The 111,255-nt window shown below is 71.3% G+C and carries 106 protein-coding genes, 4 tRNA genes and 1 riboswitch (2 of these 111 running past the window's edge); of the genes, 62 read left to right on the top strand and 48 right to left on the bottom strand.

Annotation, left to right across the window (positions count from 1 at the left end):
• From AC3EUV_RS14740 to AC3EUV_RS14750, 3 genes are all read left to right on the top strand, one after another.
• Positions 1-893: the end of a DEAD/DEAH box helicase gene (locus tag AC3EUV_RS14740; protein WP_432140891.1), read on the top strand. It extends 904 nt beyond the left edge of the window; only the last 893 of its 1,797 coding nucleotides appear in the window; its start codon lies off the left edge, out of view; its stop codon occupies positions 891-893.
• A 418-nt stretch (positions 894-1,311) separates the two neighbouring features.
• Positions 1,312-1,953, top strand: a complete 642-nt coding sequence (locus tag AC3EUV_RS14745) for an IclR family transcriptional regulator (protein WP_432140890.1) — start codon at positions 1,312-1,314, stop codon at positions 1,951-1,953.
• 140 nt (positions 1,954-2,093) lie between these two features.
• Positions 2,094-2,873, top strand: a complete 780-nt coding sequence (locus AC3EUV_RS14750; protein ID WP_435603094.1) for a YlbL family protein — start codon at positions 2,094-2,096, stop codon at positions 2,871-2,873.
• 73 nt (positions 2,874-2,946) lie between these two features.
• On the opposite strand, the gene AC3EUV_RS14755 is transcribed toward AC3EUV_RS14750, so the two are convergent.
• Genes AC3EUV_RS14755 through AC3EUV_RS14775 form a run of 5 tightly spaced genes read right to left on the bottom strand, consistent with a single transcriptional unit; the run spans position 2,947 to position 7,237 of the window.
• On the bottom strand, positions 2,947-3,957 hold the full coding sequence (locus AC3EUV_RS14755; protein WP_432140888.1) for a glycine betaine ABC transporter substrate-binding protein: 1,011 nt from the start codon (positions 3,955-3,957) through the stop codon (positions 2,947-2,949).
• Positions 3,954-4,844, bottom strand: a complete 891-nt coding sequence (locus tag AC3EUV_RS14760) for an ABC transporter permease (RefSeq protein WP_432140887.1) — start codon at positions 4,842-4,844, stop codon at positions 3,954-3,956. Before AC3EUV_RS14760 ends, AC3EUV_RS14755 begins: the two co-directional genes overlap by 4 nt.
• A complete protein-coding gene (locus AC3EUV_RS14765; RefSeq protein WP_432140886.1) occupies positions 4,841-6,115 on the bottom strand; it encodes a betaine/proline/choline family ABC transporter ATP-binding protein in 1,275 nt (424 codons plus the stop codon). Before AC3EUV_RS14765 ends, AC3EUV_RS14760 begins: the two co-directional genes overlap by 4 nt.
• Positions 6,108-6,755 (bottom strand): ABC transporter permease, encoded by a 648-nt coding sequence (locus AC3EUV_RS14770; RefSeq protein ID WP_432140885.1) that lies wholly within the window; start codon positions 6,753-6,755, stop codon positions 6,108-6,110. The genes AC3EUV_RS14765 and AC3EUV_RS14770 overlap by 8 nt, the downstream gene beginning before the upstream one ends.
• 14 nt (positions 6,756-6,769) lie before the next feature.
• Positions 6,770-7,237 carry an Lrp/AsnC family transcriptional regulator gene (locus AC3EUV_RS14775; protein WP_018091280.1) on the bottom strand — a complete coding sequence of 156 codons (468 nt, stop codon included), beginning with the start codon at positions 7,235-7,237 and terminating at the stop codon, positions 6,770-6,772.
• A gap of 129 nt (positions 7,238-7,366) precedes the next feature.
• On the opposite strand from AC3EUV_RS14775, the gene hppD reads away from it, so the two are divergent.
• The 8 genes from hppD to AC3EUV_RS14815 all read left to right on the top strand — a co-directional run bounded on the left by hppD (position 7,367) and on the right by AC3EUV_RS14815 (position 16,962).
• On the top strand, positions 7,367-8,521 hold the full coding sequence (gene hppD / locus AC3EUV_RS14780; protein WP_432140884.1) for a 4-hydroxyphenylpyruvate dioxygenase: 1,155 nt from the start codon (positions 7,367-7,369) through the stop codon (positions 8,519-8,521).
• A gap of 80 nt (positions 8,522-8,601) precedes the next feature.
• Positions 8,602-9,966, top strand: coding sequence for an FAD-binding oxidoreductase (locus AC3EUV_RS14785; protein WP_432140883.1), 1,365 nt, complete (start codon positions 8,602-8,604; stop codon positions 9,964-9,966).
• A gap of 257 nt (positions 9,967-10,223) precedes the next feature.
• A complete protein-coding gene (locus AC3EUV_RS14790; RefSeq protein WP_435603095.1) occupies positions 10,224-11,051 on the top strand; it encodes an FAD binding domain-containing protein in 828 nt (275 codons plus the stop codon).
• Positions 11,048-13,774 (top strand): molybdopterin-dependent oxidoreductase, encoded by a 2,727-nt coding sequence (locus tag AC3EUV_RS14795; protein WP_435603096.1) that lies wholly within the window; start codon positions 11,048-11,050, stop codon positions 13,772-13,774. Before AC3EUV_RS14790 ends, AC3EUV_RS14795 begins: the two co-directional genes overlap by 4 nt.
• A complete protein-coding gene (locus tag AC3EUV_RS14800) occupies positions 13,771-14,742 on the top strand; it encodes an antibiotic biosynthesis monooxygenase (protein ID WP_435603097.1) in 972 nt (323 codons plus the stop codon). Before AC3EUV_RS14795 ends, AC3EUV_RS14800 begins: the two co-directional genes overlap by 4 nt.
• 66 nt (positions 14,743-14,808) lie before the next feature.
• Positions 14,809-15,132: a hypothetical protein gene (locus AC3EUV_RS14805; RefSeq protein ID WP_432140879.1), complete on the top strand. Its 324-nt coding sequence runs from the start codon at positions 14,809-14,811 to the stop codon at positions 15,130-15,132.
• Between the two features lie 9 nt (positions 15,133-15,141).
• Positions 15,142-15,435 (top strand): ribosomal protein L7/L12, encoded by a 294-nt coding sequence (locus AC3EUV_RS14810; protein ID WP_435603098.1) that lies wholly within the window; start codon positions 15,142-15,144, stop codon positions 15,433-15,435.
• A gap of 81 nt (positions 15,436-15,516) precedes the next feature.
• Entirely contained in the window at positions 15,517-16,962 is a 1,446-nt protein-coding gene (locus AC3EUV_RS14815) for a dihydrolipoyl dehydrogenase family protein (protein WP_432140877.1), read from the top strand.
• A 116-nt stretch (positions 16,963-17,078) separates the two neighbouring features.
• On the opposite strand, the gene AC3EUV_RS14820 is transcribed toward AC3EUV_RS14815, so the two are convergent.
• Positions 17,079-17,555 (bottom strand): SsgA family sporulation/cell division regulator, encoded by a 477-nt coding sequence (locus AC3EUV_RS14820; protein ID WP_435603099.1) that lies wholly within the window; start codon positions 17,553-17,555, stop codon positions 17,079-17,081.
• Between the two features lie 236 nt (positions 17,556-17,791).
• Between AC3EUV_RS14820 and AC3EUV_RS14825 the strand changes: the two genes are divergently transcribed.
• Together AC3EUV_RS14825 and AC3EUV_RS14830 are read left to right on the top strand one after the other, a co-directional pair.
• On the top strand, positions 17,792-19,330 hold the full coding sequence (locus AC3EUV_RS14825; protein WP_435603100.1) for an RDD family protein: 1,539 nt from the start codon (positions 17,792-17,794) through the stop codon (positions 19,328-19,330).
• A gap of 90 nt (positions 19,331-19,420) precedes the next feature.
• Positions 19,421-20,266 (top strand): RDD family protein, encoded by an 846-nt coding sequence (locus AC3EUV_RS14830; protein WP_432140874.1) that lies wholly within the window; start codon positions 19,421-19,423, stop codon positions 20,264-20,266.
• Here AC3EUV_RS14830 and AC3EUV_RS14835 read toward each other — a convergent pair.
• Positions 20,258-20,590 (bottom strand): hypothetical protein, encoded by a 333-nt coding sequence (locus AC3EUV_RS14835; protein ID WP_432140873.1) that lies wholly within the window; start codon positions 20,588-20,590, stop codon positions 20,258-20,260. The two genes, AC3EUV_RS14830 and AC3EUV_RS14835, sit on opposite strands and share 9 nt — an antisense overlap.
• A gap of 397 nt (positions 20,591-20,987) precedes the next feature.
• Between AC3EUV_RS14835 and AC3EUV_RS14840 the strand changes: the two genes are divergently transcribed.
• On the top strand, positions 20,988-23,378 hold the full coding sequence (locus AC3EUV_RS14840; protein WP_432140872.1) for an immune inhibitor A domain-containing protein: 2,391 nt from the start codon (positions 20,988-20,990) through the stop codon (positions 23,376-23,378).
• 122 nt (positions 23,379-23,500) lie between these two features.
• Positions 23,501-23,887 carry a hypothetical protein gene (locus AC3EUV_RS14845; RefSeq protein WP_432140871.1) on the top strand — a complete coding sequence of 129 codons (387 nt, stop codon included), beginning with the start codon at positions 23,501-23,503 and terminating at the stop codon, positions 23,885-23,887.
• Positions 23,888-23,895: 8 nt separating this feature from the next.
• Here the strand turns inward: AC3EUV_RS14845 and AC3EUV_RS14850 are convergent, their stop codons facing one another.
• Together AC3EUV_RS14850 and AC3EUV_RS14855 are read right to left on the bottom strand one after the other, a co-directional pair.
• On the bottom strand, positions 23,896-24,492 hold the full coding sequence (locus tag AC3EUV_RS14850; RefSeq protein WP_435603101.1) for an isochorismatase family protein: 597 nt from the start codon (positions 24,490-24,492) through the stop codon (positions 23,896-23,898).
• A gap of 172 nt (positions 24,493-24,664) precedes the next feature.
• The gene (locus tag AC3EUV_RS14855; RefSeq protein ID WP_435603102.1) at positions 24,665-25,993 is read right to left on the bottom strand and encodes a nicotinate phosphoribosyltransferase; all 1,329 of its coding nucleotides are present in this window, start codon (positions 25,991-25,993) and stop codon (positions 24,665-24,667) included.
• A 152-nt stretch (positions 25,994-26,145) separates the two neighbouring features.
• Here AC3EUV_RS14855 and clpS point away from each other — a divergent pair, with 152 nt between their 5' ends.
• From clpS to AC3EUV_RS14895, 8 genes are all read left to right on the top strand, one after another.
• Positions 26,146-26,499: an ATP-dependent Clp protease adapter ClpS gene (gene clpS / locus AC3EUV_RS14860; protein WP_018091297.1), complete on the top strand. Its 354-nt coding sequence runs from the start codon at positions 26,146-26,148 to the stop codon at positions 26,497-26,499.
• Positions 26,496-27,089, top strand: coding sequence for a DUF2017 domain-containing protein (locus AC3EUV_RS14865; RefSeq protein WP_387241866.1), 594 nt, complete (start codon positions 26,496-26,498; stop codon positions 27,087-27,089). Before clpS ends, AC3EUV_RS14865 begins: the two co-directional genes overlap by 4 nt.
• 321 nt (positions 27,090-27,410) lie before the next feature.
• On the top strand, positions 27,411-28,850 hold the full coding sequence (locus AC3EUV_RS14870) for an amino acid permease (RefSeq protein WP_432140868.1): 1,440 nt from the start codon (positions 27,411-27,413) through the stop codon (positions 28,848-28,850).
• Positions 28,851-28,952: 102 nt separating this feature from the next.
• Entirely contained in the window at positions 28,953-29,378 is a 426-nt protein-coding gene (locus tag AC3EUV_RS14875; RefSeq protein ID WP_432140867.1) for a M67 family metallopeptidase, read from the top strand.
• 84 nt (positions 29,379-29,462) lie between these two features.
• Complete coding sequence (locus tag AC3EUV_RS14880) at positions 29,463-29,636, top strand: putative leader peptide (RefSeq protein ID WP_387241857.1); 174 nt, start codon at positions 29,463-29,465, stop codon at positions 29,634-29,636.
• A 130-nt stretch (positions 29,637-29,766) separates the two neighbouring features.
• A complete protein-coding gene (locus AC3EUV_RS14885) occupies positions 29,767-30,045 on the top strand; it encodes a MoaD/ThiS family protein (RefSeq protein WP_432140866.1) in 279 nt (92 codons plus the stop codon).
• 1 nt (position 30,046) lies between these two features.
• Positions 30,047-30,997, top strand: a complete 951-nt coding sequence (locus tag AC3EUV_RS14890) for a PLP-dependent cysteine synthase family protein (RefSeq protein ID WP_387241851.1) — start codon at positions 30,047-30,049, stop codon at positions 30,995-30,997.
• 345 nt (positions 30,998-31,342) lie between these two features.
• Positions 31,343-32,095, top strand: coding sequence for an MBL fold metallo-hydrolase (locus AC3EUV_RS14895; protein WP_435603103.1), 753 nt, complete (start codon positions 31,343-31,345; stop codon positions 32,093-32,095).
• Between the two features lie 99 nt (positions 32,096-32,194).
• On the opposite strand, the gene AC3EUV_RS14900 is transcribed toward AC3EUV_RS14895, so the two are convergent.
• Both AC3EUV_RS14900 and AC3EUV_RS14905 read right to left on the bottom strand, forming a co-directional pair.
• A complete protein-coding gene (locus AC3EUV_RS14900; protein ID WP_432140864.1) occupies positions 32,195-33,466 on the bottom strand; it encodes a PTS transporter subunit EIIC in 1,272 nt (423 codons plus the stop codon).
• A 248-nt stretch (positions 33,467-33,714) separates the two neighbouring features.
• Entirely contained in the window at positions 33,715-35,025 is a 1,311-nt protein-coding gene (locus AC3EUV_RS14905; protein ID WP_435603104.1) for a PTS transporter subunit EIIC, read from the bottom strand.
• 240 nt (positions 35,026-35,265) lie between these two features.
• On the opposite strand from AC3EUV_RS14905, the gene AC3EUV_RS14910 reads away from it, so the two are divergent.
• The 4 genes from AC3EUV_RS14910 to rdgB all read left to right on the top strand — a co-directional run bounded on the left by AC3EUV_RS14910 (position 35,266) and on the right by rdgB (position 37,668).
• A complete protein-coding gene (locus tag AC3EUV_RS14910; protein WP_018091307.1) occupies positions 35,266-35,499 on the top strand; it encodes a PTS sugar transporter subunit IIB in 234 nt (77 codons plus the stop codon).
• Positions 35,500-35,586: 87 nt separating this feature from the next.
• Positions 35,587-36,318, top strand: coding sequence for a ribonuclease PH (rph, locus tag AC3EUV_RS14915; protein WP_190144782.1), 732 nt, complete (start codon positions 35,587-35,589; stop codon positions 36,316-36,318).
• Positions 36,319-36,597: 279 nt separating this feature from the next.
• Positions 36,598-37,005: a hypothetical protein gene (locus AC3EUV_RS14920; RefSeq protein WP_432140862.1), complete on the top strand. Its 408-nt coding sequence runs from the start codon at positions 36,598-36,600 to the stop codon at positions 37,003-37,005.
• Positions 37,006-37,032: 27 nt separating this feature from the next.
• Positions 37,033-37,668, top strand: coding sequence for an RdgB/HAM1 family non-canonical purine NTP pyrophosphatase (gene rdgB, locus AC3EUV_RS14925; RefSeq protein ID WP_432140861.1), 636 nt, complete (start codon positions 37,033-37,035; stop codon positions 37,666-37,668).
• 61 nt (positions 37,669-37,729) lie between these two features.
• Here rdgB and AC3EUV_RS14930 read toward each other — a convergent pair.
• The 4 genes from AC3EUV_RS14930 to proP all read right to left on the bottom strand — a co-directional run bounded on the left by AC3EUV_RS14930 (position 37,730) and on the right by proP (position 41,005).
• Positions 37,730-37,805: transfer RNA gene (locus AC3EUV_RS14930), tRNA-Leu, on the bottom strand.
• 11 nt (positions 37,806-37,816) lie between these two features.
• Positions 37,817-38,683, bottom strand: coding sequence for an HNH endonuclease signature motif containing protein (locus AC3EUV_RS14935; protein ID WP_435603105.1), 867 nt, complete (start codon positions 38,681-38,683; stop codon positions 37,817-37,819).
• Between the two features lie 10 nt (positions 38,684-38,693).
• A complete protein-coding gene (locus AC3EUV_RS14940) occupies positions 38,694-39,317 on the bottom strand; it encodes an HNH endonuclease (protein WP_432140859.1) in 624 nt (207 codons plus the stop codon).
• 149 nt (positions 39,318-39,466) lie between these two features.
• On the bottom strand, positions 39,467-41,005 hold the full coding sequence (gene proP / locus AC3EUV_RS14945; protein ID WP_432140858.1) for a glycine betaine/L-proline transporter ProP: 1,539 nt from the start codon (positions 41,003-41,005) through the stop codon (positions 39,467-39,469).
• A 320-nt stretch (positions 41,006-41,325) separates the two neighbouring features.
• Between proP and AC3EUV_RS14950 the strand changes: the two genes are divergently transcribed.
• Complete coding sequence (locus AC3EUV_RS14950) at positions 41,326-41,832, top strand: hypothetical protein (protein ID WP_432140857.1); 507 nt, start codon at positions 41,326-41,328, stop codon at positions 41,830-41,832.
• Positions 41,832-43,148, top strand: coding sequence for a sensor histidine kinase (locus tag AC3EUV_RS14955; protein ID WP_432140856.1), 1,317 nt, complete (start codon positions 41,832-41,834; stop codon positions 43,146-43,148). Before AC3EUV_RS14950 ends, AC3EUV_RS14955 begins: the two co-directional genes overlap by 1 nt.
• Positions 43,149-43,203: 55 nt before the next feature.
• On the opposite strand, the gene bcp is transcribed toward AC3EUV_RS14955, so the two are convergent.
• Positions 43,204-43,671, bottom strand: coding sequence for a thioredoxin-dependent thiol peroxidase (gene bcp / locus AC3EUV_RS14960; RefSeq protein ID WP_432140855.1), 468 nt, complete (start codon positions 43,669-43,671; stop codon positions 43,204-43,206).
• A 225-nt stretch (positions 43,672-43,896) separates the two neighbouring features.
• Here bcp and AC3EUV_RS14965 point away from each other — a divergent pair, with 225 nt between their 5' ends.
• The 3 genes from AC3EUV_RS14965 (at position 43,897) to AC3EUV_RS14975 (ending at position 45,136) form a co-directional block, all read left to right on the top strand.
• Positions 43,897-44,214 (top strand): DUF3618 domain-containing protein, encoded by a 318-nt coding sequence (locus AC3EUV_RS14965; RefSeq protein WP_432140854.1) that lies wholly within the window; start codon positions 43,897-43,899, stop codon positions 44,212-44,214.
• Between the two features lie 136 nt (positions 44,215-44,350).
• Complete coding sequence (locus tag AC3EUV_RS14970; protein ID WP_042155576.1) at positions 44,351-44,653, top strand: GroES family chaperonin; 303 nt, start codon at positions 44,351-44,353, stop codon at positions 44,651-44,653.
• 65 nt (positions 44,654-44,718) lie between these two features.
• A riboswitch (guanidine-III (ykkC-III) riboswitch) is annotated at positions 44,719-44,784 on the top strand.
• A 31-nt stretch (positions 44,785-44,815) separates the two neighbouring features.
• Positions 44,816-45,136 carry a DMT family transporter gene (locus AC3EUV_RS14975; protein ID WP_235468612.1) on the top strand — a complete coding sequence of 107 codons (321 nt, stop codon included), beginning with the start codon at positions 44,816-44,818 and terminating at the stop codon, positions 45,134-45,136.
• Positions 45,137-45,171: 35 nt separating this feature from the next.
• Here AC3EUV_RS14975 and AC3EUV_RS14980 read toward each other — a convergent pair whose 3' ends face one another.
• Positions 45,172-47,370 (bottom strand): transglycosylase domain-containing protein, encoded by a 2,199-nt coding sequence (locus AC3EUV_RS14980; RefSeq protein WP_435603106.1) that lies wholly within the window; start codon positions 47,368-47,370, stop codon positions 45,172-45,174.
• Positions 47,371-47,658: 288 nt separating this feature from the next.
• On the opposite strand from AC3EUV_RS14980, the gene AC3EUV_RS14985 reads away from it, so the two are divergent.
• From AC3EUV_RS14985 to AC3EUV_RS15000, 4 genes are all read left to right on the top strand, one after another.
• Positions 47,659-48,456: an ABC transporter permease gene (locus AC3EUV_RS14985; RefSeq protein ID WP_432140852.1), complete on the top strand. Its 798-nt coding sequence runs from the start codon at positions 47,659-47,661 to the stop codon at positions 48,454-48,456.
• Positions 48,457-48,577: 121 nt separating this feature from the next.
• The gene (locus AC3EUV_RS14990; RefSeq protein WP_432140955.1) at positions 48,578-49,342 is read left to right on the top strand and encodes an ABC transporter permease; all 765 of its coding nucleotides are present in this window, start codon (positions 48,578-48,580) and stop codon (positions 49,340-49,342) included.
• A 50-nt stretch (positions 49,343-49,392) separates the two neighbouring features.
• A complete protein-coding gene (locus tag AC3EUV_RS14995) occupies positions 49,393-50,418 on the top strand; it encodes an ABC transporter ATP-binding protein (RefSeq protein ID WP_432140851.1) in 1,026 nt (341 codons plus the stop codon).
• A 9-nt stretch (positions 50,419-50,427) separates the two neighbouring features.
• A complete protein-coding gene (locus AC3EUV_RS15000) occupies positions 50,428-51,108 on the top strand; it encodes a DUF1707 SHOCT-like domain-containing protein (protein WP_432140850.1) in 681 nt (226 codons plus the stop codon).
• Between the two features lie 40 nt (positions 51,109-51,148).
• On the opposite strand, the gene AC3EUV_RS15005 is transcribed toward AC3EUV_RS15000, so the two are convergent.
• The gene (locus tag AC3EUV_RS15005) at positions 51,149-52,132 is read right to left on the bottom strand and encodes a BtrH N-terminal domain-containing protein (protein WP_435603107.1); all 984 of its coding nucleotides are present in this window, start codon (positions 52,130-52,132) and stop codon (positions 51,149-51,151) included.
• A 142-nt stretch (positions 52,133-52,274) separates the two neighbouring features.
• Positions 52,275-53,585 (bottom strand): SGNH/GDSL hydrolase family protein, encoded by a 1,311-nt coding sequence (locus AC3EUV_RS15010; RefSeq protein ID WP_435603108.1) that lies wholly within the window; start codon positions 53,583-53,585, stop codon positions 52,275-52,277.
• 281 nt (positions 53,586-53,866) lie between these two features.
• On the opposite strand from AC3EUV_RS15010, the gene AC3EUV_RS15015 reads away from it, so the two are divergent.
• From AC3EUV_RS15015 to AC3EUV_RS15030, 4 genes are all read left to right on the top strand, one after another.
• Positions 53,867-55,210, top strand: coding sequence for a DUF445 domain-containing protein (locus AC3EUV_RS15015; RefSeq protein WP_435603163.1), 1,344 nt, complete (start codon positions 53,867-53,869; stop codon positions 55,208-55,210).
• Positions 55,211-55,276: 66 nt separating this feature from the next.
• Positions 55,277-56,074, top strand: a complete 798-nt coding sequence (locus AC3EUV_RS15020; protein ID WP_435603109.1) for a class E sortase — start codon at positions 55,277-55,279, stop codon at positions 56,072-56,074.
• An 11-nt stretch (positions 56,075-56,085) separates the two neighbouring features.
• Entirely contained in the window at positions 56,086-56,319 is a 234-nt protein-coding gene (locus AC3EUV_RS15025) for a DUF3311 domain-containing protein (protein WP_435603110.1), read from the top strand.
• Positions 56,316-57,905 carry a sodium:solute symporter family protein gene (locus AC3EUV_RS15030; protein WP_432140845.1) on the top strand — a complete coding sequence of 530 codons (1,590 nt, stop codon included), beginning with the start codon at positions 56,316-56,318 and terminating at the stop codon, positions 57,903-57,905. The genes AC3EUV_RS15025 and AC3EUV_RS15030 overlap by 4 nt, the downstream gene beginning before the upstream one ends.
• Here the strand turns inward: AC3EUV_RS15030 and AC3EUV_RS15035 are convergent.
• The 3 genes from AC3EUV_RS15035 to AC3EUV_RS15045 form a co-directional block, all read right to left on the bottom strand.
• A complete protein-coding gene (locus tag AC3EUV_RS15035; protein ID WP_432140844.1) occupies positions 57,883-58,851 on the bottom strand; it encodes an SCO0930 family lipoprotein in 969 nt (322 codons plus the stop codon). The genes AC3EUV_RS15030 and AC3EUV_RS15035 overlap by 23 nt on opposite strands.
• Positions 58,852-59,050: 199 nt before the next feature.
• A complete protein-coding gene (locus tag AC3EUV_RS15040; RefSeq protein ID WP_435603111.1) occupies positions 59,051-60,595 on the bottom strand; it encodes an NADH-ubiquinone oxidoreductase-F iron-sulfur binding region domain-containing protein in 1,545 nt (514 codons plus the stop codon).
• Positions 60,592-61,344, bottom strand: a complete 753-nt coding sequence (locus AC3EUV_RS15045) for a hypothetical protein (protein ID WP_387241770.1) — start codon at positions 61,342-61,344, stop codon at positions 60,592-60,594. The genes AC3EUV_RS15040 and AC3EUV_RS15045 overlap by 4 nt, the downstream gene beginning before the upstream one ends.
• Before the next feature lie 578 nt (positions 61,345-61,922).
• On the opposite strand from AC3EUV_RS15045, the gene AC3EUV_RS15050 reads away from it, so the two are divergent.
• Positions 61,923-62,723, top strand: a complete 801-nt coding sequence (locus AC3EUV_RS15050) for a PucR family transcriptional regulator (protein WP_018091333.1) — start codon at positions 61,923-61,925, stop codon at positions 62,721-62,723.
• 254 nt (positions 62,724-62,977) lie between these two features.
• On the opposite strand, the gene AC3EUV_RS15055 is transcribed toward AC3EUV_RS15050, so the two are convergent.
• The 3 genes from AC3EUV_RS15055 to AC3EUV_RS15065 form a co-directional block, all read right to left on the bottom strand.
• A complete protein-coding gene (locus AC3EUV_RS15055) occupies positions 62,978-64,438 on the bottom strand; it encodes a DUF1996 domain-containing protein (protein WP_435603164.1) in 1,461 nt (486 codons plus the stop codon).
• A gap of 215 nt (positions 64,439-64,653) precedes the next feature.
• On the bottom strand, positions 64,654-65,301 hold the full coding sequence (locus tag AC3EUV_RS15060; protein WP_435603112.1) for a DUF4142 domain-containing protein: 648 nt from the start codon (positions 65,299-65,301) through the stop codon (positions 64,654-64,656).
• Positions 65,302-65,515: 214 nt separating this feature from the next.
• Entirely contained in the window at positions 65,516-67,414 is a 1,899-nt protein-coding gene (locus AC3EUV_RS15065; RefSeq protein WP_432140841.1) for an AMP-dependent synthetase/ligase, read from the bottom strand.
• Between the two features lie 165 nt (positions 67,415-67,579).
• Between AC3EUV_RS15065 and AC3EUV_RS15070 the strand changes: the two genes are divergently transcribed.
• The 3 genes from AC3EUV_RS15070 to AC3EUV_RS15080 all read left to right on the top strand — a co-directional run bounded on the left by AC3EUV_RS15070 (position 67,580) and on the right by AC3EUV_RS15080 (position 70,074).
• Positions 67,580-67,885, top strand: coding sequence for a DUF6412 domain-containing protein (locus AC3EUV_RS15070; protein WP_432140840.1), 306 nt, complete (start codon positions 67,580-67,582; stop codon positions 67,883-67,885).
• A gap of 99 nt (positions 67,886-67,984) precedes the next feature.
• Positions 67,985-69,001 carry a YidC/Oxa1 family membrane protein insertase gene (locus AC3EUV_RS15075; RefSeq protein WP_435603113.1) on the top strand — a complete coding sequence of 339 codons (1,017 nt, stop codon included), beginning with the start codon at positions 67,985-67,987 and terminating at the stop codon, positions 68,999-69,001.
• Between the two features lie 215 nt (positions 69,002-69,216).
• On the top strand, positions 69,217-70,074 hold the full coding sequence (locus AC3EUV_RS15080) for a fumarylacetoacetate hydrolase family protein (protein WP_435603114.1): 858 nt from the start codon (positions 69,217-69,219) through the stop codon (positions 70,072-70,074).
• Here the strand turns inward: AC3EUV_RS15080 and AC3EUV_RS15085 are convergent.
• Entirely contained in the window at positions 70,061-70,423 is a 363-nt protein-coding gene (locus AC3EUV_RS15085; RefSeq protein WP_432140837.1) for a hypothetical protein, read from the bottom strand. The two genes, AC3EUV_RS15080 and AC3EUV_RS15085, sit on opposite strands and share 14 nt — an antisense overlap.
• A 235-nt stretch (positions 70,424-70,658) precedes the next feature.
• A complete protein-coding gene (locus AC3EUV_RS15090) occupies positions 70,659-71,855 on the bottom strand; it encodes a helix-turn-helix domain-containing protein (protein ID WP_432140836.1) in 1,197 nt (398 codons plus the stop codon).
• 89 nt (positions 71,856-71,944) lie between these two features.
• On the opposite strand from AC3EUV_RS15090, the gene AC3EUV_RS15095 reads away from it, so the two are divergent.
• Entirely contained in the window at positions 71,945-72,205 is a 261-nt protein-coding gene (locus AC3EUV_RS15095) for a hypothetical protein (RefSeq protein WP_488187968.1), read from the top strand.
• A 25-nt stretch (positions 72,206-72,230) separates the two neighbouring features.
• Positions 72,231-72,776: a class IV adenylate cyclase gene (locus tag AC3EUV_RS15100; RefSeq protein ID WP_435603116.1), complete on the top strand. Its 546-nt coding sequence runs from the start codon at positions 72,231-72,233 to the stop codon at positions 72,774-72,776.
• Between the two features lie 109 nt (positions 72,777-72,885).
• On the opposite strand, the gene AC3EUV_RS15105 is transcribed toward AC3EUV_RS15100, so the two are convergent.
• The gene (locus AC3EUV_RS15105; RefSeq protein ID WP_435603117.1) at positions 72,886-74,010 is read right to left on the bottom strand and encodes a Gfo/Idh/MocA family oxidoreductase; all 1,125 of its coding nucleotides are present in this window, start codon (positions 74,008-74,010) and stop codon (positions 72,886-72,888) included.
• 56 nt (positions 74,011-74,066) lie between these two features.
• On the opposite strand from AC3EUV_RS15105, the gene AC3EUV_RS15110 reads away from it, so the two are divergent.
• From AC3EUV_RS15110 to AC3EUV_RS15135, 6 genes are all read left to right on the top strand, one after another.
• Entirely contained in the window at positions 74,067-75,317 is a 1,251-nt protein-coding gene (locus AC3EUV_RS15110) for an ROK family transcriptional regulator (RefSeq protein WP_435603118.1), read from the top strand.
• Positions 75,314-75,580, top strand: a complete 267-nt coding sequence (locus tag AC3EUV_RS15115) for a hypothetical protein (protein ID WP_432140831.1) — start codon at positions 75,314-75,316, stop codon at positions 75,578-75,580. The genes AC3EUV_RS15110 and AC3EUV_RS15115 overlap by 4 nt, the downstream gene beginning before the upstream one ends.
• Before the next feature lie 170 nt (positions 75,581-75,750).
• Positions 75,751-76,530, top strand: a complete 780-nt coding sequence (locus AC3EUV_RS15120) for an HAD-IIA family hydrolase (RefSeq protein WP_432140830.1) — start codon at positions 75,751-75,753, stop codon at positions 76,528-76,530.
• Positions 76,531-76,668: 138 nt separating this feature from the next.
• Entirely contained in the window at positions 76,669-77,097 is a 429-nt protein-coding gene (locus tag AC3EUV_RS15125) for a hypothetical protein (RefSeq protein ID WP_432140829.1), read from the top strand.
• Positions 77,087-78,019: a sortase domain-containing protein gene (locus AC3EUV_RS15130; protein WP_435603119.1), complete on the top strand. Its 933-nt coding sequence runs from the start codon at positions 77,087-77,089 to the stop codon at positions 78,017-78,019. Before AC3EUV_RS15125 ends, AC3EUV_RS15130 begins: the two co-directional genes overlap by 11 nt.
• 230 nt (positions 78,020-78,249) lie before the next feature.
• Positions 78,250-79,326 (top strand): glycoside hydrolase family 6 protein, encoded by a 1,077-nt coding sequence (locus AC3EUV_RS15135; RefSeq protein WP_432140827.1) that lies wholly within the window; start codon positions 78,250-78,252, stop codon positions 79,324-79,326.
• 112 nt (positions 79,327-79,438) lie between these two features.
• Here AC3EUV_RS15135 and glxA read toward each other — a convergent pair whose 3' ends face one another.
• The 3 genes from glxA to AC3EUV_RS15150 form a co-directional block, all read right to left on the bottom strand.
• On the bottom strand, positions 79,439-81,391 hold the full coding sequence (glxA, locus tag AC3EUV_RS15140; RefSeq protein WP_432140826.1) for a radical copper oxidase GlxA: 1,953 nt from the start codon (positions 81,389-81,391) through the stop codon (positions 79,439-79,441).
• Positions 81,388-83,418, bottom strand: coding sequence for a glycosyltransferase family 2 protein (locus AC3EUV_RS15145; protein ID WP_435603120.1), 2,031 nt, complete (start codon positions 83,416-83,418; stop codon positions 81,388-81,390). The genes glxA and AC3EUV_RS15145 overlap by 4 nt, the downstream gene beginning before the upstream one ends.
• 1,063 nt (positions 83,419-84,481) lie before the next feature.
• Positions 84,482-84,555 (bottom strand) — tRNA-Lys (locus AC3EUV_RS15150).
• A 459-nt stretch (positions 84,556-85,014) separates the two neighbouring features.
• Here AC3EUV_RS15150 and AC3EUV_RS15155 point away from each other — a divergent pair.
• The 3 genes from AC3EUV_RS15155 to AC3EUV_RS15165 all read left to right on the top strand — a co-directional run bounded on the left by AC3EUV_RS15155 (position 85,015) and on the right by AC3EUV_RS15165 (position 87,837).
• The gene (locus tag AC3EUV_RS15155; protein WP_432140824.1) at positions 85,015-85,434 is read left to right on the top strand and encodes an SsgA family sporulation/cell division regulator; all 420 of its coding nucleotides are present in this window, start codon (positions 85,015-85,017) and stop codon (positions 85,432-85,434) included.
• Positions 85,434-86,990, top strand: a complete 1,557-nt coding sequence (locus AC3EUV_RS15160; RefSeq protein ID WP_435603121.1) for a hypothetical protein — start codon at positions 85,434-85,436, stop codon at positions 86,988-86,990. Before AC3EUV_RS15155 ends, AC3EUV_RS15160 begins: the two co-directional genes overlap by 1 nt.
• Positions 86,991-87,243: 253 nt before the next feature.
• Positions 87,244-87,837, top strand: coding sequence for a lytic polysaccharide monooxygenase auxiliary activity family 9 protein (locus AC3EUV_RS15165; protein ID WP_435603122.1), 594 nt, complete (start codon positions 87,244-87,246; stop codon positions 87,835-87,837).
• 140 nt (positions 87,838-87,977) lie between these two features.
• On the opposite strand, the gene AC3EUV_RS15170 is transcribed toward AC3EUV_RS15165, so the two are convergent.
• The 6 genes from AC3EUV_RS15170 to ehuB form a co-directional block, all read right to left on the bottom strand.
• A tRNA-Lys gene (locus AC3EUV_RS15170) sits at positions 87,978-88,051 on the bottom strand.
• A gap of 105 nt (positions 88,052-88,156) precedes the next feature.
• Positions 88,157-88,915 carry an IclR family transcriptional regulator gene (locus AC3EUV_RS15175; protein ID WP_432140821.1) on the bottom strand — a complete coding sequence of 253 codons (759 nt, stop codon included), beginning with the start codon at positions 88,913-88,915 and terminating at the stop codon, positions 88,157-88,159.
• Between the two features lie 317 nt (positions 88,916-89,232).
• Entirely contained in the window at positions 89,233-90,072 is an 840-nt protein-coding gene (gene ehuA / locus AC3EUV_RS15180) for an ectoine/hydroxyectoine ABC transporter ATP-binding protein EhuA (RefSeq protein WP_432140820.1), read from the bottom strand.
• Complete coding sequence (gene ehuD / locus AC3EUV_RS15185; RefSeq protein WP_388197116.1) at positions 90,062-90,679, bottom strand: ectoine/hydroxyectoine ABC transporter permease subunit EhuD; 618 nt, start codon at positions 90,677-90,679, stop codon at positions 90,062-90,064. The genes ehuA and ehuD overlap by 11 nt, the downstream gene beginning before the upstream one ends.
• A gap of 32 nt (positions 90,680-90,711) precedes the next feature.
• Complete coding sequence (gene ehuC, locus AC3EUV_RS15190) at positions 90,712-91,443, bottom strand: ectoine/hydroxyectoine ABC transporter permease subunit EhuC (RefSeq protein ID WP_432140819.1); 732 nt, start codon at positions 91,441-91,443, stop codon at positions 90,712-90,714.
• On the bottom strand, positions 91,440-92,378 hold the full coding sequence (gene ehuB / locus AC3EUV_RS15195) for an ectoine/hydroxyectoine ABC transporter substrate-binding protein EhuB (protein WP_432140818.1): 939 nt from the start codon (positions 92,376-92,378) through the stop codon (positions 91,440-91,442). The genes ehuC and ehuB overlap by 4 nt, the downstream gene beginning before the upstream one ends.
• Positions 92,379-92,488: 110 nt before the next feature.
• Here ehuB and AC3EUV_RS15200 point away from each other — a divergent pair, with 110 nt between their 5' ends.
• On the top strand, positions 92,489-92,989 hold the full coding sequence (locus AC3EUV_RS15200; RefSeq protein ID WP_432140817.1) for a DUF3830 family protein: 501 nt from the start codon (positions 92,489-92,491) through the stop codon (positions 92,987-92,989).
• Here the strand turns inward: AC3EUV_RS15200 and AC3EUV_RS15205 are convergent.
• Together AC3EUV_RS15205 and AC3EUV_RS15210 are read right to left on the bottom strand one after the other, a co-directional pair.
• Positions 92,970-94,394, bottom strand: coding sequence for an amidase (locus AC3EUV_RS15205; RefSeq protein WP_432140816.1), 1,425 nt, complete (start codon positions 94,392-94,394; stop codon positions 92,970-92,972). The genes AC3EUV_RS15200 and AC3EUV_RS15205 overlap by 20 nt on opposite strands.
• A gap of 82 nt (positions 94,395-94,476) precedes the next feature.
• Entirely contained in the window at positions 94,477-95,442 is a 966-nt protein-coding gene (locus tag AC3EUV_RS15210) for a D-2-hydroxyacid dehydrogenase (RefSeq protein ID WP_432140815.1), read from the bottom strand.
• A 209-nt stretch (positions 95,443-95,651) separates the two neighbouring features.
• On the opposite strand from AC3EUV_RS15210, the gene AC3EUV_RS15215 reads away from it, so the two are divergent.
• The 3 genes from AC3EUV_RS15215 to AC3EUV_RS15225 all read left to right on the top strand — a co-directional run bounded on the left by AC3EUV_RS15215 (position 95,652) and on the right by AC3EUV_RS15225 (position 98,735).
• Positions 95,652-96,563 carry a maleate cis-trans isomerase family protein gene (locus AC3EUV_RS15215; protein WP_435603123.1) on the top strand — a complete coding sequence of 304 codons (912 nt, stop codon included), beginning with the start codon at positions 95,652-95,654 and terminating at the stop codon, positions 96,561-96,563.
• 140 nt (positions 96,564-96,703) lie between these two features.
• Complete coding sequence (locus tag AC3EUV_RS15220; protein ID WP_432140813.1) at positions 96,704-97,429, top strand: maleate cis-trans isomerase family protein; 726 nt, start codon at positions 96,704-96,706, stop codon at positions 97,427-97,429.
• A gap of 142 nt (positions 97,430-97,571) precedes the next feature.
• Complete coding sequence (locus tag AC3EUV_RS15225; protein ID WP_435603124.1) at positions 97,572-98,735, top strand: LLM class flavin-dependent oxidoreductase; 1,164 nt, start codon at positions 97,572-97,574, stop codon at positions 98,733-98,735.
• Between the two features lie 63 nt (positions 98,736-98,798).
• Here AC3EUV_RS15225 and AC3EUV_RS15230 read toward each other — a convergent pair whose 3' ends face one another.
• Positions 98,799-100,613 carry a putative bifunctional diguanylate cyclase/phosphodiesterase gene (locus tag AC3EUV_RS15230; RefSeq protein ID WP_432140811.1) on the bottom strand — a complete coding sequence of 605 codons (1,815 nt, stop codon included), beginning with the start codon at positions 100,611-100,613 and terminating at the stop codon, positions 98,799-98,801.
• Positions 100,614-100,972: 359 nt separating this feature from the next.
• Here AC3EUV_RS15230 and AC3EUV_RS15235 point away from each other — a divergent pair, with 359 nt between their 5' ends.
• The gene (locus AC3EUV_RS15235; RefSeq protein ID WP_432140810.1) at positions 100,973-102,214 is read left to right on the top strand and encodes a M6 family metalloprotease domain-containing protein; all 1,242 of its coding nucleotides are present in this window, start codon (positions 100,973-100,975) and stop codon (positions 102,212-102,214) included.
• A 59-nt stretch (positions 102,215-102,273) separates the two neighbouring features.
• On the opposite strand, the gene AC3EUV_RS15240 is transcribed toward AC3EUV_RS15235, so the two are convergent.
• The 6 genes from AC3EUV_RS15240 to AC3EUV_RS15265 all read right to left on the bottom strand — a co-directional run bounded on the left by AC3EUV_RS15240 (position 102,274) and on the right by AC3EUV_RS15265 (position 108,052).
• Positions 102,274-102,347: transfer RNA gene (locus AC3EUV_RS15240), tRNA-Lys, on the bottom strand.
• Positions 102,348-102,403: 56 nt separating this feature from the next.
• Complete coding sequence (locus AC3EUV_RS15245; RefSeq protein WP_432140809.1) at positions 102,404-103,039, bottom strand: bifunctional DNA primase/polymerase; 636 nt, start codon at positions 103,037-103,039, stop codon at positions 102,404-102,406.
• Positions 103,040-103,221: 182 nt separating this feature from the next.
• Positions 103,222-103,605 carry a hypothetical protein gene (locus AC3EUV_RS15250; RefSeq protein WP_432140808.1) on the bottom strand — a complete coding sequence of 128 codons (384 nt, stop codon included), beginning with the start codon at positions 103,603-103,605 and terminating at the stop codon, positions 103,222-103,224.
• Between the two features lie 139 nt (positions 103,606-103,744).
• On the bottom strand, positions 103,745-105,157 hold the full coding sequence (locus tag AC3EUV_RS15255; protein WP_432140807.1) for an AAA domain-containing protein: 1,413 nt from the start codon (positions 105,155-105,157) through the stop codon (positions 103,745-103,747).
• A gap of 40 nt (positions 105,158-105,197) precedes the next feature.
• Positions 105,198-106,748 (bottom strand): hypothetical protein, encoded by a 1,551-nt coding sequence (locus tag AC3EUV_RS15260; protein ID WP_435603125.1) that lies wholly within the window; start codon positions 106,746-106,748, stop codon positions 105,198-105,200.
• Complete coding sequence (locus tag AC3EUV_RS15265; protein ID WP_435603126.1) at positions 106,739-108,052, bottom strand: hypothetical protein; 1,314 nt, start codon at positions 108,050-108,052, stop codon at positions 106,739-106,741. Before AC3EUV_RS15265 ends, AC3EUV_RS15260 begins: the two co-directional genes overlap by 10 nt.
• Before the next feature lie 207 nt (positions 108,053-108,259).
• Here AC3EUV_RS15265 and AC3EUV_RS15270 point away from each other — a divergent pair, with 207 nt between their 5' ends.
• Positions 108,260-108,853 (top strand): histidine phosphatase family protein, encoded by a 594-nt coding sequence (locus AC3EUV_RS15270; RefSeq protein ID WP_435603127.1) that lies wholly within the window; start codon positions 108,260-108,262, stop codon positions 108,851-108,853.
• 97 nt (positions 108,854-108,950) lie between these two features.
• Here the strand turns inward: AC3EUV_RS15270 and AC3EUV_RS15275 are convergent, their stop codons facing one another.
• On the bottom strand, positions 108,951-110,399 hold the full coding sequence (locus AC3EUV_RS15275) for an NsdA family TPR-like regulatory protein (RefSeq protein WP_435603128.1): 1,449 nt from the start codon (positions 110,397-110,399) through the stop codon (positions 108,951-108,953).
• Positions 110,400-110,644: 245 nt separating this feature from the next.
• On the opposite strand from AC3EUV_RS15275, the gene AC3EUV_RS15280 reads away from it, so the two are divergent.
• A complete protein-coding gene (locus AC3EUV_RS15280) occupies positions 110,645-111,112 on the top strand; it encodes a hypothetical protein (protein WP_432140952.1) in 468 nt (155 codons plus the stop codon).
• Positions 111,113-111,242: 130 nt separating this feature from the next.
• On the opposite strand, the gene AC3EUV_RS15285 is transcribed toward AC3EUV_RS15280, so the two are convergent.
• Positions 111,243-111,255, bottom strand: the 3' portion of a protein-coding gene (locus AC3EUV_RS15285; RefSeq protein ID WP_432140802.1) for an NAD(P)-binding domain-containing protein. It continues 1,241 nt past the right edge of the window; only the last 13 of its 1,254 coding nucleotides appear in the window; its start codon lies off the right edge, out of view; the stop codon is at positions 111,243-111,245.

Here is a 111,255-nt window from a genome sequence, read left to right on the forward strand (position 1 = left end):
GGGCCTACGCCAAGCTGATCCGGGAGATCACCGGGGAGGGCGCCACCCTGGTGCTGTCCGACGACTCCGGTGCCTCGCAGCGCATCGACGACTTCGCGCACTCGCACGACCGCTGGATGGTCGCGGTCCGGATGGTGTCCGAGGGGGTGGACGTGCCGCGGCTGGCGGTCGGGGTGTACGCCACCACGATCTCGACGCCGCTGTTCTTCGCGCAGGCCGTGGGCCGGTTCGTGCGCTCCCGTAAGCGCGGCGAGACCGCTTCGGTCTTCCTGCCCACCGTTCCGATGCTGCTCGGCTTCGCCAATGAGATGGAGGTCGAGCGCGACCACGTCCTCGACAAGCCGAAGAAGGACGGGGAGGAAGACCCGTACGCCGAGTCCGAGAAGGAGATGGACGAGGCGAACAAGGAGCAGGACGAGGACACCGGCGAGCAGGAGCAGTTCTCGTTCGAGGCGCTGGAGTCGGAGGCGGTCTTCGACCGGGTCCTCTACGACGGCGCCGAGTTCGGTATGCAGGCGCATGCGGGCAGCGAGGAGGAGCAGGACTACCTCGGCATCCCCGGGCTGCTGGAGCCCGACCAGGTGCAGATGCTGTTGCAGAAGCGGCAGGCGCGGCAGATCGCGCACAGCAAGAAGCGGCCGGATGCGGAGGCGGATCTGCTGGAGCTGCCGGCCGAGCGGCGGCCGGTGGTCACGCACAAGGAGCTGCTGGAGCTCCGGAAGCAGCTGAACACACTGGTCGGCGCGTATGTGCACCAGAGCGGGAAGCCGCACGGGGTGATCCACACCGAGCTGCGGCGGGTGTGCGGCGGGCCGCCGAGCGCGGAGGCCACCGCCGGGCAGCTCGGTGAGCGGATCAAGAAGGTCCGGGAGTGGGCGACGCGGATGCGGTGAGTCCGCCGGGGCCCGTGGGGCGGTGTGCCGTGGGACGGCGCGCCGCCCTCTTGTGTACCTACCCGCCCCGGCGGGACCGCTGTGCCGTGTCGGGCACGTCCGGCCCGTCGCACCCGGACAGCCCCGTCGCACCCGGATAGCGCTGTAGTTCTCGTAGCCCTCCCTGAAACACCACACGGAGCACAACAGGGCGTTCTGGGTGGACGTACTGGGATATTCCGGGCGTGGGCGACCGGATTCTGGACGGACTCTTCCGCTCACCGAACCGGCTCGCTACTGTCCCGGTCACGCACACGCCCCGTGGCAGCGCCGCCGCGGAGCGCAGCCGGTGCCATGCGGCCGGCGGCCTCTAGCGCGCGCTGCTTCCGGGACCGCAGCGCGTCGCGCCCAAGGGCCGCCACTCACCCAGGAGGGCGTCGTGACCGCAGAGACCTCCCAGACACTCGACCGAGGGCTGCGTGTCCTCAAACTCCTCGCCGACACCGATCACGGGCTGACCGTCACTGAGCTGTCCAACAAGCTCGGCGTCAACCGCACGGTGGTCTACCGCCTCCTTGCCACGCTGGAGCAGCACGCCCTGGTGCGCCGCGACATCGGCGGCCGGGCCCGGGTGGGCCTGGGCGTGCTGCGCCTGGGCCGTCAGGTGCATCCGCTGGTCAGGGAGGCCGCGCTGCCCGCGCTGCGGTCGCTCGCCGAGGACGTGGGGGCCACCGCGCATCTCACCCTCGTCGACGGTACGGAGGCGCTGGCGGTGGCCGTGGTGGAGCCGAGCTGGACCGACTACCACGTGGCCTACCGGACCGGTTTCCGTCATCCGCTGGACCGGGGAGCCGCCGGGCGGGCGATCCTCAAGGCCCGGCAGGGCCGCACCCACGACGCCGGACTCGCCCTGACGCACGGGGAGTTGGAGGCCGGCGCGAGCGGCGCGGCGGCCCCGCTGCTCGGGGTGAGCGGGATCGAGGGGAGCGTGGGCGTGGTGATGCTCACCGACACCGTCTCCGAGCGGGTCGGACCGCGGGTGGTCGACGCGGCCCGGGAGGTGTCCGAGGCGCTCCGCTGAGCCCTGGTGCGGCCGGGGCCCTGGGGTGCGAGGGGCCGTCGGGCGCGAAGGGGCCCTGGGGTGTGAAGGGGCGGTGGCCGTGTCGTGAGGCGGCAGCGCCTTTAGGCCCTGGTGGGGCGGGGGTCATTTAGGGTGGCGGGGTGTCTGCACGCACCCGAGCCCTGGCGGTCTGCACCGCGCTCGTCCTCGCCCTTCTCGTCACCGCTGTCCTCGCCCCGCTGCCGTATTCGCTCGCGTATCCCGGCATGACGGCGAATGTCCTCGGCAGCGACGAGGGCAAGCCGGTGATCACCATCAGCGGCGCGCGGACCCGGAAGACGGACGGGCAGCTGCGGATGACCTCGATCGTGGCGACCGGCCCGGAGGCCGCCGTCTATCTGCCGGACATCGTCAAGGGCTGGTTCCGTACGGACGAGGCCGTGATGCCGCGGGAGGCGGTCTACCCGGTGGGGGAGAACACCGAGGAGATCGCCGAGCACAATGCGCAGCAGATGCGGGAGTCCCAGCACACCGCCACCAGCGCCGCGCTCGGGCAGCTCGGCAAGTCCGGCCAGGACATCAAGGTCAAGCTGATGCTCGCGGACGTCGGCGGGCCGAGCGCCGGGCTGATGTTCGCCCTGGGCATCGTCGACAAGCTGGACGGCGACGGCGCGGGCCATGATCTGACCGGCGGGCGCACCATCGCCGGCACCGGGACGATCACGGCCGACGGCAAGGTCGGCGCGGTGGGCGGCGTCCCGCTGAAGACGCAGGCCGCGCGGCGGGACGACGCCACGGTCTTCCTCGTCCCGCGCAAGGAGTGCGCGGACGCCGAGGCGGAGCTGCCGAAGGGGCTGCGGCTGATCCCGGTCAGCACGCTCGACGGCGCGGTGGACGCCCTGAAGGCGCTGCGGACCGGGGGCAAGGTCCCCAGCTGCTGAGGCGGAGGGCCAGGCGGGGAGCGGCGGACGGCGGACGCGGGCCGGTGCCCGGACGCCCCCGGGACGCTCCTCCTCATCCCTCCTTGATGAACCCCTCCCGCACCAGCCAGTCCTTGGCGACCTCGTGCGGGTCCTCGCCGTCCACGTCGACCTTGCGGTTCAGCTCCTGGGCGACGGTGTTGTTGAGGGCCTTGGTGACCGGGGCCAGCACCTTCGCGATCGCCGGGTACTTCTTCAGGGCCTTGGCGTTGATCTCCGGGGCGACGTTGTAGTTGGGGAAGAAGTGCTTGTCATCGGCGAGGACGTGCAGATGCATCGCCTTGATCCGGCCGTCGGTGGTGAAGACCTCGCCGAACGCGCAGGTGCCCTTCTCCGTCTCGGTGTAGACGACACCGCCGGTCATCTTGCGGACATTGGCGGAGGGCACGTTCATGCCGTACGCCCGCGCCATGCCCGGCAGACCGTCGTTGCGGGTGGCGAACTCGTTCTCCACGCACATCGTCACGGCGCCGGGGTTCTTGTGGGACAGCGCCGCGACCTCGGAGAGGTTGTGCACCCCCAGCTTCTTGTAGTTCGCGGTGTTCAGCGCCAGCGCGTAGGTGTTGTTCAGCGTCGAGGGCGGCAGCCAGACGATGCCGTTCTTCGCGTCCTCGGCGCGGACCGCCTTCCACTGCTCGTGGGGGTCGACGATCGGCTTGGTGTGGCCGAGGTAGGTGATCCAGCCGGTGCCGGTGTACTCGTACGCGGCGTCCGCCGTGCCGGACCGGACGGCCTCCCGGGCACCGATCGACCCCTGGATACTGGTCTTGTCGATGACCAGGGCGCCGGCCGCCTGGAAGACCAGCCCCATGATCTGGCCGAGGATGATCTGCTCGGTGAACTCCTTCGAGGTCACGGTCAGATGCGCCCCGGTGAGCGGGCGGTCCGGATAGCCCGCCTTCGGGCCCGGCAGCACGTTGTCGCTCATCGCACTGCCGCTGACCAGGCCGCATCCGCCGAGGACGACCGCGGCGAGCAGGGCGACGGCGAGCCGGGCGGCCGGGCGGCGCCGGGTGCGGCGGGCCGGGCGGGGGTGCCTGCTCATGCCGTCACCTCCAGACCGCGCGGGCGGAGCAGCAGCTCGGCCAGCGAGGCCAGCCATTCGACCAGCAGGGCGAGCGCCACGGTCAGCACCGAACCGAGGATGAGTACGGGCATCCGCTGGGTGACGATCCCCGCCGAGATCAGGTCCCCGAGGCCGCCGCCACCGCCGAAGGTCGCCAGCGTCGCGGTGCCGACGTTCAGCACCAGCGCGGTCCGGACCCCGGCCAGGATCAGCGGTACGGCCAGCGGGAGCTCGACCTGGGTCAGCACGCCGGTGGGGGACATGCCGATGCCCCGGGCGGCCTCGGTCAGCGTCGGATCGATACCGCGCAGCCCGGCGATGGTGTTGGCGAGCACCGGCAGTACGGCGTAGATGACCATGCCGACGATCGCCGAGCGGGCACCGATGCCCAGCCAGATCACCAGCAGCACCAGCAGACCCAGGGCGGGCACCGCCTGCCCGAGGTTGGCGAAGGCCATCGCGACCGGGGTGGCCCGGCGGAGCTTGGACCGGGTCAGTGCGATGCCCAGCGGGATCGCGATGATCAGTACGAAGAAGGTGGAGATCGCGGTCAGCTGGATGTGCTGGCGCAGTGCCAGCCACACCTTGCCGTTGTCCACCGCCTGATGGGCGATGGAGTCCAGCCGGGCGCCGCGGAACCACAGCCAGGTGGCGAGCAGCGCGAGCACCAGGAAGGCCGGCATGAAGGTCCACTTCTGCCAGCTGATCCGGCGCACCCCGGCCCGTGCGGACGGGGCCGGCGCCTCACCGGCGGCCAACTCCCGCTGCTCCATTTCGACTTCGTCCTTGAAGGCCAGCGCCTCGTGGTCACTCGGCTGCCGCCCGGACCGGCGCGGGGGCTCCTCGCTCCCGCCGCGGGGGCTCATGCGGGGCCTCCCGGGCCGCCCTCGGGACCGCCCGTCCCGGCCAGGCCCTCCTGCTCCATCTGGGTCTGGCGGGCGCGCCGCTCCTGGAGCTGGTGCTGATGCTCGATTGCTTCGAGGCGGTCGGCCTCCAGCAGCTCATGGACGTTGTTCATCAGCGTCGCCATGTCGACCACGCCGATGTACTCGCCGCGCCGCCCGGTGACCGTGACCCGGCCCGCGCTGTCGGTGAGCACCGCCTCCAGGGCGTCGCGCAGTGTCGCGTCCCGGGACACCGTGTGCTGGACCAGGGTTCCGGCCCGGGCCAGCGATTCCCTGGCGCGGGCCAGGTCGCCGCGGCGCAGCCATTTGTACGGGCGGCGGTTGCGGTCCAGCAGCAGCAGTTCGTTGTGGGAGCCGGAGCGCAGCCGGTCGAAGATGGTCTCCAGGGGGTCGTCGAGGCCGGCGGTGGGGAAGTCGACCACGCCCACGTCCCGTACGCGGGTCAGGTTCAGCCGCTTGAGTGCCGCCCCGGCGCCCACGAAACCGGAGACGAAGTCGTCCGTCGGGTTGGTGAGGATGGCTTCGGGGGTGTCGAACTGGGCGATGTGCGAGTGCTCGCGGAGCACCGCGATGCGGTCGCCGAGCTTGATGGCCTCGTCGAAGTCGTGGGTGACGAAGCAGATGGTCTTGTGCAGCTCGTGCTGGAGCCGGATCAGCTCGTCCTGGAGGTGGTCGCGGGTGATCGGGTCGACGGCGCCGAACGGCTCGTCCATCAGCAGGACGGGCGGGTCGGCGGCCAGCGCGCGGGCCACGCCGACCCGCTGCTGCTGGCCGCCGGAGAGCTGGCGCGGATAGCGGCCGTGGAATTCGCGCGGGTCCAGGCCGACCAGGTCGAGCATCTCCTCGACCCGGTTGCGCACCCGGCTCTTGGACCAGCCGATCATCTTCGGGACCTGGCCGATGTTCTGGGCGACCGTCATGTGCGGGAAGAGGCCGGACGCCTGGATGGCGTAGCCCACCCTGCGGCGCAGCTTGACCGGGTCCATGTCGGTGACGTCCTCGTCGCCGATCCGGATCCGCCCGTGGGTCGGCTCGATCAGCCGGTTGATCATCTTGAGGCAGGTGGACTTGCCGCAGCCCGAGGGCCCCACGAAGATCACGATCTCGCCGGCCTTGACCTCCAGATTGACGTTGTCCACCGCGGGGCTGGGGTTCCCCGGGTAGATCTTCGTCAGGTTCTCCAGATGGATCCTGGCCCCGGAGGCCGGGGTGGTCTCGGTCGTCTCAGGCACGGATCCCCCTGGAGATGGTCAGTCGTCCGATCAGGACGTAGGCGGCGTCGAAGAGAAGAGCGAGGATGGCGATCCCGAGGGTGCCGGAGAGCACCTGGTTGAGGGAGTTGGCGCTGCCCAGCGAGGCGATCCCGCGGAAGATCTCGTTGCCCAGGCCGGGGCCGGAGGCGAAGGCGGCGATGGCGGCGATGCCCATCAGCATCTGGGTGGCGACCCGGATGCCGGTGAGGATGGGCGGCCAGGCCAGCGGCAGTTCGACGCGGAAGAGCTGGGTGGTGCGTGACATCCCGATGCCCCGGGCCGCGTCGACCAGGTCCGGGTCCACCCCGCGCAGCCCGACGATGGCGTTCCGGACCACCGGCAGCAGCCCGTACAGGGTCAGGGCGATCACCGTCGGGGGGACGCCGAGGCCGACGATCGGGATCAGCAGACCGATCAGGGCCAGGGAGGGGATGGTCAGGATGGTGGCGGTCGAGATGGTGGCGAGGTTGCCCGCCCACTCGCTGCGATAGGTCGCCACCGCGATGCAGACCCCCAGCACGGTGGCCAGCACCATGCACTGGAAGACGGCGCTGGCGTGCTGATATGTGTCCGTCAGCAGCTGGGCGTGCCGGGTGCCGACGTACTCCCAGAAGCTCACTCGGTCTCCTCGGTTCAGTCTCCCGATGCTTGTTTCACCAGCGGGATGATCCGCAACGGAACCGGATTTTCCATCACGATTGCCGTCGAGGCCCGCACGATGCCATCAAAGCCCACAACCCGGTCGATCACCCGCTGCAGATCGGCGTTGGAACGGGCCACGAGCCTGCACAGCATGTCCCCATGTCCCGTCGTTGTATGCAGCTCCAGCACCTCGGGAACGGTCGTCAAGTGGGCGCGTACGTCATTACCTTGCCCTTGTTTGATCTCCAGCGTGGCAAAAGCGGTCACGGGATAGCCGAGTGCCGCCGGGTCCACCTCCGGTCCGAAGCCCCGGATCACTCCATTCGACTGAAGCCGGTCGAGCCGGGCCTGGACCGTGCCGCGCGCCACCCCCAGCCGCCGGGACGCCTCCAGCACCCCGATCCGCGGCTCCTCGGCGAGCAGCTCCAGCAGCGCCCCGTCCAAATGATCGATCGCCATCGGCCGTCCCTTTGCTTTTGATGGTCATCATGTACAGATAGCCCGGCGATGCCGTCGCTTCGCTAGGCATAATGCCCAGAGGATCCGCGAACTATTGCGCACCTTGTGGATCGGAGAGACTCTGCGGCCATGGCAGACACCACGATGCACCCTCAGCCCACCACCCCCGGCGCGACCCGGCAGGCGGACCCCTTCCCGGTCAAGGGGATGGACGCGGTCGTCTTCGCCGTCGGGAACGCCAAGCAGGCCGCGCACTACTACTCGACCGCCTTCGGCATGAAGCGCGTCGCCTACTCCGGTCCGGAGAACGGCAGCCGGGAGACCGCGAGTTATGTGCTCGAATCCGGTGGCGCCCGGTTCGTTTTCACCTCCGTCATCAAGCCCACCACCGAGTGGGGCCACTTCCTCGCCGACCATGTCGCGGCCCACGGCGACGGCGTCATCGACCTCGCCATCGAGGTCCCGGACGCCCGCGCCGCCTACGAGCACGCCGTCGCCCAGGGCGCCACCGGCCTCGTCGAGCCGCACGACCTCAAGGACGAGCACGGCACCGTCGTCCTCGCGGCCATCGCCACTTACGGCAAGACCCGGCACACCCTCGTCGAGCGCACCGGCTACGACGGCCCCTACCTGCCCGGCTTCACCGCCACCGAGCCGCTGGTGGAGACCGGCCCGCGCCGCTTCCAGGCCATCGACCACTGTGTCGGCAACGTCGAACTCGGCAAGATGAACGAGTGGGTGGCCTTCTACAACAAGGTCATGGGCTTCACGAACATGAAGGAGTTCGTGGGCGATGACATCGCCACCGAATACAGCGCGCTGATGTCGAAGGTCGTCGCCGACGGCACGCTCAAGGTCAAGTTCCCGATCAACGAGCCCGCGATCGCGAAGAAGAAGTCGCAGATCGACGAGTACCTGGAGTTCTTCGGCGGCCCCGGCGTCCAGCACATCGCGCTGGCCACCAACGACATCGTCGCCAGCGTCCGGGCGATGCGGGCCTCCGGGGTGGAATTCCTGGACACCCCCGACTCCTACTACGACACCCTCGGTGAGTGGGCCGGTGAGACCCGGGTGCCGGTGGAGACGCTCCGCGAGCTGAAGATCCTGGTCGACCGGGACGAGGACGGCTATCTGCTCCAGATCTTCACCAAGCCGGTCCAGGACCGGCCGACCGTGTTCTTCGAGATGATCGAGCGGCACGGCTCCATGGGCTTCGGCAAGGGCAACTTCAAGGCCCTCTTCGAGGCGATCGAGCGGGAGCAGGAGCGGCGCGGCAATCTCTGAAGCCCTGCGGCCCGACCGTCCCAGCCCCGTGGGCCGTACACGATCTTCCGTGTGCGGCCCGCGGATGCGAGGCTGAGGGTATGGACCTCATCGCACGTCTGCGCGCCGGGCTCCCGGGTGAAGCGATCCTCACCGACCCCGACATCACCGGCTCCTACGCCAACGACATGGCGAGCTTCTGCGAGGCCGGGACGCCCGCCGTGGTCGTGCTGCCGCGCACCGTCGAGCAGGTCCAGCACATCATGCGGACGGCCACCGAGCTGCGGGTCCCGGTCGTCCCGCAGGGCGCGCGTACGGGGCTGTCCGGCGCCGCCAACGCCTCCGACGGCTGCCTGGTGCTCTCGCTGGTCAAGATGGACCGGATCATTGAGATCAATCCCGTCGACCGGATCGCGGTGGTCGAACCCGGTGTCATCAACGCCGTGTTGTCCCGCGCGGTGAACGAACACGGTCTCTACTACCCGCCGGATCCCTCCAGTTGGGAGGAGTGCTCCATCGGCGGGAACATCGGCACCGCGTCCGGCGGCCTGTGCTGCGTCAAATACGGCGTCACCGCCGAGTACGTCCTCGGCCTGGACGTGGTCCTCGCCGACGGGCGGCTGCTGACCACCGGCCGGCGCACCGCCAAGGGCGTCGCGGGCTACGACCTCACCCGGCTGTTCGTCGGCTCCGAGGGCAGCCTGGGCATCGTCGTCCGCGCAGTGCTGGCGCTCAAGCCGGAGCCGCCGCAACAGCTCGCGCTGGCCGCCGAGTTCCCCTCCACCGCGGCGGCCTGCGAAGCCGTCTGCGAGATCATGGCCCGCGGTCACGCCCCCGCGCTGCTGGAGCTGATGGACCGGACGAGCATCCGCGCGGTCAACGCCATGGCGCAGATGGGCCTCCCCGACAGCACCGAGGCGCTGCTGCTGGCCGCCTTCGACACCCCCGAGCCGGCCGCCGACCTCGCCGCCGTCGGCGCGCTGTGCACCGCGGCCGGCGCCACCGAGGTCGTGCCCGCCGAGACCGCCGCCGAGTCCGATCTGCTGCTCCAGGCCCGCCGGCTGACGCTGACCGCGCTGGAGAAGGTCAAGTCCGCGACGATGATCGACGATGTCTGCGTCCCGCGCTCCCGGCTCGCCGAGATGCTCGACGGCACCGCCGCCATCGCCGAGAAGTACGGCCTGACCATCGGCGTCTGTGCCCACGCGGGGGACGGCAACACCCACCCCACGGTCTGCTTCGACGCCGCCGACCCGGACGAGTCCCGCCGGGCCCGCGCCTCCTTCGACGACATCATGGCGCTCGGCCTCCAGCTGGGCGGCACCATCACCGGTGAGCACGGGGTCGGCGTCCTGAAGAAGGAGTGGCTGGCGCGCGAACTGGGGCCGGTGGGGCTGGAGTTGCAGCGCGGCATCAAGGACGTCTTCGACCCGCTGGGCATTCTCAACCCGGGCAAGCTTTTCTGAAGTGCACGGAGTTTGCTGAAGTCCACCGGAATTTTGCCGCCGCGTATTTTACCTGTGGTCGTCAGCACGCGCAGAAAGAGCGCGCTCCCGCCGATGTCCTGACGTGGCGGGGCCGGGCCCTTCTGCCTATCCTGAACGAGAATTACCGCGCCCGACGGTCCCTTCATGAGAAGCCCGACCGCAGCGGCCAATACCGGGATTCCGCCGCTCGATGATGCCCGCGCGCACGATTTTCGTCGTGAGGGAGAGCAATTCCCATGGACCTCCACACCATCACCGAAGTCGTCCGCCGCCCGGCCGCCCGGCCGGGCGCGGACTGGCACCCGGGTGATGCCTGGCTCGCCGGCGGCACCTGGCTGTACTCGGTGGAGCAACCGGAGCTGCGCCGCCTGATCGATCTGACGGCGTTGCGCTGGGATCCGCTCGTCCCGAGCGAGGCGGGCCTCGGCATCGGCGCGACCTGCACCATCAGCGACCTGTATGCCTGTGCGCTGCCGGCGGAGTGGAGCGCGGCCCCCCTTTTCACCAAGAGCTGTGAGGCGTTCCTGTCCTCGTTCAAGGTCTGGAGCGCGGCCACCGTCGGCGGCAATATCTGTATGTCCCTGCCGGCCGGCCCCATGATCACGCTGACGGTCGCACTGGAGGCGCGGTACGAACTCTGGGCCGCCGACGGGTCCGCCCGCACCGTCGATGCCCTCTCCTTCGTGACCGGCAACAGCGAGAACATTCTGGCCCCCGGGGAAATTCTGCGGCGCATCGACATTCCCGCGCACGCCCTGCGGAAACGCACCGCGCACCGCCGCTTCTCGCTGACCCGACTCGGCCGTTCGACGGTCTTCCTCATCGGTACGCAAACGCCGGGAACGAGCGATCTGCTGCTCACCGTCACCGCCGGCACCACCCGGCCGGTACGCATCGGCTTCGCGACCCTGCCCGATGACCGGACGCTGCGGCAGCGCATCGATGACCTCCCCGCCGATATCTGGTTCGACGATCCGAACGGGACGCCCGGTCACCGCCGGCACCTGACCCGGCATTTCGCCGAGGAAATCCGTCGCGAATTCATGGCGGGGAGCCCGGGATGACCTACCGCGTGAACGGCAAGAGCTTCGACCGGGAACCGGACCCCGGTCAGTGCCTGCGCACCTTCCTCCGCGCACTGGGCCACTTCGGCGTCAAAAAGGGGTGCGACGCGGGCGATTGCGGTGCCTGCACGGTATGGCTGGACGGCGCTCCCGTACACAGCTGTATCACCCCCGCCTTCCGCGCGGACGGCCATGAGGTGACGACGATCGAAGGGCTCGGCGCACCCGGCAATCTGCATCCGGTGCAGCGGCAGTTCCGCGACGCCCCGGGATTCCAGTGCGGTTTCTGCACCGCGGGAATGATCATGACATCGGCCACCTTCACCGAGGCCCAGAAAGCGGACCTGCCACGGGCGTTGAAAGGCAACCTCTGCCGTTGCACCGGCTACCGGGGCATCGAGGACGCCGTGAACGGTGTGGTCGGTGTGGCGAAGGCCGCGCCGGGAAAGGCCGTCGGCACGAGCGTCAGCGCGCCCGCGGCCGAGGACGTGGTGACCGGCCGGGCCGCCTTCACGATGGACACCCACCTCGACGGCATGCTGCACCTGAAGGTGCTGCACTCGCCCCACGCACACGCCCGGATCGTCTCGATCGACAAGACCGCCGCACTCGCGGTCCCCGGCGTGCACCGGGTCTACACCTGGGAGGACGTGCCGCGCAGACGCTTCACGACGGCGATCCACACCGACCATCTGGTGGATCCGGACGACACCTGCCTCCTCGACCGCACGGTCCGCTTCGTCGGCCAGCGCGTCGTCGCGGTCCTGGCCGACACCGTCGGGGCGGCGGAGGAGGGCTGCCGCCGGGTCGCCGTGGAGTACGAGGTGCTGCCGGCGGTGTTCGACGCCGAAGAGGCCATGGCCGACGGGGCGCCACAACTGCACGAGGCGGTCGATCCGTTCGTCCTGGACCCCGTCCACAACACCCTGGTCGAGATCCACTCACAGATCGGCGATATCGACGCGGGATTCGCCGAGGCGGACGTGATTCACGAGGGCACCTACTTCTCGCCGCGGGTGCAGCACGCGCACCTGGAAACCCATGGCTCGATCGCCTGGATGGAGAACGGCCGGATGAACGTCCGCACCAGTTCGCAGTCACCGTCGATCGCCAAGGTCAAACTGGCCCATCTGTTCGCGCTCCGTCCCGACCGGCTCCGGGTGTTCTGCGCACGCGTCGGCGGCGGCTTCGGCGGGAAACAGGAAGTGATCTCGGAGGATCTGGCTGCGCTCGCCACTCTCGACACCGGGCGGCCGGTCTGCTTCGAATACACCCGGGAAGAGGAATTCACCACCGCCTCGCCACGGCATCCCATGACGCTGACGGTCAAGCTCGGCGCGACGGCGAGCGGAAAGCTCACGGCGCTCCAGGTCCGCAATGTCTCGAACACCGGCGCTTACGGCAACCATGCCGGCGAAACGCTGTACGCGGGCGGCGCCGCCGTCATGATCTACCGCTGCCCCAACAAGAAGTACGACGCGTTCTCCGTCTATACCAACACCGTGCCGAGCGGGGCCCTGCGCGGTTACGGGATGACCCAGCCGGCCTTCGCCGTGGAATGCGCGATGGACGAACTCGCCCGCGCCCTGCACATGGATCCGCTCGAACTGCGCCGCCGCAATATCGTGCGGCCGGGCGATCCGCTGCTTTCCATGGACGAGGGCCCCGACGACGTGGTGTTCACCGAGGACGGGCTCGCCGAGTGCATCGACCTGGTGGATGCGGCAATGGCGCAGCACGCCGGGGAGCCGCCCCCCGGTCCCGGGTGGCTGGTCGGGGCCGGCGTCGCGAGTTCCCTGCACGAGACCGCGCCGCCGACCGAACACCTCTCGGAAGCCTGGGTGACGCTGGGCGACGACCTCGTGTACGAACTCGCCGTCGGCACCGTGGAATTCGGTGAGGGCACCTCGACCGCGCATGTCCAGATCGCGGCCCACCAGCTGGGCACGACGCCGTCGCGGATTCGTCTGGTGCAGTCCGACACCGACCGCACGGGATTCGACACCGGTGCCTTCGCGAGTGCCGGCCTGTTCGTCGCGGGCAATGCGGTACTCCGCGCGGCGAATGCCGTCCGCGACCGCATCCTGGAATTCGCCGCCGCCCACACCGGCGTCCATGTCGTGATGTGCTCGATGGATGACGACGGTGTCGTCTGCGGTGACCGGCGGGTGCCGCTGGCGGAACTCGTCGCCACCGCCCGGGCGCGCGGCATCCGCTTCTCCGCCGCCCGTAAGGCCTATGGCTCACCCCGCAGCGTCACCTCCAACGCGCACGGATTCCGTATCGCCGTCCATCCGGTCACGGGTGAGATCCGCATTCTTTACAGCGTGCAGGCGACCGATGCCGCCGTCATCATCAACCCCGCGCAGGTCCGGGGCCAGGTGGAAGGCGGGGTCGCCCAGGGAATCGGCTTCGCCCTGACCGAGAACCACCATGTCGACGCGCACGGCGTCATGGCCAACCCGAACTTCCGCAATTACCGCATCCCCACCTACGCCGACATTCCCCGCACGGAGGTGCTGCTGGTGGATTCCTCGGATTCCGTCGGGCCCCTGCGGTCGAAGGGCATCGCGGAGTGCTGTATCAATCCGGTGGCCCCCGCGCTGGCGAACGCGCTCCACGACGCCACGGGCGTCCGCTGCCGCGCCCTGCCCCTGACACCGGAACGGATCTACCGGCAGCTGAGCGAAATCCGGCCGGTGACGACGGAGCTGAGCACATGACCACCGAAAAGCCGGGCGGCGCCGAGGCGACGGTCATCATCGGACAGCAGGTCCGCGCCGGACTGGAGCGGGAATTCGAGGCGTGGCAGGAGGACGTCAATGCCGCGGCCGCCGGTTACGCGGGTTTCCTCGGCGCCGAGATCTCCCGGCCGACCGCCCTGCAACCCGACTGGGTGGTGGTCTACCGCTTCGACTCGATCGCCCACCTGCAAGCGTGGATCAACAGCGCCACCCGGCAGCGCTTTCTCGACCGCGGCCGGAAATACCTCGACGGCCCGGCGACCCAGCAGGTCGTCAGCGGCGGCACCCAGCCGCCGGACCCGCTGGTGACCGTCGTCGTCACCCACCGCGTCCACCCGGACCAGGTCGATGCCTTTCTCGCCTGGCAGCGCCGGATGGACGAGGAGGAGAGCGCCTTCGAGGGCTTCCGCGGAACCGAACTGTTCCGTCCGGTCGAGGGCCTTCAGGACGAATGGACCACGCTGTACCGCTTCGACAGCGCCGAGCACCTCGACGCCTGGCTGACCTCAGGCCGGCGCAAGGAAGTCCTCGCGGAAGGCGAGAAGTTCCACGACTTCCGTATGCGCACGATCGACAACTCGTTCGGCAGCTGGTTCGCCTTCGAGGAGAACGGCAGGGAAGCGCCGCCGCCCTCGGAGACCAAGACCTCCGTCGCGGTCTGGGTCGGCCTCTACCCGACCGTGGTGCTGCTGACGCTCGCCCTGTCACCGGCGCACCTGCCGCTCTGGCTGAACCTGCTCATCGGCAACCTGCTGTCGAGCTTCATCATGAGCTTCCTGACCATGCCCTTCTATGTGAACCCGCTGCTGCGGCGGTGGCTGCGGCCCCGCCCGGACGCACCGCCGGCGAGGACAAACCTCGTCGGACTCGGTCTCGTCGCCGGGGTGATGGTGTTCTGGGCCGCCGTCTTCTTCCTCATCACCACCCAGATCTGGCATCTGCCCTGACCCGGCGGGCCGCCCGGACCGCGACCCGGATGTACACGGCAGGGGCAGGGACGGTTGACTGCCCCCATGACGATCAACGATCCGCACAGACCCGGCGAGGGCATGGTCACCTTCCGGGTGACCGGCCAGGGCGTCGACGACATCACCTACGCCGTCCAGGCACCCGGGGACTCCGGCAGCGAAAAGCAGGTGACCCGGCCGGAGTTGCCGTGGTTCGTGGTGACCGACGCGCGCGGGGTGGGCGCCATGCCGATGCTCACCCTCACCCTCGACGGGCCGGACGCCCATGCCGAGTGCGAGATCCTTACGGACGGCGCACCGGCCGTCCGCGGCACCGTGCACGGCCCGGCCGCGACTGCCGTGTTCATGGCACGTGCCGCCGCCTCGTAAAGTGCCGTCATGGATTCCGTTCTCCCCGTAGTCATCACCCTTCTCGCGCTCGCCGCCGTCATGTTGATCTCGGCCACCGACCGCCGCGCCAAGACGCTGGAGCGCCGCCTCCACCGGCTGGAGAGCAAGGTGGACCTGCTGCTGGCGCACGCCGGCCTGGAGGAGCCGCAGCCCGCCCGGATGGCCGAGATCGACCAGCTGCTGTCGCAGGGCAAGAAGATCCAGGCGATCAAGGTGCACCGCGAAGTCACCGGCTCCGGACTCGCCGAGGCCAAGGAAGCGGTCGAACGCCGGATGCGCTGACGGCCCGTTGGGCTGAGGATGGCCAGAAGGACCGCCGGGCCCCAGCGGGCCACCTCATGCCCACGCAGGAAGCGAGAGCCGATGGCAGCGACCGAAGCGACCAAAGCCGCTGATGAGGCGTATGACGTCATTGTGCTGGGAGCGGGGCCGACCGGGGAGAACCTCGCCGACCGGGCGCATGCCGCCGGGCTGAGCGCGGTGATCGTGGAGAGCGAACTGGTCGGCGGCGAATGCTCCTACTGGGCGTGTATGCCCAGCAAGGCCCTGCTGCGCCCGGTCACCGCCCGCTCCGAGGGCCGCCGGGTGCCCGGCCTCAAGGACGCCGTGGACGTCCCCCTGGACGCGCCCGCCGTCCTCGCCCACCGCGACGCCTTCACCTCCTACTGGAAGGACGACGGGCAGGTCCGCTGGCTGGACTCGGCCGGTATCGACCTGGTGCGCGGCCAGGGGCGGCTGGCCGGGCCCCGCCGCGTGGTCGTCGACGGCGGCCGGGTGCTCACCGCCCGGCACGCGGTCGCGGTGTGCACCGGCAGCCGCGCGGTGCTGCCCCCCATCCCCGGGCTCGCCGAGGCCAGGCCCTGGACCAGCCGCGACGCCACCAGCGCCAAGAGCGTGCCGGGCCGTCTTGTGGTGGTCGGCGGCGGTGTGGTCGGCGTCGAGATGGCCACCGCCTGGCGGGCCCTGGGCGCCTCCGTGACGCTGCTGGTCCGCGGTGACGGGCTGCTGCCCCGGATGGAGCCGTTCGCCGGCCACCTCGTCGCGGAGTCGCTCGCCGAGGCCGGGGTCTTCCTGCGGACCGGTGTCGAGGTGCGCGAGGTACGCCGGGAAGCCCCGGGCGGCCCGGTCACCGTCCTGCTGGACTCCGGCGACGAGATCGTCGCCGATGAGCTCCTGATCGCCACCGGCCGGGCCCCGCGCACCGAGGACATCGGCCTGGACACCGTCGGACTGCCGCACGGCTCCTGGCTGGACGTCGACGACAGCCTGCGGGTGAAGGGGGTGACCGGCGGCTGGCTCTACGGCGTCGGCGACGTCAACCACCGCGCCCTCCTCACCCACCAGGGCAAGTACCAGGCCCGGATCGCCGGGGCCGCGATCGCCGCGCGCGCCCGGGGCGTCCCGATCCTGGAGTCCGACCCCTGGGGCGCGCACGCCGCCACCGCGGACACCCGCGCCGTCCCGCAGGTCGTCTTCAGCGACCCGGAGGCCGCCTCGGTGGGCCTGACCGCCGCCGCGGCCGAGAAGGCCGGATACCGCACCCGGGTGGTCGACCAGGACCTGACGTCCGTGGCCGGGGCGTCCCTGTACGCCGACGGCTACCGCGGCCGGGCCCGGATGGTCGTCGACCTGGACCGCGAGGTGCTGCTCGGCGCCACCTTCGTCGGCTTCGGCGTCGGAGAGCTGCTGCACTCCGCGACGGTCGCGGTGGCCGCTGAGGTCCCCATCGAGCGGCTGTGGCACGCGGTGCCCTCCTACCCCACGATCAGCGAGGCGTGGCTGCGGCTGCTGGAGGCCTACCGGGGCTGAGGCACCGCCGGGCCGTACGGCACCGGGCGCCGCCCGCGCCCGGCGCCGCGGCGCGCCCCGGCCCGGCTGCCGCCTCGTCAACCCCCGTACCCCGGTGGCCCGTTCGCCCGCCACCCTTACGCCGCGGGGTCCGGGGACTCGTCCGTGGGCCAGGGGCCGCCCGGCCGCAACTCGTCCCCGGACGCCATCGCGAACAGCGCGCTCAGCCCTTTGTCGAGGCCCAGATGCCGGTGCTCGGACCCCGGCGGGACCACCCGCAAAGTGCGCTCCAGCCATGCCGAGACCGCCGCGGCCGGCGCCTCCAGCAGGGCCTGCCCGTCCGGCGAGTCCAGCGCTATGCAGACCAGGCTGCGGCCGGCCGGCTTCGCCGGCCACACCCGCACATCGCCGTCACCGCACGGCCGGAAGACGCCCTCGATCAGCAGGTCGCGGGCGAACGACCAGCTGACGGGGGAGTCCGAACCGATGTGAAAGGTGACATGGGCGGCGTACGGGTCGTCCGTCCGGTACCTCAGCCGGGCCGCCACCGGAATGCTGTGCTCCGGCGAAAGGACCAGGCCCAGCTCCAGCTCTCTTTCCACCACGGTGTACATGAGGTCCGCCTCTCTTCGCTCCCTGCGGGCCCCGAGAGCGGTCCCGCACGGAGAGAGAGCCGCCGATCGCCGGACTCTTACGCGACTTCGTACAACTTTTTTCCCGCGCCTCTTCCAGGTGGTCGTCGGCGGGCACCGGCCCCGTCGGAACCCGGGGTCTGATAGATGTGGACGCCGCGTTGCGGCAGACTGCACCCCACACCCACCAGGCCGAGTACAGATACGGGACTTCGGATATGAGCGCCCCTACCTCAGGATCCGCCGGCGGTAGCCCCACGCCAGGCTTCTACCCGGACCCGTCCATCCCCGGCTACATCCGGTACTGGAACGGTGCCGCGTGGGTGCCGGGCACCAGCCGGCCCGCCCCCGCCGAGGGCGAGGCGATGCCCGTCCCACCGCCGGGTGTGGCCCCGTCGCCCGCCCCCGCCGTCGAGGAGACCGGCCCGGTCTTCTTCGACGAGGAGGAGGCGGCCGGCGGCTCCGCGGTGCCCGCCGTACGCCAGAGCGGCGAGTCCGCCCCCGCGAGCTGGGACGACCCGGCCCGGCTGCACGGCACCAGCCCCGAGTCGGCCGCCGCCTGGCAGGCCGACGCCTCCCGGCAGGCCGGTTTCGGCGGGGAGCCCGACCGCCGGATCTCCTGGGGCTCGCCGGACCAGGCCCCCGCCGGTACGCCGTCGGGCGCGGCCTCTTGGGGCGCGGTGCCGCCGCAGCGTGAGGGGCAGGGGGCGGACGCCACGGCCGGCGAGGTGCCCGGCGCCTCCTCGCCTGGCCCGGGGGTCCCGTCCGACGGGACGGTCGCCATCCGTGCCGTGAACCCGGCCGCCCGCCGCGGCAACTCCGGCGACCAGGGCACCACCGCGATCCGCGCGGTACGGCCCGAGGGCGGCAAGCCCGCCAAGGGCAACGAGACGATGGCGATCCGCGTCGCGGGCGGCGGCCGGACCCCGTCCGCCGCGCCCGATGACGCCGCCCCGCAGTCGCTGCCGGCCGGCGGCGACCGCCCGCAGAACCGTGCCGCCGCGCAGAGCCCCGCCCCGCAGACGCCGGCCCAGCAGAGCCCCGCGCCGCAGCATCCCGCCCCGCAGAACCCCGCTCCGCAGAACCCGGCCCCGCAGGCCCCGGTGCAGCAGCAGCCCGGACGGCAGGCGGCCGCACCCGCCGCCGGTGTGCCGCCGCAGGGCGGTGCCGCGGCGGCCCCGCCCGGTCCGCAGGGCGCGGACGCCGACGGGGTCATCCCCTGGAAGCCGCCGGCCGCCGCCGACCCCTTCGCCGCCATGGCGCAGGCCGCGCAGGGCCACCCGGCCGGTCTCGGCCGCCGGTTCGCGGCCCGGCTGATCGACACGCTGGTGCTGGGCGCGCTCACCGCCGCGGTCGCCGTCCCCATGTGGAGCACGGTCACCGACCACCTCGACGCCAAGGTCGAGGCGGCCAAGCAGTCCGGCCGCCAGGTGACGGTCTATCTGGTCGACGGCACCACGATGCCGGTCTTCGCCACCATCCTGGCCGTCCTGCTGATCGGCGGTGCGCTCTACGAGGCGCTGCCGACCCTCAAATGGGGCTGCACCCTGGGCAAGAAGCTGTGCGGCGTACGGGTCCTCGACATCGAGAGCCACGACACCCCGACCCTCGGCGCCGCCCTCAAGCGCTGGTTCCTCTACAGCGTGCTCGGCGTCCTCGCCGTCGGCGTACTGAACGTCGTCTGGTGCCTGTTCGACCGGCCGTGGCGCCAGTGCTGGCACGACAAGCTGGCCCGGACCTTCGTCGCGTCCGGCTGACCGCCGCGCGGGGCGGTCAGCCACGGCGGCCGTTCCCCCGAACGGACCTCGCCGGATGCGGCGGGCCGCGAGATGGCGTCGACTCGGGCCATGAGCACCGACCAGCCCCGGCCCGGCCCCGGTGAGCCGCCGGAGAACGATCCGTTCCAGAAGCCGCAGGAGCCCCCCGCGGGCGAGGCCCCCCGCAACAGCGCGCCCCGGGAGGACGGCTCGCCCCGCAACAACGCGCCGCACGGCGGCGGTTCGGGCGGCGGCGGTACGGGCGGTGAAGGCGGTGCGCCGCCGCCCCCGGAGGGCACGCCGCCGCCCGGTGGCACCCCGCCGTCCTGGGGCACCCCACCGCCCGGTGGCACCCCGCCGCCCGGTGCCGGCGGCCCGTACGCGGGCGGCCCGTACGGCGGTGGCCCGTATGCCGGGGATCCCTACGGCGGGCAGTACGGAGTGGCCGATCCGCTGGCCGGGATGCCGCCGCTGGCGAACCGCGGCCGCCGGCTCGTGGCGCGCATCATCGACGCGATCATCGTCGGGGTGCCGGTCTGGCTGGTCATGACCGCGATCGTCGGCGGGGTGGACTTCTTCACCACCGACGGTGACATGGCCGGCCGGCAGTCCACGGTCTCCGGCGTGACCTTGCTGGTGTATCTGATCTACGAGGGCCTGATGCTCAGCAGCCGCGGCCAGACCGTCGGCAAGATGGCCATGAAGATCCGGGTGGCGATGCTCGCGGACGGGTCGATCCCGCACGGCCAGCCCGGCTGGGTGCGGGCCGCGGTCTATTCGCTGCCGGAGATCATCCCGTGCTGTGGCTTCATCTTCTGGCTGATCAACGTGCTGTGGTGTACCTGGGACAAGCCGTATCAGCAGTGTCTGCACGACAAGGCGGCGAAGACCGTGGTGGTGTCCACGGAGACGGGGCCGGCGACCGGCTCAGCGTGAGTGTTCGCCGATCCGGGCCTCACCGGCGCCGGCCGACCGGGCCAGGCCGCTCCAGGCGGCGGACCGGGGGCGCTCGGACGGCGGGCGAACGGCCTCCAACGGGGCGGGCGCCGGCCCGTTCCGTACGACATGCCGGCGGACCACCCGCGACACCCCGGGCATCGGCACCGTCATGGCGACCAGCAGCCCGAGCCCGAGCCCGGCGATGGCGATGACCGCGACCCCGATGCCGGTCTCCGTCTGGGAGAGCAGCAGCATCGCGAGGGTGGAGAAAAAGACGGTGGCCGAACCGTAGGCGAGCTGTGCGGCGGTCGGACGAGGCATGGCGGATCCGTCCTCGGAGGGTCGGCAGGGGGGTGTCGGTCAAGGCGCGCCGGAAAAGGAGCCTACGGTCGTAATTGCCCGAGCGGAACGCCGGGTAAGCGTGACCTAACCCACGGTTCGGGGCACAGGGGGCGCACAACGCCGTCGTGACTTTCCGGGCAGCCGGACGTCATGGCTGCTGGGAGCGGGGGCGCATGCCCGGCGGGCATATACACCGGGCCCCTGCCCGGCAATTCCGCGCGCGACAGTACGCCGCTGCGCGATGTCCGATAGCCGCAACTCGCGGACCGAGTAACGTACTTCGCTGACGTGCCCAAGTCAAGATCTGTCTTTTTCATCGTACTTCCGGTCGAATGCCCTCGAACAGTGACCGGTTCGATGGGGAGGACAGCGCCAAGTGAGAGACAGCAGAAGGGTGTTCAGATCGGCCGCCCTGGCCACGGCAATCGCCGCGATCGGGGCGGCCGCTTTTTCTTCGGGGGTGGCGGCGGCCGACGCACAGGGACCGTCGCCGGTCGCCAAGCGTCATGACCCGGCTCCCGAGCGGGCCGTGGACCACGACCTGAAGGGCCCGTTCACGGCCCGGCAGGCGGCCCAGCGCAAGGAAGCGCTCCAGCAGGTCATCTCCGGCGACGCCAAGGTGACCGAGCGGAACGGCTCCCGGGTCGTCAAGCTCGGCAAGAGCAAGTATGTCGAGCTGGCCCGGCAGAAGACCGACAAGATCTTCACCGTCCTCGTGGACTTCGGCGACAAGGTCGACGACACCACAATGTTCGACCCGGACGGCGACGGCCCCAAGCCCCCGGTGAAGAAGTACGGCGGCGACCCCGGCCCGGCGCACAACCAGATAGCCCAGCCGGACCGTGCGAAGGACAACAGCACGGCCTGGCAGAAGGACTTCAACCAGAAGCACTTCCAGGACCTCTACTTCTCGCACGACAAGAAGAAGCAGTCCCTGGCCAAGTACTACGAGAAGCAGTCCTCGGGCCGCTACTCCGTCCAGGGCGAGGTCTCCGACTGGGTCAAGGTCGACTGGAACGAGGCCCGTTACGGGTCCAACTACTGTGGCCAGACCAACTGCTCCAGTGCCTGGGACCTGATCCGCGACGGCGTCAACCAGTGGGCCAAGAACCAGAAGGCGGCCGGCCGCACCGACGCGCAGATCAAGACCGACCTCGCCAAGTACGACCAGTGGGACCGCAACGACCACGACGGCGACGGCAACTTCAACGAGCCCGACGGCTACATCGACCACTTCCAGATCGTGCACGCCGGTGAGGACGAGTCCGCCGGCGGCGGGGTCCAGAAGACCAACGCCATCTGGGCGCACCGCTGGTACGCGTACGGCACCGACGCCGGCAAGACCGGCCCCGCGGCCAACAAGGCGGGCGGCACCCAGATCGGCGACACCGGCATCTGGGTCGGCGACTACACGATGCAGCCGGAGAACGGCGGACTCGGCGTCTTCGCCCACGAGTACGGTCACGACCTGGGCCTGCCGGACGAGTACGACACCTCCGGCACCGGCGAGTCCTCCGTGGACTTCTGGTCGCTGATGTCGGGCGGCTCCTGGCTCGGCACCGGCAAGGACTCCATCGGTGACCTGCCCGGCGACATGAGCGCCTGGGACAAGCTCCAGCTGGGCTGGCTCAACTACGGCAAGGCGAAGGCCGCGAAGAAGTCCACCCACACGCTGGGCGTCGCCGAGTACAACACCAAGAACAAGCAGGCGGTGGTCGTCGAGCTGCCGGCCAAGGCGGTCAAGACCGACATCGTGCAGCCCGCGGAAGGCTCCAAGCAGTGGTGGAGCAACATGGGCGACAACCTCAAGAACACCCTGTCCCGGCCGGTGGACCTGACCGGTAAGGCCAAGGCGTCGCTGACGCTCAAGGGCTGGTGGGACATCGAGAAGGACTACGACTACCTCTACGCCGAGGTGTCCACCGACGGCGGCAGCAACTGGACGGCCCTGGACGGCACCGCGGCCGGCAAGGCCATCCCGCGCGACGGCAGCGACAAGCCCGCGCTGACCGGCACCGTGGCCGCCTACCAGGACCTCGTCTACCCGCTGGACGCCTACGCGGGCAAGAAGATCGACCTGCGCTTCCGCTACCAGACCGACGGCGGCGCGGCCCAGAAGGGCTTCGCGGCCGACACCGTCAGCGTGGTCGCCGACGGCAAGCCGCTGTTCAGCGACAACGCCGAGGGTGACGACAACGGCTGGACCGCCAAGGGCTTCTCGCGCCTCGGCGCGTCCTTCACCAAGGACTACCCGCAGTACTACATCGCCGAGAACCGGCAGTACGTGTCGTACGACAAGACCCTCAAGGTCGGCCCGTACAACTTCGGCTGGACCACCGCCAAGCCGGGCTGGGTGGAGCACTTCCCGTACCAGAACGGTGTGCTGATCTGGCTGTGGGACACCTCGCAGGCGGACAACAATGTCGGCCAGCACCCGGGCCACGGGCAGATCCTGCCGGTCGACGCGCACCCGAAGGCCGAGCACTGGGCGGACGGCAAGCTGATGCGCAACCGCTTCCAGTCCTACGACTCGACCTTCACGCGGTTCCCGACCGACGCGCTGACCCTCCACCGGGACGGCAAGCAGGTCAAGATCACTTCGAAGAAGGGCGTGACGCTCTTCGACGACCGGCACGGCGTCTACTACGACAAGGCGAACCCGACCGGTGCGGTGATCGTCCCTGACACCAACACCCGGATCAAGATCACCAAGGAGGCCCGGGACGGCTCCACGGTGACGCTGCGGGTCGGCTCTGCCGGTAAGTAAAAGGTAAATCCGCAGGTCAGATGCTGTTCGGCCGTCGCCCACTAGCGGGCGGCGGCCGATTAGCGTTTAGATGCGTTCTACAGTTCCTTGTTGACGCGAAGTCTCACGGGGGAGATATGAAGATGTCCGGTGGTGGTTTCATCAGGCTTCCCGGCGGAAGCGTGGTGGTCGCCCTCTCGCTGCCCAGGCCGCCGCACGGCGCCCGGGCCGGCCTCTACGACTGCGGTTGCCGGGTCCGGGTCCTGGTCCACGCCGTGAACCGCCAGCGCGCCCTGACCAGGCTGCGCAACCTCGGTCTGCGGTCCGTCTACCTGCGCGGCAACACCGAGCCGCCCACGCCCGACGAGATCACGGCCGTGCTGCACCATCCCGACGGCCTGGTCTGGCGCGAGGCCCCGGAGGACGACACCGAGTCCTGGCATCCCATACGGGCGCTGCTGCGGCCCCAGCCGGCCCGTCCCTCGGCGGAGACCGGGCCGGCCGGGGGGAACGAACGTCCGGCCGCCTGACGGGCCCCTCAGGCGTCGATGAGGACCGGTTTGCCGGTCAGCTCGGCGCCCGCCGCGCGCAGCTCCGCCAGCGCCCGCTCGGTGCTGTCCGCGGCCACCCCGGCGGTCAGATCCAGCAGGACATGGGTGCGCAGCCCGGCGCGGAGCGCGTCCAGGGCGGTGGCGCGGACACAGTGGTCGGTGGCGATGCCGACCACATCGACCTCGCTGACGGAGTGCGCGCGGAGCCAGTCCGCCAGCGGGGTCCCGTTCTCGTCCACGCCCTCGAAGCCGCTGTACGCGGAGGTGTGGGCGCCCTTGTCGAAGACCGCGTCGATGGCACCGGAGGCGAGCGCCGGGGCGAAGTTGGGGTGGAACCCGCTGCCCTCGGTACCGGCCACACAGTGCACCGGCCAGGAGTTCTTGTAGTCCGGGGTGGTGGAGAAGTGATCGCCGGGGTCGATGTGGTAGTCCCGGGAGGCCACGACATAGCGGTAGCAGCTGCCGGCCGCCTGGCCCACCAGATCGGTGATGGCCGCCGCGACATCCGCACCTCCCGCCACCGCGAGGCTGCCGCCCTCGCAGAAGTCGTTCTGTACATCAACGACGATCAATGCCCGGTGCATGGTGCGTGCCTTCCGGCTGGGAATCGGGGAGGGGCGCGAGTGGTGGTGTGACCGAGGGTAGCCACTGGGAGGGGATTGCGGGAGTGGGTCGGCGCCCGGTGGGACGGCGGGCGCCGGGCGCGGCATACGGCGGCCGCCGCCCGGCTCCCCGCGCCCCGTCGGCGGCGCCCGCTCAGACGTACTCGGTGGGCAGCACCGGCTCGCCGCGGGAGAGCTGGGTCGCCGACAGCGGCAGCGCGGCCCGGGCGGCGATGTGCCGGTCGCGGGCGGCGTCCAGCGGCTCGCGGGCCACCACCGTGCCGGCGTGCACCAGCGGCACCAGCAGCTGCCGGTCGGCCAGCTCGGCGGGGACCGGCCCGGTGCCGATGACCTCGGCCTCGGCGACGCCGTCCGCGTCCAGCCGGCGCGCGGCCCACTTGCGTCCGCCGAGCGAGGTCTTGGCGCCCATCGACTTCTTCGCGACCGGCCGCAGCGGCGCGCCGGGCTCCTCGCTGTCGGCGCGGGCGACCAGCTTGTAGACCATCGAGCAGGTCGGGTGCCCGCTGCCGGTCACCAGCTGGGTGCCGACGCCGTACGCGTCCACCGGGGCGGCGGCCAGCGAGGCGATGGCGTACTCGTCCAGATCGCTGGTGACCACGATCTTCGTCTTGGTGGCGCCCAGCTCGTCCAGCTGCTGGCGCACCCGGTGGGCGATCAGCAGCAGATCGCCGGAGTCGATCCGTACGGCACCGAGCTCCGGGCCGGCCACCTCCACGGCGGTGCGCACCGCCTCGGTGACGTCGAAGGTGTCCACGAGCAGGGTGGTCCCGCTGCCGAGGGTGTCGACCTGCGCGGTGAAGGCGTCCCGCTCGGTGTCGTGCAGCAGGGTGAAGGCGTGCGCGCTGGTGCCGACGGTGGGGATGTGGTAGCGGAAGCCGGCCGCCAGGTCGGAGGTGGTGTGGAAGCCGCCGACGTAGGCGGCGCGGGACGCGGCCACCGCCGCCAGCTCATGGGTGCGGCGGGCGCCCATCTCCATCAGCGGGCGGTCGCCGGCCGCCACCGCCATCCGGGAGGCCGCCGCGGCCACCGCGGAGTCGTGGTTGAGGATCGAGAGGATCACCGTCTCCAGGAGCACCGCCTCGGCGAAGGTGCCCTCGACCCGCATGACCGGGGAGCCGGGGAAGTAGACCTCGCCCTCCGGGTAGCCCCAGATGTCGCCGCGGAAGCGGAAGCCGGCCAGCCACTCCAGGGTCGGCTCGTCGAGGATGCCGCGCTCGCGCAGGAAGCCGAGGATGGTCTCGTCGAAGTGGAAGTTCTCCACCGTGTCCAGTACCCGGCCGGTGCCGCCCACCACGCCGTAGCGGCGGCCCTCGGGCAGCCGGCGGGTGAAGACCTCGAAGACCGAGCGCCGCTCCGCGGTGCCGGACCGCAACGCGGCCTGAAGCATGGTGAGTTCGTACTGGTCGGTGAAGAGCGCAGTCGACGGCACGGCCACCGGCAGCCCCAGGTCTGCTGTGTTCATGGGGACGATGCTACCCCTGATACTCGTCACTCTGACGATAGTGCTCCGTGAGGCACAAAAGACCGCCCGATGGCGCCCCGCGCGGCTCGCCGACGCGGCCCGCGCGAGGGGCATTTGTGCGTCGTCCGCCCCCGGGTGGCAGCATGGGGCCTGTGAGCGCCCACCCGTCACCCACGACCACGCTCCGGCCGCATCGCTGCACGCTCAGTGTCCCGGTCGAGATCGAACGTCCCGAGTCGAGCGAGGCTCCCTTCGAGGTCCCCGAACCCGACGTCCCGTGGGTCACGATCGTCCACAACGACCCCGTCAATCTCATGAGCTATGTCTCGTACGTCTTCCAGTCGTACTTCGGCTACTCCAAGGACAAGGCGCACCAGTTGATGCTCGACGTCCATCACAAGGGCCGCGCGGTGGTCTCCAGCGGCAGCCGCGAGGAAATGGAGCGCGACGTGCAGGCGATGCACGGCTACGGCCTGTGGGCGACCCTCCAGCAGGACCGCCGATGAGCGGGCACTTCGAGCCGCTGCCCGACGGCGGCGCCGCCGTTCCGCTCGACGAGGTCGAGATCTCCATCCTGCGCAGCCTCGCGGTCCAGCTGATGGAGCTGATCGGTCCGGGCGAGGAGGCCGGGGAGAGCGAGAGCGACGATCTGCTGGCGTCGGTCTTCAACGACGGTCCCAGCGAGCCGCCCGCCGACCCGGTCCTGGCCCGCTTCTTCCCCGATGCCTACGGCGGGCCCGACCTCGTCCCCGACGACGACGTCCGCGCCGCCTCCGCCGAATTCCGCCGCTACACCGAGAACGATCTGCGCTCCCGCAAGCGCGAGGACGCTCTCGCGCTGATCCGTGCGCTGGACACCCTGGCGCCCGAGGGCGGCAGTGCGGAGCTGCGGCTGAAGCCCGCCGAGTGCCGGCAGTGGCTGGGGGCCCTCAATGACCTCAGGCTGGCCATCGGGACGCGGCTTGAAGTCACCGATGAGGAGGACGGTGGCGAGCTGCTGCGGCTGCCGGACAGCGACCCCCGCAAGCCGATGGTGATGGCATATCTCTGGCTCGGCGGCCTTCAGGAGACGCTCGTCGAGTCACTGATGGGCTGAAATTCGGGCGTACCACCCCGGGAATTCGCCGAGTGTTCGCTCAGCGGATGCTCAAATCCGGATAACGATCACGTCACTGGCCCCGTGCGCCTTGCTGTTGTTTGCGCAACTTGTCCTGTTTTCCCGCTGGTTCGGTTCGCGCCACCCGTAGTCGATCTTCGATGGCCCGTGTTAAATGTTCACGACCTGCCGTGAGCGACGCCACCCCTGTCGCCGCGGGAGCGCTGAGCCGGCCGACCGTCGGCGTGCAGGAACTCCATCCGGGGGGATCGGGACCCGATCCGGACAGACCGGGTCGGAATGGAGAAAGGCGCACCACTGATGACCTCTGTGCAGGTCGACAAGCAGCACGACGGTAATGAGGCACCTGGGCAGGAGCCCGAGGAGGGCTACCAGCGGGGGCTGGGAAACCGTCAGATCCAGATGATCGCCATTGGCGGCGCCATCGGTACCGGCCTGTTCCTCGGGGCCGGCAAGGCGATCTCGATGGCCGGGCCGAGCATCGTCCTCGCCTATGCCATCGTCGGCCTCGTCATCTTCTTCATCATGCGGGCCCTGGGCGAACTGCTCATGTACCGGCCCGTCTCCGGCTCCTTCTCGGAGTACGGACGCGAATTCCTCGGCCCGTTCATCGGCTTTGTGACCGGCTGGACGTACTGGCTCTTCTGGGTCGTCACCGGCATCACCGAAGTGACCGCCGCCGCCACGTATGTGCAGTACTGGAACAAGGACATACCGCAATGGGCCTCGGCACTCGTCTTCACGTGTGCGCTCTTCGGTATCAACCTGATCTCCGTGAAGATCTTCGGTGAGCTGGAATTCTGGTTCTCGATGGTCAAGGTCACCGCGATCATCGGCATGATCCTGATCGGCCTCGGCGTGATCACCCTCGGCTTCTCCGACGCCGGTGACACCGCCTCCTTCACGCTCCTGTGGTCCGACGGCGGCTTCTTCCCCAAGGGCATCGGCGGCACGCTGATGACGCTGCAGATCGTGATGTTCGCCTTCCTCGCCGTCGAGCTCGTCGGCGTCACCGCGGGCGAGGCGACCGACCCGAAGAAGGTCCTGCCCAAGGCGATCAACACCGTGCCGTGGCGGATCGGTCTCTTCTACATCGGCGCGCTGATCATCATCCTCTCCGTCGTCAGCTGGACGGCCTTCAAGCCGGGCGTCAGCCCGTTCGTCGCCGCCTTCCAGCAGATCGGGCTGCCGGCCGGTGCGGGCATCGTCAACTTCGTGGTGCTGACCGCCGCGCTCTCCTCGGCGAACTCGGGCATGTACTCCACCGGCCGGATGCTGCGCGACCTCGCGCTCAACGGCCAGGGCCCGAAGTTCTTCACCAGGCTCAGCAAGAACGGCCTGCCCACCTGGGGCACCGGCGTCTCGGTCGCGATGATGCTGTTCGGCGTCTACATCAACTACCAGTGGCCCGGTGAGGCGTTCAACTACGTCGTCTCCTTCGCCACCATCTCCGGTATGTGGGCGTGGATCGTCATCCTGGCCTCGCAGCTGCGCTACCGCGCCAAGGCGAACCGCGGCGAGCTGCCGCAGTCCGAGTTCAAGGCCCCCGGCAGCCCCTTCACCTCGGTCTTCGCGCTGGCCTTCATCGGCATGGTGATCGTGATGATGGGCGTCGACAAGGACGCCCGGATCTCGCTCTACGCGGCTCCCGTGTGGGCGCTCATCCTGGGCGTCGGCTACCTCTGCATCAAGCGGCGGGACGCGGCGCTCGTGGCGGCCGGCGCGGACACCAAGAGCTGAGGCAGCACCCCGGACGCCGGTGAAACCGCCCGGCTGTCCAGCATGCGGGCCCGTATGTACCACTCTTCGGTACGTGCGGGCCCGCTGGCTATTCTTGGCGCCATGCTGACCCTCACCAAGGCCCTCTACGACCAGATCGTCGAGCACTCCCGCCAGGACCACCCCGACGAGGCCTGTGGCATGGTCGCGGGCCCGGCGGGCAGCGGCCGGCCCGAGCGGTTCATCCCGATGCTGAACGCCGCCCGCTCGCCCACCTTCTATGAGTTCGACTCCTCCGACCTGCTCAAGCTCTACCGCGAGCTGGACGACCGGGACGAGGAGCCGGTGATCATCTACCACTCGCACACCGCCACCGAGGCCTACCCCTCGCGTACCGATATCTCGTACGCGAACGAGCCCGGTGCCCATTATGTCCTGGTTTCCACCGCCGACACCGACGATGCCGGGCCCTTCCAGTTCCGCTCGTTCAGGATCGTGAACGGCGAGGTCACGGAGGAAGAGGTCGAGGTCGTGGCGGAGTACTCCTGAGCGCGTCCCACCTGGCGTACACCAATCGTCCGCATCATGGGACGAGGTTCCAATACCCGGACCGGGAATCGATACGATGACCGCATGGTTGACCACGACGTGAGCGAGAAGAGGACGGGCATGCTGCTGCACGCTCCGCTCGCCACGCGTCGCTCCGCATCCGCGCTGCTCGGCGCGTTCGGCTGCGGAACCGCACGGCTGCACGTGGATCTGTGCCGCCTTTCCAGCGCCATCTGTCCGCGCTGCGCCGGCGCCTGACCCGGCCCGTACGGGCGCGCCGCGCGCGCCTCCCGCACTCCCGCGTCACCCGACGCCCTCCCGGCCTGCCGACCGCCGCGCACCCGGGACGCACCGCACCCGCCACCGCACTCCCACAGGAGCACTCCCCATGGCCATCGAGGTCCGAATCCCGACCATCCTGCGCACCTACACCGACGGCCAGAAGGCCGTCGAGGGCAGCGGAGACACCCTCGCCGACCTCTTCACCGACCTGGAGAGCCGGCACTCCGGTATCCGCGAGCGCCTGGTCGACGGCGAGCAGCTGCGCCGCTTCGTGAACGTCTACCTCAACGACGAGGACGTCCGCTTCCTGGAGGGCATCTCCACCAAGCTGGCCGACGGCGACAGCGTCACGATCCTCCCGGCCGTGGCCGGCGGCATGGTCTGAGATGCGGTACGACTCCCCGCTGGCGGCGGTCGGGAACACCCCTCTCGTCCGCCTCCCGCGCCTCTCACCCTCCGACGACGTCCGTATCTGGGCGAAGCTGGAGGACCGCAACCCCACGGGCTCGGTCAAGGACCGGCCCGCGCTGCACATGATCGAACAGGCCGAGAAGGACGGCCGGCTCACCCCCGGCTGCACCATCCTCGAACCGACCAGCGGCAACACCGGCATCTCGCTCGCCATGGCGGCCAAGCTCAAGGGCTACCGCATCGTGTGCGTCATGCCGGAGAACACCTCCTCCGAGCGGCGCGAGCTGCTCGCCATGTGGGGCGCCGAGATCATCTCCTCGCCCGCGGCCGGCGGCTCCAACACCGCCGTCAGGGTCGCCAAGGAGCTGTCCGCCGAGCACCCCGACTGGGTGATGCTCTACCAGTACGGCAACCCCGACAACGCCGGTGCGCACTACGCCACCACCGGCCCGGAGATCCTCGCCGACCTCCCCTCCGTCACCCACTTCGTGGCCGGTCTGGGCACCACCGGCACGCTCATGGGCGTCGGCCGCTATCTGCGCGAGCAGGTCCCCGGCGTCCAGATCGTCGCCGCCGAACCGCGCTACGACGATGTCGTCTACGGTCTGCGCAACCTCGACGAGGGCTTCATCCCCGAGCTCTACGACGAGTCCGTGCTCACCACCCGCTTCTCGGTCGGCTCCGAGGACGCGGTCCGCCGTACCCGCGAACTCCTCGCCGAGGAAGGCATCTTCGCGGGCATCTCCACCGGCGCGGCGCTGCACGCCGCGATCGGCGTCGCCAAGAAGGCGGTCAAGGCGGGGGAGCCCGCCGACATCGTCTTCGTGGTCGCCGACGGCGGCTGGAAGTACCTCTCCACCGGCGTCTACACCGCCGAATCGACCGAGGCAGCCATTGCCACCCTCCAGGGCCAGCTCTGGGCGTAGAACGGGGCGGAATTCCGGGATGCCCCCGGGCCAAAACCGGGGGCACTCCACGGACGGCGGCGGGCCGGCATTCAGCCGCCGCGGCACCGGTCCCTGCGTACGGGCGTACGGGCGTGCGGGGCGACAGCCCAGACTGGTGATTCCGCCCACAGCTCGCCCCGCTGGAGGCACCACAGGACCTTTTGCGGCTTACGCTCGTGGGCACCGCACAGACCGCCAAGGATCCGGCACCACCCCGGCAGGGCCCGCCGGGACACCCGCACGGACCTTCCCCGAGCGCTCAACTGGGTTCGAGCAGGGGGAGGCCGCTGACCGCCGCCCCCGCCCACGGAGGTTCACGCCCGTATGAAGCTCACTGTCGTCGGATGCTCGGGGTCGTTCCCTTCCATGGAATCGGCCTGTTCGAGCTACCTCCTGGAGGCCGACGGCTTCAGGCTGCTCCTCGACATGGGCAATGGCGCCCTGGGCGAGTTGCAGCGCCACACCGGCCTCTATGACCTGGATGCCGTGCTGCTGTCGCATCTGCATGCGGACCACTGCATCGATTTGTGCGGCTATTTCGTCGTTCGCTATTACCGTCCGGACGGCGGGCGTTGTGCGCCGATGCCGATCTACGGGCCGGCCGGCACCGAGGTGCGGCTGACCGTCGCACACGCCGATGTGCCGCACGAGGGCGCGATGAGCGAGGTCTTCGACTTCCGCACGCTGACCCCCGGCACCTTCACCATCGGCCCGTTCACGATCCGTACGGAACACGTCAGCCACCCGGTCGAGGCCTTCGGCTTCCGCATCGAGCACGGCGGCCGCACCCTGACGTACTCCGGCGACACCGGCCCCTGCGCGGCACTGGAGTCGCTCGCCGAGGGCGCCGACTTCTTCCTGTGCGAGGCGTCCTTCACGTACGGCAAGGAAGACATCCCGGATCTGCACCTCAACGGCCGGGAGGCCGGCGAGAGCGCCCGGCGGGCCGGTGTCGGCCGGCTGGTGCTGACCCACATCCCGCCGTGGACCGACCCGGACATCAGCATCCGCGACGCCCAGAAGGTCTACGACGGCCCGGTCGAGGCCGCCAAGGCGGGCGCGGTCTACGAGATCTGAGCGCACGGCGGGCGCGTCCCGCCATGGCGAAGGCCCCCGGAACCGCAGGGATTCCGGGGGCCTTCGCCATGGCCTATGCCGCCGCCGGGCGGTGGCGGTTCAGCCCTTGTACTGGGCCTTGTCCTCCGCGGCGATCTCCTCCTCGGGCTCGCGGCCCGGGGTCGGGAGGTTGAACTTGACGATCGCGAACCGGAACACGGTGTAGTACAGCGCCGCGAAGGCCAGGCCCGTGAGCACCAGCAGCCACGGCTTGGTGGCGATACCGAGGTTCAGCACGAAGTCGATCGCGCCGGCCGAGAAGCCGAAGCCGTCCTTCATGCCCAGCGCCCAGGTCAGCGCCATCGAGACACCGGTCAGCACCGCGTGGATCGCGTACAGCACCGGGGCGATGAACATGAAGGTGAACTCGATCGGCTCGGTGACGCCGGTGATGAAGGCGGTCAGCGCGATGGAGAACATCATGCCGCCGACGACCTTGCGGCGCTCGGGCCGGGCACAGTGCACGATCGCCAGGCAGGCGGCCGGCAGCGCGAACATCATGATCGGGAAGAAGCCGGTCATGAACTGTCCGGCCGAGGGGTCATGGGCCAGGAAGCGGGCGATGTCGCCGTGCTTGCCCTCGTAGTCACCGGCCTGGAACCACGGGAAGGAGTTGAGCAGGTGGTGCATGCCGACCGGGATCAGCGCACGGTTGGCGACACCGAAGATGCCGGCGCCCACCGCGCCCGAGCCGACGAGCCAGGCACCGAAGCTGTGCAGCCCGGACCCGAGCACGGGCCAGATGTAGCCGAAGACGATGCCGATGACGAGACCCGCGAAGGCGGAGAGGATCGGCACCAGACGGCGCCCGCCGAAGAAGCCGAGCCAGTCGGGCAGCTTCTTGCGGCTGTAGCGCTGGTAGAGCAGCGCGACCACGAGACCCATCACGACGCCGCCCAGCACACCGGCGTCCACCGGCGGGGCGACGTTGGCTATCTTGCCGTCCACGACCTCCTGGACCACGGGCAGGTTGGCGTCCTTGAAGGTGCCCAGCACCTGCTTGAAGACCAGGTAGCCGACGACCGCGGCCAGACCGGTGGAGCCGTCGGACTTCTTGGCGAAGCCGATCGCGATGCCCACGGCGAAGAGCATCGGCAGGTTGTCGAGCAGCGCGCCGCCGCCGGCCGCCATGAACTCGGCGATCTTGTTCAGGAAGGCGGGCAGCGACTCCCGGCCCAGCATGTCCGGCTGGCCGAGCCGCACCATCAGCGCCGCCGCGGGAAGCGTGGCGATCGGCAGCATCAGACTGCGGCCGATCCGTTGGGCCACTGCCATGGCGCGGGAGCCGCGACCCTGCTTGTCGGGAGCCGCCGTAGCGGTGGCCGAACTCATCGGATTCCTCCTGGTGAGGCGGGCACTCGAAGGGGGGACGGCCCGCACTTGGTCTACACCTTGGTCTACACCACTAGTGGTTTAGACCATTCTTAGCACGTAGTCCCGACGTAAAGGAATCCAAAGGAATTCATTCTTCCAAGTGGTGTGGACCACATGACAACCGGCCCCCGGGTCACAGGACCCAGAGGCCGGCGGGCGGTCTTCCGGTGGCGTTCCGGCGGTGATCCGGTGGCGTTCCGGTGGTGCTACTTCACGTTCTCCCGCTCCATCGCGTCCCCCACCTCATCCGGCTCGCGGCCGGGCGTCGACAGGTTGAATCTGGTGATCAGGAAGCGGAAGAGGGCGTAGTAGACCACCGCGAAACACAGGCCGATGGGAATGATCAGCCAGGGTTTGGTCGCCAGGCCCCAGTTGATGACGTAGTCGATCAGCCCCGCCGAGAAGCTGAAGCTGTCGTGGACCCCCAGCGCCCAGCTCACCCCCATCGACACACCCGTCAGCAGCGCGTGCAGCACGTACAGCAGCGGCGCGACGAACAGGAAGGAGTACTCGATCGGCTCGGTCACACCCGTCACGAACGACGTCAGGCCGACCGACAGCATCATGCCCGCGATCTCCTTGCGGCGATGCGGCTTGGCGCAGTGCGCGATCGCCAGCGCCGCCGCCGGCAGCGCGAACATCATGATCGGGAAGAACCCGGTGGTGAACTGCCCCGCATCCGGATCGCCCGCCATGAACCGGTTGATGTCGCCGTGGACGACCGTGCCGTCCGGCTTGGTGAAACTGCCGAACTGGAACCAGACGAAGGTGTTCAGGAACTGGTGCAGACCGATCACCAGCAGGGCGCGGTTGGCGACGCCGAAGATGCCGGCGCCCCACGAGCCCAGGCCCGACAGCCACTCACTGAAGCTCGTCAGCGCATCGCCGACCGGCTGCCAGACGAACAGACACAGCACCGCGAAGACCAGGCCGACGAAGGCTATGATGATCGGGACCAGCCGGCGGCCGTTGAAGAAGCCCAGCCAGTCGACCAGCTTCACCCGGTGGAAGCGCTGCCAGAGCCAGGCGGACAGAAAGCCCATGACGATGCCGCCGAAGACCCCCGGGTTCTGGAAGGCGGCCTGGGTCACCGTGTCGTCCTTGTCCACGCAGACGCCGTTCCACAGGCCCGCCTGGGTGTACGTCTGGCCCGCGGCGCAGCCCTGCGGGAACGCGTGCAGCACCGAGAAGTAGACGAGGAAACCGGTCACCGCCGCCAGCGCCGTCGACCCGTCGGACTTCTTGGCCATCCCGATCGCCACACCGATACAGAACAGCAGCGGCAGGCCGAGCCCCGAATCCAGCAGCGCACCGCCGGCGGCCGCGAAGACCTTGCCGACCGCGTCCCAGCCCAGCCCCTGCGCGCCGAACACATCCGGCTGGCCGAGACGGTTGAGAATCCCCGCGGCGGGCAGGACGGCAATCGGCAGCTGGAGACTGCGCCCCATCTTCTGTAGGCCCTGGAAGAGGTTCGACGCCCAGTTCCTCCTCGGCGCCGCCGCTGCGTTCGCACTCATCCCTGTCCTCCCGGCGGCCGGCCCGTCGACAGCCGGCCCGGTGCTTGCCGCATACTGGTGGTGTAGACCACTTTCGGGGGGCGCGCCGCCGCCGGATTTCCGGCTGCCCGGCGCGCACTCCGGTGATCGCCATCCTTCGCCAGACAACGGACAAACGCCCACATAGTTGGGCTGAACGTGCGTTACGGTGTGAAAACCGCACGGCGCCACCGCCGGCGGCCGAGACAAGCAGGAGTGGACATGGCCAGCAAGGCTGAGAAGATCGTCGCCGGGCTCGGCGGACTCGACAACATCGAAGAGGTCGAGGGCTGCATCACCCGCCTCCGCACCGAGGTCGTGGACTCCTCCCTCGTCGACGAGGCCGCCCTCAAGGCCGCCGGCGCCCACGGCGTCGTCAAGATGGGCACCGCGATCCAGGTCGTCATCGGCACCGACGCCGACCCCATCGCCGCCGAGATCGAAGACATGATGTGAGCTGACCCCCGCTCACTCCCGAAGGCCCCGCCCCGGACACCACCGCCCCGGAGTGGGGCCCTCGCCGTTCCCGATAGGGTCTACGCCATGTCTCGCATCGACGGCCGCACCCCCGAACAGCTCCGCCCGGTCACCATCGAACGCGGCTGGAGCAAGCACGCCGAAGGCTCCGTCCTCATCTCCTTCGGCGACACCAAAGTCTTCTGCACCGCCTCCGTCACCGAAGGCGTCCCGCGCTGGCGCAAGGGCACCGGCGAGGGCTGGGTCACCGCCGAATACTCGATGCTGCCCCGCTCCACCAACACCCGCGGCGACCGGGAATCCGTACGCGGCAAGATCGGCGGCCGCACCCACGAAATCAGCCGCCTCATCGGCCGCTCCCTGCGCGCCGTCATCGACTACAAGGCCCTCGGCGAGAACACCATCGTCCTGGACTGCGACGTCCTCCAGGCCGACGGCGGCACCCGCACCGCCGCCATCACCGGCGCCTACGTCGCCCTCGCCGACGCCATCACCTGGGCCCAGGACAAGAAGCTCATCCGCCACGGCCGCAAGCCCCTCACCGGCACCGTCTCCGCCGTCAGCGTCGGCATCGTCGACGGCACCCCCCTCCTCGACCTCTGCTACGAGGAGGACGTCCGCGCCGAGACCGACATGAACGTCGTCTGCACCGGCGACGGCCGCTTCGTCGAGGTCCAGGGCACCGCCGAGGCCGAGCCCTTCGCCCGCGACGAACTCAACGCCCTCCTCGACCTCGCCGTCGCCGGCTGCGCCGAACTCGACGGCGCCCAGCGCGCGGCACTCGCCCGCACCCTCTGAGCACCCGCAGCGGTACACACGGCCCGCGCTCCGGCGACTCGGAGCGCGGGCCGCTCGTCCTCGCCATCCTGCTCACCCGGGCCGGCCTCCTCTGACGGCGGCCACCGGGGGAGGGGCGCGCCGCACGGCCGCCGGCGGTGGGGGCTGCGCCGCCGCTCGCTGACGGACCGGCCCCGCCCCACCGCCGCTGACGGACATCGCGCCGCCGCGCAACCAAAACAACCCCGCCGCGCGTTTCTTCCTTTGCCCGCACATTGCCAACGGAAGGAAACCCGCGCCATGGCCCCCCGCACGCTCCCGCAGCGCCGCCGCGCCACCACCGCAGTCGCCGCGCTCGCGGCCGCCACCCTCGCGATACCGCTGCTCTCCGCCTGCGGAGCGGTCCAGAAGGCCATGGACTGCGCCAACACCGCCTCCTCCGTCGTCAGCGCCGTCGACAAGCTCCAGCAGGCCGCGGACACCGCCGTCAGCGACCCGAAGAAGACCCAGCAGGCCCTCGACGACATCGACGCCAACCTGCGCAAGCTCAGCAAGGAGTCGAGCGACCCCGACCTCTCCAAGGCCATCGACAAGACGAACGACGGCATCAAGGCCGCCCGCAAGGACCTCGACAACAACAAGGCCCCCGACATCCAGCCGATCGTCGACGGCACCGGCCAGATGACCAAGATCTGCACCCCGGGATAGCCGGCCCAGCCGGGATAATCGGGTCCCATGCAGACTCACACCGGCGGACCCTCCGCACGCCCCCGCCGCCTCATCCTCGCCACCCGTAACGCCGGCAAGGTCAGCGAGCTCCGCGCGATCCTGGAAGCGGCCGACCTCGACATCGAACTCGTCGGCGCCGACGCCTACCCGGACGTCCCCGACGTCAAGGAAACCGGCGTCACCTTCGCCGAGAACGCCCTCCTGAAGGCCCACGCCCTCGCCCGGGCCACCGGCCACCCCGCCGTCGCCGACGACTCCGGCCTCTGTGTCGACGTCCTCGGCGGCGCGCCCGGCATCTTCTCCGCCCGCTGGGCCGGAACCCACGGCGACGACCGGGCCAACCTCACCCTGCTCCTGGCCCAGCTCGGCGACATCGCCGACGAGCACCGCGGCGCCCACTTCGCCTGCGCCGCCGCCCTCGCCCTCCCCGACGGCACCGAACGCGTCGTCGAGGGCACCCTCGACGGCACCCTCCGCCACACCCCCACCGGCACCGGCGGCTTCGGCTACGACCCCATCCTCCAGCCCCTCGGCGACACCCGCACCTGCGCCGAACTGACCCCCACCGAAAAAAACGCCATCAGCCACCGCGGCCAGGCGTTCCGCGCGCTGGCGCCGGTGGTGCGGGAGTTGTTGGGCTGAGGGGGCCCGTATGCACGAAAACGGCCTCCCTGTCCGATGACGGGGAGGCCGTATGCGTAGGTGGGCCCGGTGGGACTCGAACCCACGACACACCGGACCTAAACCGGCGCCCTCTTGGCCAGCTGGGGTACGGGCCCGCGTGCCCACTCTACTGTGCCCGGCGGCGCGGCTGTGCGGAGATGGCCGAGTGCGCCGACCTGCGGGAGAAACCCTTCGTCTGGCTGTGGCACGAGGGACACAGATAGCGCAGGTTCGCCAGCCGGTTGTCCAGCCGGTCACCGTTGATGTGGTCGATCTCCAGGACGAGCCGCTTGCCCTGCCAGGTGTCGCCGAGGCCGCACTCCGTGCACCGCCGGGGCACCTGCTTCTCATCGAGGGCACGGCGTAAGAACGTCGTTCTCTCGCGTCGGGAACCTGGTGCGCGTTGCCGCAGGATGTGGTCGGCCGACCTGCGGTTCGGGGAAGGAAGCCCCCGCCGGTGGCCCTGCCCTGTGAAGTGCTCGGTCGACAGGCCGTATGCCTCGATACTGCGCTGCACCGCTCTTCGTGAGGTGCCGTGGTCGGTCAGGGCGAGGCACGCAAGGACTCCGGCGAGGCTCCGTGAGGCGGCCACGGCCCGTTCCAGTTCGCCGCGTGGGAGCAGGGAGGAGCCATGCCGGTGGCGGGTGAAGTGGGAGGTGTCGATGCCTAATTGGTCCAGCTTCCTGCGGAGGTGCGTGTACGCGCTGTCGTAGGGCGGAACCTCCATGTACTCCAGCATTTCCCGGATGCTGTGTGACCGCGAGGCGGCCTCGGTGAGCAGCGCCTCGGTGTACGAGCGGGGCTGACGGTGTGGCAGCGGCTCGTCGACGAAGTGCCCGGTGTCGATGCCGTGGTGCTGCAACCGCTCGCGCAGGTATCTGCGGGGACCGCTGCCCAACGGCGCGTCGAGGCGGCGCATCATGTCGACCAGACTGGTGGAGGCCGCGGCCGTACGGGTCAGCAGATCGCGGGTGTAGGCGGCGCGCCGGGCCATGACCGGAACGTCACTTCCGCCGAAGCTTGCGGCCGCGGTACGTGTCGGTCACCGCATGGCAGTTGGGGCACAGCAAGCGCAGATTGGCCGGGCGGTTGTCCCACCAGTCACCGTTGAGATGGTCGACTTCCAGGCGCAGCGGCTTGCCGTTCCATTCCGTACCTGTGGCGCACATCGCGCACCGCTTCGGAGTTCCCCGACGCAGCAGGTTCTGGCGCAGGCGCTCGCCTCCGGTGCGGCCGTCGGCCGGCGAGCCGAGAACCAATGGGTCGCGCTTGGCGCTCTTGGTGCGTGCGCGGGACGTTGCGGTGAAGTGCGAGGTGTCGATGCCCAGTTCGGCGATGCGCCTGCCGATGTGTGCTTGATTTCCGCCGACGGGGCTGATGCCGAGGCGGCGTACGACCTCGGCGATGCTGTGCGAGCAGGCCACCAGCTCACGAAGCCGGGACTCGGTGTGCCGTACGCCAGGGGGAGCGAAGTGCGCGGTGTCGACGCCGGCTTCCCGCATTCTTGCGCGCAGGTAGCGTCTGCTGCCGGGCGACGGTGTCCCGCCGAACCATCGCACGGCGTCGTCGAACGACGAGCAGGCGCGTGCGGCCTCGGCCAGCCGCTCGGGCGTGTACTTGACCGGCATGATCCCCCCGTCCCGCGCACCAGGTCCCTCCCCCGTGCACCCCTCGAACAGAACAACGATCGAATGCAGGGCCGGTTACGGCAGGTGGCGGAGAACCGGAAAGGGCCCCGGGGAAATCCCCCGAGGCCCCAAGTGCCCTGTGGTACAGCTCAGAAGCGTGGTTCCGGGGACTGGGCCTCGATGAGTTCGACGGCTTCTTCCTTGGTGGCTACGGAGGGTGGGGAGCCTTCGAGGGGCTGTTGGGCGGTTTCCTTCATGCAGGCGACGGCGATGACGCCGACGAGGGCGGCGCCCATCGTGTAGTAGGCGGGGACCATCACGTTCTTGTCGAAGACGTCCATGAGGGCGGTGATCACCAGGGGGGTGGTGCCGCCGAAGAGGGAGACCGCCAGGTTGTAGCCGATGGAGAGGGAGCCGTAGCGGACGTTGGTGGGGAAGAGGGCGGGGAGGGCGGCGGACATGGTGCCCAGGAGGCAGACCAGGGAGAGGCCGAGGAGGGCCATACCGGCGCAGACCGCGGGGACGCTGCCCTGCTTGACGAGGAGGAAGGACGGGATGGCCAGGACGAAGAAGCCGACCATGCCGGTCATCAGCAGCGGCTTGCGGCCGTAGTGGTCGCTGAGCTTGCCGACGGTGCTGAGGACGCACATCAGGACGGCCATGGTGCCGAGGAGGATCAGCAGACCGTGGGACTCCTCGTAGTGGAGGGTGTCCGTCAGGTAGGTCGGCATGTACGACAGCAGCATGTAGTCGGTGATGTTGTACGCGCCGACCAGGGCGATGCAGAGGATGAGGGTGGGCCACTGCTGGGTGAAGATCTCGCTGATCTTCTTCTTGGGGGCGTTCTCGGAGAGGTGGGAGAACTCGGCCTCGGTCTCGACGGCCGAGTTGCCGCCGCCGTGGGTCTGGGCGGCCTCGAACTTCTGGAAGGCCGGGGTCTCGTCGAGCCTGACCCGGAGGTAGAGACCCACCAGGCCGAGCGGGCCGGCGATCAGGAACGGCAGGCGCCAGCCCCAGTTGAGCATGGCCTCGTCGCCGAGGGTGGTGTTGAGCAGCAGCACGATGCCGGCGGCGCCGGTGTAGCCGATGAGGGTGCCCATCTCCAGGAAGCTGCCGAAGTAGCCGCGCTTCTTGTCGGGGGCGTACTCGGCGATGAAGGTGGAGGCGCCGCCGTATTCACCGCCGGTGGAGAAGCCCTGCACCAGGCGGAAGAGGATGAGCAGGACGGGCGACCAGAAGCCGATGGTGGCGTAGGACGGGATCAGGCCGATGCAGAGGGTGCCCAGCGCCATCATGATCATGGTGAGGGCGAGGACCTTCTTGCGGCCGATGCGGTCGCCGAGCGGGCCGAAGTAGGCGCCGCCGAGGGGGCGTACGAGGAAGGCCACGGCGAAGGTCGCGAAGGAGGACAGCAGGCTGGTGGTGTCGCTGCCGCCGGGGAAGAAGACCTTGCCGATGGTGACCGCGAGATAGCTGTAGATCCCGAAGTCGAACCACTCCATGGCGTTGCCGAGCGCGGCGGCCTTCACAGCGCGCTTGACGACGCGCTCGTCGGTGACGGTGATGTCGGTGCGCCGCAGTTTGGGGTTCTTGCGCCGCGCGACGGCACGGAAGAGCACCCGGTGGCGCTTGAGCGCTTCCCGGTCCTGGTCGGGAGCGGGGTCGGCGTCGGTGCTGCCGGTCGGCACGAGGCGGTCCTCTCGGGTCGGTCAGCGCGGGGTGCGCGGTGGGGATACGACAGGTGCGCCTGCGCAGTGGAGCGCGAATCAAACCACTCTGGCCGGAGGAATTGCGGTACGTCCTGCGCGGCTGGGCCGTACGGAGCACCGCGGCGGGGAGGCGCCAGAGGGGCGACGGGCCTTGTTACAGGACTGGTACACAGCCGAGTGCCCACCGCAGCGTTGAGGCAATCGTCCTGTGTCGCGGGGGCGGGAGAGTGTCAGCGCAGGGCGCGGCATTCGTGTTTGCTGTGGGGGGTACGGGGTGTCGTCCCCGGGAGGAGAGCGTGATGACGGACCGCGAAGGGGCCCGCTGGGTTCGGGGGCGTACCGCGCTGGCGGCCTTTGTCGTGGTGACGGCGCTGGCGGCCGGCGGGGTGTGGCTCGGGCAGGCGCCGGGCCGTGCGTCGGCGGTGGATGCCGCGCCGAAGACGTCGGCGGTGCAGGACGTGAAGGACCGCGGCACGTCGTCCGGGGGGCTGCCGGGGGTCCGGGACTGCGGGCGCGGCAAGCCGGTGACCAAGCCGCATGTGATCACGCTGACCTGCGAGGATGCGGAGATGGTGGCGACCGCGATCACGTGGAAGTACTACGGTGCGCGGGAGGCCCTGGGGGTGGGTGTGGTGCAGGTGGAGAGGTCGGATGCCGGGGCGGGCACGGAGGCCGGGTTCCCGGCGACGTTCCGTCTGCGGGATCCGGAGCGGGTCGGCGGGGAGCTGGCCTTCACCGGCCTGGAGGTGACGTACGAGGGGTCCACGCCGCTCGGTGACACGACGGAGATGTACACCCTCGCGTGATGGGCATTCGAGGCCGGATCGCGCTGGCCATTTCCTGTATGACCGCGCTGGCCGTGGTGGTGCTCGGGTTCGCCGTGCACCACATAGCGGATGCGGAGCGGGAGCGGTCGGCGCGGGCCTATCAGGACGACCGGCTGAGTTCGGCACTTCAGATCTTCGAGCGGGACGGCACGCTGGCGCTGGGTGCGCAGCTGGATGCCGTGGCCCTGCCGTCGCCGTTGCGGGAGGCGGTGTTCCGGAACCAGTCGGGGACGTATGTCAGCGGCGGCGAGGATCCGCGGGTGTGGGCGGCGACCGGGGTCGGCGGCGGCGACGGGGGCCGGCCGGCGCGGTCGCTGTCGGTGTCGGCGGCCTATCCGGACGACGATCCGGCGCAGTTGGCGCTGGATCGGGCGCTGCTGATCGCGGGGTGCGGCACGGTCACGCTGATGGCGGGGGTGTCGTGGTTCGTGGCGCAGCGGCTGTCGCGGCGGCTGCGGCTGAGTGCGGCGGCGGCGCGGCGGATCGCGGCGGGTGCGGCGCCGGACGCGGACGCGCTGGCGAGCAACGGCCGGGACGAGGTGGCCGAGTTGGGCCGCAGTGTGCATCACATGGCGACGTCGCTGGCGGCGCGGGTGCAGGCGGAGCGGGAGTTCACCGCGGACGTGGCGCATGAGCTGCGGACGCCGGTGGCCGGGCTGGTGGCGGCCGCGGAACTGCTGCCGCAGCCGCGGGCGGTGGAGCTGGTGCGGGACCGGGCGCAGGCGATGCGGCGGCTGGTGGAGGATCTGCTGGAGGTGTCCCGGCTGGACGCGGGGGTGGAGCGGGCGGATGTGGACGCCTGTGAGCTTCCGTCACTGGTGCGCGGGATCGTGCAGCGGGCGGCGCGGCAGCGCGGGGTCGACGAGGCCGACGAGGTGTCGGTGACCGTGGAGGGGGAGCCGCGGATCGTGGAGACGGACCGGCGCCGGGTGGAGCGGGTGCTGGTGAATCTGCTGGCGAACGCGGCCAAGCACGGCAAGCCGCCGATCGAGGTGGTGGTGGCGGGTGCGCGGATCGTGGTGCGCGATCACGGGCCGGGGTATCCGGCGGAGTTGTGTGCCGAGGGGCCGCGGCGGTTCCGTACGGCCGCGCCGGAGCGGGGGACCGGGCACGGTCTGGGGCTGACGATCGCGGCCGGCCAGGCGGAGGTGCTGGGCGCGCGGCTGGACTTCGGCGCCGCCGCGGACGGCGGCGCCGAGGCCGTGCTGGAACTGCCGGACCAGCCGGCGACAGTGCCGGGGGTCGGTATTCCACTCGCCGAAACCGACAACGGCTCCTGCCCCGGGCCACCCTGACGCGGGGCGCCGGCCGTGCTGGAAGTCCCGGACCAGGCGGTGCCCGATCCCGCGGTTACAGCCCCAGGTCCTTGATGATCTTGGCGACGTGGCCGGTGGCCTTGACGTTGTAGAGGGCGCGCTCGACCTTGCCGTTCTCGTCGAGGATGACGGTGGAGCGGATGACGCCGGTGACGGTCTTGCCGTAGAGCTTCTTCTCGCCGAAGGCGCCGTAGGACTCCAGGACCGACTTGTCGGGGTCGCCGAGGAGGGTGACCTTGAGCTCTTCCTTCTCGCGGAACTTGGCGAGCTTCTCCGGCTTGTCGGGGGAGATGCCGATGACGTCGTAGCCGTGGCCGGCGAGGAAGTCGAGGTTGTCGGTGAAGTCGCAGGCCTGCTTGGTGCAGCCGGGGGTCAGGGCGGCCGGGTAGAAGTAGACGATGACCTTGCGGCCCTTGTGGTCGGCGAGCGAGACCTGCTTGCCGTCCGCGTCGGGCAGGGTGAAGGCCGGTGCGGTGTCGCCGGGCTGAAGTCGCTCGCTCATGGTTCTCCTTCGCGTGGGTCCGTACGCCCCCGACATTAGCCAGCCGGGGCGCGGAGCGGTGCCGGGGGCGTCCCGGCGCTGCGAAACGGGGGTGCTGTGGGGCGTGTGGGGGGCCGAGCTGACAGACTGTCCATGACGAATCGGCAGTCAGTGGTGTGGCCGGTTCCGTACGGGACCTAGAGTCCGGACCCGTACGGATCGGCGCGAGACGACGGAGGCAGCGCGGTGGCGGAGGCCAGGACCCCGGCGCAGATCGAGGCGGACATCGTCCGCAGGCGGCAGGAGCTCGCCGTCACGCTCGACGAGATCGGTGTGCGGCTGCACCCGAAGACGATCATGGATGATGCGAAGGCCAGGGCCGCGGCCGCCATGGACCGTACGGCGGGGCGAGCCTATGTGGCCGCCAACCGCGCGGTGACGGATGTGCGGGCGCAGCTGGTGTCGGAGGACGGGGCGCCGCGGCTGGAGCGGATCATTCCGGTGGCGCTGATCGGCGTGGCCGTGGTGGGCCTGCTGACGCTGCGCGCCAGGCGGCGCTGCTAGGGGGTGTCTCTCTGGCGGACCGCCGCCGGCCGGGCGCGGGGTGGCCCGCGGTGCGTGCCGGGCGGCGCCGGGCAGGTACGGTCATGCCGTGAGCCCGAATAACACCAAGGACACCCACGACAAGTTGCCGATCCGGATGCTGCACGACCGTGTGCTGGTCCGGACGGACATCCCCGAGGGCGAGCGCCGCTCGACCGGGGGCATCGTCATTCCCGCGACCGCGGCGGTCGGCCGCCGCCTGGCCTGGGCCGAGGTGGTCGCGGTCGGGCAGAACGTGCGGACCGTGGAGGTCGGGGACCGGGTGCTGTACGACCCGGAGGACCGGGCCGAGGTCGAGGTGCGCGGGGTCGCGTATGTGCTCATGCGGGAGCGCGATCTGCACGCGGTGGCCGCGGAGCGGCTGGAGGGCGCGGAGGACTCGACCGGGCTGTATCTGTAGCCGGTTGGCCCCCTGGCCAGGGGGTTCTCGCGGGCGGTGACCGGGGTCACCGCCCGTTTCGCTGCCTTTTGCTAGCCTCGGGAACCGCCCGACGAGACGCGCCGTACCGGGTCAGGACAAGACGACGCACCCCTGTTGAAGCTCTTTCGCGGAGGTGCCGTCATGGCCTGGATTCTGATTGTGGTCGCCGGTCTGCTGGAGGTCGGCTGGTCGGTCGGGATGAAGTACACCGACGGCTTCACCCGGCTGTGGCCCAGTGTGTTCACCGGCGCGGGCATCGTCGCCAGCATGCTGCTGCTCTCGTACGCGGCCCGGACCCTGCCGATCGGCACCGCCTACGGCGTCTGGGTCGGCATCGGCGCGGCGGGGGCGGCGGTGGTCGGCATGACGGTGCTCGGCGAGCCGGCCACCGCGGCCCGGATCTTCTTCATCTGTCTGCTGCTGGTCGCGGTGGTCGGGCTCAAGGCGACGTCGGGGCACTGAGGACCGGCCGCCGCGCAGCGCGCTCCCCGGGTGCCCTAGCCGCCCCACCCCCACCCCATCTGCCGCTCCAGGACATCGCTCTGGGGCTGGACCGTGGGGAAGTCATCGGTCGGGGGTGTGGTCGGCCCGGGCTCGGTGGGGGCCGTCGGGGTGGGGGGTGTGACGGTCGGCCGGGTGGGGCCGCCGGTGGGCGGGACGGGGCCGGTGGGGGAGTCCGTCGGCTCGGTGGACGGGCTGCCCGAGGCGCTGGGCGACGGCGAATCGCTGCTGGAGGGCTCGGGCGAGGACGGCTCCGCGCCCGCCTCCAGCTGGAGGTCGAAGTCGCGGACCGGGCGGCCTTCCAGCGCGGCCGCGGTGTAGTCGGCCCAGATCTGGGCGGGGTAGTCGCCGCCGTTGACCCGTGACAGCCCGCCCGCGCCGTACAGGGGCTCCTGTGCGGCGCTCTCCGGGTTCTGGCCCAGCACCGCGACGACGGTGGCGAGTTCGGGCGTGTAGCCCGCGAACCAGGCCGCCTTGTCCTCCTCGGCCGTACCGGTCTTGCCGGCCGCGGGCCGCCCGGCGCCCTGGGCGGCGGTGCCGGTGCCGCCGTCGACGACGCCGCGCAGGATCGCGGTGGTGGTGTCGGCGGCCGGCCTGGGGATGGCCCTGGTCTCCTCGCGCTCGGGCAGTTCGATCTCCTCCTCGCCCTTGGTGACCTTGTCGACCAGGGTGTACGGCCGGTGGCGTCCGTGGTCGGCGAAGGTGGCGTAGACCTGGGTCATGTCCAGGACGCTGGGGGTGGCGGTGCCGAGCGAGACGGCGCCCTGGGACGAGGCGAGGCTGGGGGTGCGGGCGGGGATGCCCAGCGCGACGGCGGTGGCCTTGACCTTGGCGGGGCCGACGTCGATGCCCATCTGGGCGTAGACGGCGTTGACGGACTTGTCGGTGGCCTCGGTGACGGTGATCGGGCCGTAGGAGCGGTCGTCCTCGTTGGCGGGCGCGAAGCCGGTGGGCCGCCCGTGACTGACCGTCATCCGCTTGTTGGTGCCGTCGTAGACGGTGTTCGGGGTGATCCGGGTGCCGTCCTGGGTGGTGGAGCCGTGCGCCACGGCGGAGGCGAAGACGATCGGCTTGAAGGTGGAGCCGACCTGGTAGTCCCGGCGGGTGGCGCCGTTGACGTACTGCTTGGCGTAGTCGATACCGCCGTAGAGGGCCACCACCCGGCCGCTCGCGGGGTCGATGGAGGCGCCGCCGGCCCGGACGTTGCGGTCGGCCTTCCGGGAGTCGTCGAGCCGGTCCATCACCCGGGTGTTGACCGCCTTGACGAAGGCGTTCTGGCGCTTCTTTCCGATGGTGGTGGTGATGCGGTAGCCGCCGCCGCGCAGGGTGTCCTCGTCGAGGATGTGGTGGTCGGAGAGGTAGTTCTTGACCGCTTCGACGAGGTAGCCGCGCTGCCCCGAGAGCCCGGGGGAGGCTTTGGCGCGCTGCGTCGCGGGGAACGTCAGCGCGGCCCGCTCGGCAGGGGTGAGCCACTTCTTCTTGACCATGCCGTCCAGGACGTAGTTCCAACGCGCCAGTACCCGCGGCCGGTTCTCGGGGTGGGCGGTGAGGTCGTAGGCGCTGGGGGCGTTGAGGAGGGACGCGAGATAGGCGCCCTGGGCAGTCGTCAGCTGCTCCGCGTCGCGGCCGTAGTAGGACCGGGCGGCGGCCTGGATGCCGTAGGCGTTGCGGCCGTAGTAGCTGGAGTTGAGGTAGCCCTCCAGGATGTTGTCCTTGCTCACCTCGCGGTCCAGCTTGATGGCGATGAAGAACTCCTTGGCCTTGCGGGTGAGGGTCTGTTCCTGGCCGAGGTAGTAGTTCTTCACGTACTGCTGGGTGATGGTGGAGCCGGACTGCTTGCCCTTGCCGGTCAGGGTGTTCCAGGCGGCCCGGACCATCGCGGCGGGGTCGACCGCGGACTCGGAGTAGAAGTCGCGGTCCTCGGCGGCGAGTACGGCCTGCTGGACGGTCTTGGGGATCCGGCTGAGGGTGACGTTCTGCCGGTTGACCTCGCCGTCGTGGGCCAGCTCGGAGCCGTCGGAGTAGAGGTAGATGTTGCTCTGGGCCTTGGCGGCGCTGTTGGCCGGCGGGATGCCGACGAGCAGATAGCCGGCGATCATCCCGCCGACGACGAGCAGCAGGAACAGCAGCCCGGTGCCCAGCACCGTGCGCCAGGTGGGGAGGGCACGGCGCCAGCCCGTGCGTGGTCCGCTCATGTCGGTATGGACTCCTCGGCCGCCGCCGGAGGTTGTACTGCGGCGGACGGTGTCGTGTCGGGGATTGCGCGCGGTACGCCGGGAGAGCAACCGCCGCGCGCGGGGAAACTCTCGCATCATGCGCACCGGTCAGCGGAGGTGGCGCGCACCGCGGACCGCCACCTGACCGGCTGAATGGCGCCCACGGCTCACCCGAAGCGGTGATAATTCGATGGTGCCCGCCGTGCCCGCGCCTTAGGCTCCGGTGCTTTGCGCGTCCGACGACAACGGGGCTGGGGGGAACGCGGCGTGGTGTACGCGGCGGTGGCGGCCGGCAGCTTCCGGCGGTACGCCACCTATCGGATCGCCACCGTGGCGGGGGTGTTCACCAACACCGTCTTCGGCTTCATCGTCGCCTACACCTACATCGCGCTGTGGGACGAGCGGCCGCATCTGGGCGGCTACGGCCAGGCGCAGGCGCTGACCTTCGTCTGGACCGCGCAGGCGCTGCTGGCCACCGCGGCGCTGATGGGCGGCGGCGGGCTGGACGAGCTCCAGGAGCGGATCCGTACCGGCGATATCGCGGTGGACCTCTACCGGCCGGCGGATCTCCAGCTGTGGTGGCTGGCCGCGGATCTGGGGCGGGCCGGGCTCCAGCTGCTCGGCCGCGGGGTGGCGCCGATGGCGGTGGGCGCCCTGGCCTTCCCGCTGGCGCTGCCCGGCGATGCGCTGACCTGGGGCTGTTTTCTGCTGTCGGTGCTGTTCGGGGTGCTGGTGAGTTTCGCGCTGCGGTATCTCGTCGCGCTGGCGTCGTTCTGGCTCCTCGACGGTGCGGGGCTGGCCCTGATCAGCGGGCTGGCCTGCCTGTTCTTCACGGGGATGGTGCTGCCGCTGCGGGTCTTCCCCGGCGGTTTCGGGGAGGTTGTCCAGCTGCTGCCGTGGGCGGCGATCCTTCAGGTGCCGGCCGATGTGCTGATGGGGGTCCGCAGCGGCGACGGGCTGGTGCGGGGGCTGGTGTTCCAGGCGGGGTGGGCGGGGGCGCTGCTGGCGCTGGGCCGGCTGGTGCAGTCGGCGGCGACCCGCAAGGTGGTGGTGCACGGTGGCTAGCGGGCGGACGGCGGTGCCGGTGCCGGGCCGGGGCGGGCGGACGGCGGTGCCGGGCCGGGGCGGGCGCGGCCGGGCGGCGGAGGCGGCGCGGGGGCTGGCCGCGTACGGGCTGATCGTCCGGATGTGGGTGCGCTCCACCCTCGCCTACCGGGCCTCGTTCGTGATGATGGCGGTCGGCAGCTTCGCCGCCAACGGGCTGGACTTCGTGGCGATCATGCTGATGTTCTCGCAGATCGAGGCCCTCGGCGGCTTCTCGCTGCCCGAAGTGGCCTTCCTGTACGGCACGTCCGGGCTCGCGCTGGGCCTGGCGGATCTGCTGCTGGGCAGCATCGAGGGGCTGGGCCTGCGGATCCGGGACGGCACCCTCGACACGCTGCTGCTGCGCCCCGTACCGGTCTTCGCACAGATCGCGGCGGACCGCTTCGCGCTGCGCCGGGTGGGCCGGATCACCCAGGCGCTGTTGGTGCTCGGCTGGGCGCTGCCCCGTATCGAGGTGGACTGGACCGTGGGGCGGGTGCTGATGGTGCCGCTGATGGCGGTGTGCGGCACGGCCATCTTCGCGGCGGTCTTCACCGCCGGGGCCGCCTTCCAGTTCTGGGCGCAGGACGCGGCCGAGGTGCAGAACTCCTTCACCTACGGCGGCAACACGCTGCTCCAGTACCCGCCGACGGTGTTCGCCAAGGAGCTGGTGCGCGGGGTCACCTACCTCGTACCGCTGGCCTTCGTGAACTGGCTGCCCGCGCTGCGGCTGCTGGGCCACCCCGACCCGCTGGGGCTGCCGGGCTGGGTGGACTTCCTGGGGCCGGCGGTGGCGGCGCTGATGTGTACGGGGGCCGGGCTGGCGTGGCGGCTGGGGCTGCGGGGGTACCGGAGCACCGGCAGCTGACGCCGCCGCACGGGGCGGGCCGCGAACGGGACGACGAAGGAGTGGGTGGGATGAGCGGTGCTGCCGACGCGGAGCAGCTGATCGAGGTCGACGGCGTCGAGAAGGTCTTCTCGGTGCGGCGCAGGGCGGGCCGGCTACGGCGGGTGCGGCAGGAGGTCCGGGCCGTGGACGGGATCTCCTTCCGGGTGCCGCGCGGCGAGATGGTCGGCTACATCGGGCCGAACGGCGCCGGGAAGTCCACCACTATCAAGATGCTCACGGGCATCCTCGTCCCCAGCGGCGGCCGGCTGCGGATCGCCGGCATCGACCCGGCGCGGGAGCGGACCCGGCTCGCCCGCCGGATCGGGGTGGTCTTCGGGCAGCGCACCACGCTGTGGTGGGACCTGCCGCTGAAGGACTCCTACGAGCTGGTGCGGCGGATGTACCGGGTCCCGGACCGCACCTACCGCGCCAACCTGGAGCGCTGTGTCGAACTGCTGGACCTGGGCCCGCTGCTGACCGTGCCCGTACGGCAGCTGTCGCTGGGGCAGCGGATGCGCGGCGATATCGCGGCGGCGCTGCTGCACGACCCCGAGGTGCTGTATCTGGACGAGCCGACCATCGGCCTCGATGTGATCAGCAAGGCGAAGGTGCGCGAGTTCCTGCGCGAGGTGAACGCCGAGCGGGGCACCACGGTCCTGCTGACCACCCATGACCTGACCGACATCGAGCAGTTGTGCCGCCGGGTGATGGTCATCGACCACGGTCATCTGGTGTACGACGGCGGCCTCGACGGGCTGCGGGCGGCCGGTGGCGGCGAGCGGACGCTGGTGGTGGACCTGGCGCGGGAGCTGCCGCCGATCGAGGGCGTACCGGGCGCCCGTACGGTCCGGGTGGACGGGCCCCGGCAGTGGCTGGCGTTCCCGGCGTCGCAGAGCGCGGCGCCGCTGGTCGCGGCGGTCGCCGCACGCTACCCGCTGGTGGATCTGTCGGTGCGGGAGCCGGACATCGAGACCCTGATCGCCGAGCTGTACGCGGGCGGGGGCACGCGGTGGGATGTCGCGGAGGACCGCGGCAATGCGGGCGGCGCCCTCTAATGTGTCCGTATGACTGAAGACCTCCCGGAATTGCGCGCTTCCGACTCCGACCGTGAGCGGGTCGCCGAGATCCTGCGGGACGCCGTGGCGGAGGGGCGGCTGGCGATGGAGGAGTTCGACGAGCGGCTGGACGCGGCCTACCGGGCCCGCACCTACGGGGAGTTGGAGCCGCTCACCGCCGATCTCCCGGTGGCCGCGGCGGCCCCGGCGCCGCTGTCGCTGCGCAAGGAGAGCGGCGTGCCGGTGCGGTGGCCGGAGCGGATCGTGAGCGGCACGGACGGTTCCGCGGTGGGCGTCGGCATCATGGGCGGTTTCCAGCGCAAGGGCCGGTGGACGATCGGGCGGCGCTTCACGGCCGTCGGCGTCATGGGCGGCGGGGAGATCGACCTGCGCGAGGCGAACTTCGCCGGCCCGGAGATCGTGATCAGCTGCTGGGCGCTCATGGGCGGGGTGCAGATCGTGGTGCCACCGGGCGTCGATATCGACGTCCGCGGGCTCGGCATCATGGGCGGCTTCGACGCGCGGGAGGACGGCGCACCGGCCGAGCCCGGCGCGCCCCGGGTCATCGTCAGGGGCCTGGCACTGATGGGCGGCGTCAGCGTCGAGCGCAAGCTGCCCAGGGCCGAGCGCCGCCGCCTGAAGGAGGAGCGGCGCCGCCTCAAGGAGGACGGGCGCAAGGAGCTGGACTAGGGCCTGGCCGACGGATCTTGTGACCGGCTCGGACAGGCCCCTAGAGCATGCTCAGTGCCTGCATCGCCTCGCGTTCGATGCGCGAGAGGTCGTGGAGGAGGGCGCCGGCCCGTGTGAGGTTCTCCGCGTCGCCGGATTCGCCGGCCGCCGCGAGGAGTGCGGCCACCTGTGTCCAGAGGGCGGCGGCCTCGGCATACAGGCGGTGGCCGGTGCGCAGGTGGCTGCTGTCGGTCAGCTGGGCGCACTCGGCGAGGAAGTCCCGGTAGAGATTGCGGAACAGGGCGCCGCCGGTGCCGGCCTGCTCCATGAGGACGGCGGCCCGTGGCAGGTCCTCCCGCGGACTGCCGCTGCGCGCCGGCCACTTCGGCACCTGCTGGGCGGTCTTCTCGATGCCCCGGTGGCCCAGGTTCGCGATGGGCGGGTTCAGGAAGGCGTCGGCGCAGTTCTTGATCGCGGGGATGATCCGGTCCTGTGGTGGCGTCAGGTCGCCGGGCGCGGTGAGGGTGAAGGAACGGTGCCTGGCGGTCATCGGGCCGCGCTCGGCTCGGGCCCTGGCCAGGCTTGCGAGGCCGGTCGAGACGGCGCCGCCCTGCGGGGCGGTGTCCACCAGGTAGGCGTCCTGTGCGTCGTAGCCGTACATGGCCACGACGTGCCCGCCGAAGTGCACCTTGGTGCTGAAGTAGTCCAGGTGGTAGCTGTCGAGCTGAAGGCCGACCGGTCGGCCGGCGTCGAGGGGTGCCGCCACGTTCTGCCACGCCTTGCGCGGGGAGGTGGTCTCCGCCACCAGCAGCTCCAGCCCGAGTACGGCGGCCAGGTTCCTGGTGAGCTCGAACGGCTTGACCCGGCCTCCCAGGAAGGGAAAGCCCATGGCTTTGCTGTCCCAGTAGAGGAAGGACAGCCCGGAGCCGAGCCCGAACAGCATGGGCTCGGACAGATCGAGTCCCTCATGCCGCAGCAGCACGCCCAGCGCCGTCGTCTCGCAGTGCTGCATACCGCGGGCATCGATGTCTTCGACCATGGCCATGCCGCTCAGTCTCCTCCCTCACCGGACGGCGACGCCGGGGAGGGGCCTGCCGGGCCACCGCGTCCCGGGCGGATCGCCCCGGGCCCGCCCGCCCCGCCGCCCGCGCGGGCCGAATTCGGGGCGGCGGTCTGCTCCGTCGGGGTTACAGCGCGGCCGCGACCGACTGCCTGAGGTGGGCGAGGTTCACGGCGTAGGCCATCGCCCGGAAGCCCTCGTCGCTCGGGTGGAGGTGGTCACCGGAGTCGTACTCGGGGCGCAGCCGCCCCGGCGACGCCGGGTCCCGCAGCGCCTTGTCGAAGTCCACGACCTCGTCGTAGACGCTGCCGGAGCGGATGATCCGGTTGACCTGTTCGCGGACCGAATTCAGCTGGGTGGAGTAGCCGCGGTGTCCCCCGAACGGCGTCAGGGTGCTGCCGATGACGCGCAGCCCGCGGGCGTGCGCCTCCCGGACGATCTGCCGCATCCCGCCGACGATCTTCTCCGGGTCGAGCTGGCGGGGGGTCTTGAACAGGTCGTTCAGCCCGATCTCGACGATCACCGCCTTCACGCCGGTACGGGACAGCGCGTCGCGCTCCAGCCGGGACAGCACACTGGGCCCGTTGTTGGGCGAGAACCGGCTGCCGTTGACCAGCAGCCGGTTGCCACTGATGCCCTGGTTGAGGACGCCGTAACGGGGCGCGCCGGGCTCGGTGCGCAGCCGGGCGGCGAGGAAGTCCGTCCAGCGGTGGTTGGCGCCGGCGGTGGAGGTGATGCCGTCGGTGATGGAGTCGCCGATGGCGACGACCGCGCCGCGGGCCTGGGTGCTCCACACGTCCACGCCCGTCAGATACCGCCAGTACGGGCTCTGCTCGGTGTAGGCGGCGCCGGTGGCGTCCTCGGCGCGGTCGCCGCGCGCCAGGTAGGAGGTCTGCCGGGCGTACGGGTGGTAGGTGGCGGGGCCCGAGGGGGACGGCGAGTACGTGGTGACCAGCAGGTCCGCGTCGCCGGGCACCTTGAGCCGGGCCGGGTCGCTGGTGACCGCGCCGCCCGCCGGGATGGTCACCGCGGGCTTGCCGCCGAACGACAGCCGCCGCATGGTGCCGCTCGCGGCGGTGGGGTTGCTGGGGGCCGCGGCCAGCGCCAGCGAGGCGTGGCTGACCACCAGCGGCCGGGTGCCGTAGAGGTTGGAGAGCTGGATGCGGACGCCGGAGCCGCCGACGCTGGTGTGCACGACATTGCGTATCGACATGCCCGCGTAGCCGTTCAGGGTGCCGGGCTCGGCGGCCGCGGCGGCCGCCGACCAGGTGCCGACCCACTGTCCGGAGACCGCGGGGGCCGCGGGGTCGCGTGGCTTGTGCGGGGAAGTACCCGGACCGCCGTCCTCGCCGCCGAAGCCGACGAATATCGCGGTCGAGATCAGTACCACCACTGCTGCCAGACCGGCGAGCAGGGAGTAACCCACACTTTTCTTCATGCGGGAGAGGTCTCCTGGGTAAAGCGGAGCGGCACGCTCCGGGCGGGCAAGGGCAGCGGATGATCAGCGGCACCGTTGCGGTCCGATCGGTCCTTCATGATCCCACGGACCTCGGGGGCGCCGCCCGGCGCCCCGTTCGATGCCTCCACGGCATGGACGCGGGGAACTCGTGGTTCGTTCCAGGAGTAGGTCACAGTGGGACTACGGCCGGAACGGAGGCCGGCGTGCGGAGCAGGATAGGCCGTAAGGACGGTGGGGGCACGGTGGGAGCGGTGGAGCGGATGGAACGGACAGAAGCGGACACGGTGCATGGGGCGGAGCGGGCGCCGGTGGTGGGCGCGGCGTCCCCCGGGCCGGCCGGCGGGTTCGTCCTCGGTGTCGCCGACGAGGAGCGCCGGCGCGCGGTGCGCCGGATGAAGAGGCTGGCCACCGGCCTGCTGCTGGCCGTCGCCGTGGTCTATGTGCTGGCGAAATGGGCCGGATCCGCCGGGGCGGGCGACTGGACCGGGTTTGTCGCGGCGGCCGCGGAGGCCGGGATGGTCGGTGCGCTGGCCGACTGGTTCGCGGTCACCGCGCTGTTCAAGCGGCCGATGGGGCTGCCCATTCCGCACACCGCGATCATTCCCGCCAAAAAGGACCAACTGGGTCAGAGTCTGGGGGATTTCGTCGGGGAGAACTTCCTGTCCGCCGAGGTCGTCCGCCGCCGGCTGCGCTCGGTCGGCATCGGCCGGCGGCTCGGCGGCTGGCTCGCCGAGCCCCGCAACGCCGACCGGGTCACCGAGGAGGTGTCCACCGCGCTGCGCGGCGCGCTGACCGTGCTGCGCGACTCCGACGTACAGGCGGTGGTCGGTGAGGCGATCACCCGCCGGGCGCACGCCCAGGAGATCGCACCCGGTGTCGGCACCCTGCTGGACAGGGTCGTCGCGGAGGGCGGCCACCGGCGGGTGGTGGATCTGGTCGTCGCCCGCGCCCACGACTGGCTGGTGCTGCACGCCGACTCCGTGATGACCGCGGTCTCCGGCGGCGCGCCCGGATGGACCCCGCGGTTCGTCGACCGCAAGGTGGGCGACCGGGTCTACAAGGAGCTGCTGCGCTTCGTCACCGAGATGCGGGACATGCCCGAGCATCCGGCGCGCGGGGCGATCGACCGTTTCCTGCGGGACTTCGCGGACGATCTGAAGTCCGACCCGCAGACCCGGGCCAAGGTCGAGCGGCTCAAGTCCGAGGTGCTGGGGCGCGGCGAGGTGCAGGACCTGATCGCTTCGGCCTGGGGCGCGGTCCGCGCGATGATCGTCGCCGCCGCCGAGGACGAGCGCAGCGAACTGCGGCTGCGGGTCCGGGCCGCGCTGCTGTCCCTGGGCCGGCGGCTGGCCGACGAGGAGCGGCTCCAGGGCAAGGTGGACGGCTGGCTGGAGGGCGCGGCCAGCTATGTGGTGACGACCTATCAGAGCGAGATCACCTCCCTGATCACCGACACCGTCGCGGGCTGGGACGCCGAGCACACCTCGCGGAAGATCGAGGCGCACATCGGCCGGGACCTCCAGTTCATCCGCATCAACGGCACCGTCGTCGGCGCCCTGGCCGGGCTGTGCATCTACGCCGTCTCGCACGCCTTCGGCGGCTGACCCCCGCCGCCCGCCGGGCCGTGCGCGGCTCTGGAGACCTGCGCCCGCAGGGCTTACGGTGCCCGCGTGCGGGAGCGGATACCGGTAGTCGTGCAGGGGCGGCGCACCCGTCGCTCCGGTGCCGTGCGGGCGCTGTGGACGGGCGCGGAGCTGGCGGTGACGCTCGGCGCCGTCCTGCTGCTGCTCGTCGTCCACCAGCTGTGGTGGACCAACCGTCAGGCGCAGCACGCGGCGCGGGACACGGTGGGCCGGCTGGAGCGGCAGTGGGACGCCCGGCCACCGGCACCCGGCCCGGCGCCGGAGGCCGGCCGCACCGGCGCGCGGTCCGCGCGAAGCGCCCCGCCGGCCGGTCCGCCCGGCCGCGCCGGGAGCCGCCCACCGGCCCCGCCGCAGGACCTGGCGTACGCCGTGCTGCGCATCCCCCGGATCGGGCTCACCGCCCCCATCGCGCAGGGCGTCGGCAAGGCCGCGGTCCTCAACCGGGGCTATGTCGGCCACTATCCGCACAGCGCGCAGCCCGGCCGGGCCGGCAACGCCGCGCTGGCCGGGCACCGCAACACCCACGGCGAGCCGTTCCGCCACCTCGACCGGCTGCGGCCGGGCGACACCGTCCTCGTCGACACCGCCGAGGCCCGCTACACCTACGCCGTGCAACGCACCCTGCCGCGCACCACCCCCGGCGACGGCACGGTCCTCGCCGCGGTCCCGTACAGCAGCGTGCACCCCGCCTACCGCTTCACCGCGCCGGGCGCCTATCTGACGCTGACGACCTGTACACCGGAGTACACGTCCACCTACCGGCTGGTGGTCTGGGCCGAGTTGAGGTCGACACAGTCCAGGCGGGACTTTGCGGACACCCCCTAGGCTCTCGCCTCATGCGAAACCAGACCCCCGGCGGCCGGTCCCCGGGTTCGAGAAGGCGTCCCGCGCTGCTGTGGCTGCTGTTGCCGTATGTGCTGTTCCTGGTGGCGCTGCCGCTGGTGAACCGGGTGACACCGACCGTGCTCGGGCTGCCGTTCCTGTTCTTCTGGATGCTGCTGGCGACCCTGGCCACCCCGCTCGCGGTGTGGCTGGCCCGGCGCGGTGACCGTGCGCGGGGGCGCATATGAACGCCGCCGTCTCGACCACCGTCTTCGGTGCCTTCATGGTGCTCACCGTCGTCCTCGGCCTGCTCGCGGTGCGGCGGAAGGGCACCGAGAAGGGGCGGCCCGCAGGGCTTTCGGAGTGGTCGGTGGGCGGCCGGAGTCTGGGGACGGTCTTCATCTGGGTGCTGATGGCCGGTGAGAGCTATACGAGCTTCAGCTACCTCGGCGCGGCCGGCTGGGGCTACAACTCCGGTGCCCCGGTGCTCTATGTGCTCGCCTACATGTCCTGCGGCTATGCGCTGGGGTACGTCGTCGGGCCGATGCTGTGGGCCTACGCCCGCCGGCACGGGCTGGTCGGGATCACCGACATGATCGCGCACCGCTACCGCGCGCCCTGGCTCGGCGCCGCCGTCGCCCTGCTCGCCACGGTCTGTCTGCTGCCGTACATACAGCTCCAGATCACCGGCATGGGCGTGGTCGTCTCGACCATCTCCTACGGCGCCATCAGCATCAACTGGGCCTACTTCCTCGGCTTCGCGGTCACCACCGGCTTCGTGGTGGTCAGCGGGCTGCGCGGCAGCGCCTGGGTCTCGGTGCTCAAGGACGTCCTCGTCATCGGCACCCTCGGTTTCCTCGCGGTCTATGTGCCGCTGCACTACTTCGACGGCTACGGGCCCTTCCTGGACCGGCTGGTCGCCGAGAAGCCGCAGTGGCTGACCTTCCCCGGGCACGCCTCGGGCGGCCTGGGCCAGGTCTGGTTCGTCACCACCACCCTCGTCAACTCCCTGACCGTGGTGATCTTTCCGACGACGGTGGCCGGCTATCTCGGTGCCCGCAACGCCGAGGCGCTGCGCCGCAACGCGCTGTACCTCCCGTTCTACAACGTGCTGTTGTTCGTGCCGATGCTGCTGGGGATGGCGGCGCTGTTCGTGGTGCCCGGTCTGACCGGTGCGGACTCCAATCTCGCGCTGTTCAAGATGGTGGTGGACTCCCTTCCGGCCTGGGCCGTGGGGCTGGTCGGGGTGGCCGCCGCCCTCTCCTCCATCGTGCCGATGGCCGTGTTCATGCTGGTCATCGGCACGATGTGGGGGAGGAGCGTGCTGGGCGCGATCCCTCGTCTGAACAAGGGGGCGGCCGGGGCGGCTTCCGGGGACGGCGGGGGAGGGGCGGCGGGCGGACGGCAGAAGCTGTGGTCGCAGCTGGTCGTGGTGGTGGCCGGGGCGCTGGCGCTGCTGCTGACCTACACCGCCCCCGACACCCTCGTCCGGCTGTCCCTGATTTCGTACGAGGGCATGGCGCAGCTCGTGCCGATGCTGCTGCTGGGGCTGGTGTGGCGGCGGCTGACGCTGCACGCCGCGGTGAGCGGCCTGGTGGCGGGCTTCACGCTGGTCTGTGTCCTGGTCTTCGGGGGACACGACCCGGTGTGGGGGATGAACGCGGGGATCGTCGGGCTCGCCGTGAATGTGGCGGTGGCGCTCGCGGTCACCTGGCTGGGGCCGCGCGCCGCGGACGAGAGGCCGGACGCCGAGGTGCTGGCGCTGGACGACGAGTTCCCGCGGGAGGGTGTGCCGTCGCAGGGCGGGCGGCTCAGCCCTCCGGTGTCGTCGTGATCTTCTTGCCCTCCTTGGAGACCGCGAACCACAGGCCCATCTTGCCCTGGCCGTTGATGTCACCGGGCTGCTCGTCGCCGGTGAACCAGTAGACGGGCCAGCAGTCGACGGCCAGCTGGCGGGTGCCGTCGGGGCGGGTGACGGTGCTGATGAGCTTGGGGGCGATGCCGTTGAGCTTGGAGCGGTCGGCGGGCTTGGCGGGCTTCCAGGTGTCCAGGCAGGCGTCGTTGCAGCCGAACTTCATCGGCCAGGCGCTGTCCTTGTTGAAGCGGTAGAGGGTGCGGCCCTTGCCGTCGACGAGGATGCCGCCGAGGTCGGGGTGGTTGAACACCGAGACGTCCGCGGGCTCCTGGGCGCCGGCCTTCTTGCCGTCGGGGGCCAGCGCGTTCCAGGTGCCGCCGACGCCCTGGCCCTTGGTGTCACCGGCCTTGGTGTCCTTGATGTAGCGGTAGGCGGGCCAGCCGGCGATGGTGAGCTGCTTGACGCCGTCGGCGCGGGTGACCGAGCCCAGCTTGCTCTTGTCGATGCCGGCCGGGGCGTTGGCGCCGTTGGCGGGGACCGGCGGCCAGGTGGTGGCGCAGGACCCGTTGCAGTTGGACTTGGCGGGGTCCGGGGTGTCCTTGTCGAAGCGGTAGAGGGTCATGCCCTTGGCGTCGGTCACGATTGTGCCGATCTTGGCGTCCTGGCTCAGTTTCAGCTTCCCGGCGGCGGGCGCGGCCTTGGGGGCCTTGCCGGCGGCGTCGGCGCCGCCCGCCTGGCCGCCGGAGCCCGAGCCGCCGCCGGAGGAGCCGTAGCCGTAGTCGCTGGTGCCCTGGCCGGCGGGCTGGACGTTGTCCGCGCTGGTGGTGCCGGGGGCGCTCTGGGTGCCGCTGCTGCCGCAGGCGGTGGTCAGCGCCAGGGTGGCGACCGCCGCGGCCGCGAGCGCCGCACGACGTCGATTGATCATGATGTCTCCTCTGCCGGTGGGTGGTTCCGTCGTTGCTGAGGTGGTGACCGCGTTGCCGTCCGGTCGCCCGTTCCGGTCCGTTGCGGTCCGGTCCGGGCGGCGGCGGGGTGCCGTCGCCCGGGGAATACGCGCTGTGGGGTGCCGGGCGTTCAACGGCGCCGAAGAATTTTCTCCGGGCGCAAAAGCCGTCCCCGGTAGGTCAGTTGCCGCCCTGTACCCGCATCGCCAGCGCGGGGCAGCGGCGCACCGCGAGCTGGGCGCGGCGCCGCATCCGGGCCGGCAGCGGCATGCTGGCGGACTGCGGATAGCCGTCCGCGCCGAGCTTCACGACGCCGGGCACGACATCGGCGCACAGGCCGTGGCCGCGGCACAGCGTCCAGTCGATCAGCAGCCGTTCCTGCGGCGGCGCGGGCGTCCGAGTGGGGGTGGGCGCGGGGGCGGCGACGGCCAGCGGCGGGTTCCCGGTGACCGGCAGGGCACCGGTCACCGGGCGGCCGCAGCCGAATCCCTTCGCGTGCCGCTCGAACTCCTCGGGGAAGGACCGCAGGGCCGAGGCGACAAAGCGTGAGGTGCCGTCAGGATGGCTGCACGCGCCGCGCTTCTCCACGGCCCGCATCCGGGTCTGCACGGCCTCCAGGGCGGCCTCCCCGCCGCCCCGTACGGCGCGGTCGAGCTGGTCGGCGAGCGCGGGCAGGCCGAGCACACAGGGGCCGCACTGGCCGGCCGACTCGGCGGCCATCCACTGGGCGACGCGGACCGTCTCGCCCGCCGGACAGGTGTCGTACGGGATCGGCAGCACCGCCCCGGCGCCGAGCACCGCGTTGTACTCGGCCAGCGACTCCTTCGACAGGTTCGCGGTCAGCGCGTCGGCGGGGGAGATGAACGTGCCGTGGTAGCCGCCGATCAGCACGCCCTGCCCCTGGTCCATGCCGCACAGCGCCAGGACCCGGGCCAGGGAGACGCCGTAGGGGACCTCCACGACCCGGCTGCCGGCGACCGTCAGCAGCAGCGTGCCGGGCTCGGTGGGCAGGCCCGCGGTGCGGTAGCCGAGGGCGCCGAGGCGGGCGGCCACCGCGAGCTGGGCGTAGGTCTCGGTGTTCGACAGCAGGGTCGGCACACCGTTCAGCCCGCGCTCGCTGGAGCGGATCTTGCGGCCGGAGGGCAGCCCGGGGCCGCCGCCCAGCCCGTTCGTCATGGCCGAGCCCTCGCCGGTGACGAACCGTTCGGTGAGCAGGGTGACCCGTAACGTCGGCCGGACCGGGCCGCGTTCGTCGATGGCCCGCTGCACCGAGCTCAGCACGTCCGTACGGGTCACCCCCAGGGCGACCTCCTGCGCGCCGAGCGCGTCGGCGGCCAGCAGCGCGCCGTCGAGCACCAGATGCGGGGCGTGCAGCAGCAGCGCGGTGTCCTTGAGGCAACTGGGCTCCCCCTCGCTGCCGTTGACGACCACCGCGCCCTTTCCGTCCGCCCGCTTCATCCCGTCGATGACCGCGGTCAGCTTGCGGGCGAAGGGGAAGCCCGCGCCGCCGCGGCCGCGCAGATCGATGTCCTCGGCCAGCGCCACCAGCTCCTGAGGGGTGAGCTGGGGGAGACTGCCGTGCCCGGACAGGTGGGCCACCCGGTCCATGCGGGGTATCTCGTCGAGGCCGGCCAGCAGCCGCGGCGGCCCGAAGGACGCCAGCGTCGGTACGGGCTCCGTCTCGGCGAGAGCCGGCAGCAGTTGGGTGGGGGCGGGGGCGGTCATGGGAGTTCTCCTGTGTTCCTGCGTGCGTCGCGCAGCCGCAGGGCGAGTCGTACGGCCACCGCCGTGAGGCAGATGGCGTATCCGGCGACGGCCCAGCCGGCCGCCGCGCGCCCGGACTTGAGACCGTGCACCAGGGCCAGGCCCCAGGCGAGGTAGGCGCACATGTGCAGCGCCCGCCACCAGCGGGCGCCGGACAGGCCGGTGAAGGCGCCGCGTACCGCGCCGGTCACCGCGACGGCGATGAACGTGTAGGCGGCGAGGGTGCCGAGGCCGATGAGGCCGGGCCGGGCGCCGTCGGTGAAGGGCACCGCGGCGGCCGTGGCGCCGGTGTGGCCCTCGGCGATCTTCACCCAGATGTGCAGGCCGAGGAAGCCGAGTCCGGCGACCGCGGTGCCGCGGTGCACGGCCTGGGCGAGCAGCCGGTGCCCGGAGTGCAGCACCATGCGGTCGGTGGCGGCCAGGCCCCACAGCACGGTGACCGACAGCGAGACCAGCGCGAGGACTCCGGCGCCGAAGTCCAGGAAGCGCATCAGGGTGTCCGCCGCGCCGGAGTGCAGCGTGACGGCGAGGAAGAGCAGCAGTGCGGCCGGAAGCGCCGGACGGAGTACGGCAGTTCCGGCGAATCCGCCTCCGGGGGCCCGCCGGTCCGGCGGGCCGGGTTCGCTCGGAGGGCGCCGGGGGCGGGGCACTGAAGGCGAGGGCCGGGCACGGTGTGCGGCGCGGCGGCTCTGCAAACGCGGTGCGGACATCGGACCTCCCGGTGTCGGGGCACGGGTGCGGGATGCGAATTTCTATGAAATCTCCCGGGGGTGGTATTTGCCCGTGGCTTTTGTTCGGGTGACCCCCGGTAACACTAAACATTCTGTAACCAGGTGGATACGCAGGGCCGTAATCCGGATGTGCAAAAGCATCTCCGAACCTGTTCAGGCTTTCGTAAGGTTTATCGCGCTGTGACAAATTCCTGCACTGGCATCGCGGTCGCGCGGGGGGACTCCGGATGATGCCGACTCAGGCGCACGGGGAAGCGCCAATCCCCTGTACCAGCCGCATCCCCGCCAGGATCGAGGTAGCGATGTGTGATCTCCTGAACCGCATCTGGTCGCGTCCCCGCGGCGAGTGGAACCGGGTAGTGAGAAATGAACTCCCGGATCTCGCCGAGAAGTTGGTCGCGGAGTTGCAACGCGGATTTCCCGCATTGTCCGCACTTCTCGGGGATACTCCCGTAGAAGACGCACATTGGGCGCTTGAACAGGCCTTGCTGACAGTTCTGGGGTACCAAAAAGAGTCGGAAAGTAAACCTCCGGCAGTACCCTCAGTTGTCACTCCGATGCCGGTGGCCCGGGCCCGCCAGGACCTGTTCGACGTGCTCGCCGGCCAACGCGAGGTGCCCGAGGAGGGGTTGCACGAGCTGGCCCGCGCCGCGGGCTGGCCGGTGCCCGACACCCTCCAGGCCGTCGTGCTCGCCACCCCCGCCGAGGCGCCGCAACTCGCCGCGGCGCTGGGGCACGCCCTCATCGGCAATGTCGAGGGCTACACCTGTCTGTTCGTCCCCGACCCGGCCACCCAGACCCGGGCCCGCCTGGAGGCGGCGCTCAAGGGCCGCCCGGCGGCGGTCGGGCACGTGGTGCCGGCCACCGACACGGCGTCCTCGCTGCGGTGGGCCCGGTATCTGCTGACGCTGGCCCCGAGCCGGGTCGGCCCGGAGTCGCGGCCCGCGTTCGTCGACGACCATCTCTCGGCGCTCCTGCTGCTCCAGGACGAGTCGCTGGCGGACGCGCTGACGTCCCGCTGGCTCGGCCCGCTGGAGGAGCTGACGCCCCGGCAGAGCGAACGGCTCGAAGTCACGCTGCTGGCGTGGCTGGAGGGCGGAGGCGCCCCTGAGGCGGCGAAGCTGCTGCATGTGCACCCGCAGACGGTCCGGTACCGCTTGCGCCAGATCGAGAAGCTCTTCGGGCCGGTGCTGCGTGATCCGCGGACCCGCTTCGAGCTGGAGATGGCGCTGCGCAGCCGGCGTCTGATGGCCCATGTCCGCAGCTACCGCGCACGGGCCGGCCGCCGCGCCCGCGCCGTCGCATCCTCCATACGCCCGCTCGGCATGGCCCGTGAGGCCCGCGTCAACGGCCTTTGAGGGACCGACGGATGAACCACCGCGCCCCTTGAGCTGACCGCCGGCCGGTCCGACGGCGTACCGCCGGCACCACACCAGCCCCTCGGCGCAGAACAGTGGCCCCGCCCCGGGAATCCGGGACGGGGCCACTGCGTTGTCGGGTCCAGGGGGCCCAGCGGCCCCTTAGGGGACGTCTCCCCTAAGGGGCCTGAGGGCCGTAGCCCTGAGGGCCGTAGGCGGCCCTGAGAGCCGTAGCCCTCAGGGCCGCCGCCCCGTCAGGTGCATTCCTGGCCGTTGTTGATGCAGTCGACCGCCTTGCTCATCAGCTGGTCCGGCATCACGTTGATGAAGTCACCGTGGTCGGTCACCGGTTTGTGCAGCTGTTCGGGGAAGCTGTCCACCGCGAAGCTCTGGCCCTGCGGGACGTCGTAGGTGATCCGCTGGACGAGCTGCGGGATCGCCTTGAAGCCGCTGGGGCAGTTGCCGTTCTGGTCCGAGAACGTCACGTGGTCACGGTGGTTGCCGCTGTCGATGTCCCGGCCGTTCCAGCAGTTCTGGAAGGCGAAGGTGCGCACGACCTGCGAGCCCTCCGGGCACAGCGGGTACTTGTCCTTCAGCTGCCGGTCCTCGAAGCCGGTGCAGCTCCAGGAGGCGTTGGCGTTCTTGGTGCCGTTGGTGAACGCCTTGGCGTCGCCGGTGATGATCTTCATGAACCGCGGCATCGCCTCGACCTGGCCGGACTGGCTGCCCCGGAAGGTCAGGGTCACCGTCGCCGGCGTCAGCGTGGTGCCGACGTTGGCGTCCTGCGCGGCGCCCGGCTTCTGCTCCGCGTTGCCGTCGAGCTTGCGCAGCACCGGCCAGTAGTGGGTGGACTGGTCGCCGTTGTCGCAGGTGGTGTCGGAGGCGGCGAGCTTGTTGTCGTCGGCGAAGGCGTCGGTGGCCTTGTTGCCGACGTAGTCGTGGGTGTGGTGGGCGCCGTTGCTGACGCCCGGCGTCACGATGACGTTGTCGGAGTTGAAGTGGCCGTCCTCATTGCGGCCGCACTCGGTGGTGAAGGTGCCGGTCGAGGCGTTGCCGCCCTGGGGGGCGGCGAACGGCGGGGCGTCCGCGTTCGGCTGGACGTTGTTGATGTCGACGAAGTCGTCGGGGGACGGTCCGCCGGGCTGGCCCTGCTGCTGCCCGCCGTCCTGCGCCTGGCCCGGGTCCTGGCCCTGCACCTGACCGGGGTCCTGGGTCTGGCCCTGGGTCTGCCCCTGCGTCTGGTTCTGCGGGGTCTGGCCCTGATACCAGCCGTCCTGCACGGACTTCGTGGAGTCGTTGCCGCCGGCGCCCGCGCCCTCGTCTACCGGCTTCATGGTGCAGCCGCTCATCTTGAGCAGGTAGCCGGGACGCTTGGCGTCCTTGGAGATCGCGGTGACCATCATCCTGATGGTCTTCTCCCGCTGTGTCTTGAGCCCGTTGAGGACGCTGTCGCCGGTGCCGCCCATCATCTTGTGGTACGCGTCGTGCACCTGCTTGTCGAGCGCCGACAGCCCCTTGGAGACCGGGAGCTTGGCGCTACGGGGTACCTGGCGCAGCCGCTCGCCCACATCGGGGCAGGAGAGCGTGAAGGCGCTCGCGGTGTGCTGGGAGTGGCCCGCCGCCGCGTCCGTTGTGCTGTTGCCGGCCAGCGCCGTGGTGGCGTAGGCGGCCAGGCCACCCCCGCCCAGCAGCAGGGCGGTGGCGCCGATCAGCATTCTGTTCGTCAAACGCGAGCGTTTATGGGCTTGTTGCCGTTGCCTCATGAGATCACTTCGCTTCGTCCGATGTGAGGGGTGTCGGTTGGTGCGGGTGTCGTTTCTTCCGGGTCGCGGGTGGTGGTGGGCGCGGGGCGTCCCCCGCGGTGGGCGGGGGAGTCCGCCGCCGTCCGGGCCGTCGGCCGCGCCGCCGTGACATGTCAGAGCTCCGGGGCCTAGCTGCTGTGCAGCGTGTCGAAGTCGACGCCACCGGTCTTCTCCAGCGCCGTGATGTGGCTCAGGACGACGACGTTGGCCCGGTTCGCCAGGGAGCGCACCATCGAGTTCTTGGTCTGGTCGCGGACCAGGGCCACCAGGCCGAAGACCTTGCCGTGGGCGCGGCGCAGCAGCTCGGCGAACGTCGGGGCGAAGTCGTCGCCCTGGGCGGCGTTCATCTGGGCCAGCCAGCCCTGCTGATCGGCGTTGGGCTGGTTGGGCAGGGAGACGCCCAGCGCCCGCCCGGCCTCGATCGACCTGCGGTCCAGCTCGGTGTGCCCGGCGACGAGAATGGCGCCGGCGCTGCGGACCGCCGCGGTCTGCCCGCGCTCCTGCGCCTGGCGGCCCGCGGGCAGTTCCCACAGGCCGGCCAGTCTGACCTTGCGCACGAAGTCCCGGTCCATGGCGGTCAGCGGACCGTAGCGGGTGTTCACCGTGCCGCCGCCGTCATCGTCGTAGGTGACGGTGTTGGTCGCCGCGGATGCCGTCTCACCGAAGAGCTGGACGGGCAGCAGCAGCGCCGCGAGCGTGGCCACGAGGGCGGCCACGACCAGTCCGGTGGCGATGGTCCGCCCGGATGTTGCGGAATTGCTGAGGATGGACCGCACACGGCCTCCCGGTTCGTCCGTACGTGAATGCCACCGGACGCTAAGTGCCCCAACAGGCCTGCGGACGTGGGTCCTCACCCCTGGACAAATAAAGACCGGGCCCGCCGCGGCACTGCTACGGTGCCGCGGGCGGGCCCGGCCGGATACGGGTGACGTGCGCCGGCTGCCGTATGCCCGGCCGGGCCCGTCCAGAGGTTGGCCTCGTCCTGCGCTCTCAGCGCGCGTAGAGACCCGCCGCCGCCCATCTGCGCCGGTCCTGGCGGGTCTCGGGCTCCTCGCGCCGCCCCTGGGCGTACAGGGCGTCGATCTCGGCCGCGTAGCGCCCTACGATCGCCGCCCGCCGCAGCTTCCGCGACGGGGTCACCAGCCCGGCCTCCTGGCTGAATTCGCCCGGCAGCACCCGGAACGCGCGGATCGACTCGGCCCGGGACACCGACGCGTTCGCCCGTGCCACCGCCCGCCGCACCTCCGCCTGGAGCTGCTCCTCCGGCGTCGGCGCCCCGCTGTCGGCGCCCGGCTCCTCGCGCAGGTGGTGCCAGTGCTCCAGGGCCTCCGGGTCCAGCGTGATCAGCGCGGTCACATACGGCCGGTTGTCGCCGACCACCACGCACTGCGAGATCAGCGGATGGGCGCACAGCCGCTGTTCCAGCCCCTGCGGGGCCACGCTCTTGCCGTTGCTGGTGATGATGATGTCCTTCTTGCGGCCGGTGATGACGAGATAGCCGTCCTCGTCCAGGTGCCCCAGGTCGCCGGTCGCCAGCCAGCCGTCGTACAGCCCGCTGTCCGGTGCGCCGTCCTCGTCGAGATAGCCGGCGAAGACCACCGCGCCGCGCACCCACACCTCGCCGTCCAGCGCCAGATGCACCGCGCTGCCCGGCAGCGGCATGCCCACCGTCCCGAAGCGCACCCGGCCGGGCGGCTGTACGGTGATCGCGCCGCTGGTCTCCGTCAGGCCGTAGCCGTCGTAGACGGTGATCCCGGCGCCGGCGAAGAGCAGTCCCAGCTCCCGCAACAGCGGTGAGCCGCCGGAGACCGCGGTGCGCACCCGGCCGCCCAGCAGCTCCCGGATGCGGGAGTACACCAGCCGGTCGTAGAGCGCGTGCCGGGCCCGCAGGAACGGGTCGGGGCCGCGCCCGGTTCCCTGCGCCTCCGCCGCGAGGGCCTCCGCGTAGCGCACCGCCACCGTCATCGCCGCGTCGAACGTCCGCCGCCGGCCCGCCTGTTCCGCGGCCTGCCGGGCGCGGGCGCAGATCTTCTCGAAGACGTACGGCACCGCGAACAGGAACGTCGGACGGAACGAGGCGAGCGCCGGCAGCAGTTCGTCCGAGGTGACATCGGGCTGATGGGCGAGCTTCACCCCGCCGCGCAGACACGCCACCTGCACCATCAGCCCGTAGATGTGCGCGAACGGCAGGAAGGCCAGCAGCGAAGGGCGTTCGCCGGGCGCGGCCAGCAGCCCGCCCCAGCCCGCGTAGAGGGTGTCGCACCCCGCGGCGAGATTGGCGTGGGTGATCACGCAGCCGCGCGGGCGGCCGGTGGTCCCCGACGTGTACACGATCGCCGCGATGTCACCCGGGCCGACCGCGTGCCGCAGCCGGTGCACATCGGCCTCGGTCAGCCGGGTGCCCTCCTCCGTCAGCCGCCGGACGCAGTCCAGGTCCAGCTGCCACAGCCGGCGCAGCGTGGCCCGTGCGTCGCAGGCCTCCGCCACGGTCATCGCCTGTGCCTCGTTCTCCACGACGATCGCGGTGACCTTCGCCCCGGCGAGGATGCCGCGCAGCTGCTCGGCCGAGGCGGTCGGATAGACCGGGACGAGCTGCCCGCCGATCGCCCACAGCGCATAACTGAACAAGGTCCACTCGTAGCGCGTACGGGACATCAGCGCGACCCGGGTGCCGGGCCGTATCCCGTCCGCCAGCAGCCCCCTGGCCAGGGCCATGACCTCGTCACGGAATTCCGCCGCCGATACCTCCTGCCAGTCGCCGGGTGTGTGGTCGTCACGGCGGGCGAGCTGAGCGAAATCCGGCTGGTGGACGGCGGTGTCGAAGACGGAGTCGGCAAGACCGCCGCTCCGTAGTGGAGCCGCCAGGGCCGGGACGCTGATGTCGCGCACAGCACCTCCTAGGTGTTCCCCCTTGATTTCCCCCTGCTCCCCGCCGCCCCCGACGGCAGAGAGGGCGCAAGCTACCGGCCGGCCTCCCGGCTGCCCAGAGATGTGGCTACTCTTGAGCGGAAGACGACAAGTTGTGACGACCGGACAACCTGAGGAGGGCGCCGGATGTACCGCATCGCCGATGCGTGGCGCCTGTACACCTCAGCGCTCCTCTTCGTCCTCGCCGGCTTCCTGCTCACCCAGACCGGCCTGACCACGGCCCTGACCGCCGCCGCGACCACCACCGCGCTGCTGCTCCTGTGCCGCGCCTTCCTGATCGCGGGCTCGGCCCGGCCGATGCCCCCCGGGCGGATCCGTACGGCCATCCGCGACCGCGAGCGGCGTACGGCCTTCCTGCCCCAACGTGATCCCGACGCGGCCGGCCGCCCGCGCCCCCGAGCCCCGGGCCGTCCCCTCCCGACGGCCGCGTAGGCGCACCGGTCCGGTCCCCGTACCGCTCGTTCCGCGTCCGCGCGGCTCGTCACGCCGAATCCACATCCCGGCACGACGAGACCCGTGGAGGGCTCACCCATGTCCATGTTCGGCTTCCTCGGCGAGGCGCTGGCGCACGGCGCCCAGGCGATCGCCCCGCTCTTCGGCACCGCGGCCATGGCCGCCGCCATCATTCTGTTCACCCTGGGGGTCCGCGCCGCGCTGCACCCCCTCGCCCGCGCCGCGGCCCGCGGCGAGAAGGCCCGTACGGCACTCGCCCCGCAGCTCGCCGAGCTCCAGCGCAAGCACAAGGGCAACCCCGAGCGGCTCCAGAAGGCGATGGCCGACCTGTATGCCGAGACGGGCTCCTCACCCCTCGCCGGCTGTCTGCCGACGCTGCTGCAACTGCCCGTCTTCTTCGTGATGTACCACCTGTTCTCGACCGGCGGCGGAGACCTCCTCGACCACACGCTGCTCGGTGCGCCGCTCGGCGGCCACTGGACCGAGGCACTCGCCGACGGCGGCGTCTTCGGGCCGCAGGGGTTGGTCTACGTCGGACTCTTCGTGCTGGTCGCCGCGGTCGCCACCTGGAACTTCCGGCGGGCCCGCGCCACGATGGCCAAGGCCCCGCAGCCGGCCGCGGGCAACGCCGCGATGCCCGGGATGGCCTCGATGGCCAAGGTGATGCCGCTGCTGTCCTTCGGCACACTGATCACGGTGGCGGTGGTGCCGCTGGCCGCCGGGCTCTACATGGTCACGACGACGACCTGGACGGCGTGCGAGCGGGCGCTGCTGCACCGGGAGCGGGGGCGCGGCGCGGCGGAGGCGGGCGCGGCGGCCGCGGCGGCCGCACCGGGGAAGGGGAAGGCGGCTGCGGCGAAGGGGAAGGCGGCCCCCGCCGTGGGGCAGTCGTCCACGGCGGCGGCAGCGGCAGCGGGAGCGGCAGTGGCGCCGGGGTCCGCCGCGGCGGACGGGGCGCCGGGTGAAGGTTCCCGCCCGGCGCAGCAGCGGGCGGACCGGCGCGCGCCCAAGAGCCGCGCGGCCCGGCAGCGGGCGGCCCGCGCCAGGGCCAACTCGCAGGCGCGGGGCACCTCCGAGGCCACCTCCGGGGCCTGATCCCGCCCGGCCGGCGAGCCGGCTCCGCGGTCCGGCGGCAGGGCTCCCGCCCCGCACATCGCCACTACCTCCCAGTAACGGTCCAGTCCGTGAACGGGGTCTTGCGGACCGGACCCCGTTCTTGGACGATCAGCCAAATCGCTCGATGGCCGTCCCCCATCGGCCGGCCCGGGAGACCCCTTCCGGGCCGACCTTCGACCACGGGAGAGGAACCGATGAAGCTGCTGCGTGTCGGAACGGTGGGGACGGAACGCCCGGCGCTGCTCGACGAGGACGGGACCCTGCGGGACCTGTCGGGCCTGGTGCCGGACATCGACGGCGCACTCCTCGCCGACGCGGAAAAGCTGGCGAGGATCCGCACCGCCGCCGCCTCCCGCGAGCTGCCGCATCTCGACGCGGCCGGGCTGCGCACCGGCCCGCCGGTGGCCCGGATCGGCAAGATCGTCTGCATCGGGCTGAACTACCACGACCACGCCCGGGAGACGGGCGCCGCGACCCCCGCGGAGCCGATCCTCTTCATGAAGGCCCCGGACACCGTCGTCGGCCCCGACGACACCGTGCTGGTCCCCCGGGACAGCGTGAAGACCGACTGGGAGGTGGAGCTGGCGGTCGTCATCGGCCGGACCGCCCGCTACCTGGAGACCGACGCACAGGCGCTGGCCGCGGTGGCCGGCTATGCCGTGGCGCACGACGTCTCCGAACGCGCCTTCCAGATCGAGCGCGGCGGCCAGTGGGACAAGGGCAAGAACTGCGAGACCTTCAACCCGCTGGGCCCCTGGCTGGTGACCGCCGACGAGGTACCCGACCCGCAGAACCTCGCCCTGCGACTCTGGGTCAACGGCGAACTGAAGCAGGACGGCACCACCGCCGAGCAGATCTTCCCGGTCGCCGAAGTGGTCCGCTACGTCAGCCGGTTCATGACCCTCTACCCCGGTGACATCATCAACACCGGCACCCCGGCCGGCGTCGCCATGGGCCACCCCGACCCCAAGCCGTATCTGCGGGCCGGCGATGTCGTGGAGCTGGAGATCGAGGGGTTGGGGCGGCAGCGGCAGGTACTCAAGGGCGCCTGAGGGGGCGGGGGGTGGGGGGCGCGTCGGCGGTCTCGTCGAAATCCAGCGTGTCGTCGTGGTCCGGCGCCGGCAGCCGGGCGCCCCGGCTCTCCGCGATCCGTTTCACCTCATGCAGCGACTCGGTCAACTGAAGTGCCAGCAGGTGGATTTCGCCGGCCGTCCAGGCGCGTGCGATGAGTATGCGCGTTGCTTGATCGAGGAGTTCTCCCGCCATGTCCAGTTGGGTGCTCTCGGCGTCGTCGGCAATGCGGGAGAGATAGCCCGTGCCGTCCCCGACGAGATAGCACGGTTTTCCATCCGTCCCCGTCCACGGCAGCAGCCGCACCACATCCGGCGGTCCGCTGGTCATACGGTCACCGCGCTCTCGCACCTCGTCGACCGAGGGCGGCCTGGTGCTGGAAGTAACCGGCGCAACAGCGAGGCGAAGATCCGGGCGATACCGTGCGGCACGTCGACGCTCCATTCAGCGTGGGACTGCCCTGGGCCGTTGGCGCGGCCACGGGGTCTTGACTACACGTCAGACTGCCGACGGGTGGCGACGGGGAGTTGCACCGCACCGTGCAACTTCCCACCCGTGAGGTGGGCTAGAGGCCGATCCACTCCGCGTACCGCGCCAGGCCCCCGCTCCGTGTCCGCTCACGTCGTTTGAGAGCGAGCACGGTTTCCCGCACGGTGGGGTGGTACCGCGTCTGTTGCGGAGCGGCCCGTCGGGCACGTTGCAGACAGTCGAGCGCCTGCCCCGGTTGGTCTGCCCAGGTGTGTGCCCTGGCGAGGTCCATCCAGTGGTGACCGGCCCGGGAACGGGTCCAGCCGCGTGGGATACGCACGTCCTGCGCGAGTTCCACGGCGCGTCCGAACTCGTCCAGCTCCGAGGCGATGGCCACGGAATGCACCGCGACGTTCGTGGGTCCCCAAGTGACCCCGTAATCCGGCAGCTCGCCTGTCTCCTGGGCGAGGGCGCGGGCTTCGGCAAGCCGGGCGTCTGCGTGGTCCCCGTCTTTCGCCCTGCCCGCGATCACGGCAGCCCGTAGGTGCATGACCCCCTGCATGGCCTTGATACCCGCGGGACGGCGTGCGCCTTGGCCGTCAAGATCCCGCAGCGCCCCGTCAATCACGCGCATCCCGACGTCGTACCGGGCAGACGACAATGTGGTCTGTGCGCGGAGATAGGCGTGCATGGCGGCCAAGCCGGGCTCGTCCGCGCGCGGGGCGGTCCAGGCGAGACGGTCCAGCGCCACCGTGGCGAGGTCGATATATCCAAAGTTCCAGGCCACGGTGAACACACAGCGAAATGTTCCGGCAAGGCATTCGTACGCCTGCCGTTGCTCCTCACCCGACGCGGTGTGTACGGCCTGGACGGACTCGTCGATCAGCCCTGGCAGGTCACGAACCATGTCCGTGTACTCCGCTTGGCGGCGCCGCAGGAGCGCGCGTTGTACATCGGCCCGGATGAGTGGAGCGGCACGGGGAGTCGTCTGCCAGTCGAGCGGGATGTCCCAGTTCTCCATCCCTTCGCGAATGGGCTGTATCAGTGCATCCATCCGGTCCCGGCGCAACTCGTCGGCGTAGGGCTGCCCCAGAAGGTCGGAGGTGGAGACGCTGAGCGCGCGGGCACACGCCGCCACGAAAGCCGGGGAGGCGGGCTTCTGCCCACATTCCACTTTTGACAGCAGGGACTTGGAGACATTGGCGCGTAGGGCCAGCCCCTGTTGCAGAAGGCCGCGCTGCTTGCGGTATCGGGCGATCCGGGTGCCGGTGTGCTCTTCGATGCTCGGGGGCACGATGAACTCCGTTCTGCGGTAGCCCTCAGAACCTACCCACAGGCGGGCGTTCTGCGCCCCGCCCCCGCTTCCGCGTCAGGCGTCCTCAGATGCCACTCCAGGGCCTCGACCACCAGCGCATGGTCATCGAGGCCTGGGGCAGACCGGAGACCGCGACCAACAACGACACGGATTGCCATGAGGGCTACTACGGCGTTCGTCTCTACCGTGACCCGCGCGGGAGGTTCCACGTTGGCGTATGCATCCAGCGCATGGACCTGTGCCTACCGCTCGAAGAGTTCGTCGCCAGCAGCGTGGCCGGCGAGATCAGAAAGCTGCGCGAACGGGATTACCACGACCTGACCGCTTAGCCCCTCACGATCAACGAGGAGAGAGATGGCACAGCACGAATACGAGGCCAAGTTTCTGGGGATCGAGGTAGACGACCTGCGCGATCAGCTGAAGGCAGCCGGCGGGGAGCAGATCTTCCCCAGGACCATGTTCACCCGCCTGATCTTCGAGAACGACAGCGTGCAGGGGGAACAGTGGCTGCGACTGCGGGACGAGGGAGGCAAGACCACCCTCACGTTGAAGCAGGTCACAGACGCCACCCACATCAACGGCACCACGGAGATCGAAGTCGAGGTCAGCGACCTGGAGAAGACCGCTGAACTCCTCAAGGCTCTCGGCTTGCGCCAGGTGCGCTACCAGCAGAACTACCGGGAGGAGTGGCAGCTCGGCGACGTCACGTACGACCTGGATACGTGGCCCGACCTGCCCACCTTCCTGGAGGTTGAGGGTCCCTCGGAGCAGGCGGTGCGCGCAGCCGTGGCCGAACTCGGACTGGACTACAGCGAAGCCCGTTTCGGCAGCATCGACCTGATCTACAAGAGTGAACTGAACAGGGACATTCTCGCGGAGACCACCCTCCTGTTTGTGTGAACTTCCGCCCGTCCGCGCCCCCAACGGTTGGACCGCTGGGGGCTTTCGGGTCACGGGCGCCCCGGCCTGTGGGAGCGCTACGTATTCGCATATTTTTCGACAGCCGGGCTCATGCGCGTGCCTCGATCCGGACCGTATGGCCCTCGGCGGCGGAGCGCTTTGCGGCCTCCAGTACGCGCAGGGCGGCCGCGGCCTCGGTGGCCGTCACCGGCGGCTGTCCGCCCTCGCGGAGGGCTCGTTCGAGCGCGGCGTAGTATGCGGGGTAGTCGCCCGGCAGGGTCGGTACTCGCTCGCCGCCGCCGGTCTGTGGGGACGAGCCGGCGCCCAGGTGGCCCCAGCGGGACTCCGGCTCCACGCCCCACTCCACCCCGTCGGTGCCGGGCCGCAGGCCCTCGCGCAGGGCGGCCTCCTGTGGGTCCAGGCCGTGCTTCACATAGCCGGCCCGGCTGCCCAGGACCCGGAAGCGCGGGCCCAGCATGGCGGTTGTGGCGCTCACCCACAGATGGGAGCGGACGCCGTTCGCGTGGGTGAGGGCGAGGAAGGTGTCGTCGTCGGCCTCCGCGCCCGGGCGCCGGATGTCGGACTCGGCGTAGACCGAGACGACCGGGCCGAAGAGGGTCAGTGCCTGGTCGACGAGGTGGCTGCCGAGGTCGTAGAGCAGGCCGCCGAGTTCCGCCGGGTCGCCGGACTCGCGCCAGCCGCCCTTGGGCTGCGGGCGCCAGCGCTCGAAGCGGGACTCGAAGCGCTGGACGTCGCCGAGCGCGCCGTCCTCGATCAGCTTGCGGACGGTGCGGAAGTCGTTGTCCCAGCGGCGGTTCTGGAAGACGGAGAGCAGCAGGCCGCGGTCGTCGGCGAGCGCGGCGAGCCGCTCGGCCTCGGCGGCGGTCGCGGCCAGCGGCTTGTCGACGACCACCGGCAGACCGGCCTCCAACGTGGCGGTGGCGAGCGGCACATGGGTCTTGTTGGGCGACGCCAGCACGATCAGATCGAGGTCCGCGGCGCGGTCCAGCACCGCCTGGGGGGTGTCGACCGTACGGACCTGGGGGTGCTCGGCGCGGGCCTGCGTCTGCCGTTCCGGGTCGGAGGTCGAGACGAGGTCGAGCCGCAGGCCGTCGGTGGCCGCGATCAGGGGGGCGTGGAAGACCGAGCCGGCCAGGCCGTAGCCGATGAGGCCGACGCGGAGCGGGCCATGGGGGGCGGGGGTGCCGGTGGAGTCGCTCGTCTCGCTGCTCATGCGCTCCACTTAAGCAACGCTGTTGCCAAAGTGCAAGCGATGCGGACAATGGGTGGGTGAGCAGCGATGACATCGGCCGGGGGCGGGCCGGAGAGCGGGACGGCGGCGGCGCTCCGGGCGCCGCGGCGGCGGCCGGGCCTCCGCGCGCCACCCCCGGCACCCCGGCCACCCCCGGCACCCCGGCCGCCCCCGGCACCCCGGCCACCCCCGCCAATCCAGGCGCCAACCTCCCCGCCCTCCGTGGCCACAATGCCGCCCTCGTACTCGGGCTGCTCCGGGCGGCCGGTGGGCAGGGGCTCAGTCGGCTGGAGCTCGCCGCGGACACCGGGCTGACCCCGCAGGCCGTCAGCAAGATCACCGCGCGGCTGCGGGCCGAGGGGCTGGCCGTCGAGGCGGGGCGCCGCGCGTCCACGGGCGGGAAGCCCGCCACCGTCCTGCGGCTGGTGCCCGGCGCCCGGCACGCGGTCGGGCTGCACCTGGACCGTGATGAGCTGATCGCCGTACTCGCCGATCTCACCGGCGCCGCCGTCGCCGTACGCCGCGCCCCGCTCGCCTTCGAGGCGGGCGCCGGGCCGGTGCTCGACACCGCCGTACGGGAGGTCGCGGCGCTGCGCGCGGAGGCCGGCGGGCCGCCGGTGCTGGGCGCCGGGGTGGCCTGCCCGGGGCCGCTGGACCACGCCGCCGGGGTACTGCACCGGGTCACCGGCGCACCGCAGTGGGACGGCTTCCCGCTGCGGGACGCGCTCGCCGAACGCCTCGGTCTGCCCGTCGTCCTCGACAAGGACACCAACGCGGCCGCACTCGGCCTGGCCCAGGGGATGCCGGCCGGCGCCGGCTCGTTCGGGTATCTGCATCTGGGGACCGGTCTCGGCGCCGGGCTCGTCCTGGGCGGCAGCCTCTACCGCGGCCCGCGTACCGGCGCCGGGGAGTTCGGGCACCAGACCGTGCAGTGGGACGGGCCGCGCTGCGGCTGTGGACGGCGCGGCTGCATCGAGGCGCTGTGCCTGGCGGCGGTGGCCCGCGGCGATCTGCCGGGCGCGGCCGCGGTGTTGGGGGCGGGCGCCGCCAACCTCGTCGAGCTGCTGGACATCGACCGGGTGCTGCTCGGCGGGCGCACCGTACTGGAGAACCCCGACGGGTTCCGGGCGGGGGTGGCCGAGGCGCTCGGCGGCCAGGCACGGGCCCGTGGCAGGGCCGCGGTCCCGGTGGCGCTGGCCCGGGGCGGCGCGCGGGTGGTCGCGGACGGGGCGGCGGAGCTGGTGCTGGCGCCGCTGTTCGGGGCGCGGGGGGTCACCGTGGCGCGGTGAGGGGGCCGGGAGCCGTCCCGTCCGCCCGCCGCTGGCGCCCGGCCGGGGACGGGATCAAGGGGCTCTCCGCCCCCGTCCAGCGCCAGGTCTCCGCAGTGGGCGGCGGCTTCACCGCCCGCAAAGACATCAAGGCCACCGACCCCCACGCCGCCGAACTCGCCAAGATCATGAAGAACGTCGACATCTTCCACCCGGACTGGAACGACCTCGACAAGAACCTGGACTCCTATGTGGAGGCTTGGCGGGAGGCCACGGGGGGCTGAGCCGCCTGCCTGGCCAAGACCGGAGAGATCACCAGGGTCAGGGGTACGGGGGCTGACTTAGGGTGGGGGCGTCGGCCGTACGTACGACGCGTGGGTTGCCTCGTGTGGTCCACGGCGCGTGCGGGAGGCGGTCGGCGCCCCTGGTCATCACGCACGGCAGGAGTCCGGCAGTGGCAGAGCGCAAGCCGATCGAGTCATGGCTCACCGACATGGACGGCGTCCTGATGCACGAGGGCATTCCGGTTCCCGGGGCGGACGCCTTCATCAAGCGGCTGCGCGAATCGGGCAAACCCTTCCTCGTGCTGACCAACAACTCCATCTACACCCCGCGTGATCTGCACGCCCGGCTGAACCGCATCGGCCTGGACGTCCCATGGGAGTCGATCTGGACCTCCGCGCTGGCCACCGCCCAGTTCCTGGACGACCAGCGCCCCGGCGGCACCGCCTACGTCATCGGCGAGGCCGGCCTGACCACCGCCCTGCACGACATCGGCTACGTGCTGACCGACCACGCCCCGGATTACGTGGTCCTCGGAGAGACCCGCACCTACAGCTTCGAGGCCCTGACCAAGGCCATCCGGCTGATCAACGACGGGGCCCGGTTCATCGCCACCAACCCCGACGAGACCGGCCCCTCCCCGCAGGGCGCGCTGCCCGCGACCGGTTCGGTGGCCGCGCTGATCACCAAGGCGACGGGCATCGACCCGTACTTCGTCGGCAAGCCCAACCCGCTGATGATGCGGCACGGGCTGAACGTCATCGGCGCCCATTCCGAGACCTCCGCGATGATCGGCGACCGGATGGACACCGATGTGGTGGCCGGCCTGGAGGCGGGCATGGAGACCTTCCTCGTCCTGACCGGGCTCACCCGCCCCGAGGAAGTCGAACGGCACCCGTACCGGCCGTCCCGTGTGGTGGACTCGATCGCGGATCTCATCGACCTGGTGTGAGCGGGGTGGGTGGGGCGGCCTGGCTTGGTGTGATCGGGCCGGTGGCCCAGGCGCCCCACCCGAACGGCGCAGCCTCGGACCGCACCGGATGCGGCCGGGCGCGCGGGGGCGGACCTTCGGAGGTATCGGAGGTTCACCATGCGCTCACGGCAACTTGCTCTCTGTGCCGCGGTCGCGGCGTGCGCGGTGACAACGGCGCCGGCGGCCGCGTACGGCGCGGACGATCGCGCCACTGGAACCGCAACGGTCCAGGTCACCCCCGCCTCCCGCGGCGCGGACACCTCGCGGGCCACCAGCGGCACCGCCGCGCCGGCCACCGTCCGCTCCGGCTGGGTGCCAGGCACCTATCCGGCCTCTCCCGCCCCCCGAGCCGCCAACACCACCAACGCCACCAACGCCGCCAACGCCGCCAAGGAAGCCAAAGCCACCTCGAACCGTGAGCTGAGCAGTACCTCGGCCGTGGGCCTGGTGCTGGCCGGTGGCGCCATCCTGGTCATCGCGGGGCAGCTGCTCCGGCTCCGGCTGAGACTGCGCCGCGAGCGGCGGGGCGACGCCGATGAGCGCTGACGAGGACGGGCGGTCGAGCGCGGTCGGGGTGACGGCCAGATCCGGCGTATTCGGCCCGGACGGCAATGGGGACGGCAACGGGGACGGCACCAGGGACGGCAACGGGGACGGCACGAGGGCCGTGGCGGCCGCGCCCAGAGGGCCTGGCGCCTCCCGCGCGTCCGGCACCCATGGCACTCACGGCACCCGTAAGGCGCTCAACGCAACCGCCCACCGCCCCGCCCGCCTGATGGGCGGTGTGGCCTGGGCGGTGTTGCTGTTGGGGCTGTGGTTGTGGGGCCGTGATCTGGCGGACGAGGTGGCCGCGCAGCTCGCCACGACCGGTGATGTGGCCGCCGCAGGCCGCCCGTTGGGCCGGCAGGCGCCTCCGCATGCGCACGCCCCGGTACCTGCCGCGACCACCGCACGGCCCGTCCGGATCACCCTCCACGCGCTCGGCGTACGGGAGGCCGGAATCACTGGAAGCGGCCTCGACGGGGACGGCCTCCTCACCCCGCCCCCGTACACCTCACCGCAGCCCGTCGGCTGGTACGCCGGGGGGCCGCGGCCGGGCGAGGCGGGCGCGGCGCTGCTCGTGGCCCGGGCGGACGCCCTCCGCGGCCCCGGCGCCCCACGGGCCGGTTTCCACCGCCTGTCCCAACTCAAGCCGGGGGAGCGGATGGACGTCCAGCGCGCCGACGGCAGCACCGCTAGCTTCACCATCGAGGACGTCCAGCTCTACGACCGCCACCGCTTCGACCCGCGCCGGGCCTACGCCGCCCACGACCGCGGCCGCTCCGAACTCCGCCTGATCACCGAGGACAACAGCCCCGCCGACGCCTCCGGCCGGCCGGACGGCGGCGAGACGGCTCACGTGATCGTGGTGGTCTCCGCCTACCTGACGTCCTACCAGGAGCCCCCGCACACCCCCGGCGGCGACTGAGCCGCCCCGAAGGGGGCGCGGGGAACTGCGCGACCAGCCACAACGAAGCCGCAACCGCAAGACGGCACCTCTCGGCAGCACCTCCGGGCACCTCCCGGCACCTGCCGCGACGCACCCGCTGCGCGGCTCGTCCACAGGCCGACCCGGGCAACTCGGGGTGTGCCACGATGGATGCGGCCGGTGGTCCCCTGCCGACCGTGTTCCGTGTTCGTGCTCCGAGGGGGGAGTGGATGTACGGCAATCTGCGACGGATGGCCGGGGCCGGTTCGCCGGGCGGGTCCCGCGACGGCCGGCCGCGCTCCGCGCATGCCGGTGCGGCACCGCCGAGGGCGGTGGTGGGGGCGCTGGCGCTGCTGCTGCTCGCCGGCTGCTCCGACGGCGGCAGTGACGGCAGCGTGCCGGACAGACCCGGCCAACGCCCCAAGTCCGTCGCCCCGTTCTGGGTCAACCCGGACAGCAAGGCGGCCCGTCAGGTGGCCGCGTACGGCAAGGACGGCAAGTCCGGCGACGCCCGCCTGGTCAACAAGATCGCGACGCAGCCGGTCGCCGAATGGATAGGCGTCGACGACCCGCAGGGCGAGGCCCGCGGCTTCACCGAGGCGGCCGCGAAGGCCGACCGTGAGGCGCTGCTGGTGCTCTACAACATCCCGCACCGCGACTGCGGCAGCTACTCCAAGGGCGGCGCCGCCGACGGCAACGCGTACCGCGCCTGGCTGGACGGGGTGCTCAAGGGCATCGGCAACCGCGCCACCACCGTGATCCTGGAGCCCGACGCGCTGCCGCACATCGAGGACAAGTGCACCCCGCAGCAGTTCCACGAGGAGCGCTACGCCCTGCTGACGGAGGCGGTCGGCAAGCTCAAGGCGCTGCCGCGCACCAAGGTCTATCTGGACGCCGGCAACCCCCACTGGATCAAGGACCCGGGCCGGATGGTCGAGCCGCTCAAGCGGGCCGGCATCGACCGTGCCGACGGCTTCGCGCTCAACATCTCCAACTACCAGACCACCGCGGAGAACACGAAGTACGGCAAGAAGCTGTCCGCCATGGTCGGCGGCAAGCGCTTCGTCATCGACACCAGCCGCAACGGCAACGGCCCGGCCCCCGGCGGCGACGACCCGGAAAACTGGTGCAACCCACCCGGCCGCGCCCTGGGCTCGCCACCCACCACCAAGACCGGCGACCCCCAGATAGCCGCCTACCTGTGGATCAAACGCCCCGGCGAGTCGGACGGCACCTGCAAGGGCGGCCCCAAGGCGGGCACCTGGTGGCCCAAGTACGCCCTCGGCCTGGCCCACGGCGCGAAGTAACCACCTCCCGCTCCCTGCCGTGACGGCGACCACCCGGCCGCCGTCACGGCGCCCCCAACGGCGACGGCCCGGCGGAATACGGAATCCACCGGGCCACCGCGCGGAGGGGGGCTTACTGCCGCTCGGGCGCGACCTTCACCCACACCGCCTTCGACGGAGTCCCCTCCCCGTCCACCGCGTTGAGCATGTACCACCCGGGCGGCACCAGCGAGGGATCCTTCGGCAGGGTGACCGTGACACCCTTCCCGTCCTTCGTCGCCGTGAAGTCCAGCGCGATGGAGCGCTGTTCGATGTTGGTGACATGGGTGAACGAGCCCGGGCGCATCAGCCGCATCTTCTTGATGCCGGCGGCATGCTCGGCACCGTAGGTCGCGCGCCCGCCCAGCGAGAGCGTCTTCGTCGGCCCGCCCGTCAGCTTCGGGCGCGACTTCCCGTAGAGGTACGGCGGGGTGTAGACGTCGATCTGCTGCTGGAAGACGCCCGGCTTGGTGTTGTCCTTGTCGGCGAAGAGGGAGTCCGAGCCGAAGGTCATCACCCGGCCGTCGGGCAGCAGCAGCGCACCGGAGTGGTAGTTGCGGCCCACCAGCGGATCGGCCACGTTCCGGGCGGTGTTGGCCGCCGGGTCGTACAGCTCCGCCTTCAGCACGTTGGAGTCGCCGCGCCCGCGGTAGTCACCGGAGCCGTTCGTGGTCAGCACGGTGTCGTCCGGCAGGATCACGCTGCTGGGGTAGCGCGCCTTCGCGTACAGCGGCGGGCCGTCCTTGAAGCGCGGCGAGGGGGCGTGCAGATCCACGATCCGGGTCTTGGCCGTGGCCTTCGGGTCCTCGCCGACCCCGCCCCCGCCCAGCACCATGTACCGCTGTTCCTGGGCCGGCGGCAGCAGCACCGACATCGAGGTCTCCAGGATGTTCGGGTCGCTCATCCCGGGCACGAACTGGAACTTGTTGGTCTTCAGGTCCCAGATGCCGGGCTTGCGGCCGATGTTGTCGGGGCCGTAGCCGGCGTTGGAACCGGTGTAGAAGATCCGGCCCTGGTCGGTGAGGAAGAGCGCCGGGTAGGTCGGGAAGAAGCGCTGCTTGGGCAGATAGCGCCACTTCTTCGTCTTCGGGTCGTAGATCTCCTGCTTGCCGGGGACCACCTGCCCGATCTCGTCCAGCCCGGAGACGGACAGGACCTTGCCGTCCTGAAGCGTGGTGAGCGTCGGGTACCAGCGGGCCTCGTTCATCGGGTCGACGGGCACATAGCGCTCGGCCACCGGGTCGAACTCGAAGCTGTCCTTGATCCCCTGGAAGTCCTTCTTGTCGAAGGACAGCTTCTGCGCGATGCCGTAGAAGTTACGGGCGTCCGCGCCGGTCAGACCGTGGATGCGGTAGTTGTCCTGGGTGCCCGTGGAGTGCGACGGGCCGTCCTTGAGGGCCTCGACATAGACCCTGGCCTCGCTGTGCACGACGGTGACCTTGCCGGTCGCCCGGTCGGTGACCTTCTTCGCCCGGGGCACCACGACCGGGTCCTTGGCGGCGAAGGTCTTGCCGTTCTTCTTGCCGGTGAAGAGCGTGCCGGCCGGGAACGTCTTCGGGCCGTCCGGGTTCTCGTTGTAGATGATCATGAGGCCGCCGGCCTTCTTCACATCGCCGTTCAGCTTCTCGTAGCGCTGGGTGCCGCCGGCCACCAGCAGCTTCCCGTCCGGGAGCTGGGTGTGCCCGGAGCAGAAGAGGTCCTTGGGGGTGGGGATGTTCTTGTAGGTGTTCTTCTCCGGATCCCACAGGACCGTACGGAACGACTTGGCCTTGAAATTCGCCGCGTTGTTGCCGGATCCCGCGACCAGCAGCACCTTTCCGGTGTGCAGCAGGGCCGCGTGGATGGTGTTGATGCGGTACTTCCGCGGGACGTCGAGGACATCCCAGTGGCCGTTCGCCGCCTTGTACTCCGGCTTGTTGATCACGTACTGGTGGTACTGCTCCGAGGCGAAGCCATAGAGAGCCGGCCCGTTCATCCCGGCCAGCGCGAGCACCACCGCCGTTGCTATCGCCACTCTGCGGGTGCGACGGCTCGGACGGTACTTCATGTGTGACGTCCCCCAAGGGCGATCTGCATGGTCTGTTCAGAGGTGGCGGCCGGGTTGGCGGCAGGGCCGGCGGCCGGAGCGGCGCCTTGGTCAGCGGCCGTCGTGGACGAACCCTCGCCGTCGGCAGTCGCGGACGAGCCCCCGTCGTCGGCCGTGGCGGAAGAGCCCTCGCCGCCGGCCGCCGTGGCCGGACCGCCGCCGGCCGCGGCATCGGAGCCGCTGCCGCCCGAGCTCCCCTTCCGCTTCTCGTCCCGTACGGTCCGCCGCCAGGCGAAGATCGGTGCGGCAGTGATCAGCATCGCGAGGACGGCCCAGATGACCATCGCCGGATGGGTGTGCCCCAGCACGAACGAGGCGATCAGCGAGCCGCCGAAGACGAGCAGGAAGAACAGATGCACCCGGAAGGTCCCGAACAGCGTGTCCGGGCTGGACGAGTCGCCCTTCGGCGTGACCACGAACTTGCTCTTGCGGCGCAGCGCCGCATCGAACAGCGACCGGGCGTAGATCGGCGCGGACAGCGCGGACATCACCATGCCGGCGACACCGCCGGAGCCCTCCGGCTCGTGGGGGGAGACATTGTGCCGCCGGTTCCAGATGTACAGGCCGATCTGGAGCGCCGAGGCGTTGCCGTACAGCATCATCCACACCGTCGGATCGATCTCCACACCCGAGGCGCCCAGACCCAGGAACAGCGCACAACTCAGCGCCGCCAGAATCCAGTTCAGCGCCGACATCGGGTAGAAGATCACCATCATGGTGTAGTTGACCAGCCGGCCGAACGGCAGGGTGAACGGCGCCTTCCAGAACTGCTTGAGGATCGTCTCGTACGTCCCGCGGGACCAGCGCAGCTGCTGGGTGAAGAAGTCCGTCCAGGCCGTGGGCCCCTCGCCGACCGCGAGCACATCCGGGGTGTAGACCGAGCGCCACTTCTTCCCGGTCTGCGGATTGCGGTGCCGGTGGATCTCGAACCCGGTCGCCATGTCCTCGGTGATCGAGTCGTACAGCCCGCCGATCTGCTTGAGCGCGCTGATGCGTACGGCGTTGGAGGTGCCGACGAACATCGGCGCGCCGTAGCGGTTGCCGGCCCGCTGGATCAGCGCGTGGAAGAGGAACTGCTGGGACTCGGCGGCCTTGGTGACGAAGGTGTCGTAATTGCCGTACACCTGGGGGCCGATGACGAAGCCCACGTCCGGGTCGCGGAAGAAGCCCAGCATCCGCTCCAGGTAGTTGGGCAGCGGGACATGGTCGGTGTCGACGGAGGCGAAGTAGTCGTAGTCGTCGCCGTGCGCCGCCAGCCAGGCGTTGTAGTTGCCGTGCTTGGTCTTGGCGCGGTGCGGCCCCTTGGCCTGGTTCCACTCCGGGATGCCCTTACGGGAGAAGTGGTGCACGCCCAGGCGCCGGCAGACCTCCTTGACCTCGGGGTCGTCGCCCTCGTCCAGCAGCCATATGTGCAGCAGCCCGCGGTGACGTATCTTGACCGCCGCCTCCAGCGTCTTCGTCACCATGGCCAGGGGCTCCTTGCCCGGCACGAAGGAGGTGAGGAAGGCGACGCGGGTGCCGCTCTCGGGTATGACGGGTATGGGGTCGCGGGCGACGAGGGTGGCGTGCGCGTTGGACAGCACGTTCATGCACCGGAAGAACTCGATCAGCCCGATCGCGACGAGCATGACGCCGTCCAGCACCGGCAGGAACTCGTAGGCGGGGTAGTCGCGTTCGGTCCAGTGGTTCGGCTGCATCAGCCAGATCAGCAGCCCGAACGAGAGCAGCGGCGCGGCGCCGAGCAGCAGGGCCGCCCGGATACGGTGCGGCTCGTCGGCGAGCAGCGAGCGATAGCGGACCTTGTACGGCTTGTCCGGGTCGGGCTGGGTGAGCGGCCCGGCGAGTCTGCTGTAGTGCTCGTAGTCGTAGCGCGGCAGCGGCTTGCGCTGGGTGCGCCGCGGCCGGTGCTGACGGGGCACCCGCAGGCGCGCGGTGGCGGACGAATCGTACGAGTGCTGCGGCCGGGCACCCTCAGGTGGCGACGTCATGAGTCCATCCCCCCGCACGCAACTGGCTGCGTGCCGTGTGCTGATAGCCCGATTTCCCGGTCCCCACGACCGACTCGGGCTCACTGGTCTCGGCCGTCCGTGCCTGCGACGGTGACGGCCATGTTCCGGTGGTGTGAGGAACGCCCCGCAATCCTGCCAAGCAGTGGGGTCCCCGCGTTCACATCACGCCAACCGGCGTATCCCTTTCTTCCCGCTCCTGGGAACCCCGCCGCATTTCGACCGAGTTCCCAGGTCAGAGTGCCGAACAGCCCTCCTGATTGCAAGACTGAGCACCAGGTAAGGGGCCCGGGAGAGGCAATATCCGGACGCCAAAAGGCGTCGCGCGCATCGCTTTGACCTGGAACGACACCTCATTTCAGGCTTGTTGGCGGTGTCGGAGGCGATAGCTGGAATAACACGCTCCGTGAGCACAGAGTTACCCCCGCCCGGCAAAGGAAACGCCCCTCGTTCGCAAAGTCCGTCAGCAACTGGCAATGCAATAAGGAGAGTCGGCGGATTCGGACGCGCGAAACGCGACGATTTGCACATGGCGGCGGCGCGGGCGAACGGGCGGACCGGAACCCTTGAGGTCATGCGTACGATTTGGAACAGTTTCTGAAGGAATTCACCGGCAAATGGGAGATGGGTAGATCCGCAACGGATTCGGCCCGAACCGCCGAATCCACGTAAGTGACTTGCGAGTACCGCGAATTGGCTGAACGTCAGGCCCGGCGGCCGGGGGTCGGCGCAGCCCTCTCGACATCGCCACCGGTCGGTGACACCGTTTTCGGCTCTCGGTGGTGGGCCTGCTCGGTCCCGCTCGCGGCGGTTCGGACACCAGATGGCGCGGATTCCGGATGACGTGGGATCGGGTGGTGCGCGAGCGGACGGCCCGGGAGCGCCCCGAAGAGCCGCCACCTCGCACAAGCGTTCCCGCCCGCTCACGGTGCGCGATCTTGCGCCGCCCGCGGGGCGGGGCCGGGGCGCCTGCCCCGCTCCGCCCCACCGCATTGGCGGACAAACGACTGAGGCCCCTCGCATGGCGAGGGGCCTCAGTGTGTCGTGCGCCGCCAGGGACTCGAACCCCGGACCCGCTGATTAAGAGTCAGCTGCTCTAACCAACTGAGCTAGCGGCGCGTGCTGACCTGAAGAACTTTACACGAACTCGGAGGGTGCTCCGTACCCGCGCCCGCCCCGCTCACGCGCTCGGCCCATGTGATCCCCGCCACTCGTGACGACTCCCCGCCCGCCCTTCTCGGCCTGGAAGGGATATCCACCCACATGGGACAAAAGCCACCTGATCTTGGAATCTTCGCTCGCCGACCGCCCGAAAAATTCAACAAAGTGACGCTTCGCCCTTTCCCTTCCCGTTGCCCACCAGTTGCCCCATCAACATGCGGTATCTCCAGCCGGTTGAGAGGCTGAGGCGAGCGTCGGGAGGCAAGAACTGAACATTGTCCAGAGGGTGCCGGCCATGGCGTCCGTCACTCCTCTTGCGCCTGCCGCAACCCCACCCCCCACAGCAACGTCTGCCAGGACGCGCAGCCCCGGACCGGGTCCCCGGGACTCGCCCCTCCGTCGGAAAGGTTGATCGTCGTGGTGTCGACAGCCAAGCGCACCCTTGAGATGCGGCTCCTCCTCGGGCCGGACGAAACAGTTCCGGTGGCCGGCCGGTTCAGCTACCGCAGTGACCGCCCGTACGAGGTCGAGGTCGCCTTCATCAGCCGCGGCCAGACGGTCGCCACCTGGCTGTTCGCCCGCGAGCTCCTGCTGGCCGGGCTGCATGACGAGGCCGGGGAGGGGGACGTACGGGTGTGGTCCTTCCGCCGGCCGGGCGAATCGCGCCGCGTACATATCGAGCTGTCCACCGACGACAGCGTCTGCGAGCTGTCGGTGCGCGCGACGGAGCTGACCGCCTGGCTGGAGCAGACCGCGGCGATCGTGCCGCCCGGCCACGAGGGTGGCTACCTCGACATGGACGCCCACTTGGCCCGGCTGTTCGCTGGGAAGTGCTGATGGGGGACACGGCAATCACGAAGACGACCACGGCCGGGCCGGTCACGGCGGCCGGACCGGTGACGACGACGGGCCCGGCGACGGTGACGACGGCCGCGACCGGCGCGCCCGGCTCCTGCCGCCCGGCCCACGCGGCAGCCCTCCCCATGGCGGGCCCCGGAGTATCGCCCGCCACCACGGAGCCCGCCCCCGGTATACCGCCCGCCGCCCGCAGACCGTCCACCGACGGCATACCCTCCGGCCCCGGCATACCGTCCGGCCCCGGCATACCCTCCGCCGCCGGCACCCCGTCCGGCCCAGGCGCCGCACCCCACCCCGGCCACCCGTCCGCCACCGCAGCGACCCCCGCCACCCCCACCTCCGCGCTGCTGCCGCCCCCACGCCGCGCCGCGGGCCCGGCCCGGGCGGAGGGGGCCGCGCAGCCGGCCGGCCGGGAGGGCAGGGGGCAGTCGGCCGCCGCCCGGCCGGGGCGTGCCGACGGGGAGCCGGACGGGTCCGCCGACGCCGCCACGACCGCCCCGCACGACCCCTGTGCGCACGGCTTTCTGCCCGAGCGGCCGCCCGTCCGTTCCCTGATCGGCACCTGGACCCGGCTGGACGCCATGGCCCGCGCGGCCGCGGTCGCGCCCGACCGGGAGGCCGCCGTCGCGCTCGTCGAACGGGCGCACCGCGCCGAGGAGTTGGCCGCTCTCCGGCAGCGCGTCTCCCGGCTCTCGCTGCGCAACGCGGAGGCTGCCGCCATGCGGATCGCGGTCATCGCGGTGTCCTGTGGCTGGTGCGGGATCGACCCCCAGGCGCCGGCCGCACGGGAGGTCGCCGACGAGGCGTTCCTCGACCTCTGGGCGGCCATCGCGCACCGGATCGGCCATGATCAGTTCGTTGCGCTGCCCACCCTGGCGCTCCACAACTGGGCCCCGGAACGCAAGCCCCGCCGCCATATCCCCATCGACCAACTGGCCCGCACCGAAACGCTCGTACCGATCGTCCGCTGGGCCCCGGAAGGCCAACCGCTGAGCCGGCTGGACCGGTTGATGCTGGCCGCGACCCGCCTGGAGGCACACGGGATCTGGCTCTTCCGGCTCGCCGAGACCCTGGCGGGCCGGTCGCCCGACGACTCCTCCACCCCGACGGCGCTGCGCCGGCTGGTCCGGGTCCAGCACGCGCTGCGCGCCCAGCTCCTCGCCGAGGCGGCGGAGCTGTCGGCCGCGCCGGCCACCCCGCAGCAGCGCGCGGTGCTCGGCGCGCTGGCCGGACAGGGTGCCCTGGAGCCACCGGTGCTCCAGGCGGCCGACGCGGTGCTGGGCATCGGCGCCCGGCGTCTGCGGGAGGGCCGGCGGCAGTTGCTGCGCCGCCATCTCCCGGCGCAGCACCGTGCCTGGCTCAGCGCGATGGACCGGCACTGCGCCCCGGTGCGTACCCTCGCCCACCGCGGCGGCCCCGACGCCGCTGTCTACCGCGAGGCCCAGGAGTCCCTGATCGCCCTCCGCCGCACCTATACGGCCCTGGTGCAGGCCGCGGCCCGCCCCACGGAGGCTCCGCTCACGAGGGCGGCCTGACCCGAAGCGCCCTCCCGCCCGCGCCGCCGCCCCCGTGCCGTCCGCCAAAACGGCCGCCCCCGGTGCGGCCGTCACCCCTGCCCTGGGCCCCGCCCTGGGGTTCGCCCCCACCCCTGCCCTGAGCCCGGACATTGGTCCGGACCTTGGTATGGACATGCCGACAGGCCCCCGCTTAACCTGCTCTCTGGTCTAGACCGCACTGCCTCTCCCTCTCGGCTCATGGAACTCCCCCCACGTTCTTCAGGAGCGAAGCATGCGCAAAAAGATCAGTGCTGCCGTGATCGGCCTCGGCATCCTCGGTGTCTCCCTCCTCTCGACGGGCAGCGCCGCCGGCCACGGCTACAGCGACGCACCCCCGAGCCGCCAGGCGCTCTGCGCCAACGGCACCGTCAGGGACTGCGGCGCGATCCAGTACGAACCGCAGAGCGTGGAGGCCCCCAAGGGCTTCCCGGCCGCCGGTCCCGCGGACGGCAAGATCTGCTCCGGCGGCCATGAGAACTTCGCCGAACTCGACGATCCGCGCGGCGGCGGCTGGCCCGGCACCAAGCTCTCCCCGGGGCAGGGCTACACCTTCACCTGGCGGCTGATGGCACGTCATGCCACCACGGACTTCCAGTACTTCATCACCAAGGACGGCTACGACCCCGGCAAGCCGCTCACCCGCGCCGATCTCGAACCCGAGCCGTTCATGACGGTCCCCATGGGCGGCGCGCAGCCGGACGCGACCGTCCAGCACCAGGGCACCGTCCCCACCCGGAAATCCGGCCGCCACCTCATCCTCGGCGTCTGGAACATCGCCGACACCGGCAACGCCTTCTACGCCTGCTCGGACGTCGACCTCTCCTGACACAGCCGGCGGGCGGTCCCGGAAGGGCCCGGCGGCCGCCGCACCGGTGACCCTGTCCGCATCCCCGGAGACCGCGATCCGCATCCCCGGACACAACGAAGTGGGCGTTTCCGGATAACCGGAAACGCCCACTCGATACGTGCGCCGCCAGGGACTCGAACCCCGGACCCGCTGATTAAGAGTCAGCTGCTCTAACCAACTGAGCTAGCGGCGCGCGCTGACGAAAGAAATACTACCTGGTCGAGAGGGGTGCTCAGGACCATGGCCGCGGAGCGGTGCCCTCCGGAAGCGCCGGCCGTACGGCGCGGCCCGTGCCCGCTCAGATCGCCAGGGACAGCAGGACCGGGGCGGCCTGGCGGTTGAGGGTGTCGGCCGCCCGGCGCAGCCGGTGCGCGTGTTCGAGCGGCATGGACAGCGCGAGGCAGCCCACCGTCGCACCGGCGGTGATCGGGACCGCCGCGCAGACCGTGCCCACGGCGTACTCCTGGAGATCGAGGACGGGGACCGTGGGCGGCTGGCTGTCGAGCTTGTGGAACAGCACCTTCTCGTTGGTGATCGTCCGCGAGGTGAGCCGGGCGGTCTTGTGGCGGGAGAGGTGGTCCTTGCGGCCGTCGTGGTCGAGCTGCGCGAGCAGGCACTTGCCGACCGCGCTGGCGTGCGCCGTGCGGTGGAATTCGGCCCACTCGTTGACCTTGGGCGCCAGCGGTCCGTCGGCGTAGTGGAGGATCTTCACCTCGCCGTCGATGTACCGGCTGATGTAGACCGCCGCGCCGACCGAGTCGCGCAGCTGGTCGAGGGTGAGCTGGAGCTTGTCGCGCAGCGCCTGATCGCGGTCGCCGCCCGATCCGAGGAGCAGGAGCGATTCGCCGATGACATACGCGCCGTCGGTGACCTGCTCGACATAGCCCTCGCGCCGGAGCATCGCCAGCATGGGGCCGAGCTGGCCCGGGGACAGCCCCGTCCCGCGGGCGATCTGCGCATCGGTCACGCCCTCGGCGTGCCTGGAGACCGTTTCGAGCACGCGAAGGGCGTACTGCACCGAATGGAACGGCGCGGTCGGCTCGGGCTTCAGCGCCACGGTGTCCCCCTAGCAGGTTGTTACCGCTTGCGTCGTGACCGCCGTCGGTGGTCACGGCCGGGGCTGGCGCGGCCGCTCCCGGGCAACGGGGCTTCCCTCACGATAGCGGCCAACGGCCCTCGGGGGAGAGGGTCTTGACCGAAAAGAAGCGCGCCCCGGTCAGCTGTACTGGGGCGCGCGACCTTGGCATATGCCAAGGTCACAGTGCCGGGCCCGCAGGGGCGGTACGCCGTGCGGTCGCCGGTCCCGGGAAGAGAAGGGGTGGCGGGCCCCCGGCGAGGGCCCGCCACCCGAACTCACTGCCTGCCGTATGCCGTTCAGAGCACCGCGCTCAGGAACTCCCGGGTGCGCTCGTGCTCCGGATCCGTGAAGATCTTCTCCGGGGAGCCGGACTCGATGACCCGCCCGGCGTCGAACATCAGGACGTCATCGGAGATGTCCCGGGCGAAGTTCATCTCATGGGTGACGCAGAGCATGGTGATGTCCGTGGTGTGCGCGATGTCCCGCAGGACGTCGAGCACCCCGGCCACCAGCTCGGGGTCGAGCGCCGAGGTCACCTCGTCCAGCAGCAGCACCTGCGGGCGCATCGCCAGCGCGCGGGCGATGGCGACCCGCTGCTGCTGGCCGCCGGAGAGCTGGGTCGGGTACTTGTCGAGGTGCTCGGTCAGGCCCACCAGGTCGAGCAGCTCGCGGGCCCGCTCCTCGGCGGCGTCCTTCTCCATCCCCAGGACGTGCACCGGCGCCTCGGTGATGTTCCGCAGCACCTTCATGTTGGGGAAGAGGTTGAACTGCTGGAACACCATGCCGATGTTCTTGCGCACCTCGCGGATGTGCTTCTCCCCGGCCGGTACGAGCTTGCCGCCCTTCTCCTCGTGCGTCAGATACTGACCGCCGACCTTGATGGTGCCCTCGTCGGGCTTCAGCAGCGTCATCAGCAGCCGCAGAATCGTGGTCTTGCCGGAGCCGGACGGGCCGATGAGGGTGACGTGCTTGCCCGAGGAGACGGTGAAGTCCAGGGAATCCAGGACGGTGTTGGTCCCGAACCGCTTGGTGACATGGTCGAAGCGGATCAGCTCGGCGCCTCCACCGGACTCCGTCCGGGAGGTGCCGTCCGCCGAATCGGTCGTTTCTTTCGAGGGGGTGCTGTCAGCGGACAAGACGACGCTCCAGGGCTCGCAGGAGGAGAGAAGTGGGGTAGGAGATGACCACGAAGAGGATGCCGACGACGGTGATCGGCTCCAGGTAGTCGAAGGTGGTCGCGCTGATGCTGTTCGCCTGGAACAGCATGTCGGCCACGGTGATACCGGCCAGCAGCGGCGTGTCCTTGAACATCGCGATGACGTAGTTGCCGAGCGCGGGCACCACCCGGCGGAACGCCTGCGGCAGGATCACCGCGATCCAGGTACGCCGGCGCGGCAGGTTCAGCGCCGTGGCGGCCTCCCACTGGCCGGGCGGCACACCGTCGATACCGGCGCGGTAGACCTCGGAGGTGTACGTCGAGTAGTGCAGGCCCAGGCCGATGACGCCGGTGGTCAGCGGCGCGAAGGTGAGCCCCCAGCTGGGCAGCACGAAGAACAGGAAGAACAGCTGCACCAGCAGCGGGGTGTTGCGGACGAACTCGACGAAGACGCTGACCGGCCAGGTCACCCAGCGGCTCCGCGAGCGCAGGGCCATCGCCCACACCAGCCCGAGCGCGAAGGACACCAGCGAGCCGTAGAACGTCGCCTGGATGGTGATCCACAGCCCTTTGAGGATCTCGGGCATGATCTCCCCGATGTAGCTCCATGACCAGTTGTTCACGGCTTTCCTCCGGTGGCCAGTGCCTCGGGGCCCTGCTTCTCGACGGGAATCTTGCGGGAGAACCAGCCCTCACCCTTGGGTACCGACCGGCCGACCGAGGCCTTGGCGCGGCGCTCCAGCACCCGCATGATCCGGGTCATCACGAACGCGACCGCGAAGTACAGGACGAGGATGATTCCGTAGATCTCGGCGCTCTGACCGGTCGACAGCCGGGCCAGCTTGGCCTGGAAGGTGAGTTCGCCGATGGACAGCAGCGACGCCAGCGCGGTGCCCTTGAGCAGCTCGATCAGCAGGTTGTTGAACGGCGGCATCATCTCGGGGATGGCCTGCGGCAGGATCACCTTTTGCAGCCGCTGCCAGGGCGAGAAGCTCAGCGCGATGGCCGCCTCCCGCTGGGCGGGGGCCACCGCCTGGAGCGCGCCGCGGACGACCTCGGAGCCGTACGCGCCGTACGACAGCCCCAGCGCCAGGGTGCCCGCCCAGATGCCGACCAGCTGCCAGCCCAGCAGCGGCAGCGCGAAGAACAGCCAGAACATCAGGACCAGTGCCGACGTGCCGCGGAAGAACTCCACGTAGACACCCGACAGGAAGCGCACGATCCAGAACCGCGAGGTGCGTGACAGGCCGACGCCGAAGGCGACGACAGCGGCCAGCGCGGCGCTGTAGACCATCAGCTGGATCGTGATCCACAGACCTTCGAAGAAAAGTCCCCACAGTGCTCCGGTCACTTTTTACAGAGCTCCTTCGCCGTGAGGTCGGTCATGAACTCCTCGGTGAAGCCGTACGGCTTGGCGATACGCAGGAGTTCGCCGCTCTTCTTCATCTTCTGCAGCTCGTTGTTGAAGGCGTCGCGGAGCTTGGTCTCGCCGAGCCGGAAGCCGTAGCCGCCGCCGTCCCGCTGCGGCTTCCCGTCGACCTCCGGCGTGAACGGCCGGGTCATCTCCACCTTGGGGTGCCCGCCGGTCTTCAGCGCCTCGATCATGGTCAGCGCGGTGCCGGCGAAGACGTCGATACGGCCCGCTTCCAGGGCCTCCATCCCGGCGATCTGGTCACCGTACGTCTGGATGTCGTCCTTCTTGACGCCATTGCCGACCGCGTAGTCGATCTCCGCATAGCCGATACCGGAACCCATCCGGTATTTCCCCTTGGCGATGTCCGCATAGGAATGGATCTTGTCCGGGTTTCCCTTCCGTACGAGGAAGGCGTCCTTGCTCTCGTAATCCGGGTCGGAGAAGAGGACGGCCGCACACCGGTCCTTGTTGATGAACATTCCCGCGACGATCACGTCGTACTGGAAGGAATGCAGACCGGGCACCAGCGCACCGAATTCGACCGGCACCGGCTCGAAATTCTTGATCCCCAGCCGCCGGAAGATCGTCTTGGCGACGGCCGGGGCCTCGCCGGTCAGCTCGCCCTTGCTGTTGATCGAGGCATAGGGCGGTTCGCTGGCGATTCCCATGCGAACGGTGCCCTTTTTCCGCAGATCCTCGAGGAGATGTCCGCCGCCGGTCGCGCCCGAGACATCGACCTGGGAGCAGCCCGTGACCGTTCCCACCGCACCCGCTGCGCCGAGCGCCGCTACCCCCGCGAGCAGCGAGCGGCGGCGGATGCCGCTTGCCAATTTTCTCTTGATCATTTTGGTGTTCTCCTGTGGTGGAGCCATGGGCGCGCGGCTACCCGAACGCCTCACACATATGCCGATCGTTTCCAGCCCTTGATGGAACTGCCTCGGACTTGTTCCGTACGCCGGTATTGCCCACCTACGATCGGGGCATGACCGATCGCTTCATCGAAGTCTCCCTGGACAAGCGCGGCGTGAGCTGCACGGCCAAGTTGCTCGACGACCGCGCGCCGATCACCTGCAATGCCGTATGGGACGCCCTCCCGCTCGGCGGCGACGTCTACCACGCCAAGTACGCCCGCAATGAGATCTACGCGCTGCTGGAGCCGTTCGCTCCCGAGGAGCCGCCGCTGGAGAATCCGACGATCACCCCGATCCCCGGCGACCTGTGCTACTTCACCTTCACCGACACCCAACTCGGCACCAAGTCCTACGGTTACGAGAGCCAGGCCGCGCACCAGGGCCGCGCCACCGTCGTCGATCTCGCGCTGTTCTACGAGCGCAACAATCTACTGATCAACGGTGACGCGGGCTGGGTGCCGGGCATCGTGTGGGGAAGTGTCGTCAACGGTCTGGACCGGATGGCCGATGCCTGCCAGGACCTGTGGCGGGCCGGCGCCCTGGGCGAGACCCTCAGCTTCCGGCGGGCCTAGGCGGCGCGGGGATCTCCGTGGCACCCGCCTCGTAGAGGGCATGCGCGGCGCGCAGCACCAGCGCGTCCGCGTGCCGCGCGCCGACCAGCTGGACACCGATCGGCAGCCCGTCCGCGTCCACCCCGCAGGGCAGCGACGCGGCCGGCTGCTGGGTGAGGTTGAAGGGGTAGGTGAACGGCGTCCAGCCCGTCCAGCGGGTGTGCGCCGAGCCGGGCGGGACCTCGGTGCCCGCCGCGAAGGCGGTGATCGGCTCGGTCGGTGTCACCAGCAGGTCGTAGGCGCTGTGGAAGCGGCCCATGGCCTGACCGAGCGCCATCCGGGTATCGACCGCGGCCAGATAGTCCAGCGCGCTGTAGCGGGCGCCCTGCTCGCAGATCTCCCGCAGGCCCGGGTCGAGCAGCTCCCGGTCCGCGTCGTCCAGATGCTGCACCACCCGGGCCGCGCCGCTGAACCACAGCGTGTGGAAGGCCGCCACCGGGTCGCCGATGCCGGGGTCGATCTCCTCGACGACCGCGCCGAGCCCGGCCAGCGTGTCGACGGCCGACCGGACCGCCGCGGCGACCTCCGGCGCCACCGGCACGTCCCAGCCGAGCGACGGGCTGAACGCCACCCGCAGCCCGGAGACCGGACCGGTCAGCGCCTCCCGGAACGAGCCGGCGGCCGGACCGAGCTGGGACCAGTCCCGCCAGTCCGCCCCGCAGATCACCTCCATCATCAGCGCCGCGTCCGCCGCGTCCCGGGTCATCGGCCCGACATGCGCCAGGGTCCCGAAGGGGCTCGCCGGATAGAGCGGCACCCGCCCGTAGGTCGCCTTGAGCGCGAAGATCCCGCAGAACGACGCCGGGATCCGCACCGAGCCACCGCCGTCCGTGCCCAGGCTCAGCGGGCCCGCGCCCAGTGCCACCGCCGCCGCGCTGCCGCCGCTGGAGCCGCCCGCGGTGCGCGCCGGGTCGTACGGATTGCCCGTCACCCCGTGCCGCGGACTGTCGGTGACGCCCTTCCAGCCGAACTCCGGGGTGGTGGTCTTGCCGACGAACACCGCCCCGGACTCCCGCAGCCGGGCGACCGACGGGGCGTCCTCCGGCCACGGGCCCTCGGCCCGCACCGTGCGCGACCCGCGCAGCGTCGGGGTGCCCCGGGTGAGGATCAGGTCCTTGACGGTGACCGGCACCCCGTCCACCGGCCCGGCCGGCTCCTTGGCCCGCCAGCGCTCCGCCGACTCCTTGGCGCCGGACAGCGCCTCGTCCGCGTCGATCCGGGTGAAGCAGTTCGTCGCGGCCTGCGCGGCCTCGGCGCGTTCCAGCACCGCGCGGACTGCCTCGACGGGGGAGAACTCGCCGGCCGCGTACCCGGCCGTGAGCCGGGTGGCGCTGAGGTCGGCGAGGTGGGTCGGTTCGGTGGTCATGCGTCCTCCGAGCGTTGGCCGCCCCGGGAGGGACGGCGGCGGGGGAGCGCGGCTGCCGGGACGGGGCCCGGCGGCCGGCCCGTCACTTCACCGGCACGTACCCGAGCCGCTTGTCGACGAGGTTGTCCAGCGGCTCGCCCGCCGACCACCGATCGAAGTTGTCCTGGAACTGCTCGGCGAGGGCGTCCCGCCAGCCCAGGGTGTCGCCGCTCATGTGGGGCGAGACGATCAGATGCGGGACGTCCCACAGGGGGCTGTCCGGGGTGAGCGGCTCCTCCTCGAAGACGTCCAGTGCCGCGGCCGCGATCCGCCATTCGCGCAGCGCCGCGATCAGCGCGTCCTCGACCACCAGCGGCCCGCGTCCGACGTTGATGAACCGGGCCCGCGGTGGCATCCGGGCGAACGCCGCCGTGCCGAACAGGCCCCGGGTGTCCTCGGTCAGGGGCGCCGCGCAGATCACCCAATCCGCCTGGGGCAGCAGGCCGTTCAGCGCGTCACTCGCGTGGACGAGGCCGAAGTGCGGATCGTCCGGGCGCTCCCGGCGGCCGACCAGATCGACCTTGACACCCAGTGCCAGGAGGGTGCTGCCGATGGCCCGGCCGATCGGCCCGGAGCCCACCACGACGGCCCGGCTGCCGGCCAGCCGCAGGGTCTCCCGGTGCTGCCAGCGCCGCTGCCGCTGGAGCTCCCAACTTCCGTAGAAGTCCTTGGCCATGGCGATCACGAGCCCGGCGACGTACTCTGCGATCGGCTGCTCGAAGACCCCGCGGGCGTTGGTCACCAGGGTGTCGTCGGCGACCAGGGCCGGGCACAGGAGCTGATCCACACCCGCGCTCGCGGTGTGCACCCAGCCGGGCCTGGGGCCCTTCTCCGGCCAGGCTCTGCGGATCGCATCGGATGTGAAGTCCCAGGCCAACAGCACGTCGGCGGTGGGCAGTCGGTCGGCGAGCGAGTCCTCATCGGTGAAGATCACCCGGGCCCGGCCGGCGAGCCGGTCCAGCTTCGGCGGCGGGTCGGATCCGAGGACGAGGACGGTGCGTTCGGACATAGGCCAGAAACCGTTCTGAAACGTGAGCCCCTTTCACTGAAAGAGGGGCGCCGACAGATGCCTGAGATGCGAGGATTGACCACGCTAGGAAGTCGTATCTACGGTGTCAACAACGGCTCTGTTCCGACGTCCCGGCTTGCTCCGGTTGCACCTCATCCTCCGGCCACTGGCCTGGCCATTCCAGCCCTTCGTTTCTTCTAGGGGCCTTCATGGACGTCTCTTTTCTGGGTGGCCCACAGCCGCAGCTCGGCGTGGGTGTCGTCGCTCCCTTCGACTTCGCGCTCGACCGAGAGCTCTGGCGCTGGGTGCCCGACGACGTGTCCCTCCACCTCACCCGCACCCCTTTTGTGCCCGTCGAGGTCAGCCTCGACCTGGCCCGAATGGTGAGTGAGCACGAAACGCTGGACGCCGCTGTCCAGGCTCTGTGTGCGATATCTCCGCAGGTCATCTCCTATGCCTGCACCTCCGGCAGCTTTGTCGGGGGTGTGGCGGGGGAGCGGGCCATGTGTGCCGCCATGGTCCAGGCGGGGGAGGTTCCCTCCCTCACCACCTCGGGCGCACTGATCGAAGCGCTGCGCGAGATCGGCGCGCGGCGCATCGCCGTGGTCACGCCCTACACGAAATCGGTCACCGACTCCCTGGAGGACTATCTCGGTGAGGCCGGCATCACGGTCACCGGCCGGGCCTACCTCGGGCTGACCCGGCACATCTGGAAGGTGCCGTACCGCGATGTCGTCGACATGGCCCGCGCGGCCGTCGTCGGCGCCACCGATGCCCTCTTCATCAGCTGTACGAACCTGCCGACGTACGACGTCATCCCGCAGCTGGAGGCCGAGCTGCGGATGCCGGTGCTGTCCGCCAACCAGGTCACGATGTGGGCCGCGCTGCGGGCCATCGGGGTCCAGGCGGTGGGCCCGTACCAGGCGCTGCTCGACCCGGTGGCGCGGCGCGGTCCGGCCGCGATGACCGGATCGGCGGGCGGACCCGCGGAAGGTGTGCCGGGGCCCACCCCCGAGGCGGCCTTCGCCGGACCCCCCGCCCCACCGGAGGGGGAGCCCCTCGACGGCCTTGATCCGCCGCCATATCCGCCCGATGACACGGGTGGTCTGCCCCCGGTTTGAGGCCGGTCCGAACCCGACCTCCACCCCGGATGCTGCCGGCGTCGTCCCGCTCGCCGGCAGCACTCCTTCCCCGCGTCACCGCATCACCGGTGAGCGCACCCACGAACACCCCCGCAGGCGTACACGCAAGGGAGAACTGCATGGCATCGGTCGGCTTCCTCTATCCCGGCCACTCCGCGGAGGACGACTACCCCCGGCTGGAAGCGCTCCTGGGCGGCTCGGTCCGTCTGCCGCTCGTCCACACCGACATCGGCGAGGACGCCCACCGCGTCGACGCCCTGCTGGAGATGGGCTCCGCCGGGCGGCTGGCGGCCGGCGTCGACGAGCTCAAGGAGCGCGGCGCCGAGGCCGTCGTCTGGGCCTGCACGAGCGCCAGCTTCGTCTTCGGCTGGGAGGGCGCGCGCGTTCAGGTCAGGGAGCTGTCCGCCACCGCCGGCCTGCCCGCCTCCAGTACGTCGTTCGCCTTCGCCCATGCCGTCCAGGCGCTCGGCGCCCGGCGGGTCGCGATCGCCGCCACCTACCCCGACGACGTGGCCGAGCGCTTCCACGCCTTCCTGAAGTCCGCCGGGGCGGAGGTCGTCTCGACCCGCGGCAGCGGCATCATCACCGCCGCCGAGGTCGGCACCTGGGGCGTCGAGGAGGTGCTGGCGCTCGCCCGGGCGGGTGACCATCCGGACGCCGAGGTGGTGCTGCTGCCCGACACGGCGCTGCACACCGCCGAACATCTGCCGGCCCTCGAAGCGGAGCTGCGCAAGCCGGTGCTCACCGCCAATCAGGTGACGGCCTGGGAGGGGCTCCGGCTGCTCGACCGGACGCTCAACTGTCCGGCGCTCGGCACCCTCTTCTCGCGGACCGCGCACTCCTAGGAGGCGCCCGGGGCCCCGGAAGACGGAAGCCCGGCGGCCCCCGCCGACCGTGGTGCGGCGCCGGGTATCTGACCCGGGAATAAGTGGAGAGCCTCTCCGGTTGTCCTCCTCGCAGACCACCGACGCGAGGAGGACCCGCACCGTGAGCGGCGAAGACGAGGAGATCCGGGCCGGCGGCGAGACGGCCGGCGACGGGATACGGGGCACCGCCCGGGGCACCGCACCCGTCCCGCTGTCAGTGCTCGACCTGGTGACGGTCGGGGCCGGCAGCACCGCCTCCCGCGCGGTGCGCACGGCCGTCGACATCGCCCGTACGGCCGAACGCCGTGGCTTCCACCGCTACTGGGTCGCCGAGCACCACTCCATGCCCGGCGTCGCCTCGTCCTCGTTCGCCGTGCTGCTCGCCCACCTCGCCGCCCACACCGAGCGCATCCGCCTCGGCTCCGGCGGCGTCATGCTGCCCAACCACGCCCCGCTGGTGATCGCCGAGCAGTTCGGCACCCTGGAGGCGATGGCCCCCGGCCGGATCGACCTGGGCCTGGGCCGCGCGCCCGGCACCGACGGAGCCACCGCCGCCGCACTCCGCAGGACCGAGAGCCTGCACGAGGGGGCATTGGGGTCTCCCCTGCTCGAGCGAAGCCGAGAGCTTGGGGACGAATTCCCGCAGCAGCTCGCCGAGTTGACCCGCTTCCTCGACGACTCCTTCCCCGACGGCCACCCGTACGCCAAGATCCACGCCGTCCCCGGCCCGGTCCAGGCCACCTCACCGGGCGGGGTCCAGGACCCGCACCGCCCGCCCCTGTGGCTGCTGGGCTCCTCCGGCTTCAGCGCCCGGCTGGCCGGCACCCTCGGTCTGCCGTTCGCCTTCGCGCACCACTTCTCCGCGGCCAACACCCTCCCCGCGCTGGACCTCTACCGCGCCTCCTTCCGCCCCTCCGAGGCGCTGGCGGAGCCGTACGCCCTGATCGGGGTCGCGGCGCTGGCCGCCGAGGCCGAGCAGGAGGCCCGCCGCCAGGTCATGACCGGCGCACTGTCCATGGTCCGGCTGCGCACCGGCCGCCCCGGTCTCGTCCCGAGCCCGGAGGAGGCCGCGGCGTACCGCTTCAACGAGTTGGAGCGGGGCTTCGTCGACAGCTGGCTCGGCAATGTCATCCACGGCACCCCGGACGCCGTCCGCCAGGGCCTGGACGATCTCGCCAAGCGCACCGGCGCCGACGAGCTGATGATCACCGCCAACGCGCACGGCGGCGCGGCCCGGCTGCGCTCGTACGAGCTGATCGCGGAAGCGTACGGCCTGCCGGGGTAGGGCGCGTTTCCGGTGGCGGAACGGGGGTCCGCCCGCACCGGCGCGCTGCGTACCTGTGACCCCTCAGGCCCCCGTGTGCCGGCCCGCGTCGAGGAGGGCCGCGACGCGGTCGGGGGCGACGGGGCGGGAGTAGAGCCAGCCCTGGCCGGTGTCGCAGCCGATCCGGCGGAGCCGTTCGGCCTGCTCGGCGCTCTCCACGCACTCGGCGGTGACCGTGAGGCCGAGCCGGTGCGCCAGCGCCACCAGCGCCTCCACGATCATCTCGTCCGCCGGGTTGGGATGCTCCTGCGAGCGGAAGCCGCGGACGAAGGACCCGTCCAGCTTCAGTACGGAGACCGGGAGGCGGCTGAGGTAGGCGAGGTTGGAGTAGCCGGTGCCGAAGTCGTCGATGGCGATCCGTACGCCCATGTCGCTCAGCGCCTGGAGGGCCTGGAGCGGGCGGCCGGCCGAGCCCATCACCGCCGACTCGGTCAGCTCCAGCTGGAGCAGCTCCGGCGGCAGCCCGGTCTCGGCGAGAATCCCGGCGACATCCGCCACCAGGTCGGAGTCCCACACCTGACGTACGGCCACATTGACGCTGACGAACAGCGGCTCGCCGGGGTGGGCCAGCTGCCAGGCGCGCGCCTGATAGCAGGCCCGCTCCAGCACCCAGCGGCCCAGCTCGACGATCGCGCCGTTCTCCTCCGCCAGGGCGATGAACCGATTCGGCGACAGCGTCCCGAACTGCGGATGCCGCCAGCGCACCAGCGCCTCCACGCCCTGCGCCCGGCCGTCGCCCAGCCCGACCAGCGGCTGGTACTCCAGGGTGAATTCGCCGCGGTCCACGGCCGGCCGCAGGGTGCTGGAGAGCGCCTGCCGGGTCATCCGGTGGGCGTTGCGCTCCGGGTCGAAGAGCGTCCAGCGGGCCTTGCCGTCCTCCTTGGCCCAGTACAGCGTGGTGTCCGCGGCCTGCATCAGACCGGTCGCGGTGGTGCCGGTGGCGGTCCGTTCCACGACGCCGATGCTCGCCGAGACCGACAGCCGCTGCCCGGCCAGGTCGAACGGGCGCTGAAGCGCGTCCAGCACACACTGGGCCAGCTCGGCGAGCTGATCGGTGCCGGTGGAGTCCTCCACCAAAAGAGCGAACTCGTCACCGCCGAGCCTGGCGACCAGGTGTCCGCCCCGGCCCGGCCCGCGGTCCGCCGCCGCCTCCGCGCAGCGGGTCAGCCGCTGCGCCACCGCGCTCAGCAGCCGGTCGCCGACGCGGTGCCCGAGGGTGTCGTTGACGGCCTTGAAGCCGTCCAGGTCGAGGTAGCAGAGTCCGATGCGGCCGGTGCCGGACGGGGCGAAGGAGGCGGTCTCCAGGGCGGCGGCGAGTCGCTCGAAGAACAGTGCCCGGTTGGGCAGCCGGGTCACCGGGTCGTGCATCTGGAGATGCCGCAGCCGGGCCAGCAGATCGTGCCGGTCGCTGATGTCCGCCACCGACAGCAGCATCCGCTCCTCGCCGCTGAGCGGCTCCGGGGTGAGCGGCTCGACGGTCACCTCCACCCAGACGGAGTGCCCTTCGGGGTGTTTGAGGCGGCGGGTACAGCGCATCCGGTCGCTGCGGCCGCACAGCACCTCGCGGTAGGCGGTCCACACCCGCGGGTCGGCGCCGAGGTCGGTGAGGTCCGCCGCGGTGGCGGCGACCAGCCCGTCCGGGTCGGTGCCGACCAGCTCGCCGAAGGCCGGGTTGGCGGCGAGGACCAGGCCGTCGCGGTTGAGGACGGCCATCGCCACCCGGGCCGCGTAGAAGGTGGCGCGGTAGTCGCCGAGCGAGGCGGCGGTGTCGTCGCCGGGCCCGCTCGGGGCCGGCCGGGCCTCGGTGGATTCTTTGGTCGTGTCCTCACGCTCCGTCACTGAGGGGAGCGTCGCTCCGGGCGTGCGGCCCGGGCTGTCGGGGTGTCCGCTCACTGCTCGCTCCCGCGTGGCGCTGTCTCGTGATGGAGGGGGGTCTCGCGCTGGAAAGTGTGGCGATCATAGAGGCTGGCACGACGGCCGATCCAGCGACGCAGCCGTGATCGCCCGCCCGCGTGACGGAACTTCAGCCATTTCTGCACGGCTCTGTTCGTACGGATTGCCCCCTTGGTCGTTTGTGACTTTCCGTTACGGGAGGGCCAAGACGCGCCGGTCACTCGTCCGGGCCTTCAAAACAGGACGAATAGCATTAAATCGCCACAGGGTAGATGAGGTCTCCGAATCCGTCCCTGGAGGTATGCGTGCCGCGCGCCCAGACGCTCGACAGGGGGGAGCGCCGCGGCCTGCGGCGCGTCGCGGCCGTCGCCACTTCTCTGAGCGCGCTCATCGCGACTTCCATCGTCGCCGGGCCCGCTACCGCCTCCGAGGCCGTGCTCCCGTGCGCCCTGGGACGCACCGACGCGCACCACTCCGAGGGCGTCGACAGCTGGAACGGGTCCTATCCGCGCCCGGACCGCCCGCTCAACGCCGTCATGATCTATCTGTCCTTCCCGGACGCCCGGCCTCTCTCGGCGCCGCAGGAGCTCTCCCGCGCCTACTTCCCTTCCACCTCCGGCTTCTTCGACCGCGCCTCCTACGGGAAGTTCCGGCTGCGCCCGCACATCCACCGCCACTGGATCCGGATGCCGCGCCCGTCCCCCGCCTACGGGATACAGCGCGACTGGGACGCCGGCCGGCGCTCGTCCTACCTGCACGACGCGGTCACCGCCGCCGACCCGTCCATCGACTTCAGCCGCTACGACGTGGTCTATTTCGTCGCCGACCCGGACGCCCCCGGCGTCGACTCGGACGCCACCAAGGTCGTCAACCTGGACCGGCCGATGCACGCCGACGACCACGACCTGAGCCGGTTCGTCACCGTCTTCGAGCAGAGCACCCCGGACCGCAATGTCCTCGCCCACGAGACCGGGCACGTCTTCGACCTGCCGGACCTCTACCACCGGCCGGAGGACGGCAAGGGCGACTGGGACACCTATGTCGGCGACTGGGACCTCATGGGCAGCCAGTTCGGACTGGCGCCCGACCCGTTCGCCTGGCACAAGTGGAAGCTCGGCTGGATCGCCGACAGCCAGGTTGACTGCGTCGAGCTGGCCGGACCCGCCATGCACTCCCTGCGGCCGCTGTCCGCCCCCAAGGAGCCTCGCGCCCAGCGCCGCCCGCGGCTGCTGGTGCTCCGTACGGGGCCCGACAGCGCACTCGCCATCGAGGCACGCGGTGCCACCGGCAATGATCGAGCCCTGTGCACCGAGGGCGTCCTGGTCTACCGCGTGCACAGCCGGACGGCCTCCGGGTCGGGCCCCGTGCAGGTGCTCGACGGGCATCCGGCCACCTCGGCCTGCTGGGGCACCTCGGTCTATCCGCCGCTCGCGGACGCGCCGCTGGGGGTGGGGGAGAGCCTGGACGACGCCGAGGACGGCGTCCGCATCCAGGTCGAGGGCCGGACGGCCGACGGGGACTGGGCGGTGAAGGTGAACCGCGGATGACTGTGCCGTCGACCGCAACGACGAAGGCCCCCACCGGAGTGAGGGCCTTCGACCGTCTGTGCGCCGCCAGGGACTCGAACCCCGGACCCGCTGATTAAGAGTCAGCTGCTCTAACCAACTGAGCTAGCGGCGCCTGCTGACGGGGAAAACATTAGCATCATGGCCGGGGAGGACAAAAATCGGTTTGTCTCAGCCCGCGGTCAGCAGCGAAACAGGGTGCTGAGCTGCGGCTTCGGCCGCCGGGCCGGCCATCGAGCGGGCCGCGCGGACACAGGCCCAGAGCAGCACGTCGGGACCGGGCAGCCAGGGGTTGTGGACATCGGGTGCCACCAGCCAGCGGGAGGCGGACGGGCCGGCCGGGTCCTCGTCGGCCGGGGCGCCGGCGCCCGCGGTCCGGTCCACGGCGGGGCTCCGGCGGGGGTGCAGCGGCGGGATGGTGACCGCGTCACCGCTGCCGTGGCACAGCAGCGGCGGGACGGCGGTGGCCCACTCCTCCCAGACGAGCAGCGCCGGCAGCCGCTGGGCGGTGCCGGGGGCGGCGAACAGCAGGATGCGGCCGCGGTGCGCCGCCACCGGCCCCGAGCCGGGGCCGTCGGACCATAAGCGGTCCACCATGCGCCGCCCGAAGAGCGCCGGGGCGTTGATCACGTCGAAGGTGGTACCGCAGGGCAGTGCGCTGGGCGCGGCCGGCCGGGTGGCCCACAGTGCGTGCATCTCGTCCGGATGGGGGCTGGCTGAGGCGAGCCAGTCGGCGCCCGCGAGGGTGACATAAGCCGCGGTCGGAAAGGCCAGGGTGCGGGGGGTCTCAGGCAGCCAGTCGCTCATGGGGACAGGTCTACCCAGCCGGCGCACGGTACTTGGCTGATTGGCGGAAAACGGGACGGGACGGTGGGGGAGCCGGTATCTTTCCCCCCTTGCATATGCCAGCGGCCCATGATCATGGACCATGGGCCGCCGCTGAGGCAGGTCGGACGGGTGGGGTTCCGGGGGCCGCCGGGCCCGTGCGGTCAGTCCATGTCGCCCGGCAGGGTGCCGCCGCTGCGCATCAGGCTGCGGCCGAACTCGATCATCTTCTGCGCATAGTCCTCGGTCCACTCCGCCTGCTCGGCGAGCACGGCCAGCGGCAGCCGGTCGAACCGGCTGGGGTCGGACAGCTGGGCCGCGGCCAGCGCCTGGAACTCCGTGGCGCGGTCGGCCGCGGCGCGGAAGGCCAGGGTCAGCTCCGTGGCGCGGCCGAGCAGCTCGCGCGGGTCCTCCATCGACTCCAGGCCGAAGAAGTGCTCGGGGTCGGCGACGGCCTCGGGCGGCTCGAAGAGCAGCTGCGCGGGCTTCAGCCGCCGTGGTCCGGGCGCCGTACCACGCGGGTCGGGAGCCGGTCGCGGCTCGGACATGTACCTACCTCCAGATCGTGTGCCGCATTCCATTGTCCCGCTGTGCGCAAGTGGGCCCCGGGGAGTGGCCGTACGCGCCGCCGGGGCGCCGTCCGGGTGATGCCGTAGGGGGTGTCTCGTCGCTCTCGGGAGACGCCCCCTAAGGGCGCCAGGTCACCCGGTGTTCCGCGAGATGGGCGAGGACGGCGTGGTTGGCTTCCCAGCCGTCCGGGAACTTGACCATGACGCCGAGGCGGACCGGCTCGGTCGAGGGGTGTTCGTCCAGCAGGCCGGCGACGCCCGCCCGGCACACCACGATGCAGGCGTGCCGGTGGCGGGAGGCGAGTACACACAGCCGGCCGGTCTCCAGATGGAAGGCGGTGGCGTCGGGCCGGCCGGACAGCGGATGCAGGACGACCGTGACATCGAACTCGCGGCCCTGGAGCCGGTTGGCGGTGTCCACCGCGACGCCGGTCACCCCCAGCTCGGCGAGCGCGGCGCGGACGCCGGCCGCCTGGTCACGATGGGCGGTGCCGACCGCGATCCGGGCGGCGGTCAGCGGTGCCGGGGCGGGCGCGGCACCCTCCGCGGCCCCGGGCGCCTCGCTGGTCGTGGCGCCGCCGCGGTCGAGGAGCCGGCGCACGACATGGGCCACCGCGCGCACCGCCTCCGGGTCCGTACGCGGCGTATGGCGGGCCGGCAGCTCCAGCAGGCCCCAGCCGGACTCGGCGGCCTCGTCCAGGACCCGGTCCACGCCCGAGCCGTCGCCCGGCACCCCGAACGCCAGCCGGCGGTCGCCGGGGCCGGTGCCGCTGCGGAACGGGGTGTACGGATAAAACGCGGCGGAGACCAGCGGCGCCGCCGAGGCGGGCAGCCGCCAGGAGACCGGCAGGCGGTGCTGCGGCAGGTCGGGGTTGTGGGCCAGGAGGGTGGCGACCGCGCTGGACGACGGGTCGTAGGCCAGCCCCGCCCACTGCTCCGCGCCGACCACGCTGAAGGGGTCCAGCTGGCCCGGATCGCCGACGAACAGCGCCCGCTCGAAGAGCCCGGCGACGCTCAGCAGCGCATCGGAGCGCATCTGGTAGGCCTCGTCCACGATGGCGTGCCGCCATGGCTCGTCGACCTTGGTGTACGCCCATTTCGCGGCCGTCGAGACCACGATGTCCAGCCCGGCCAGATCGGCGATCTTCGCGGACGTCCGGACCGCGGGCAGCTCGGCCAGCGCCGGGTCGAACGCGCCGGGCTCACTGCTGTGCAGCCGGCCGACCGGCAGCTGCGGATCCTTCTCGGCGAGCCGCAGCACCAGGTCGTCGACCTGGGCGTTGGTCTGCGCGACCACCATCAACGGGCGTCCGGCGGCGGCCAGTTCACGGGCCGCCCGCACCACGAGGGTGGACTTGCCGGCGCCGGGCGGGGAGTCCACGACCACGCCGCGCCGGGTGCCGTGCAGGGTGTCCCGCAGGATCGCGTCGGTCGCCGCGGCGGCCGCGGCGGCGGGGTCGAAGGGACCGTCCGTGGTGGTTCCCGCACTGCCTGAAGGGGGCGGGAGGTACGGGTCCTGAGTGGCCGTCATGCGGGAGCGTTCTCCAGGGCGGTCGAGGGCCGGGCGCGGGTCACAGGAAATCCTCCGCGGTCACGGGGTCGGGGGCGGGGTGCGGCAGGTCCGCGGCGCCGGGCGGCGGGCCGCCGTGGGTCCACGGGGTGTCCTCGGGATCCGGGAGCTCCGGGCCGCCGCGCGGGGCGTGCTCGAACAGCGTCCAGCACACCGCGTCGGCCGGCTCCGGCACCGAACCGGGCTCCGGTGTCTTCCCGCGCCCCATCCCGCCGGTCAGCCGGACCACCAGCGCCCCCGGCTCCCCGGCCACGGGCGCGACGAACTCGGCGGTCTGGGTCTTTCCGTCCGCCAGGGGACGGTAGAGCTTGCCGCCCCCGGACAGCTGCGGCCGGTCGGCCGTCCGCAGCGTGACCAGCGGGCGCGGCATCGGCCGCTTGCCCTCGGAGAAGGCCATCTCGACGGCGGTGACCGTGCCCTGGAACGCCTCCCCGGCCAGCCGGCGCCCGGCCATCACCAGCGGGTCGTCCAGGGCTTCCTGGGCGTCCAGTTGGGCCTGGGCGGTCTCCCGTGCGGACAGTTTCTGCGCGGCGGTGACGGCGTCGTCCTGTTTGGGCTGCGGGGGCTCCCCGGCGCTGATCCGGTCCCGGTGCGCGGTGTACGACCAGCGGTCGCGTTTCCAGCGGTCGGGGACCCGGGCGCCCGCGGGGAGCGTCCGCAGCAGGTCGATGCCGTGCCAGACGGCGTCCCAGGTCGGCCGCAACTGCCCCTCGACGAGGGTGCGGAGCGCCTCCTCGGCGCCCGGCAGCCCGGCGTCATAGCGGGCCATCGCGGGGGCGAGCAGCCGGTTGTCGAACGCCGGGTCGGTGGCCGGGCCGGCCGGCGGGCACCGCAGCTGCCCGTCCGCGTCCCGCGCCGACTCCGCGTGCTCGGCCGCCTCCCGGCCCGATGTCCCCGGCGGCGGGTCGATCCAGGAGAGCAGCGCGCCCAGGTGCTGGTCCTCCAGCACGCTCTGGCCCGTCGCCCAATGGCGGGTCAGCAGGCCGGTCATGGACAGCAGCAGGCTCGCGCCCGGGACCCGCGCCCGCTCGCCGAAATGGGTCAGCCAGCGGCCCAGCAGCGGGACATGCGGCGGCGCGGGATGCGGGGCCTCGGGCTCCTGCTCGGCCGTCCGCCGGAACCGCATCGAGCGGCCCAGCAGCCGGACGAACTCGATACCGGCGGCGCTCGGCACGATCAACTGCGGGGCATCCGCGCACAGTTCGACCTGCACCGGGACCTTCTTGCCGGTCTCCGGATCGGTCTCCTTGCGCTCCTCCCACTCGATGGCGTCCGCGAAGCCGTCCACATACGGCAGCACCGTCTCCGCCAGCTCGGCCAGGAACGCGAATCGCAGATCGCGGTCGCGCGGCTGAGGTACGGCCAGCAGCGCCGGCTTCTCGCGGTCCGTGCCGACCAGCGCGCCCAGGGGAGCACCGGCCTCGCCCGCGGTCGTCAACGGGACGAACACCAGCGGGCGTTCGGACAGATGGCGGTGCCGGACCGTGCAGCGCGGCTGGGCGCGGCCCGCCGCCACCGCCTCCATCCGGGCCAGCGTCTCGATCAGTGACATCCCGGCTCCTCCGCTCGCGGGGTCGGCACGGTGGGGCGGGCCAGCGCCCCGTCCCGCAGCGCGGCGGCCCGCCGCAGCGCGACGACGGCCGGGTCGTCCGGCCCGTCGTCGGCGGGCGGCTCCGGATCCTGGGGGCGGGCCGCCGCCAGCACCTCCTCGATGGTGCGCAGCCCGCCCAACTCGCCCCGGACGCCGCGCCCCAGCGCCTCCACCGCGCCGTCGGCGCGGGACCGGGTGCGGCAGTGGAAGGCCAGCTCGCACGCGGCCAGGCACTCGGGGGCGTAGGCCGCGTCGACCAGCTCGACGGCCTCGGCCAGCTCCTCGGGCCGGCGGGTCGCCGTCTTCCCGTCGTCCGCCAGCCGCAGGTCGAAGGTGGTCTCCGGAGGGAGGGCGGCGGCGATCTCGTCGACCCGGGTGAGCCGGGACAGCTGCCGCCGGGTCGTGGCCAGCTGCTTGCGGACGTCGACGGCGGCGGCCGTGGGGAGGTTGGAGAAGTCCTTCGGGCACACCAGCAGCACCCGGTCGCGCACCCGGACCGCGCGGCCGGTGTGCGCGGCGACATGACCGGCGACCGGCTCCAGGGCCAGCGCATACACGGCCGCCTGCCGTGCGGCGGCGCCCACCTTGGCGGCGTCCGCCGAACCGTCGATCATCGGGAAGGACTTGATCTCGACGACCGTCCAGCTGCCGTCCGGATGCACCACCACCGCATCCGGCTCCACATAGGCGGGTGAGCCGGCCACCTCGACGACCAGCATCGGATGGTCGAGCAGCGCCCAGCCGCCGGCCGCGGTCGCCTCGCGCAGCGCCAGCGCCGTACGCGCGGCCCGGCCCTCCGGCCCGGCCGCGGACAGCTCGGGGGCGGCGACCTCCTCCGGCACGGGCGGCGGGGTGCCGGGCGCCAGCCGCTCGTGCAGCAGCCGCAGCAGCTCCGTGCCGCCGTCGGCCTTCACCCGGGCCTCGAAAGCGTTGCCGCGGACGATCGCGAACTGGGACTGGCCGTACGCCGCCGGCGAGCCCAGCGCCTGGGCCAGCGCGCCCTTGTCGATGCCCGCGCCGTCCAGCAGCGCGCGGCGCCGGCAGCCGGGGTTGGCGGCCAGCGCGGCCAGCGCGCGGGCGTCGAGCGAGCGGGGGCGGACGCCGGGGCCGCGCAGCTCGGCGAGCCTCCCCCGGCTCACGCCGGGAGGTGCCGCCACCGGCGGGCGCGGCGTGGCCGTCGGCTGCTCCGCCGGAGGGGCGGCCGACGCGGATCGACTCTCGCGCGAAACGTTCACCCGCGGAAGTCTCGCATCCAGCACCGACATGCGGGGCGCTCGCCCGCCGGCCGGCCGCCGCCGGATGCCGCTCCCCGCCCCTGCGCCGTATCCGGGAGCGGCCCGGGGCCCGCCCCCGGGCGGGAGGCCCTCCCCGGTCAGGGACAAATCGACCCGATGCGCGATGATGGAAAGCCCGCGGTCACCGCCGCCCGCACCGAGCAACGAGCAGCCGAGCGATCGGCGAGAGGTACGACCATGGCAGCGCGCATATTCCTGGCCAGACACGGGCAGACCGAGTGGTCCCTCTCCGGCCGGCACACCGGCCGTACGGACGTCCCGCTGCTGGACGAGGGCCGGCGCGGCGCCAAGCTGCTGGGCGAGCGGCTGCACCGCGCCCCCTGGGACGGACTGCCGGGCGTCGAGGTCCGCACCAGCCCCCTGGTACGCGCCAGTGAGACCTGTGAGCTGGCCGGCTTCGGCGACCGGGCGCAGCCGTGGGACGCGCTGATGGAGGTCGACTACGGCGCGTACGAGGGCCTGACCCCGGCCGAGATCAAGTCCGGCCGGCCGGACTGGCTCCTCTGGCGCGACGGGGCGCCCGAGGGGGAGACGCTCGCCGAGGTCGCCGCGCGGGCGGACGAGGTCGTCGGCTGGGCGCGGTCCGCCGACCGCGATGTGCTGGTCTTCGCCCACGGCCACATCCTGCGCACCCTCGGCGCCCGCTGGCTGGGCCTGGACATCTCCTTCGGTGCCCGGATCCGGCTGGACCCGACGTCCCTGTCGGTGCTCGGCTGGGCCTACGGGGAACCGGCGATCGAGCGCTGGAACGACACCGGACACCTGGGCTGAACGACGACACCGGACACCTGGGCTGAACGGCGGCCGCCCGGCCGGGGGCGGCACCGCAGCCGCCTGACGGGGCGTCGGACGCCGGGCGGGCGGGCCGTCAGCCGGCGGAGTCCCCGCCCGGCGTCCCGTCACCGGACCCGGCCGAGGCCGCGTGCCGCTCCAGGAAGCCGGCGACCGCACCGCCGTCGTGATAGGCCCGCAGCGTCCGGGCCGTGCCGTCGAGCATCGTCCGGATACGGGCCGAACGGACCTCCTCCAGCAGGGACAGCACCCGGCCCCCGGCCGCGGCGGCCTCCTCGGGCTCACCGCTGTCCGCGAGATCACCCGCGAGCTCCGCGGTGAACAGCGCGATATTGCGGGTGAAATGGGAATCCTGGAGCGCCACCGCCCGGCGCGCATGCTCCACCGCGCGCCCCGCGTCACCCAGGGCCGACCAGCACTGCGCCTCCAGGCCCGCCAGTTCGGCCTCGCCGTAGAACGTCATCCACTCCGGGTCACCGTCCCGCGGCCCGCCCGCGAACAGCCGCTCGGCCCGCGCCAGCGCCTGCTCACAGCCGGCCCGGTCGGCCAGCCCCGCCCAGCCGCCCGCCTCCCGCAGCGCCAGCAGCGACAGCAGCCGCGGCGAGGCCAGCTGCTTGGCGGCCTGCTGCGCCGCCTGCGCGGCCCGCACCGCCTCCCGCGGCCGGCCGGCATCGCGGGCGAGGAAGGCCGTGTTGCAGAACGCGTGCGCCTCCAGGGCGGCATCACCGCAGACCCGGGCGGTGGCCAGGGCCTCCGCATAGTGGGATCTGGCGTCGCCGAAGCGTCCCGAGTCATGCGCCAGCCAGCCGACGGTGATGGCGAGTTCACCCGCCCCCGCGTGCAGCCGGTCGGAGACCGATCTGCGCTGTACGCCCGCGTCCAGCAACTCGTAGGCGGCGCGCAGCGGCTGGGTGGCGCGGCGGTAGATGCCCTCCGCGCCGTGCCGGTCGTCCAGCAGCCGGATATGGCGGACGGCCTCCTCGACCGCGGCGGCCTCGGCGGCTCCGGGCCGCCCGGTGGCGGGCGCGCGCGGGCCCGGCACATGGGCGGACGCGGCGGCGGCAGCGGCCTCGATGGGATGCAGGGCGGCGAAGCCCAGGGCTGCTGCCGGGCCGCCGGTGATGAACGCGCGACGCAGCACGTCGCTCTCCTCGCAGATCTGGATACGGGTATCGCGGTGGTCGGGGTCGGTTGCCAGGGGCGCGGCGCCGACCGCCGCCGTACGCGCCCCCCGTCCGCGTACCGCCTCGCGCGGCGCGAAGCCCATGTCGGGCAGCGTCAGCCCGGGGAACATGTGCCGGAACACCCGCTCGTAGGCGTAGTTCGGACACCGGATCTCCCCGGACTCGACGCGGCCCACATAGCGGGCGTCGCACGAGACCTGTTCGCCGATCTCACGGGCGGACCGTCGGACCGCCGCCGCGAACTCGCCCGGTGACAGCCGGCCGCGCAGCTGTCGGAAAGCGAGGTTCGGGCGGGCGGGTACGGTGCGGGACGACGCTGAACTAGCTGCTGGCGACGCCATGGCGGACCCTCTCCGTGCCCTCTCCGTGCCATCAGGTGGCGTTGCCGCCTCCTGGCGGTGCGGCGGGTTGACCGTACCGGCTGTGATGGCTCCGATACGCACAGTTTGGCTACAAATCGGATATCTCGCGCGCGATCTGCCATGAACTGCCATCCTTTGCAGCGTTACGCCGCCGTAGCTGTTGACACGTCCGGCCGTTGAAGTCGGTGTAAAGGGTCGGGTACGTGCAGGAGGAGGGGTTCTCCGTGTGGGAGACCGGCGTGAGCAGGGTCGGCAACGGGTCCGCGGGCCGGGCCGGCGGCGGGCGGGGGCCGGCTGTCGCGGCCGGGACACCGGCCGTACCGGCCCAGGCGTGTGACCTCGTCACGGTGCCCGCCCGGCAGGGGCTGGAAGCCGTCGACATCCTCCGGCTGCGGGACGATGTCGGCCCCGTTCTGCACGACGGCGCCTGCGACACCCTCGGCTTCCTCGTGCCGGCGGGCACGGCGGACGGCTGGGACGTGCCGGGCAGCGCCTGCACCCAGACCTCCGGGCGGGGGATCGCCCTGGGCGCGCTGTGCGAGGAAGGGGCCCCGGAGGAGCCGCCGGTGACCGGCACCGGCTGGCTGGTGCCGCCGGAGGGCGCGGGCGCCGCCGCCACCGATCCGGCCGTCCTGCGCGCGGCACTCGGCGAGGCGGCCCGCACGATCGAGGCCGTCGACCGCTGCCAGTGAGCCCGGGCGGGCCGCCTGCGAGAGGGCCGTACGCGTGAGGGGTCGCACGCGAGAGGGCGTGCACGCGAGAGGGGCCGTCCGGCCACTGCCGGGCGGCCCCTTCGGGCGGGCGGGACTTCGCGGGCAGGCCCTAGTGGGCGGCC

It is taken from the genome of Streptomyces sp. bgisy130 (assembly GCF_057708345.1).

What these genes read in the sequence shown, in the direction of transcription:
- AC3EUV_RS15210 (WP_432140815.1), bottom strand. Translation starts at nt 95,442, where the DNA reads ATGTCCGAACGCACCGTCCTCGTCCTCGGATCCGACCCGCCGCCGAAG.
- AC3EUV_RS14810 (WP_435603098.1), top strand. Translation starts at nt 15,142, where the DNA reads ATGGATTCCGTTCTCCCCGTAGTCATCACCCTTCTCGCGCTCGCCGCC.
- AC3EUV_RS15145 (WP_435603120.1), bottom strand. Translation starts at nt 83,418, where the DNA reads ATGACGTCGCCACCTGAGGGTGCCCGGCCGCAGCACTCGTACGATTCG.
- rph (WP_190144782.1), top strand. Translation starts at nt 35,587, where the DNA reads ATGTCTCGCATCGACGGCCGCACCCCCGAACAGCTCCGCCCGGTCACC.
- AC3EUV_RS14865 (WP_387241866.1), top strand. Translation starts at nt 26,496, where the DNA reads ATGAGCGGGCACTTCGAGCCGCTGCCCGACGGCGGCGCCGCCGTTCCG.
- AC3EUV_RS14775 (WP_018091280.1), bottom strand. Translation starts at nt 7,237, where the DNA reads ATGGCGATCGATCATTTGGACGGGGCGCTGCTGGAGCTGCTCGCCGAG.
- ehuB (WP_432140818.1), bottom strand. Translation starts at nt 92,378, where the DNA reads ATGGCTCCACCACAGGAGAACACCAAAATGATCAAGAGAAAATTGGCA.
- AC3EUV_RS15200 (WP_432140817.1), top strand. Translation starts at nt 92,489, where the DNA reads ATGACCGATCGCTTCATCGAAGTCTCCCTGGACAAGCGCGGCGTGAGC.
- AC3EUV_RS14805 (WP_432140879.1), top strand. Translation starts at nt 14,809, where the DNA reads ATGACGATCAACGATCCGCACAGACCCGGCGAGGGCATGGTCACCTTC.
- AC3EUV_RS15080 (WP_435603114.1), top strand. Translation starts at nt 69,217, where the DNA reads ATGAAGCTGCTGCGTGTCGGAACGGTGGGGACGGAACGCCCGGCGCTG.
- AC3EUV_RS15055 (WP_435603164.1), bottom strand. Translation starts at nt 64,438, where the DNA reads ATGCTGATCGGCGCCACCGCCCTGCTGCTGGGCGGGGGTGGCCTGGCC.
- AC3EUV_RS14995 (WP_432140851.1), top strand. Translation starts at nt 49,393, where the DNA reads ATGAGCGGTGCTGCCGACGCGGAGCAGCTGATCGAGGTCGACGGCGTC.
- AC3EUV_RS14800 (WP_435603097.1), top strand. Translation starts at nt 13,771, where the DNA reads ATGACCACCGAAAAGCCGGGCGGCGCCGAGGCGACGGTCATCATCGGA.
- AC3EUV_RS15035 (WP_432140844.1), bottom strand. Translation starts at nt 58,851, where the DNA reads ATGATCAATCGACGTCGTGCGGCGCTCGCGGCCGCGGCGGTCGCCACC.
- AC3EUV_RS15005 (WP_435603107.1), bottom strand. Translation starts at nt 52,132, where the DNA reads ATGGCCATGGTCGAAGACATCGATGCCCGCGGTATGCAGCACTGCGAG.
- AC3EUV_RS15250 (WP_432140808.1), bottom strand. Translation starts at nt 103,605, where the DNA reads ATGTCCGAGCCGCGACCGGCTCCCGACCCGCGTGGTACGGCGCCCGGA.
- AC3EUV_RS14880 (WP_387241857.1), top strand. Translation starts at nt 29,463, where the DNA reads ATGGTTGACCACGACGTGAGCGAGAAGAGGACGGGCATGCTGCTGCAC.
- glxA (WP_432140826.1), bottom strand. Translation starts at nt 81,391, where the DNA reads ATGAAGTACCGTCCGAGCCGTCGCACCCGCAGAGTGGCGATAGCAACG.
- AC3EUV_RS15165 (WP_435603122.1), top strand. Translation starts at nt 87,244, where the DNA reads ATGCGCAAAAAGATCAGTGCTGCCGTGATCGGCCTCGGCATCCTCGGT.
- bcp (WP_432140855.1), bottom strand. Translation starts at nt 43,671, where the DNA reads ATGAGCGAGCGACTTCAGCCCGGCGACACCGCACCGGCCTTCACCCTG.
- AC3EUV_RS14905 (WP_435603104.1), bottom strand. Translation starts at nt 35,025, where the DNA reads ATGAGTGCGAACGCAGCGGCGGCGCCGAGGAGGAACTGGGCGTCGAAC.
- AC3EUV_RS15030 (WP_432140845.1), top strand. Translation starts at nt 56,316, where the DNA reads ATGAACGCCGCCGTCTCGACCACCGTCTTCGGTGCCTTCATGGTGCTC.
- AC3EUV_RS15000 (WP_432140850.1), top strand. Translation starts at nt 50,428, where the DNA reads ATGACTGAAGACCTCCCGGAATTGCGCGCTTCCGACTCCGACCGTGAG.
- AC3EUV_RS14910 (WP_018091307.1), top strand. Translation starts at nt 35,266, where the DNA reads ATGGCCAGCAAGGCTGAGAAGATCGTCGCCGGGCTCGGCGGACTCGAC.
- AC3EUV_RS15070 (WP_432140840.1), top strand. Translation starts at nt 67,580, where the DNA reads ATGTACCGCATCGCCGATGCGTGGCGCCTGTACACCTCAGCGCTCCTC.
- AC3EUV_RS14785 (WP_432140883.1), top strand. Translation starts at nt 8,602, where the DNA reads ATGGACCTCATCGCACGTCTGCGCGCCGGGCTCCCGGGTGAAGCGATC.
- AC3EUV_RS14870 (WP_432140868.1), top strand. Translation starts at nt 27,411, where the DNA reads ATGACCTCTGTGCAGGTCGACAAGCAGCACGACGGTAATGAGGCACCT.
- AC3EUV_RS14790 (WP_435603095.1), top strand. Translation starts at nt 10,224, where the DNA reads ATGGACCTCCACACCATCACCGAAGTCGTCCGCCGCCCGGCCGCCCGG.
- AC3EUV_RS15135 (WP_432140827.1), top strand. Translation starts at nt 78,250, where the DNA reads ATGTACGGCAATCTGCGACGGATGGCCGGGGCCGGTTCGCCGGGCGGG.
- AC3EUV_RS15075 (WP_435603113.1), top strand. Translation starts at nt 67,985, where the DNA reads ATGTCCATGTTCGGCTTCCTCGGCGAGGCGCTGGCGCACGGCGCCCAG.
- AC3EUV_RS14755 (WP_432140888.1), bottom strand. Translation starts at nt 3,957, where the DNA reads ATGAGCAGGCACCCCCGCCCGGCCCGCCGCACCCGGCGCCGCCCGGCC.
- hppD (WP_432140884.1), top strand. Translation starts at nt 7,367, where the DNA reads ATGGCAGACACCACGATGCACCCTCAGCCCACCACCCCCGGCGCGACC.
- AC3EUV_RS15220 (WP_432140813.1), top strand. Translation starts at nt 96,704, where the DNA reads ATGGCATCGGTCGGCTTCCTCTATCCCGGCCACTCCGCGGAGGACGAC.
- AC3EUV_RS14835 (WP_432140873.1), bottom strand. Translation starts at nt 20,590, where the DNA reads ATGCCTCGTCCGACCGCCGCACAGCTCGCCTACGGTTCGGCCACCGTC.
- AC3EUV_RS14955 (WP_432140856.1), top strand. Translation starts at nt 41,832, where the DNA reads ATGGGCATTCGAGGCCGGATCGCGCTGGCCATTTCCTGTATGACCGCG.
- AC3EUV_RS15045 (WP_387241770.1), bottom strand. Translation starts at nt 61,344, where the DNA reads ATGTCCGCACCGCGTTTGCAGAGCCGCCGCGCCGCACACCGTGCCCGG.
- AC3EUV_RS15275 (WP_435603128.1), bottom strand. Translation starts at nt 110,399, where the DNA reads ATGGCGTCGCCAGCAGCTAGTTCAGCGTCGTCCCGCACCGTACCCGCC.
- AC3EUV_RS14895 (WP_435603103.1), top strand. Translation starts at nt 31,343, where the DNA reads ATGAAGCTCACTGTCGTCGGATGCTCGGGGTCGTTCCCTTCCATGGAA.
- AC3EUV_RS15215 (WP_435603123.1), top strand. Translation starts at nt 95,652, where the DNA reads ATGGACGTCTCTTTTCTGGGTGGCCCACAGCCGCAGCTCGGCGTGGGT.
- AC3EUV_RS14830 (WP_432140874.1), top strand. Translation starts at nt 19,421, where the DNA reads ATGAGCACCGACCAGCCCCGGCCCGGCCCCGGTGAGCCGCCGGAGAAC.
- ehuD (WP_388197116.1), bottom strand. Translation starts at nt 90,679, where the DNA reads ATGCCCGAGATCCTCAAAGGGCTGTGGATCACCATCCAGGCGACGTTC.
- AC3EUV_RS15025 (WP_435603110.1), top strand. Translation starts at nt 56,086, where the DNA reads ATGCGAAACCAGACCCCCGGCGGCCGGTCCCCGGGTTCGAGAAGGCGT.
- AC3EUV_RS14990 (WP_432140955.1), top strand. Translation starts at nt 48,578, where the DNA reads ATGTGGGTGCGCTCCACCCTCGCCTACCGGGCCTCGTTCGTGATGATG.
- AC3EUV_RS15265 (WP_435603126.1), bottom strand. Translation starts at nt 108,052, where the DNA reads ATGTCGGTGCTGGATGCGAGACTTCCGCGGGTGAACGTTTCGCGCGAG.
- AC3EUV_RS14935 (WP_435603105.1), bottom strand. Translation starts at nt 38,683, where the DNA reads ATGGCCCGGCGCGCCGCCTACACCCGCGATCTGCTGACCCGTACGGCC.
- AC3EUV_RS14795 (WP_435603096.1), top strand. Translation starts at nt 11,048, where the DNA reads ATGACCTACCGCGTGAACGGCAAGAGCTTCGACCGGGAACCGGACCCC.
- AC3EUV_RS15260 (WP_435603125.1), bottom strand. Translation starts at nt 106,748, where the DNA reads ATGTCACTGATCGAGACGCTGGCCCGGATGGAGGCGGTGGCGGCGGGC.
- AC3EUV_RS14940 (WP_432140859.1), bottom strand. Translation starts at nt 39,317, where the DNA reads ATGCCGGTCAAGTACACGCCCGAGCGGCTGGCCGAGGCCGCACGCGCC.
- AC3EUV_RS15050 (WP_018091333.1), top strand. Translation starts at nt 61,923, where the DNA reads ATGCCGGTGGCCCGGGCCCGCCAGGACCTGTTCGACGTGCTCGCCGGC.
- AC3EUV_RS14890 (WP_387241851.1), top strand. Translation starts at nt 30,047, where the DNA reads ATGCGGTACGACTCCCCGCTGGCGGCGGTCGGGAACACCCCTCTCGTC.
- AC3EUV_RS14875 (WP_432140867.1), top strand. Translation starts at nt 28,953, where the DNA reads ATGCTGACCCTCACCAAGGCCCTCTACGACCAGATCGTCGAGCACTCC.
- AC3EUV_RS14885 (WP_432140866.1), top strand. Translation starts at nt 29,767, where the DNA reads ATGGCCATCGAGGTCCGAATCCCGACCATCCTGCGCACCTACACCGAC.
- AC3EUV_RS15085 (WP_432140837.1), bottom strand. Translation starts at nt 70,423, where the DNA reads ATGACCAGCGGACCGCCGGATGTGGTGCGGCTGCTGCCGTGGACGGGG.
- AC3EUV_RS14825 (WP_435603100.1), top strand. Translation starts at nt 17,792, where the DNA reads ATGAGCGCCCCTACCTCAGGATCCGCCGGCGGTAGCCCCACGCCAGGC.
- AC3EUV_RS15160 (WP_435603121.1), top strand. Translation starts at nt 85,434, where the DNA reads ATGGGGGACACGGCAATCACGAAGACGACCACGGCCGGGCCGGTCACG.
- AC3EUV_RS15255 (WP_432140807.1), bottom strand. Translation starts at nt 105,157, where the DNA reads ATGACGGCCACTCAGGACCCGTACCTCCCGCCCCCTTCAGGCAGTGCG.
- AC3EUV_RS14815 (WP_432140877.1), top strand. Translation starts at nt 15,517, where the DNA reads ATGGCAGCGACCGAAGCGACCAAAGCCGCTGATGAGGCGTATGACGTC.
- AC3EUV_RS14845 (WP_432140871.1), top strand. Translation starts at nt 23,501, where the DNA reads ATGTCCGGTGGTGGTTTCATCAGGCTTCCCGGCGGAAGCGTGGTGGTC.
- AC3EUV_RS14820 (WP_435603099.1), bottom strand. Translation starts at nt 17,555, where the DNA reads ATGTACACCGTGGTGGAAAGAGAGCTGGAGCTGGGCCTGGTCCTTTCG.
- AC3EUV_RS15100 (WP_435603116.1), top strand. Translation starts at nt 72,231, where the DNA reads ATGGCACAGCACGAATACGAGGCCAAGTTTCTGGGGATCGAGGTAGAC.
- AC3EUV_RS15015 (WP_435603163.1), top strand. Translation starts at nt 53,867, where the DNA reads ATGGAACGGACAGAAGCGGACACGGTGCATGGGGCGGAGCGGGCGCCG.
- AC3EUV_RS15105 (WP_435603117.1), bottom strand. Translation starts at nt 74,010, where the DNA reads ATGAGCAGCGAGACGAGCGACTCCACCGGCACCCCCGCCCCCCATGGC.
- AC3EUV_RS15270 (WP_435603127.1), top strand. Translation starts at nt 108,260, where the DNA reads ATGGCAGCGCGCATATTCCTGGCCAGACACGGGCAGACCGAGTGGTCC.
- AC3EUV_RS15040 (WP_435603111.1), bottom strand. Translation starts at nt 60,595, where the DNA reads ATGACCGCCCCCGCCCCCACCCAACTGCTGCCGGCTCTCGCCGAGACG.
- AC3EUV_RS14920 (WP_432140862.1), top strand. Translation starts at nt 36,598, where the DNA reads ATGGCCCCCCGCACGCTCCCGCAGCGCCGCCGCGCCACCACCGCAGTC.
- AC3EUV_RS15125 (WP_432140829.1), top strand. Translation starts at nt 76,669, where the DNA reads ATGCGCTCACGGCAACTTGCTCTCTGTGCCGCGGTCGCGGCGTGCGCG.
- AC3EUV_RS14900 (WP_432140864.1), bottom strand. Translation starts at nt 33,466, where the DNA reads ATGAGTTCGGCCACCGCTACGGCGGCTCCCGACAAGCAGGGTCGCGGC.
- rdgB (WP_432140861.1), top strand. Translation starts at nt 37,033, where the DNA reads ATGCAGACTCACACCGGCGGACCCTCCGCACGCCCCCGCCGCCTCATC.
- AC3EUV_RS14950 (WP_432140857.1), top strand. Translation starts at nt 41,326, where the DNA reads ATGACGGACCGCGAAGGGGCCCGCTGGGTTCGGGGGCGTACCGCGCTG.
- AC3EUV_RS15130 (WP_435603119.1), top strand. Translation starts at nt 77,087, where the DNA reads ATGAGCGCTGACGAGGACGGGCGGTCGAGCGCGGTCGGGGTGACGGCC.
- AC3EUV_RS15010 (WP_435603108.1), bottom strand. Translation starts at nt 53,585, where the DNA reads ATGAAGAAAAGTGTGGGTTACTCCCTGCTCGCCGGTCTGGCAGCAGTG.
- AC3EUV_RS15095 (WP_488187968.1), top strand. Translation starts at nt 71,945, where the DNA reads ATGCCACTCCAGGGCCTCGACCACCAGCGCATGGTCATCGAGGCCTGG.
- AC3EUV_RS14760 (WP_432140887.1), bottom strand. Translation starts at nt 4,844, where the DNA reads ATGAGCCCCCGCGGCGGGAGCGAGGAGCCCCCGCGCCGGTCCGGGCGG.
- AC3EUV_RS14850 (WP_435603101.1), bottom strand. Translation starts at nt 24,492, where the DNA reads ATGCACCGGGCATTGATCGTCGTTGATGTACAGAACGACTTCTGCGAG.
- AC3EUV_RS15245 (WP_432140809.1), bottom strand. Translation starts at nt 103,039, where the DNA reads ATGAGCGACTGGCTGCCTGAGACCCCCCGCACCCTGGCCTTTCCGACC.
- AC3EUV_RS14855 (WP_435603102.1), bottom strand. Translation starts at nt 25,993, where the DNA reads ATGAACACAGCAGACCTGGGGCTGCCGGTGGCCGTGCCGTCGACTGCG.
- AC3EUV_RS15205 (WP_432140816.1), bottom strand. Translation starts at nt 94,394, where the DNA reads ATGACCACCGAACCGACCCACCTCGCCGACCTCAGCGCCACCCGGCTC.
- AC3EUV_RS14980 (WP_435603106.1), bottom strand. Translation starts at nt 47,370, where the DNA reads ATGAGCGGACCACGCACGGGCTGGCGCCGTGCCCTCCCCACCTGGCGC.
- AC3EUV_RS14970 (WP_042155576.1), top strand. Translation starts at nt 44,351, where the DNA reads ATGCTGCACGACCGTGTGCTGGTCCGGACGGACATCCCCGAGGGCGAG.
- AC3EUV_RS14975 (WP_235468612.1), top strand. Translation starts at nt 44,816, where the DNA reads ATGGCCTGGATTCTGATTGTGGTCGCCGGTCTGCTGGAGGTCGGCTGG.